The organism is Jiella marina (assembly GCF_024359545.1).
In the GTDB taxonomy this organism is placed as follows: domain Bacteria; phylum Pseudomonadota; class Alphaproteobacteria; order Rhizobiales; family Rhizobiaceae; genus Jiella.
In genome coordinates this window covers 1-112,569 of sequence record NZ_JAKQZG010000013.1, presented here as the reverse complement: position 1 = coordinate 112,569, position 112,569 = coordinate 1, and the positions used below count along the sequence as shown (strand labels likewise).

Here is a 112,569-nt window from a genome sequence, read left to right as displayed (position 1 = left end):
CGGAACCGCGAACCCGGTAGGGTCGCCGTCGACTTCCTCGGACTCGAGCACGGTGCCGGCTTGGTAGTCGGCGCCGGCCTTCAGCACGCGGTGCCGCGCGAGCGGAAGCCGTTGGCCTCCGACAGGATGAAGACTTCGTCCGGGATGTGGGGGTGAGCCAGTCGGCCATGTGGGATGTCTCCGGGGGAAAGGGTGGCGGCGCGACGGCGTTTGGCTTCGTCCTCCGGGATGTGGCCCGGCTCGCTCGGCGGCGACCGCGTCGCCTCGGACTCGGCGGCCCGGCGGACGAGCCACTTCACCACGTCGGCGATGTCCAGCTCCCACGGAGTTCTGGTCGCTTGTTGCCGCGCTGGATGGCCGGGCAGCCCTGTTCCAGCCATTTCGCGATCGTGTTCCGGTCGCGGTCAAGCATCAACGCGATGGCGGCGAGCGACTTCACGCGGTTGGAGGCGCTCTCACCGCGCGGCGTCGTCTCATCGCCGCTCTCAATCATCACCCCGGCGCTGTTGCGCGGCCGCCTCGGCATCCTGCCCGACTCCTTTTGTTGCAAGGACTCCGGCAGGTTTGGCCGCAACTTTCGACGGCAGGCATGATGATGTTGGGAGGGCGATTCCCAGATTGTTGACGGCGGATTTGCGCGGCCGCCGTTGATCCCTTACTCGGGCGGCGCGCCGTCCCCGCCCGGCTGCCCCGTGCCGTTCAACGTCCCACGCTCCGCGATCAGCGCCATTTCCCGCGCACCGATGTTCCCCGCCGCCGGGTTCTCGAGAATGTGCAACTCGATGCCCCGTCCAGCCCGCACCGCGTCCGCCAGCGCGACATGGATGCGCCTGAACCCGGCAGCGTTCCCTGCGCGGTATCCCCGCCCGGCGAGCAGGTTGCGGACGTTCTGGGTATACTGACGGGTCGGGCGGGTGCCGCGCGTGTAGCGGCCGATGTAGCTGCCGACGCCCTGGATGACCCACTCGTAGATGCCGGGCAGCTCGAGCGACGCCCCGTCATGGACGGTCAGGGTGAACCAGGGGTCCGGTAGCTCCATGGGCTGATACCCGGTCAGATTGGCCAGCTCCGCGACCCGGCGGAGGATGCGGGGGAGAAGCCCGCTCTCGAACGCGGACGCGAGCGTGCCTTCCGAGAACCGGTCGCCCCGGATCAGCGTCGTCAGAAGCTTGGCAAGCTGACGGACGCTCGCCGCCTCCACCGCGCCGGGCTCGCGCTGGAGGCGGGTTGCCTCCTTCGCGCCGTGCCAGTCCGTCCACGAGAAGTCCGACGGCACCCACCCGCCATCGTATGCAGCGGTGACGAAGGCTTGCGCAGGATCCGACATCGAAAAGAACGGCATCTGCACCGCGCCGCCTTCCATCGGTTGCCCGCCGGCCCACTCGCCGAAGAAGAAGCCGGGCGCCGCGAAGGCGTCGGCGAACGGGGCGAGCGCCGCGAGGTCGGGGTTCATCCTCCGCCGGATGATCCCGCCGGCCTGGGTGTCCGGTCCGACGTTGATGGACCGCTGGGAGTCGGTCACCAGGCGGACGCGGTCGCCGTCGTCGGCGAGGCCCCAGCCGGCGTGGCTGCGGAACAAGATGACCTGCGCGCCCTCGGTCGCCCGTTCCCGGACGAACTCGATCGCGAGCTGGGACGACGGCAGCGCGGCGATGAGGTCGTCACTGATGAGGTTGGATCTCCGCGAGTGGTAAGCGACGATCTCCACGCAGGCGACGCGCTGCGCAAGGGACGACATTGCTTCGTCGAACGACCAGCCGTCGGCAACCAGCCCGTCGGCAAGGGCGGCAAATTTCGGCCACCACCATCGGAAGGCGCCCGTGTTCGCGATCTCGGGATCGACGCACCAGAACGGTGACGCGAGAGGTGCTTGATGCAGTCCCGAAAGCTTCAGGGCACGCGTCACTGTCCGGCTGCCCTCGTCGAGCCAGTTGCCGGGGTCGAGGCCGGGGTTCAAGAGGCACAGGACGATGTCCGCGCGGCGCAGGTCGCCGATATATGGCTGCGGGATCAGCGAGGCTTGGAGGCGGGACCGCTCGCGGCGGAACTCGTCAACGGCGTCGGTTTGGTTCTCCGGGGCGTCCCAGCGGACGCGGGCATCGTAGCGGTCCTGCCGAAGGATGGCCTCGTCGGCGGGGTGGATCCAGTGGCGGCCGCCCTCGAAGCCACCCCAGAACTCAGTCAGCCTATCTGCAGCCGTGCCCATGCGATCCTCCCCGACGTCCGGCACCGGATACTATGGCCGGGCGTCTCATGGAAACCGCTCGCTAACCATCACCACCGAACGGACGCGCGCGCGGCGGAGCATCGACCGGACGTTGAGGGTTTGTCCGCAATCACGGACGCACGATGGCTCCCACGTCCCTACGAGGCTGCCCAATGGAGTTGTCCTCCTTCATGCTTCCGGTGACGCTCGCGGTGTTCAGCATCGCGTTCTGCGTCCTCTGGCTCTACGGCTATAAGGCAGCTTTCTGGTGGGCGCTCGGATACGGAGCACACGGCCGGTAGCGGTTGATCAGCTCGGCACCATTGTATGCGATTGATATCGGCGGAAATCGCTGACATCAGCGAAGATGATGGTGTGAAGAGGAGATCGCGAAGCGTGTCGGACCAGTCCGACGCCTCGTCGTCGGCCTGCCGGAGGGTCAGGCCGTAATGGGCGAGACGCGCCTTACAGGCATTCCAACAGGCGACTTTCGATGGCGTCTTTGGCTTCCTGCACCGGAGGCAATGCGCTTCTTCAATCCGACAGTCGGAAACTGCTACTGAGGCAATACGACAGCCGCGAGCGCGGTATCCTCACCGAGCTGATAGTCTAGGTATCTCTCGATCATCCTCTCCCTCTGGGCGAACAGTGCGGCACGCCTTGGAGGATAAACGAAAGAGCCCTCCGCGAAACGGACTGGGGTAGGTAACGGCAGAACGGCGTTTCGCTCACCTACCGAGAACTGCATCCCGACCGCACCCTGCTCTGTGAGCGTCAAGGGCCGATCGCGACCGAAAAGGGCGTAAAGCGGTTCGAAACGGTTCGCCTCGTTCGAGACTTGTGCATACACGTAGGCTTGGCCGTACTTATCGGCGAAGCTGGGCTCGGCCGTGTCGGGCATCGGAGGCCAATTCCCGCGGAGCATGTTCAGATAGACGTGAGCCGCATTCTCGGCAAGATAGGGGCTGTTCTCAGCTATGCGGACAAGGCGGTCGTCAAGCCGACCGTCGCGAATGTCCTCCGCCATCGCAAGCGCCGTGACGCCTCCATGTATGCGCGCATAGTAGGCGATTGCGAGAGTCAGCATGTCTACCGATGCGCGGGTGATCTCCTCGCCGTGCGAATAGGAGGGCAGCCGGTAGACCTCGTCCATGTCGCGCGCGAACCGAACCGGGTCCTCCGCGTAGAGGTCCGCCAACTGGCTCACGACGAGCATCCAGTCCGTGATGTCGAGCAAAATATCAGTGTTGAGAGCGATCGAAGTGATGTCCCGCGCGATCTCGTCCTCGCTTTCCCCGGGGAGGCAAACTAGTCCCCGGATCAGGGCCTCCCGCCCATCGCGACTGGTGCACTGGTACCGGAACCCCTTGCCGATCTCGCCGCTCACGGTCGCTAGGTCCTGTACCCCCTCGATGGGAGATGCGTTCATGAACAGAAGTGTCGAGGGAGAGGCTCCGTGGCGGATGGCGAAGTCGACCGCTACGGCAAAGGCTGGGTCGACCACGTTCTGGCGGTACGACGTGAGAAGCCCCTGCCACGCATTCGCCTCATCCCTTTCCGCAGCCGACAGGGTGCTCGGGTCGCGCAGACGCTCGGGGTTAAGGGCGCGATCAGCGTCCAAGAAGTGGCCGAACCACCTACTGGCTGTGCCGGCCGACGTCGTGCGCAGCACGGTCTGGATGCAGTCGCTCGCCGGGGCAGCCCGCGCATCGAGGAGGCGGCGGGCGGCGTCGAACGAGGGGAACCTGAGGGTCGCCCGGTCGACATATGACCCGTCGTCTTCGGAGATGCTGTCTCCGGTGATCGCCTTGGCATAAACCGTGTAGCAAGCTTCCCACTCTCGCCAAACCAACGATTTCACTGCGTTTGAGATGCGCTGCTGCTCGACCTGCATCTCGCTCAGGCGCGCGTCCAGCGCCTCGTAGGAGGCCTGGACTTGGCGGGACACCTCCGACACGGCATCCAGGAGCACCTTCTGGTTCTTCAGAATGTCATCCAGTTTGGCATTGACGGCCCCAAACTGTTCCTTGAGGTAACCCATCATCACCTTGAACCGCTCCGCATCCGGATCGGGCTTCTTGCCGAACATGCCGGTGACGGAAGCGATCGCACCCAACGGATTGCCGGACATAAAGCTCATGTAGGCGTTTAACGCACCCGAAGCGATATCAATCGCCTTCTGACCGTCCTCACCGATTGGAATTCCTAGGTTCGAGGTGATCGCTTGGACGTCGCTGATGCCCCTGAGCACCTGTCCCGCGGCTTGCACCCGCATCGCTACTCGTGCCTCGCCATCGTACTGTTCAATCAGTGCCGTTTTAATCGTCTGGGCGTCGCAATTGGTCTGCTCCGCAGGGCAGGCGATCCGGGAGTCCATTAGCCCAGACCTCAGAGCGCGGACTTTCTCAGATGGCGGCATGGAGGAGAACATGAAGTCCGCCATCAGGCCTTGGTTGCTGCCAAGCTTGGTCACCTCCTCCCTGACAGTCTGGACGTCGGACGCCAACTCGGTAACATCGCCGCTTAGGGAGACGATAGCGCCCTCGTGTGCGACCAGAGTATCCTGCACCCGCTTCTGGCTGTTTCTGACCTCGGACGCGAACTCCCCGAAACTCCGATCTAGGCGATCTACGTCGTCCGCGACGACGCCCAGCGCATCCAGCGTCGCGACGGTGTGGGCCGCCCCGGCCCGCGACAGCGCCTCGGCAGCGGTCTTGACTAGCTCATCGTCGTTGGAGGCCTGGGCCCGCTCCTTAACGTCGCGAAGAAAGCGGTCGCTCTTCTCGACGGTCTCCCGTAGAAGCTCGGGATTGTTGAGCAGACCCTCTAAGCTGGCGGCGCCAGACTCAGCCACTAGTTCGTTCCGGAGCGTGCTGAGAAGCATGCCTGCCCGCTTGTTTCCGATTTCCTCAACCTTGCGGTTCGTGAGGTCGAGCGAAATTGCCGAGGCGGCACCGATTAAGGTAAGCGGCACGGTCACCGCGGCCTGCGGACCGCCGTAGAGGGCCACGCCTGCGATAAGTCCGCCCGTGCCCCATTTCACTCCAGTCGCAACGGTCGAAACGCCGGAATAGCCGTTGCGAAGCTCTTCGTAGCGGCTGAGCGACTGCTCGATTTTCTCGCTGCGCTCGGCGGCAGGAAGCGACGATGGGGGGATCGAGATGCTCTTGTGATCCATCCAGAGCTTCGCCGTGCCGAGGCCGACGCGGGCCGCGAGATTGGCCGCATCGGACGCTTCGATCTGCTTGGCGGCCACATGAGTCGTGCACGTCAAAAAGAACGTCAGCAGCACAGCAAGGCGACAATATCGTTCCATTTTGCACCTCGCTTCTAGCAAACCTCGTGCCTAGCCCCACCCGCGCAGCCACCCCTGTCATGAGGAGTAAGCGGCTCCGGCCCGCACTGATTGTCGTAGCGGAACCCCTGGCCTATGGCATAATCCACCTGGACACTGGTGCCTGGATAAACCTCGCTCCCAGCCGGCGGCTTCGTCCCGATCACGGTGGCGGTCCGAACGTCGAATCCCGAACAATCACGACGATTCTCTTGTACCGACCGGCTCACGAAACCGCTTGGATCGGTAGGCATCTCCATGGGAGTAAGTTCCCCTGAACGGATCGCATTCATACCATCGCTTAGGAGCGTTCCCGTCACGCCTGGGACAGCTACATATCGACCACCGACCACGTCGAGGAAGACCGCTTGGGTCGTCACGTCTATGGCTGTTCCGCCTACTGGGACCTGCGACCAAACGGTCCCGCGGACGCCGCCGTCGTGCCTGCTTTCGGTGACGTCGACCGCTACTCCCAGGTCGCGCAAGGCGGCAAGCGCCTCCTCCTGCGGACGGCCCTTCAAGTCGGGCAAGGTGATCCCGTTCGAGACCCTCAGCCAAACGGCGCGGTCGCTTCCTAGCTCCGAGCCCGGGCCGGGGATCTGTTTAATCACGATTCCCTTGCGATCCGAGGACTCGACTATCTCGATCTCAAGCTCGATCCCGACGTGTCCGGCGGCCTCCTGCGCTTCCTCCAGATACATGTTCTGGAACGACGGAACCGGCTCTGCTCTCGCGAGCACCGGGATGATCACCATAAGCATTATTATGGCCACGATGCGAATCATTGGAGCGCTCCAACGCAACGGAAGCACGAATATACCCAAAACCTTATGGGACTATGGTCGATTATCGCGCAAATGCAAGCGCTCGCTGTGGTGTTGCAGCTCAGGGTTTCCGCCGACGCGATGACACAGAACCGCGGCATCAAAATACCAATGCTTGATAAGGTGGAAATGCGCAGGAAGATACTCCGAGAATCAGTATTATCACGCATTACTCTGCACTACTGATGTAATTATGGCCAAGTGGTTCGCGGTATCGCCTGTCCGTTGGAAGCAACAAGGCTCACGAAGGCAGTGACACTCCGTCCCCGGGAGGGAGCCGCGCGTTCCGCCCAATTCATAACAAAGGTCTTGAGATGTCTCCTGGCGCCCGGCTGCATCATGTCGTGGGCTCCTTCGGACTCTCTAGGCGGCGGCCGCGCGCGGTGCCGCTAGGCAGGCCGTGGCGGCACGCGTCGGTAACGCGTTTTGCACCATCGACGCTGCCAAGTGGAAGTGATCCGGCCTTAGGTTCCGACCGCTCTCACGGTCTGTCGAGTGCCGTCAGCCCTTCGCCTTCGCCCGCTCCACCACCGCCGCGTGCCGCTCTCGGTGCGCGGCGTTGGCCTCCCGCCACCCGGCGTCCCATTCCTCCGCGAGTTCCGGATGGTCCGGCCGCCCCGTCGTCTCGTCGTCCGACAGCCCCGCGAAAATCTCGTACGCCGAGGAGCCCGCGTCCTGCGCGGCCTCGGCGTCGTCGGTCGAGACGGCCGGCCAGTCCCGTTTCCGTGTTCGCGGACCCGGCGGCGGAGCGACGACGCGCGGCGGCTCGGCATACCGCGCGACCCAGCCGCGGAGGACGCCGTCCATCCGGCGCTCCTCCTCGACAAGTGCCGCGTCGAACTCGGCGACCTGCGCCCGGAGGTGATCGATGTGTGCGCGCATGCGGGCGATGGCGATGGACGGGATCTTCAGAAGGGCAGGGCCGACCCAAGGCGGGATGGGCTTCTCGCCCGACGCCCAGCGCCGGATCAGGCTGCGGTCCAGCGCGCCGGCGGACGGCATGCTGCCCTTGCCCGCAGGCCGGAAGAGCACGAGGTCGGCCGCGATCTCGCGACGCCATCGATCCTCGGTTCCGTAAATCTCGAGACCGATCCGGACGAAGTCCCCGGCTTCGATGGACTTGTCCGGCCACGTCGCCCGCAGGACGCGTTCCGTCGCCTCGTCGAGGACGCCGAGGGTCTCGCGGGCGACGGGACTGGTGGTTCGCCGGGCGGGTTTGGGGCGAGGCGGCGTGTAAGGAGGCTCGGTCATGACGAGACTCCTTACACCGGGCGCCCGTCCGCGCAAGCCGTCGTCAGCTCCTGGCGCCGCGCGTCCCAAGTGCACGGGCCATCTTACGGTCGAGCTGGTACCCGAACTCGCGTTGGGTCGCGAACTTCCGGTTCGCCTTCTGGACGGTCTTCTCGAACCGGAACCGCTTCCTCGACGCTCCGCGCGGCACGCCGCAATAGCGGTCCGGCTTGATCGCCTACGTGAAGAGGTCGCGCGGACCGGACCCGCCGTCCTCGCCAGTCTTGCGAACGCCGCCCTTGATCTGGCGGACGAGGTACGACGCCGCCGGCAGCTTTGATGCTCACAGTCGCCGTGGCGGATGCGCCGTGTTTGATGCGCGCCGGCCGTAAGGTGAAGGCCTGGAGCGTCATCGGCTTCGGCCTGTCGAAGACGTCGACGGCGTTTTCCTTCAACGCGACCACGGCCTCGCGGGCCGCCCGGTTCATGACCGCGGCGGCAGCGCGGGGGATGGCCTTCCGGCCGATGGCGTTCATGTCGCGGGCGAAGGCGGCGTGATCGATGGAGAGGCCGAAGCCGATGGAGGGGGGGGTTGGCATGGAGGGCCCGTGCGGGATGAGTCTCGGGATAGCGGAGACTCGTCGGGCGCAAGATGCTAGGCGAGGCGGCCGAAACCGATTGACGAGCAGGTGGAGACTTTCAAGAGGCTCTGGCCCGACAACCGGGCTGCGGCGAATGCCAAGCGGGCGGCGCGCGTGTTGGAGGACCCGAGTATCATTTCCGGGGAGCCGTGCGTGTCTGGCACCTAGGTGCCCGCGCGGACCATCCTAGCATACCTGCAAGCTGGGCGGTCGGACGTTGAGATCTTCGAGGACTACCCGACTCTGCCTGCTGAGGGTGTCCGTGCCGTCCGGGCGTGGACCGAGGGGTTAGGCTCACGCGTCCGAGAGCGGTCCAGATGCCCTGGATGACCTCTCGTACAGCGACGAGAAAGCAGACTGATAGACCTCCACGTACACAATTACACCCACTTCCGCGAATTGGGGGCTATTGTGTACGTGGGGCGCCTAGATGGGCCCGCCACCGTTCCGACGGCGACGCGGCGGCTCCAGACTTTGATGTCGGGTGGCTACTCGATGTCCGGCAGCCGCACGGACCCGTACGGTCAGCGGCTGGTCATCGTGACGCTCGCCGACGGGCGCGATGCCGGGAGGGTGCTCATCGACGAGGGGGCTGGCGCAGTCATCGCCAAACTCGGGGAATCTTTGGTGTTGACGCCCTCGATTCTTGCAATCGCTGATCCGACAAGCATGAGAACTACGCTCCGCCGACGTAGGCAGGATTCGGCTCGACCTCGATCCCGACGGTATGGTACCGCGCCAGCGGGTCTCGACCGTCCCAGTTCGGAGGCATGCGGCTGCCGAGGCGGGCCGCATTGAGAAGTGCCTCTTCCTCGGAGGTGATGATGCAGACCGTCAGGTCGCGGACGAGGACCTCCTTTACCGCGTCCGTGGAGGGGTCGGCCATCTCCATGAGCTGCGCCTGCAAGGCCCTGAACGGCACGGCGTGGTCGTAGCGGATCCTGCCGCCGCCCCGGGGGATGCCCGCAGAGGCGAGCGACCGGTAGCGGGCGGCCTCGAGCTTGTTTCCCCCGCGCTTCTCCCACAGGAAGTGTATGGGGTCGCGCAGCGCCTTCGTCCAGGCCGAATTCGGCATCCCCTTGTCGCGGACGCGCTGGCAGTACCGGATCGCGTCGCAGATCAGGTCGAGTCGCTGGGCTTCTGATAGGCCGCTCCTGACTGTCATGGGTCCTCCTTCTGTCGAGAGGGCATCTAGTCAGGTGGTGGCGGTCGTCTCGTCCGTGATCTCGGATGTCACGGGCGGATGATGCGGTCGGACCAGGTCACCTCCTTGCGAAGGACAGGCACTAGGCGGCGGGTTGAGTTGGACGTCGTTATGCGGCTGCCTCCGATGCGATGCTTCGAGGTCCGAACATGCGGCGTTTCGCCTACACCCGCTGTGCGATGTCGGATCGCTCGATGGTGCACTTCTGCCTCTGACCGATGCCCTGGCCTAGCGCGGTGGATCACCGTCCGAAGCGAGGCGTATCATCCGGGCTGGGTTCGATGCCCAAAGCGATGCGTCGTCGACGGACCAACTCCTCGACGATGGTCTATTCCGTGAACTCGTCACCCCTGACCCGGTCGACGAAGCGTGGCTTCGGGCCCGTGATCCAGAAAAAGAGCGCGTTGAACCGGGGTATCTCGACCAGCCGTATTTCCCGTTCGCCGGGTTCGTCGGCGATACGATCAGCTATGCTGATGGCTGCCAACAACCCGCGCTTCGTGGCCACGAATTCCGTTCGTTCGGCTTGGAATTTGCCGATCAACCCACGGACGGAAACTCGGGCCACGAGTGCATTCTCCTTCAGGACCTAGAAAACGAATGCGTCCGGGATCCACGCCTTTGGAAACAGATCGCTGTCCTCGTCGCCCTCGGTAACGTAGGAGCGCAGCGCCACCTTCGACTGCGAGTATTCGGTCGCTTGACCGGGTCTCGGACGACCGAAGGAACGTACCGCGCGACCTGCGCGGCGACCCGCCCGTGCAGCCGAGCCTCCTCGGCGGCGATGAAGTCCCGCGCCTCGCGATCTTGCGCGCTAAGCTCTGCCAGCCAACGCTCGATGTCTTGCTGGCGTCGGGTACGGACGATCCCGGGCGGGCGCAGCAGCCCGGCGGCCATCCACTCCGGGATCCGCCGTTCGCCGTTCCTCCAGCGCTTCATCAGCATCCTGTCGATGCGACCCTGCGACTCGAGGCCGCCCTTGCCGTCCTGCCGAATGGCGGCGCGGTCCCCCGCGAATTCGATCTCCCAGTCCCTCCGTCCGTCGTAGATCGCCTCGGCAACCGCCGATACGGCGTCGGGATCCGCGCCGTGGCCGTGCGGCCAGTGGCGCTGCAGGAGCGTCAGGTCGTCTTCGGCTGGAGGGGTCTCAGTCATGGTGAGACTCCTCCAGCCGGGCGTCTGATTCCGCAAGCGCGCCGTCACATCGGCACATTCCATGTGTGGTCATGGGAGGCCCGCTGGCGGTGCAAAATGCCGACACCGCGTGATCTGCCGGCGGTGCTCACCGCATGACGGGAGTAATGGGCGCGAACGTCAATCCGCACGGTCTCCGGATGCCCAGAAACGGCGCTCCGCGTCGGCCCGTCGACGGCGTGCCTTGGCGTCGTCCGGCAGCGTGTAATGAGATAGCCTCGTGTAGGACTCGGCAGCATCGAATCCTTGCCGGGTGAGATGCCTGTGAGCCGTTCGCATTAGCCGCTCGTAGACAAGGGCTTCCGGGCCGTCTGGAGCCTTGCGCACAGCCTCAGCCAGACGCCGCACGGCGACGGCCAGTCCTTGAACGACAATCCGCGTTTCGGGCGCGCCGCGGGAACCGGTTGCCCCGGCCTTCGCACGTTCACGCAGCCGTGCCCTGTACCTCCGCTGCTCTTCCGCATGTCTCGTCACCATAGCCCTGTCATCCCGCTCACCGCGTGAGGCATGAGCTTGTCGGATGGGCCTGCAAGAGACGACGGCGACGTGTGGATCAGGGTTTAGGCATAGAGAGACGTTCGGGGGTCAACATGCGCGGCCGCAGCGTCCCAGCTCGCGCTCGCATGCGCGTCGACGACGCGACGCCCGGTCGTCCCGGGAAAGCCGTATGAACGGCTCGCTCGATCGCGTTGGCGCCGGGACCGCCCACGGCGAGCAGGAGAATCGCGGCATCGGAGAGGGCGATCCTGATCGCTTCGTCCGTCGCCTCCGGTCGGCCGGCTTCGGCCGAGGCCCGCTTCTTCTCGCGGTGCCTGCGCTGGGCATCGCGGTTGTACGTGGCGCGGTCTTCAGCCGCCAGCTCTCGTACGGTGCGTTTGCCGCCCTGCGTCGCCATCGCGGTGTACAGCGCCGCGATGGCTTCGGTCTGCTTGTCCGTCGTCGTCATCTCGGTGTCCCCCTGCTCAGACCAAGGGTGCTCCGCCGGCGGAAATCTCGCAAGCGATGTTTGACATGTAAAACACGAAATCGTCGGCGCTTATTGCAGGCTTCCCACCCGGGGGAGACCCCTCGCGATAGCGTCGGCCCGCGCGCGAGCGGGGATCCCGCTTCGCCCCGGGGCGACAGGCTTCTTGTCGCGCGGAGCGCACGGAGACCTTCTCGCGAGATCGGTCGGCTGCTCTCGCGAGAAGGTTGACGACGGGCGTCGGGGGAGACCCATCGCGTAGCGATCGCTCGACGCTCGTCGGTTGGGCGCGACGCTTATCTCTCTCCATGCCCTGGCCAATACCCCGCGAAGCGGAACGGCTTTCGAGAGACCCTCGCGGAGCTTGTTGTCGGCTGGCTCGCGCGGAGGATCCCAACAGCGCGAGCAGGAAGACTCCTAGCAGGGGCGGAATCCCAAGGTGCGAGAGGGTCGTTGGATTCTACTTAGTATCAGGCCAAGGCGGTGGTGGATTTTTCTCGAAATGCCTACGTTTTTGCGGACCATTTGATCGCAGATCTAACGGAAGATGTTCCATTCGGTCGCATATCTAACGAGTTGCGCGACCGATGGCGCGAGCGAGCGGCGTACCGCCAGCCGAAGGCACGGAGCCATCCGCCGGCGGAGCCCTTAGTTGACTTCTACTTAGTATCGCAAACCCAAACGGTTGACCGGGCCTCTTCGTCGCTCGCCAGATCGAAGGCATTTGATCGCGCATCTAACGGCGAGCGGCTCATTTGGTCGCACATCTAACAGCCATCGCTTGCTCCACGCTCGGACAGAGCTCAGCATTTGATCACAGGACGTCTGCACGAGGCGACGAAATGGGAGAGGGACGATGGCGGTACAGAGATTGAGGCGGAGGCGGGTGCCCACGACGTCGTACGCGCGGCTCGAGAACGCCGCCCTGGCTGCGGTGGTATCCGAGGGCGGGGAGATCGAAGGGCGGGAGAGCGGGCTCTATAACCCGGCTCCACGGGGGAGCGTCGCAAAGGCATCGGCCAGCGTCGAAATCTTCCGCTCGATCGCCCCCCAGTCGCCCCGGCCGGCGGAGATGCTCGACACCGTCACCGTCAAAGGCGACGGGATGCTCTCCGCTCGAGACTTGGCAATCCACGAGTACCTTGTCGCCGCCGCGTACGAAGCCGCGTACGTCGCATCGGAGCAGGGGACCGAGCGCGAGGTCGTCGGGCAGGAGCTCGAGGTTCCGATGAAAGGCGTCCTTGCGTTCCTCGGTACTTCCGCCCGGCGTGCCCACGTCTTGAAATCGGTTGCCGCGCTGAACCGGACTTCGGTGTCATACAGCATCCCCGGGGGGCGCACGGTGACCGATGTCCCTCTCTTGGTCGGCTGGCACGAGTCGGGCGCCGAAGCCGACGTCGTCCGGTTCTCGCTTCCGTCGCGGGTGTGGTGGCTGCTCGCAAGCCAGCCGTCTTACGCGTATCTCGAGTTGGCCGCACTCGCGACGATGTCGTCGCGCTACGGCATTCATCTCTACCGCCACCTGGCGCTTCGAATGAGCCGGACGCGCTGGGATCCGATGGAGCCAGATACGGTCCTTCACTACAGCCCGGAGGAAGCGGCTGCCGCCATCGGCTACGACGAGGCGCCGATGCAGGTGGGGCGACTGACGACGGCACTGAAGCGCGCCGTTTCGGATCTTAAGGAGGTCCGGCGCTTCCGCGTCGAGTACGCCGCGCCGCGCCGCCGAGCTGCGAAGGGGGCTCCGATCTCGGCGTTCGTCCTCCAAATCGCGATGCTGCCCCCGCAGGTCGAGACGGCCAAGCTGGGGGGCATCCACAAGTCGGCCAAACCCTTCACCGGCGCGCCGGACGTGCCGGATCTTCGAGTCAATTCGCATGTGTGGGACAAAGCCTCGGAACTCGCGCGGCAGCACGGCCGGCGTATAGCGCCAAATTACATCTCCGGCGCTTGGTTCGGCTCTCTTCACGAGGCGTACGGGGGCGGGCCGACGGATCGGGACGCCGCCCGGAAAGAATATCGAGGCGCAGTCCTCCTCCGCGCGATCCGGGCGCACGGCCCGGACCGGGCGGCATTCGCTTGGTTCACGGAAGAGCTCAAGGATCCAGACCTGCTCGCCGAGGTTGACCATTCGTCAGAGCTCGACAGAAGGTTCAAGTACGAGGCCGCCGGCGAGAAGGCCCGACGTATCCGCCTCAGGGACTATAAGCACGGCGACCGCAAGCAACGGGCGGCGCGGCTGCCCAAGCCGACGCGTGAGCAGCGGTTTGCAAAAGCGGTGGCGAAGGTCGAGGCCGGCAAGGCAGAGCGCTTGAAGCGTTTCGCCGATGCGACAGTAGTGGAACTGGACGTCGCCTACGACGGTATCAACGACGCGAGACGAATGGCTGACGACTTCACGCGCCGGACCTGGCGGGGCAACCGACTGATCGAACTTCGTCTCAGCCACCTAGTACGCGACGACATCGTCACGGAGGTCATCGGACGCTACCCGGCATCGGTCGACGACCTTGAGTCGGTGCTCTCGCGACCGGACATCATCAGTGGCTACCGACCGATCCACGATCCGACGGTGGAAGCGCCGGTAGTCACGGGACCGCGCCGCCCCGCCTTTCTTCCCGGAAGCAAGCCATGGGAGGTCGTAGGCGGGACGACCAAAAAGCCGAGCGATGACGATTGACGATCGCTCCCCGTTAACCCTGCCGGCGTCCGCGTCCGGCAGGGTCCTCGACGCCGCGCCGCCGGCCGGCTACCTGTGGCAACACAACCGGAGCGACCACCATGCGGAACACGACCTTCTCGATACGTAGCTGACACCCGTCAGGCCCGCCGCCGCAATCAAGCGACGGCCGTATCAGAGGAGAACCGCATGCCGTCTCACGAAGATTCCTACGATTCCCGACCGATTCCATTCCCCCAGCGCCGGCGGCTCGACATCCGAGCGTTGGCCGACCGCACCGCGCTTTACTATGCCCAGGATGCCGCCCCGGGGCCGCGTCTGACGGACGACTGCCCGGTGCTGCGCCGGTGGTCCGTCGCTCGGATGGGCGGTTGCCCCTGCATCATGGGCGTCGACGATTTCGGCCACGTCCTGTCGATCGAGATCCAGGCATACGCCGCAGACGGCACGTGGGCGCGGCGACTCGACGGCAGCTACGTCCGCCTCCGGGAACCGTGGCCGCTGCCGCTTGCTCCGGAGGCCGGACGATGAGCCGGACGCCCATGACGGACCGCGAGCGCGCTCACATCGAGCACACGCTCGCGCGTTACGAGAGTCTCTGCGCCGACCTGCGGGACACCCTCCTTCACGGATGGCCGTCACCTAATTTTCTGGAGGAGAAGGGTACACCGCTCATCGACCTTTGGCGGTTCGGCAGCCGCGGAGTGATCATTCTTGAGGGGGAGGTCGCGTCGCATCCGGTCCTCGGCGCCGGATGGACGCGGACTTCGCCGCTTCTGGCGCTCTCCGTCCGGGCGGGCGTCGGGCGCACCCAATCGCGCTGGTACCGTCTGGGTACGCACCTCCAACAGGTGGCCGACGCGCTCGGGGCCCAAATCGTCGACGGAGGCCCCGAATGAAGCCATTTGACATCAGCCCCGAACAGCGGGAGCTGCTCATCCGGGATGCGGAACGCTACGAGCTTGTCGCCCGAGGGGTCCGAGAGATCGCGGAGTTCGGGCGTCCCTCCGACATCGCGCTCGCGAGTTCCCCGGTAATCGAGGGATGGGGCTTCGAGGCGCTGGTGGGTAACGAACTCGTCGGCGCATGGAAGCCGGCAGGAAAGCCTACCCTCGTCGCAGGCCGCGCCGGTCGCGTCATCCTCAATGCTGCCGACCTGTCGGCTGTCCTGACTGAGCAGGGCTGGTTCCGCCTCGGCGCCCCGGACGAATCCCGGGCCAGAACAACGGAATTGCCCCGATGATCGACATACGACCACGCACACGCACACGCTGACGGCATCCGGTCTCTCTCCGGGTGCATCGACACCCTGTGAAAAGGAGACATCCTGATGTCCGATAATATCCATACCTATGATCCGGCGGGCCTGCGCGAGCGGTTCCCTGAGATGCTCCAGCAGGCATTTGATGTCTCGCCGCCGCCGGGCTGGGTGCCGCTGGTCGCGCGCCTGCTCGAGCGCATCGACCCCGCGCTCGCACCGGAGGATCGTCAGTCTTTCCGGATTACGCAGATCAAGGAAAAATTTGGCGGACTTCGCTGTTACCACAACGGCGGCGAGGACATCGAGATGATGGTCGACGCCGCCGACGAGGAGGCGCAGCGGACGTGCGAGGTCTGCGGAGCTCCCGGGCGCAAGCGCACGGGCGGCTGGATCGCCGTGCGCTGCGACGAACACGCGGAGGTCTGACGATGCGTATCTGGATCCTGTCCGACCTTCATATCGGCGCCGACGGCATGGAACTCGAGATCCCGGAGGCAGACGTCTGCGTCTGCGCCGGCGACGTGACCGACCCGGTGCTCGGTTCGATGCGCTGGCTGAGCCAGTGCATCGGGTACCATATGCCCGTCATCTTCGTCGCGGGGAATCACGAGTTCTACGGGGACTCCGTCGCGCACGGCCGCGCGATGGCGCACGCTCATCCCGTCGATGGCGTGCATTTGCTCGACGACAGCAGCGTTGTCCTTGACGGTGTGCGCTTCGTAGGGGCGACACTCTGGACCGACTACGCGCTGTACGTGGCGGGCAAGGTCGGCCGCGAGGCGGGTCTGGAGATCGGACATTCGATGGACATCGCTGAGCGGCTGCTTGCGGATCATTACGCCGTACGCGTCGGTGACGGGGGAGGCCTGGTCCGCCGTTGGACGCCGAACGACGCGCGAGCGATGCACCAGCGGAGCAGGACGTATATTGAAGAGGCGCTCGCCACGCCGTTTGAAGGACCCACAGTCGTCGTGACGCACCACGCGCCGCATCCGCGCAGCGTGTCGCCTGAGTACCATGAGAGCCTACTGAATCCGGCTTTCGTTTCGGATCTAACCCCGGTCATCGAGACCGGTCGGCCCGACCTGTGGGTGCACGGTCACGTACACTCGTCGCACGACTATCGGGTGTCCGACACCCGGGTCGTCTGCAATCCTCGGGGCTACTCGCACGAGGGGTCCGACTGGGATCCCGGACTCGTCGTCGAATTGGATCGTCGCTCAGGGGGAGGATCCCGATGACCCGCCGCAGGGTGTCCTGCAACTCGAAGCAGGCTTTGCTCGATGATGCCAGAGAGCGGGCGCGTCGGCTGATCGAGGAGAGCCGGGCGCAGAGGCAGCGGGATATCGAGGGCTGGACGTCCGTCGGTGAGCTGGCGGACCGGATCACCGCCGCCGTCGACGAGGCGCGCCGGGGGCCGGCAATGTCGGTGGAGGAAGCGCTTGCGATGATCGACGGCTTTGGCGAGACGAGGCACTAGGGCCGCTGGAGCCGGGCTTCGGCTTGGGCGCAGCCCTCTTTGATCAGGCGATCCCACTCCTCCAGCATCAGCGACTTGTCGGGCAGGGCGGGATCCTGGTCGTATACCGTCTCATCAAGGCCATACCGCCCTTCATCGGCTCTCGTGATCATCGGCACCGCCTCTTTCGTCAGTCCGAGAGTCGTCACCCGGGGGCGCATGTGCGTGACGAACGCGCGACGGAGGTCATGGGTGGCTGCCCATGGCGCGGACGCCAGAGGACCGCCAGGCGCGCGCAGCTCTTCCAATACTTCGTTGAGCATGCGCTCGGACATGTGGCCCGTCCCGGGGTCCGTCTTACGGCGCAGACGCTGTTGAGGGAAAAGCCAGGCGTTACCGGTCCGACCATACGCCTGCGCGGCGCGAACCGCGCTGGCGGCGAGATCGGGCAGCGGCAAGACGCGAAATTTACCGCTCTTGTCCGGCCCGATCTTCCAGACCATGCCGTACTTGGGGTGCTCCACGAAGGCCCGCCGACGCGCGCGGACAACGGTCATTCGGCGCTGCCCGGTCATCATCTGTAGCAAGATGGCTAGCCTCGCGGCATGATTCTTCGCCGCCTCCAGCCCGATGACGATCATGCCGAGTTCTTCCAGTGTCAGCGCCCGTGGAGCCTCGCTCTCTTCGTGCTCTTCGTATGCGCTGACGGACGACGTCGGAGCGCGCTTCAGCTCGGTAGCGACATTCGCGGTCAGGCCAGTGACTTCAGAGTTCTCGACGGCCCAGCCGAACACCGCCTTCATAGCTGCGACCGATAACCGCGCCTGGTTCGAGTTCGACACCTGCTTCCCGTCCACGTTGCCGCGTCCGAGGACGGAGTTCCGGACGAGCCTGAGGTCGTGCGTGGTGATCAGCGTCACTGGGCGCCCGGCGATCGACTTGAAGTCCGCCTCAAGTGGCGAGCCCGGGACCGCACCGAGGGCGGAGCGGTAGCCTCGATGTGTGTCTGGCGAACGGTGGCCCTTGCACCAGGCGAGGTAGGCGTCGCGCATGCCTTCCCACCTCATGACGGTTCCCGACGCGGCCGCCGCCTGGGCTGCCGAGGCGTCGACGGAGCGGTGGGCGACGGACGCTTTGAGCATTGCTGATGGGTCGTTGCCCTCGGTGAGCATGCCACGAGCGCGAGCGACCAGATTGCGCAGCTCTGGGATGTCCGCGGCGTCGAACGCCGACAGCGGGCCGATGGCAATCTTTTTCGCCCGCGTGATCAGGTACCAAGCGGCGGCTCCTGACTGCACGCGGATCGCGAGACCGGGCATTGTCGCGTCCCGGTAGATCTCGCTTTCGCCGTCGCTGGCGGTGCGGACCGCTTTACGGATGGTGTTGCCGTCAAGGATCTCAGTAGGCATTAGCGTGACCTGCGAAGCGGATAGCGTGACCTGACGGTTAGCACCATGGACGTTTCAGGTCACGCCTAGGTCACCGCCAAAAAAGTTTACCGTTGCAGGCAGGCCCGAAAATATCTCTCTACACTCGGTATCGTGGGACATTGAAGGCGACGCGAGGGTAGAGCTGACCCCTACTGACGCCCATTACCAGCTATCTCTTAATCAGCGGGTCATAGGTTCGAGCCCTATATCACCCACCACTTTCTTCGGATTCTCAGCGAAATATCGATCGGACGCGCGATTCATGCTGTCGCGACGTGGGCGGCGGTGGCCGAAAGACTCGCCCGATGGACGTGAACCCAAAGGGCCGCGGGACGAGAGGCAAAAAAGTGCCCCGGCACCACTCGGCGCCGGGGCAGCCTCCGTCATGACGTACTTGTCAGCCGATCAGCCGGAATTCTGCATTTCCATCGGCTGGCGATCGCGGATCGTCGCCTCATCGTAAGGCAGGTCGTAATTCGTCAGGCCCGGCGACCAGCCATAATCATAGCCGTAATACGGGTACGAGTAGAGCCCGTTATTGAAGCCGCCATAACCCGTGTCCGGGCGAACAACCACGGCCGAGATTTCGCCGTCCGTGATCATCACGTCGTCGACATAGCCGTAATTGGTCCAGCTCTGGTCGCCCTGATAGCGCACGTAATCGTCGATGAGTTCGCTCGCCCGCCAGACGCGCGGTCCGGTTTCAGCGTCGGAGAACCAGCCGCTTTCGAGATCGGCGATCTGCGAACTGGCGGTCTCGGCCCCGATGAGTTCCTGATCGAACAGGGAATAGTCATCGACATTATCCTCGGTGACCGGAACGCGGACCTGCGACTCCGCCATATCGATGTCGAGGTCGTCCCAGGGGATGCTGACATGGGTGTCGCCGATATCCCAGACGCCGCCAACTTCGGCGATGATCGAAAGGGCGCGACCATCGGTTCCGAAGAGCACATTCTCGACGTCACCGATATCTTCACCGTCGGCGCCGATCACATCCATGTCGATGATGTTCTCGGCGCTCATGGAATTGTCGGCGGTCATGTCAGGATGCCAGTCAGGCAACGAGACGATGCCCGGGTTTTCGCCCGCAGAACCGTTCTCCATGGTGGTCGCCATGGGATTATCATTCGTGTCCTGAGCAATGGCGCTCGGCGCGATGAACATGGCCGATGCGAGGGCGATTGCAGAAGTCGTTCTCAAGAACATTGAGCGTCCTCCTTATGCTTTCGTGAGGCCCGAAACGTCTGTTTGCATTGGAATTGTTTCTGTCTCGGGCATTCACGGAATCAACGGCAGCCGGACCAGACGAGTTTCATTACCAAAGATTTGACGGCTCCAGACTTGTTGTGAAACGTGTAACGTTTGAGGCCTGTGGGCGAATGACCGATGAGACGGCCGGATTCCCCCAGCCGCGAGCGGTCGGAAGAGCCGGAGGATTTTATTGAGATGACAGGGACCACCTCACCGGGACCCGACTGTCAGCGGCAACCGGCCAGGCGAGGCATCCGGCTCGCGCGAATGGCTCTGGCCTCGGCAATCGCAATGGGTCTGGCGATGGGCACCGCGAGTTCCGCACACGCCTTCGAGGCAAAGCCATTCGACGTCACCGAACTCAACGACCGGGCCGATGCCGACATCGCCCGAGCCTTCGCCGGCGCAGCGAAGGAAGAAACGATAGCGGTCGATGACGCAGCCTATCGGCAATTCCTGTCGGCCTATGTCGTCGACCGGCCGGGAGCGCTCAATCTCGTGCGATACGGCGATGTCACGCCGGCGGATCGCGAGGCTCTGAAACGTCAGATCGCGGAGTGGGAAGCGCTCGAGTGGAAGAAGCTGACGGCGGCGCAGAAATTCGCCTTCTTCGCCAATCTCTACAATGCCGTGACGCTTGACGTGGTGCTCGATCACTATCCGGTGGACTCCATCCGGGACATCGAGATCGGCACGGAAGATCGCGGTTTCTTCGCCAGCCTTTCGAGCGCCTTCAATCGCGGACCATGGTCGGCAAAGCGGGTAAGGATCGGCGAAGTCGAACTTTCGCTCGATGATATCGAACACGCGATCCTGCGGCCGATGGGCCATCCGCGCGTGCATTATGCGGTAAACTGCGCCTCCGTCGGATGTCCCGATCTGCGGCCGGACCCCTGGGCGGCGGAGACGCTCGATGCCGATCTCGACGCGGCGGCCCGGGCCTATGTCAACAGCGAGAGGGGTCTGCGCGAAAGCCCTGGCGGGGGGCTCCTCGCTTCGCGCATATATGACTGGTTCGGCGAGGATTTCGGCGGCGAGGCGGGCCTGCGGGCCCATCTCGAACGCTATGCCGAAGGCGAGGCGGCCGCGCTCCTGTCGGGCGAGGATCCGGAGATCGTTGGCTATCGCTACGACTGGTCGCTGAACGACGCTTCGCGGCAATAGGATTCAGCTGCCTGCAGAGCGGCCCTGTTCCCTCTTTTCATGTCGCTCGTAGAGCGACTTGGCGAGTTCGCCCAGCGAGCCGAGGAACATGCCGGTCGACCCAGCAACGAACAGCCAGACCGCCAGGGTGTAAAGAGACTCGAATGTCTTGAAGAAGAGGACCGAACCGACCACGAAGCAGAAATTGCCGAACAGTCCGATCCCGAGGTGGATCCAGGAATAGTCACGGACCAGGGTTTGTATCATGCGATCGTCCCATCGCTTGGTTCAACAAATGAGGCTGGAAAGTCGCGCGACTTTTTCAACAGGACCTCATGGCGAAGCAAGAGATGGGAGCGAGTTTTTCGTTTGGTCAGGGATGGACCCGGGCTCAGGCGTAGCGGCTTTCCCGGCGGGTCTTGTCGACCGCGAACGCGCCGGCTCCCGAACCCGCAAGGACGAGGAAACCGCCCGCGAGCGCGATGTTCTTCAGAAGCGCATTCTGTTCCCCGAGATGGGCGATCAGTCCGGTGGCGACACAGAATGCGGCCAGCGCGATCGCGACCGTCCGCGTCTGGAAGCCGGCGAGGATCGCGAGGCCGCCGAGGAGTTCGAAGGCGCCGACGAGATAGGCCATGACGAGCGGAACGGGGAAGCCGAGGCTGCCGAGATAACCGGCAAAACCTGCCGCCCCGACAAGCTTGCCGAAACCGGCGACGATGAAGATTGCCGAAAGCAGGACGCGTCCGGCGAGGATCAGATTGGCATTCATGGGATGGTCTTTCCGTTAAGAGAAAGCCGCACGGGACAAACCCGCCGGCTGCGATCCCGAAAGATTAGATGGACGTCGCCCGGAATTCATCCCGGCGACAATCCGACATATTGTCAATGAATCGCGATACAATCGATCGCAGGACGATCGGCCCTCGGCGATCGCCCTGTTGTCACTTGGGGGCGATCATGGTGCGCGGATCGACGATGCGGTCGTAGTCCTCGCCCGACACGAGGCCGGAGGCGATCGCTTCCTCGCGCAAGGTTGTGCCGTTCTTGTGAGCGGTCTTGGCGATGTTCGCGGCGTTGTCGTAGCCGATGGTGGGCGCGAGCGCCGTCACCAGCATCAGCGACTGCTCCATCAGCGACTTGATGCGCTCCTCATTCGCCTCAATGCCATCGACGCAATGTTCGGCGAAGCTCTCCATGCCGTCCGACAGGAGCCGGATCGAGGAGAGGACCGCGTTGGCGATCACCGGCTTGAAGACGTTGAGTTCGAAATGGCCCTGGGACGCGGCGACCGTCACCGTCGTCTCGTGCCCAAAGACTTCCGTCGCCACCATGGTCAGCGCTTCCGCCTGGGTCGGATTGACCTTGCCCGGCATGATCGAGGAACCGGGTTCGTTGGCCGGAAGGTTGAGTTCGCCAAGGCCGGAGCGCGGACCCGAGCCGAGGAAGCGGATGTCGTTGGCGATCTTCATCAGATCGGCGGCGAGCGTGTTCAAGGCGCCGTGGAAGAAGGCGAGGGCGCCGTGGGAGGCGAGCGCCTCGAACTTGTTCTCGGCGGTGCGGAAGGGCAGGCCGGTGAGCCTGGCGATCTCGATCGCGATGTCGGCGTCGAAGCCGACCGGGGCGTTGAGGCCGGTGCCGACCGCCGTGCCGCCCTGGGCGAGGGCGTAGACGCCATCCAGGGCGTCGGCGATGCGCTTCTTGGACAACTCCAGCGCCATTGCATAGCCGGAAAATTCCTGGCCGAGCGTCACCGGCGTCGCGTCCTGGGTGTGGGTGCGGCCGATCTTGATGATGTCGGCGAATTCCTTCGCCTTCTTGTCGAGCGAAACGTGCAGCCTGTCGAGCGCGGGCAGGAGGCGCTTTTCGGTCTCGACCACCGCCGCGACGTGCATGGCAGTCGGGAACACGTCGTTGGAGGACTGGCTCATATTGACGTGGTCGTTGGGATGGACCGGCTTCTTCGAGCCCATTTCACCGCCCAGGATCTCGATCGCCCGATTCGAGATCACCTCGTTGACGTTCATGTTGGTCTGGGTGCCCGAGCCGGTCTGATAGACGACGAGGGGAAAGTGATCGTCGAGTTCCCGGTCGATGATCTGATCGGCCGCCTGCTCGATGGCGTTCAAAAGGTTCGCCGGCAGCTTGCCCTTCTTCGAATTGACGCGCGCCGCCGCTTTCTTGACGGTCGCGAGCGCAACGATCAACGGCATCGGCTGGCGTTCGAGCCCGATCCTGAAATTGTTGCGCGAACGCTCGGTCTGCGCGCCCCAGTAGCGGTCGCTCGCGACCTCGATCGCGCCGATGGAATCGGTTTCGGTCCGTGTCGTCACGATGTTGCCCTTCCTCGTGATTGATCAGTCTGTCGTGGCATAGCGGCGGCGGCGCCGGATCGGAAGCCAAACATTCGGGTAAAATCGGTTCGAACGATCATTCGCGCTGGCGCTCGATGATTCTGCGGAGCACCTGCCCGGCGTTCTCGTTCACACAATGGTTCGCCGCGCCGCACAGTCAACGCGGATCGAGGGCGGCCAGCATGGCCCGGACAGCCTCGACGGCGGCATTGAGCGCGGCCTCGTCGCGCGAGCGAACGAGGATCTCCGTCGAAAAGCGTTCGCCGTCGAAGCGCGGATAGGAGCCGATCACCACGTTCTCGTGAGCGCGGGCGATTGCCGTGAGCGCATCACCGATATCGCCCTCGCCGGCATGGCTCACCACCGAGGCGCTCTTCAGCGGTTCGCCCGCCGGCAGGAGCGGTAGGACCTCCGCCATCATGGCCTGAAAGACGCTGGGCACGCCGGCCATGACGAAGACGTTCTCGACGCGAAAGCCTGGCGCGGCCGACACCTTGTTCTCGATCAGGCTTGCGCCTTGCGGCGTGCGCGTCATCCGGCGCCGCGCCGGTGTGAAGGGCATCTCGCGGCGGGCGTAATGGGCCGAGAGGAGAGCCACCGCCTCGGGATGTTCATCGACTGGCAACCCGAAGGCGGCCCCTACGGCATCGGCGGTGATGTCGTCATGGGTCGGGCCGATTCCGCCGGAGGTGAAGACGAAGTCGTAGCGCGCCCGCAGGGCGTTCAGCGCCTCGGCGATCATCTCGGTCTCGTCACCGACGATCCGGACCTCCTTCAGGTCGATGCCGGCCAGCGTCAGCACTTCGGCGAGATGGCCGATGTTCTTGTCCTTGGTGCGGCCGGACAGAAGCTCGTCGCCAATCGCGAGCATGGCTGCGGTGGTGGCGCGTTCGGACATGTGGCGATCTCCCGGCTGCTCGTCAGGTGCCGCATAAGGCGCAGGGTCGAAACGGAATGCAAGAGGGCGAAGCCGCCGTGGCATCGCGTGACTGCCCGAGCCGGCAGGTCCCGATATTCCGTTCGGCGACAGGAGAGCGTCATTGTCTGTCCTGTGGTGACAGTCCGTCGCGCCAGCAGGGGCGGACGATCCGCCGCCGTTTCCGTTATGTCGTCTGCGGCAATGCTCGCAACGAGCGACAATTCACGAAAGGGAACGAACGGCATGGCAAAGGTCCTGGTCCTCTACTATTCCAGCTACGGACATATCGAGACGATGGCGAAGGCGGTCGCCGACGGCGCCGCGAGTGCCGGTGCGAGCGTCGAGATCAAGCGCGTTCCCGAAACGGCGCCGCAGGAAGTCGTCGAGGCGGCCGGTTTCAAGACCGATCATCCCTATCCGGTCTGCACGGTGGACGAACTGCCGAACTATGACGCGATCGTCATCGGCGCGCCGACGCGCTACGGCAACATGTGCTCGCAGATGCAGTCCTTCTGGGACCAGACCGGTCCGCTCTGGGCGAAGGGCGCTCTCGTCGGCAAGGTCGGCGGTGCCTTCACCTCCACCGCGACGCAGCATGGCGGCAACGAGACGACGCTGTTCTCGATCATCAAGGTGCTGCTGCATCAGGGATTGATGGTCGTCGGACTGCCCTACGCCCATGCCGGCATGATGACGATGGACGAGATCGTCGGCGGTTCGCCCTATGGCGCCACGACCATTGCCAAGGGCGACGGTTCGCGCATGCCGAGCCAGATCGAGCTCGACGGTGCGAGCTTCCAGGGCAAGCACATTGCCCAGATCGCGGCGAAGGTCGCCGGCTGATCGGCTGCAAGGCCTGATAATCCGGCCGCGGCGACGCGTCGCGGCCGGGCCGCGGCCCAGCCTGCGCCACTGCTGCTTTCGCGCGCGCTCCCTCTCTCCCCTATCGGCAGGCGGACGAGCCTGCTAGACGATGGCGGCAAAGCGTGGAGGACCGAATGGCGGATGCGGGTGACTTGAAGCAGGCGGCCGGGCGAGCGGCGCTCGATCATGTCGAGGATGGCATGCGGCTCGGGATCGGCACGGGCTCCACGGCGGAAGCCTTCATCCACGCCTTGGCCGGCAAGGTCGAAGCCGGACTGAAGGTCGTCGGCGTCGCGACCTCCCAGCGCACCGAGGCGCTCTGCCGCGAGCTCGGCATCCCTATGCAGACCCTGGAGACGGTGCCGCAACTCGACCTCACAATCGATGGTGCCGACGAAATCGATCCCGAACTTCGGCTCATCAAGGGCGGAGGCGGGGCCCTCCTGCGCGAGAAGATCGTCGCGGCCGCCTCTGCGAAGATGCTGGTAATCGCCGACGAGACCAAGCTGGTCGAGACCCTCGGCGCCTTTCCCTTGCCAATCGAGATCAATGGTTTCGGCATGATCGCCACCTATCTGGCGATCCAGAAGGCCGCTCAGGATCTCGGGCTCGAATGCGACCTCACCTTGCGACGGCTCGGCGAGGAGCCTTTCATTACCGACAGCGGTCACCTTATTCTCGATGCCGCTTTTGGCCGCATTCCCGATCCAGAGTCGCTTTCGCGAGCCCTGCACGACGTGCCGGGTGTCGTGGAACATGGCTTGTTCCTGGGGCTTGCGGGCGAGGTTATCGTCGCGACACAATCGGGCCTGCGCAGCATGACGTGAAACGCGAGAACGTCCCGGGTGGCGGCTGGCAAGGCCTTTAGGTGCGGCTTGCGCGATCCTCGCCAACCGGATAGTGCGCCGCGCAGGCAAAGCGAACGGAGATGAACGGACCCATGTTTTCCAGGATGCCGATGCGACGGATCTTCATGATCGCCGCGACCGCAATCTTCCTGTTTCCGGCCAGCCTGCAGGCTCAGGAAGTGACCGAAAGCCATCTGAGCGCGGCGCGGGCGGCGATCGACGCGATCAATGCGACGGACCAGTTCGACCAGATCCTCCCCAACGCCGCGACCCAGGTGAAGTCGGAGCTGATCGCCAATAATCCCGATCGGGAAGCTGCGATTTCCGAAATGGTCGACAATGCCGCCCTGGAACTGGCGCCGCGGCGGGCAGCCCTCGAGAATGAAATCGCCCGGGTCTATGCCAATCTCTTCACCGAGGAAGAACTGACGGCGATCGCAAATTTCTACCAGTCCGGGGCGGGCCAGAAGCTTCTCGCCCAGGGACCGCTCGCGACCCGCAACATGCTGGAAGCCGCCGAAGTCTGGAGCAGCGGGATCGTGCGCGATCTGCGCCAGGCCGCTTTCGAGGGGCTGCGTGAGATGACGGCCGGTGCGGCCCCGGCTGCCGACGAGGGTGCCCAGAACTGAACGGCTTCGGTCTCAGTAGGATGACGCGGGTGCGTCGATGCCGGACCGGGTCACCGGTGGCATCGGCCGCAAGCCTTTTCTGCCGGGCGCGCTGATCGGCAGGCGCTGCGAACACGCGCTGCCCCCTGATAAAGGACAATTGCCATGGCCGAGTTCGACTACGACCTGTTCGTCATTGGCGGGGGGTCCGGCGGCGTGCGCGCCGCGCGGCGCGCAGCGCAACTCGGCAAGCGCGTGGCCGTGGCGGAAGAATATCGCTATGGCGGCACCTGCGTGATCCGGGGCTGTGTGCCCAAGAAGCTCTTCGTCTACGCCTCTCAGTTCCACGAAGCCTTCGAGGATGCGGTCGGTTACGGCTGGACGGTGGGCGAGACGCGCTTCGACTGGCCGACGCTGATGGCGGCGAAGGACAAGGAGATCGGGCGTCTTGCCGGGCTCTACGAGACCAATATCGGCAAGGCCGGCGGTGAAGCGATCCACAGTCGCGCGGTGATCGAGGGGCCGCATACGATCCGCCTGACCGATCAGGATCGCACGGTCACGGCTGAGCGCATCGTGATCGCCACCGGCGGGCGGCCGAACCGGCACCCGGCGATGCCGGGAGCCGAACACTGCCTGACCTCCGAAGAGGCCTTCCATCTGGAGCGCCTGCCGGAATCGATCGCGATCTTGGGCGGGGGCTATATCGCCGTGGAGTTCGCCAACATCTTCCACGGTCTCGGCGTCGACACGACGCTGGTCTATCGCGGTCAGGAGATCCTTCAGGGCTTCGACGACGATCTGCGCCACGAACTGCATCAGCAGATGGAGGCCAAGGGTCTGCGCGTGCGCTGCTGCGACACGTTCGAAGCCGTCGAGGAGCGCCCCGACGGAAAGCGCCTGGCCTTCTGCAAGAGCGGCGAGCATATCGTCGCCGACGAGATCATGCTGGCGATCGGCCGCAACCCGAACACCGAGAATCTCGGCTGCGAGGCGGCCGGTGTCGAACTCGACGCGCGGGGCGCGATCATCGTCGACGACTATTCCCGCACGAATGTCGAGAATATCTACGCGCTGGGGGACGTGACCCATCGGGTGCAACTGACTCCCGTGGCGATCCACGAAGCCATGTGCCTGATCGACACGGTCTATCTCGGCAAGCCGACGAAGCCGGACTACGAGACCATCGCGACGGCGGTGTTTTCGCAGCCCGAGATCGGGACGGTCGGTCTGTCAGAGGCCGAGGCCTGCAAGCGCTTCGAAAACGTCGAGATCTATCGCACCGCCTTCCGCCCGATGAAGAACACCCTGTCCGGGCGCGAGGGGAAGATGCTGATGAAGCTCGTCGTCGACGGGGACAGTCGCCGCGTTCTGGGCGCCCATGTCCTCGGCCACGATGCGGGGGAACTCGCCCAGGTTCTGGGGGTGGCCGTCAAGGCGGGCGTCACCAAGGACGACTTCGACGCGACCATGGCCGTTCATCCGACCGCCTCTGAAGAACTCGTCACCATGTACGAGCCGAGCTATCGACTGAAGAATGGTGAGCGTCTGTGACGGGATGCGGCCGGTATTGGGTCGTCAATTTTGTGACCGGCTGAAGTAACGGACGGACTCCGTCTGACCTCCAGCAACATCGATGCATCACGCCATTATCAGGGTCATAGCCGGCTAAAAGCATCGCGTGTGTTAAGAATGTTTCTTTAAAATTTCTACACGCGCGTTCGCGAAACATCAGGCATCCTTGGAAACGGATGCCGTCTTGATCAGTCTTCACACCAACATCTCGACCATGACCGGTCTTGCCGCCCTCCGCGCGACGCAGGACTCCCTTGTTGCGACGCAAGAGACCATGTCGTCGGGATATCGCGTCAGTGGTGCCAGGGACGACGCGACCTATTGGTCGGTGGCGACCACGATGCGTGTGGATCTTGACAGCATCGGCGCCGTTCAGGACGCGCTGGGGCTTGGAGCCTCCATGGTCGACACCGCCTATGACGGCATGTCGGCCGTCGAGGGAGTCGTTTCGCGCGTCAAGTCGCTCATCGTTTCGGCACAGGATTCGAGCGTTGACCGGGAAGCCCTTCAGAAGGAAATCGCGGAGGCGCAATCCGCGATCGCCTCGATCGCCGAGGCCGCGAGTTTCGCCGGCGTGAACTGGCTCGACACCAATATCGACGACCTCCACGAAGCCGACGCCTCCAAGCGGATTTCGCTCGTTCCCGCCTCGATCGTTCGAGGCTCCGACGGCCGGATCGATCTCTCGACGATCGGCCTCGATATCAGCGAGGTGTCGCTGTTCAACGGTGATGGTGGGGGTATTCTCCAGGCCGAGGAACGGTCCCCGAAGACCATCGGCGGGCTGCGTTTCGTGTCCGCGTCAACGGAGACAGGATACACCACCGACGGGCCGTTTCGAGCCGCAGTCGGCGCCCATCAGGACTTTGCCTTCGATGGCCCCGTGACGTTCGGCACCGGCGACACGATGAGCTTCACGCTGACGCTTGGTGCGGAGGACAGCGGCGATCCGGCGCTGCCGCCGCCCTATGAGCCGGGTGTCCCTCTCCACGTGGTCATCGACAGGGCGTTGGTCGACAGCGTCCTGCCGAGCGCCGGTGGAGTGATCGATACGCGCGACGACTTCGTCGATGTCCTGCGAGTGGCGGTGGGCGCTCCGGTCTGGGTGATGCCGCGCGAAGAGACCGATTCCGACGGCGAGGTCACGGAATTCATTCGTCTCGTGGATCGGGAACTTTCCGGCACTGACGGCGCATCGATGAGAGTCAGCAACTTCACGACGACCACCGCGACGAGCGGTGGTCTCGGCAATACGGGCATCCATTACGGTCAGACAGGCTCCTCGCTGACGGTGGATTTCGAGCCTTTCCGCGTCTATCGCGGCATGGTCATCAGCTTCGACTTCACGAGCTACACCAATCTTCGGAGTTTCGTCATCGATCGAGCGACCGTGAACGAAGCCCTCGGCAAGGACGACGGAATGGTCCAGACTTCCGAGGACATGGTGATGGTTCTCGATTCGATCATGGGTGCGATTCCCAATCTCAGCATCGAGACCGAGGGCGACGACTTCAAGTTCGTCATGGATCGCGCGGCCAATCGGGACGCTGCGTCCGGAAGCGGGATCTTCGTCTCCGCCGTCGAAGTGAGTTCCGGACCACTCTACGATTTTGGAATCCTCGATATCGATGTCGCCGCCAAACCGGAGATGATCGAGAGCTATCTCACCGTCGTCGACAAGATGCATCGCGATGTGTCGACGGCCGCCGCGAGGCTGGGCGCGCTGAAAGAGCGCATTGCCATGCAGGATAGCTTTCTGGACGGCCTGTCGAACACGTTGCGGGGAGGGATCGCCCAACTCGTGGACGCCGACATGGAGGAGGAATCCGCGCGTCTCAGAGCCCTGCAGGCGCGGGAAGAGCTCGGCCTCCAGGCCCTGTCGCTGACGAATACGAGTGATAGGGCGATCCGACAGCTCTTTGCGGCCTGAGGAGGCCGACCCACAAGGGCGAACGAAGCGTCTCTCCATGCAGCCCTGTTGCGTGGAGAGGTGAGAACCGCCGGCGCGTAGCGGGCAGGCAGGACCCCTCAGAGCGCCGCCATGTAGGTCGGCAGGTCGCGAAGGCTCGACACCACGATGAGGCGCTTGATCTGCCCGCGTTTGAAGGCGTTCAGGAAGCGCTCGTACTCCTTGACTGTCATGCAGCCATTGGACATCGATTTGTCGTTTCCGCCGCCGCGGACATACATGTAGGGGTGGGCGAGAAGGCCGTCGCGATTGTATTTCTTGCGCCCGTCCGCCGGCAGCAGGCGGACCGCTTCGGCGCCATGGAACAGCGCCTCGCGCATGCGCAGATTATAGATGTTCGGCGGCGTCGGCCCGCGGTTCTTCTGGTTCACGTAGCGCGGGTCGTCCTTCATGTGGCCGAGGCCGGAGTGAGCTTCCAGCTCCTCTCCGCCGGGCAGATAGACCGCCTGTGCCGAGATGTCGTAGACCGCGATCCCCATGCTGGGATGGGGCAGCTTCTTGCTGACATCGCCCTTGAAGAGCTTCTTGAAGAAGCTGCCGATGCCGCCGGATGAATTGTCGTTGCCGGGCGTCTGGGGACGCGTGCTGGCGACGTCCGGCGCGCGGCGGGGGGCCTGACGGCTCGCCGGCTGCCGGGTTGGCTCGTCCGGCTGCGCTGCGACCGGCGGTGAGTAGTCCGGACGACGGGTCGGAAGCGGCACGGCAAGCGCCGTCATCTCCTCGACCGCGGTGCCGAGGGAATTTGGCCCGTCTTGCGGCTCGAGGCTGGCGACCTGCACGCCTTCGCTCTCCGACGCTTCCGGACGGGGTTCGGGAAGCGGGATCGCCGCGAGAAGATCCTCCTCGCCGAGCTCATCGGCCTGAGTGGCAGCAGCGGCTTCGATCTCCGCCCGCAAGGAGGGGCGGGGATTGTCGGTCGGCGACTGGAATGCGGCGACACCCGTGCCTTCGAGCTTTTCGCGCAGGGAGGGCTTCGGGTTAAAGGCTGCGAGCTGGGCGAGGGCGCCCTGGCCGCTCGGCTCGCTTTCCTGGCGGGCGGGGCGGGGCTTGGCCGGCTTCTGCGAAACCGTCTCGGCCGCGACCTGTGCTTCCAGCTCTTTCGGGATCGAGCCCCAGGGGGCCTTGGCCTCCGGGGACGGCTCCGGCAGGTCTGCGACCTGCGACAAGGCGTCTGCGGCATCCGGCTGCGCGGCTTGGGAGGCGGAGCCTGCCGCATCGGGACGATAGACGCGTCCGCCGCGTTCTGCGAGTTCATGGCCCGGGTCGGGGCGTTCGCCAGCACGCAGGCCTGTCGGCTCGGTCAGGTTGGAGTTTCGCGCACCGTAGGTCGGAGGGGACGCGGCGGCATCGCGCAGGGCGATCGTGATCGGGGTGGTATCGGCGGCTGCCAGCTCGACTTCGGCGCTGCCGGAGGAGGGGTCGGAAGCCCAAATCTGCGTGGAGAGTCCGATCGCGGCCATCGCCGAGAGCGCGATTGCGCCGCCCCAAAGGGCTCGGCGAAGAAGGCCTTGGCTGCGCGGCGAAGTCTTCGGCCCGGCCGGGCCGTTCCCCTCGAAATCTCTAGCGGTCAACCGCGTCCCCCATCCGTTCATCATGCGCTTCGATCGGCCGGGAGCCCCCTTCGCTCCGTGCTGCCCGTTTCGGTCAGCGCACCGATCTCACTCCTGATCATCGCCGAATCTTGGTAACCAATTCCTTTTCTTCGCAGAAATTTTACCAAGCCGCCGACGTTCCCGCTTCGGCTGTCAGGGCTTTGAACCCGCCTGAATCAAGCCAAAGGACACCTCCGACCGTCCCTCGGTCGGGCTCCCATCGTCTCAACTCTCGAAGCTGAACCCCTCCAGCCATGCTGCGCCCAATTCACCCTGCGGAAGCGGCAGAATTACGACAGCTGCGACATTTTTTCGCCCGCAAGCCCGGTTCGGCCGTCATCGAATTCTTCGCGGAGCCAGGCGAGGAGGGCGCGCGTTTCCGGCCGGGTTCGACCTTCGGGGCTGGTAAAGACCGAAATCTCGCGCGGACGGAGCAGTGTTTCGCGACAGGGTCTCACCAATGTACCGGCCTCGAGCAGGGGCTGGACCGTCCGCCGCCAGCCCAGTGCGACGCCGTGTCCGGCGATCGCCGCCTGGAGGACCAGCGGATAGCTGTCGAAGGGCCGTGCCTTGGCGCCCACGCGGAGCGCCGAACCGACCCTTGGCAGAAAGTCGTCCCAGTCGATCCAGTCCTGTGGGAGCACGCGGTGTGACAGCAGCGAAAGATCGCACAGGGTTTCCAGCGTCAAAGGGCTCCCTGCGCCTTCGAGGAGGGCAGGTGCACAGACGGGAAACACCTCGTCATCGGCCGTGAAGGCGAGAGGATAGCTGCCCGATGGCCGGCCCGATGTCTGGATGGCGACGTCGAAGGAATCGGGGCTTTCGATCAGCGGTCTGATCGAGGAGACCAGCCGCAGCTCGATCTCCGGATGCCGGCCGTGAAAGCGCGCAAGCCGCGGCGTCAGCCAGTAGAAGGCTTCGCAGAGCTGGCAGAACAGCACCGCCTCTTTGGGCCGCGATCGCCCGCGAAGCTGGCCGGCTTCCGTCGCGATATCCGCCAGAGCCTGGCTGACCACCTGGCCCAGCCGGCGCCCCGCCGCACTCAGGAAGACGCCCCGGTTCCGCCGTTCGAAAAGCGGCGTGCCGAGATCCGCCTCCAGAAGGCGGATCTGCTTGCTGATGGCGGCCTGGGTCAGTCCGAGTTCTTCCGCCGCGAGAGTGAAGCTCTGGAGCCGCGCCGCGGCCTCGAAGGGCCTGAGGCTCGATAATGGCGGCAGCGATTTGAGCGACAGATTCATAACCTGAACTCATGGATATTCGACGAGAAGACGTTTGTGGATGCGGCGACGGCGCGATTGAAAGGGCGAGACGATTTTCCGCGACGCAAACCGCAGGCCTATCATGAAGATTGAAAATTCAGTGCTGCGAGGCGGCGCAGGGGCGATTGTCGTTGCTGTCCTCCTCCTGTCGCTGTCGGACGCGCTGGTCAAGCTCGCCAGTGATCGCCTGCCCCTTGGGCAACTCTTGCTCATCCGTTCACTGATCGCAAGCGTGCTGATTTCGGGTGTCGAACTGTGGCGCCGCCGCGGCGTCCTCGGGTGGAGCGGATCGCGCTGGGTGTGGCTGCGGAGCGCTCTGCTCACCGGCATGTGGGTCTGCTACTATGCGGCCCTGCCTTCGATCTCCTTCGCAACCGCGGCGGCGGCGCTCTACACGGCGCCGCTGATGATGGCGGTGTTTTCCGCCTGGCTTTTGCGGGAGCCTCTCGGCGGCCGCGGCTGGGGTGCGGTGGCGATCGGACTGGCCGGCGTTCTGACGGTCCTGTCTCCGGATCCGGTGGCCTTGTCTTCTCTGATCGGCCTGCCCTTCGTCTCGGCCGCCTGCTACGCGCTGGCGGCGATCGTGACCCGCAGCCGCTGCGGCGGCGAGAGCGCGCTCGCCATGGCTCTCAATCTCAATTTCTCGCTCGCAATGGCTGGCGGGGCCGGGCTCGTGATCCTGGTGGGGCTCGATCTGGACGCGTCGGCGGTCGATCGCGCGCCGTTCGTTCTGTCCCTCTGGTCACCGGTCGGATGGTCCGAGATCGGCTTGATCGTCGGGCTTGCCGTTCTGATGGTGATCATCGCCACCTGTGTCGCACGGGCCTACCAGTTGGCTCCGTCGCCCGTCATCGGCGTCCTCGACAACGCCTATCTCCTGTTCGCCGCCCTCTGGAGTTTTCTGATCTTCAGTGAAACGCCAGGGTTCCGGGGCTTGTTCGGCATGGCTCTGATCGCAGCGGCAGCGATCATGGTGGCCGCCCCGATGGGCAGCTCGAAGCGCTAACCGGTCTCCTTCGGCAGTTCGGCCTCCAGCAGAAAGCGGGTGGCTACCGGCCAGAGCGTCGCGCGCATCGCGCGGCGGAAAAAGCCCATATGGCCGATCGGCTGACCCGCCTCGCTCGGCGAGAGCCAGCATTGCGAAACTTGAGCATTCGGAAAGTGGTCGAGCAGCGCCTGGACGGCGGCTTCGGTGCCCCAGGAATCGTCGGTGACGCCAATCGAAAGCAGCGGCAGGCGCACTTTGGCAAAGCTGTCGGCCCCGGCGATCTCGGGCTCGGCGAAAAGGAAATCCGGATGTCGGCACCAGCGCGCCCAGTCGCGAAAGATCGGCCCCGCGAGAGCCGTGCCGAGTCCGACCGACGCCGGCACATGGCCGAGGAGCCGTGTCGCCGGCACACCGGCGAGGTTCATCCGGGCAAAAACCCGCAGCGGTTCGGCGGTGCGGCCGTAATAGCCGTTGAGGGAAGCCACCATCGCGTAGCGCTCGAAGCGGTCCGCAACGCCGCAGAGACCGAGCGCCACCCCGCCGAAGGAATGGCCGATGCCGACGATCGGCCCGGGTCCCGCCGCCGAGGCCAGCGCGTCAAGGGCGGCCGGCAGGTCGTGGATGCCCCAATCCTTCATGCGATAGCGCTTTGCCGCCGCGTCCTTGGCGCCGGCGCCGACGCCGCGGAAATCGTAGGTCAGGACCGCCCGTGCCCCCTGTTCGACGAGGTGGGTCGCAAAGGCACGATAGAAGCGGTGCTCGACCGCCGCCGCGGAAGAGACCAGCACGGCCGGGCCGGGGCCGTCGCCGGAATAGAGTGTCGCCGGCAGCGAGACGCCGTCGTCGGTCGCGACCGTCAACTCGCGCTGGCTGACCGGAAAGAACGCGTCATGGGCCGTGGCGCCGGCATGATGGGTGAAGATGGGCATGGCGGCACGCTCTCCGACACTTACGTGAACGTCAAGGGTAGGGCGGTCCGTCTCCGTTTCGATTGACGCTCGCGTCGATCGGGCCCGAGTGGCGTGGGGAGCGCCACGAGCTACCGGTCCGGGATTGAGCCGATCGGGGCGCCTGCGAGGCTTGAGTGCCGTCGACAGGAACGATATCTCGCGACCCACCTCGATTTCCCTGCCCTTAAGACCCAGATGGACTCCCATGCAGGACACGGCCTTTCATGACGACCATCCCGAACTCGCGGACCTGGCGCGGCAGGGGCGTATCGTCGCCTATTTCGGCTATGGCTCGCTGGTCAATCGCCGCACGCTCCGGACGAAGTTCCTCGGGATTCGCCGCGCCGAGGCGGCCGGGTGGCGCCGCTTCTGGCTGCCGCGCGATGCCGCGGAGGATATGGCGCTACTCTCCGTGAAGCCGGACGAGGACGCGGCCGTGCATGGCGTCGTCGTCTATGATCTCGTCGACCACCTGCCCGCCGTCGACGAGCGCGAGGCGGGCTACAGCCGCCGCATTGTCGATCTCGGCCGGCTGTGGGTGGAGAATCCGCCGATCGCGGACATTCCCGTCTATATCTACGAGGCGCATCAGGGCGCTGCGACTGCCGAGGACCGTCAGGCGGCGATCCTGCAGAGCTATCTCGATGCGGTCATGCAGGGGTTTCGCACGCTCTATGGCGGGGAGGGCCTGAGCCGCTTCGTCACCGAGACCCATGGCTTCGAGACCCCGGTTCTCAAGGACCGGCATCAGCCACGCTATCCGCGTTCGGTCGACCTCCACGAAGATGAGGCCCAATTGTTCGACCGCCTCGTCGCGGAGCGGGGCGGCCGCCATGTCGATCTTGCGCAGTCAGCCTGAAATTTGCGCATCCCGGGCGCGGCCGATCGTGTAGGATGACGTTTCGCAGGACCGGAGCGGGCCATCCCGTCTCCTCCCATTGCCGGCGCCGCCGCGGACATGTCTCCGCTCGCCGAGGCCGGGCCCATTCCTCGAGGATTTGCCGCGACATGCGCATCAGACTGGGCTGCCAGCTCACCTATGATTTCCCCGCGCCGACGCCGATGATCGTCATCCTCAACGTGCACTATTCGCGCGTCGGCTATCTGGAACGGCCGGACCATCTGATCACCAACCCTGTCGTGCCGCTCGAAAGCTATCGCGACAGTTTCGGCAATTGGTGCAACCGTCTGGTCGCGCCTCCCGGCCGCTTCGTGCTCGGCACCGACAGCATCATCCATGACAGCGGGCAGCCCGACGAGCAGGCCTTCGACGCCCGCCAGCACAAGGTGGAGGAATTGCCCGCCGATACGCTCCAGTTCCTGCTCGGCAGCCGCTACTGCGAGACCGACATCCTCTCCAACGAGGCCTGGCGGCTGTTCGGCCACACGCCCGAAGGCTGGCAGCGGGTGCAGGCGATCTGCAATTTCGTCCACAACCACGTGACCTTCGGCTATGAGCATTCCCGCGCGACGCGGACGGCCGCCGAGACCTATGCGGAAGGGCGCGGAGTATGCCGTGACTTCACGCATCTCGCCGTTGCCTTCTGCCGGGCGATGAACATCCCGACGCGCTATTGCACCGGCTATGTCAGCGACATCGGCCAGCCGCCGCCCTATGCGCCGATGGATTTCGCCGCCTGGATGGAAGTCTATCTCGGCGGGCGCTGGTGGACCTTCGACCCGCGCAACAACCAGCCGCGCATCGGCCGCATCCTGATCGCGCAGGGGCGTGACGCCGCCGACGTGCCGCTCACCCACACTTTCGGCCCCAACCAGCTTTCGGGCTTCGAGGTCTGGACGGACGAACTCGTCTGAGCCGGGCGCGGCCAGTGCCGAAAAGGAATGGCGCGCTTCGTGCCTCTTGGTGATGACAAAGCGGCCATTTGGTGCTTAAAGACCGCCCACGTTGGGAAATCGGCAAGGCGTATCGGCGCCGCCGGCCTTTCATCATCACGAAACCGAGGCGGAAAGCGACCGGCGGTCCCGGTCAGGAGAGTTGGTAATGGCAAAGGATTGGACACCGTCGAGCTGGCGCTCAAAGCCTGTTCTGCAGGTGCCGGACTATCCGGATCCCGCCGCTCTCGCCGAAACGGAAGAGCGCCTCGCGAGCTTCCCGCCGCTGGTCTTTGCCGGCGAGGCGCGCAAGCTGAAGAAGTCGCTGGCGGAAGTCGCCGAAGGTGAGGCCTTCCTGCTTCAGGGCGGCGACTGCGCCGAGAGCTTTGCCGAACACGGCGCTGACAACATTCGTGACTTCTTCCGCGCCTTCCTGCAGATGGCGATCGTGCTCACCTTCGCCGGCTCACAGCCGGTCGTGAAGGTCGGCCGCATCGCCGGCCAGTTCGCCAAGCCCCGCTCGTCCGACAACGAGACCAAGGACGGCAAGACGCTGCCATCCTATCGCGGCGACATCATCAACGGCATCGAGTTCACAGAGGGCGCGCGCATTCCCAATCCCGAGCGCCAGATCGAGGCCTACCGCCAGTCGGCGGCGACGCTCAATCTGCTGCGTGCCTTCGCCCAGGGCGGCTACGCCAATCTCGACAATGTCCACCAGTGGATGCTCGGCTTCGTCGCCGGCAGCCCGGAGGCCGAGCGCTACAGTGCGCTCGCCGACCGGATCTCCGAGACGATGGCCTTCATGCGCGCGATCGGCATCGATGCCGAAAACCACCCCTCGCTGCGCGAGACCGACTTCTTCACCAGCCACGAGGCGCTGCTTCTGGGCTACGAACAGGCGCTCACCCGCGTCGATTCCACCTCCGGCGACTGGTACGCGACCTCCGGCCACATGATCTGGATCGGCGACCGGACCCGCCAGCTCGACCACGCCCATATCGAATTCTGCCGGGGCATCCAGAATCCGCTCGGTCTGAAATGCGGCCCATCCTCCGAGCCCGACGATCTCTTGCGCCTGATTGATCGGCTGAACCCGGATAACAAGGCCGGTCGTCTGACGCTGATCACCCGTTTCGGCCACGAGCGGGTCGAGGAGTGCCTGCCGAAGCTGATCCGCGCCGTCGAGCGCGAGGGTCGCAAGGTCGTCTGGTCCTGCGATCCGATGCACGGCAACACGATCACGCTGAACCGCTACAAGACGCGCCCCTTCGAGCGGATCCTCGCCGAAGTGCAGGCCTTCTTCGATGTGCACCGAGCGGAGGGCACGCATCCCGGCGGCATCCATATCGAGATGACCGGCAAGGACGTGACCGAATGCACTGGCGGCGCGCGCCCGATCCTCGCCGAGGATCTGTCGGACCGCTACCACACCCATTGTGATCCGCGGCTCAACGCCAATCAGGCGCTGGAGCTCGCCTTCCTCGTGGCGGAGCTGCTGAAGAAGGATCACGTGGCGACCGCCTTGCGTCAGGCGACCGCCGTCAACGGCTGACTCCGCCGACGATTCAGTTCTGGACTCATCAAGCCTCGGCCGCGCATGTGGCCGGGGCTTTTCTTTATGCGTCGGTCCGGGAAGCGGACTGCAAAGAAAAGGCCCGCGGCTTGCGCCGCGGGCCCGAAGCATCAGGGATGATGCCTGCGCGTCAGTTCGACTGCTCTTCCATGGCGCCGTCGTCCTTCGACATGGAGTCGTCTCCGGACATGCTGGCGGACTGAAGCTGTCCGTACTCGCCGTCGGACCACTCGTACATGACGTAGCCCGGCAGGGTGACGTCGCCCTTGTCGTCGAAGGACAGATTGCCGATCACGGTGTCGAAGTCGCCGTCATCGAGCGCCTTGACCACGGCGTCGTACTCGGTCGAGCCGGCTGCGTTCGCCGCATCGGCCCAGGCCTGGATCGCTGCATAGGTGTAGAGGACGTAGCCTTCGGCCGTCTTGCCCTCTTCCTCGAGCTTCTGGACGACCGGAGCGGCCGCTTCGTTCTTGCGCGGATCCGGCGAGAAGGTCATCAGCGTGCCTTCGCCGGCATCGCCAGTGATCGCCCAGTACTCGTCGGTGACGAGCGCATCGCCGGACATGATGACCGTGTCCATGCCCTGCTCGCGCATCTGGCGGGCCATCAGGCCGGCCTCGGTGTGGTAGCCGCCGATGTAGAGCAGGTTGACGCCGGCCTGCTTCAGCTTGGTGACGAGCGAGGTGTAGTCCTTCTCGCCGGCCGTGTAGGCTTCGACCAGAACCGGCTCGCCGCCCGCCGCCTCGAAGGCCTTCTGCGTCTCGTCGGCGAGACCCTTGCCGTAGGCGGTTTTGTCGTTGATGATCGCGACCTTGGCGTCCGGGAAGTTCTCGGCGATGTAGTTGCCGGCGACTTCGCCCTGCTGGTCGTCACGGCCGCAGACACGGAAGATGCCTTCGCCCGGACGGTCGTCGGTGAATTTCGGGTTGGTGGAGGCCGGCGAGATCTGGACGATCAGCTCGTCGGCATAGACCTGGCTGGCCGGGATCGAGGAGCCCGAGCAGAAGTGACCGGCGACGAACGGAACACCCTCGCCGGCGAAGTTGTTCGCGACGGCCACGGCCTGCTTCGGATCGCATGCGTCGTCGCCGACCGAGAGCTGCAGCATCTCGCCATTGACGCCACCCGCCTCGTTGATGTCGGCAACGGCCTGTTCGGCGCCGATCCTCAGCTGTTCGCCGAAGCTTGCATACTGGCCGGTCATCGGGCCGGCGACGCCGATGGTGATGTCGGCGAAGGCGGTGCCCGCAAAGACCAGATTGAGAGCCGCGCCTGCTAGAAGTGCCTTCTTCATACGAACCTTCCCTGTGTTGAACATCGTTACGGCCGTTCGGCCGCAGCAGGTAATTCCTCCCCTACCTGCCGGGGATTAAAGCCCGGAAATCATTCACGGGCAAGCGTCGGGCGGATGGCTTCCGCCGGTCGCCGAATCTCAGCCGGTCGAGCCCCGCAGAAAGCCGTATTGCCGCGCCATCTGCCGGTTTCGGACGAAGAGACGGCCGGCGGCGGCGATCGCGAACAGGACGATGAAGTCGATGATGCCGTAGTAGAGCCCGGTCCAGAACGTCGAGACGGGAAGCAGGAACGACCCGTTGAACAGGCTGAAGTGAATGAAGCGCACCGCGAGCGCCAAGAGCCCGACATAGAAGGCCAGCAGACCCCAGCCGCTCCAGGTCAGAGCCGTCGAACGGCCGATCATCCAGGCTCCGCCGCCGCCGAGAATGACGGTGACGAAGAGGAATTCGGCGAAGGAAACCTCCCAGAGGATACCCATTACCGGCGTCATGTCAGTGCGCCCCTCCTTCGAGATAGGCGCTGCGAACCTCTTCGCGGGCGAGAAGCTCGCGGCCCGTTCCGGTCATCGTGATCGATCCGTTCACCATCACGTAGCCGCGATGGGCAAGACGAAGCGCGTGAAAGGCGTTCTGCTCCACCAGAAAGACCGTCAGGCCCTCGTTCTGGTTCAACTCGCGGATCACCTCGAAAATCTGTTTCACCACCAGCGGAGCAAGGCCTAGCGACGGCTCGTCGAGCAGCAGCAGCTTCGGCCGGCTCATCAGCGCCCGGCCGATCGCCAGCATCTGCTGCTCGCCGCCCGACAGCGTGCCGCCGCGCTGGTTGCGCCGTTCCTTCAGCCGGGGAAACAGTTCGAAGACGCGCTTGAGGTCGTCGTCGAAATATTTCTCGTTCTCCAGGATCGCGCCCATCTGGAGGTTTTCCAGCACCGTCATGCGCGGGAACACCCGGCGGCCTTCCGGCGACTGGGCGATCGACATGGACATGATCGAATGGGTCGGCAGATTGGTGATGTCCTGCCCATTGTAAATGATCTGGCCGGTCCGCGCCTTCGGGTTACCGCAGATCGTCATCATCAGCGTCGACTTGCCTGCGCCATTGGCGCCGATCAGCGTGACGATCTCGCCGCGCTGGACGTCGACGTCGACGCCGCGCAGGGCCTGGATCTTGCCGTAGAAGGTCTCGACGCCGCGGACGGCGAGCAGCGGTTCGGCAGCGGCCGGCAGGGTCTCGGCGGCGCTCACTGGGATCCTCCCTCGGAAGCGGAATGGCCGGTCTGAACGTCGAGATCGCGCTCGACTTCATCGACCTCCTCGTCGTCGACGCCGAGATAGGCGGCGATCACCTTCGGATCGGAGCGAACCTCGGAGGCAGTCCCGTCGGCGATCTTCTTGCCGTAGTCGAGGACGATGATGTGGTCGGAGATTTCCATGACGACGCCCATGTCGTGCTCGATCAAAAGGACCGACACACCATGCTCGTCGCGGATGAAACGCAGGAGCTCGTTGAGCTCGGCCGATTCGCGCGGGTTGAGGCCGGCTGCCGGTTCGTCGAGGCAGAGCAGCACCGGATTGGTGCACAGCGCCCGCGCGATCTCCAGACGTCGCTGGGCGCCATAGGGAAGGTCGGCCGCCGGATCGTCGGCGCGATCGAGCAGATTGACGTGGCGCAGCCACTCCACCGCCTTGTCCTTCGCGGCGGCGGCGGCCTTGCGGTAGCCGGGCAGGCCGAACAGCCCGCCGATGGTGAAGCTGGAGGCCTGCATCAGCTGGTTATGCTGAGCGACGAGCAGGTTCTCCAGGACGGTCATGCCGCCGAACAGCCGGATGTTCTGGAAGGTCCGCGCGACGCCCGCGACTTCGGTGATCTTGAAGTCGGGCATGCGCTCCAGGAGAAAGACGCCGCCCTTGTCGCCGTCGAAATACTGCCGGCCGCTCTTCGTCAGTTCCGCCAGCGTCCCGTCGGCGACCGCCTGGTCGCGGCGAAGCGCGATGCGCCCTTCGGTCGGCTTGTAGAAGCCGGTGACGCAGTTGAAGACCGTGGTCTTGCCGGCGCCGTTGGGGCCGATCAGGGCGGTGATGTCGCCGCGTCCGACATTGAAGGACAGATCGTCGACGGCGACGAGGCCGCCGAAGCGCATGGTCAGATGCTCGACCGACAGGACCGGATTGGCCGACCAGTTTTGCGTTTCCTTGAGCATCAGTGGCCCTCGCCCTGGGCAACCATGTCGGCGCCGATCGTCTTCTTCTCCTTGTAGACCGCCGAGGGCGATCGGGTTGAGACGAGCCCACGCGGCTTCCAGACCATGATCAGGACCATGGCGAGGCCGAAGATCAGCATGCGGTACTGGGTCGGATCGAAATCATTGCCGAAGACGGCCTGGAGCACGGTCAGTTTGCGCAGAAGCTCGATGCCGCCGATCATCGCTACCGAGGCGATGACGACGCCGAGCTGGGAGCCGAGACCGCCGAGAACGACGATGGCGAGAATGATCGCCGATTCGATGAAGGTGAAGCTTTCCGGCGAGATGAACTGCTGCTTCGTGGCAAAGAACGACCCGGCAAAACCGCCGAACATCGCGCCCGTGGCGAATGCGGTCAGCTTCACATTGGTGGTGTTGATGCCGAGCGAGCGGCAGGCGATCTCGTCTTCGCGCAGAGCCTCCCAGGCGCGGCCGACTGGCAGCTTGCGCAGGCGCATGGTGACGAAGTTGGTCAGAAGCGCGAGCGCCAGGATGATGTAGTAGAGATAGATGAACTTCTGGATCGGCGAATATTCGATTCCGAAGAAGTCCGAGAACGAACCGTCGCGGCGGTTGAACTCCAGGCCGAAGAAGGACGGCTCGGGAATACCGAGAATGCCGTCGGGGCCACCGGTGAATTCGTACCAGTTCAACAGCACGATTCGTATGATCTCGCCGAAGGCGAGCGTCACGATGGCGAGATAGTCGCCCCTCAGCCGCAGGACCGGGAAGCCGAGAATGACGCCCCACATTGCTGCGAAAAGGCCGGCCATTGGCAGGCAGACCCAGAAGCCGAGTTCGAAATTGGTGGCGAGAAGCGCGAAGGAATAGGCGCCGACGGCATAGAACGCCACGTATCCGAGATCGAGGAGGCCGGCGAGACCGACGACGATGTTGAGACCCCAGCCGAGCATCACATAGGTGAGGATCGTGATGCCGAGATTGAGGAGATACCGGTTCTGGCTGGGCAGGAATTGCGGCAGGAGGATCGGCAGCGTCAGCGCGATGAATAGCAGCAGAACGCCGAGGATCTTGCCGATCGGCATGCGCCCGGTGCCGGCCGCGACCTTCTTCCAACCACCCACGACGGCAGTATCGCCGGCAAAGACGAAATAGGTGAGCAGGAAGCGGCCGGCGAAGGCGATCGCGATGGCGATGATCCACACGACCGGGCTCGCTGTCAGCGACAGGCCCCCGACGGCGATATCGGTCCTGAAGGCGAAGAAGAACAGGGTCAGCGCCGCGACGAGGGCGGCCGTGATGCCGCCCTCCTTCAGAGCGCGGACGAGGCGGGTGTCTTCCGGCGGCGCTTCGCTGTAAGGCGGCTCGCCGCGCATGGCGTCGCGTCGCGCTTCGGAAAGCCGCTCGGCGCCTTCCGGACGGTTCGCGGCGGAGGGAGAGGTCGTGTCGGCCATTCGGATCAGACCTTCTCGACTTCAGGCCGACCGAGCAGGCCGGAGGGCATGAAGATCAGGACGATCGCGAGGATCGAGAAGGCGGCGACATCCTTGTATTCGACCGAGAAATAGCCGGACCAGAAGGTCTCGATCAGCCCGATCGCCAGACCGCCGAGCATGGCGCCCGGAAGCGATCCGATGCCGCCGAGAACGGCCGCGGTGAAGGCTTTCACGCCGGCGATGAAGCCGATGTAGAAGTCGATGACGCCGTAATAGAGCAGATACATCATGCCGGCGACGGCGGCCAAGCTGGCGCCCATGACGAAGGTCAGCGAGATCGTGCGGTCGACATTGACGCCCAAGAGCGAGGCCATCTTGCGGTCCTGTTCGCAGGCGCGCTGCTGGCGGCCGAGCGAGGTCTTCGAGATCAGGAGCGAGAAGCCGACCATCAGGATGATCGTCATCGCGATGATGATGATCTGCATCCAGGAAATCTGCACGACGATGCCGCTCGGGCTGTCCATCAGCGTGATGCCGCCCTGGATCTGCGGCGGCAGCGGCTTGACGCGGGCGCCCTGGGTCACCTGAACGAAGTTCTGCAGGAAGATCGACATGCCGATCGCGGTGATCAGCGGCGCGAGGCGGAAGGAGCCGCGCAAGGGGCGGTAGGCGATCCGCTCGATGGTCCAGCCCCAGGCGGCGGTACACAGCATCGCCACGATCACCATCAAAAGAAGCACGATGGGAAGGAAGGTGATGCCGATCGCAGCGAGGATCAGAAAGACCGTCAGGGCGATGAAGGAACCGATCATGAAGATTTCGCCATGGGCGAAATTGATCATTCCGATGATGCCGTAGACCATCGTGTAACCGATGGCGATGAGACCGTAGATCGATCCCAGGGTGACGCCGTTGATCAATTGCTGGAGAAAATATTCCATCGACCGCCTATGTGTCGGTTCTTATTGCACCTGCATTGAGGCTGCGCGGCGAGAGCTGTCAGGAACGCCGCGTCCGTGTGCATGATCAATTCCATAGCATGCCGGGAGATTGCAAGTGTGATCGTGAAAAAACCCGTGAGCTTGAAGGAACACGGGGATTGGCGCCCGGCCAAATTCTAAATTTCATTGACGAATCGACGATTCGCGTCGCAGCTGCCTTGAACCGGAGCTTTCGATCAGGAAGCCGGTACGGTTCAAAACGTGACGCTCCAAAAGGAACAGGGCTGGCAGAAATTCAGGAGGAATGGCGCTCCACCGGAGCCCTGGCTTGCGGCGTTGGATCCGCAATCTCCTCGCCGTCCTTCTGCCCGGTATAGGCCAGATCATAACCCGTCGCGGCCATGTTCTGCGGGCTCTTCTCGACGGCACCGCGCCGTTCCAGCCAGCTGGCCAGCAGCCACCACATCACCGCCCAGGCCGCGCCGGCGGTCCAGCCGGCGAGCACGTCGGTCGGCCAGTGGACGCCGAGATAGACGCGGCTGATGCCGATGATCACCGTCAGGAAGCAGGCGATCGCGAGCAGATAGGCCCGGACGCGGCGGCGGGCCTCGACGCGCGCAAGCAGGATCCCGAGCGTCAGATAGGTGACCGCCGACATCATCGCATGGCCGCTCGGAAAGCTCGCCGTATAGACGTGGGCGCCATGGGGGACGAGCTGCGGACGGGGCCGGTCGAACCCCATCTTCAGGAGCTGGCTCACCAGGAAGCCGCTGGCGATCGCCGCCACCACCATGATCATGGATCGCACCTTGCCGGAGACCCAGAGATACAGCCCGACGAACGCCGTGATCATCACCAGGATGCCGACGCTGCCGAGCGCCGTGACGTCGCGACCGAACTCTTCCAGCCAGCGGGGCCCCAGCGGGTCGGAGGTGTCGGAGGCAACCCGAAAGGCAAGCAGGATATCCGTATCGAGCGCTCTCGTGTCGCCCTCGATGACCTCGCCGGCGAGCGAAACGAAAGTCCATATCGCGCCCGCGACGAGAAGGGCGCCGATGAGCGTCCAGATCTCGATTCTCTGCCACAGGAAGAGCGTGGCCTGGTGGAGACGGCGGACGGTTTGTCGGGTGTCTATCATGGGGGATGAAATGCGCGATTGCCCCCGGAAAGTCGAGGGCGGGAGTGTCAGGCGGGCGGCAGCGAGAGGATTTGCCGCGCCTCGGCGGGCGTGGCGGGATGTCGGCCGTGCTTCTCGCAAAGCGTGGCCACCACCTTTACCAGCGCCGCGTTCGAGGGCGCCAACTCGTCGCGGCTCAGCCGCACGTTATCCTCGAGCCCGGTGCGGCAATGGCCGCCATGTTCGAGGCTCCATTCGCAGAGCGTCGTCTGATGGCGACCGATGCCGGCGCCCGTGAAAGTCGCGCCGGGCGCAATACGCTTCAGGGTCTCGACGAAGAAGGCGAAGCTCTCCCGGTCCGGCGGCATGGCGTTCTTGACCCCCATGACAAACTGGACATGGAGCGGGGCTTCGATCTTGCCTTCACGGACCATTTCGGCGGCCTTGAAGATCATCGACAGATCGAAGGCCTCGATCTCCGGCTTGACTCCATACCGGAGCATTTCCTCCGCCAGCCAGTCCACGAGATCGGGGGAGTTTTCGTAGACGCGGGTGGGAAAATTCACCGAGCCAGTCGACAGCGAGGCCATGTCGGGCTTCAAGGGCAGCATGCCGCCGCGCTCGCGGCCATTGCCGGACCGGCCGCCGGTGGAAAACTGCACGATCATGCCGGGGCAATGCTTGCGCACCCCCTCCAGGAGGCGCGCGAATTTCTCCGGGTCCGAGGACGGGCTCTCATCGTCGTTGCGCACATGGCAGTGGACGAGGCTCGCTCCGGCCTCGAATGCCTCATGGGTCGATTCGACCTGCTCCGAAACGGTGATCGGAACCGCCGGATTGTTGGATTTCTTCGGGAGAGAACCGGTGATCGCCACCGTAATGATGCATGGCTCTGTCATGGTGGCGATATCTGCTGAAGGGTGCCGGGAAGTCCAGCGCCGGAAACCGATTCGGCGCGCATCGGGCATGCGGCAACGCATCACCGCTTCGCTTGCCCGGCGGCAGACCTAGATTCGAAGGCCTATCTTCTGGTTGCCAGAACGGCGGCAAATAGGTTGAGATCGCATCGATGTCGCGAAGAGAGTATCGCCCATGAGCCAGACAATGAGCCAGACCCCGGCCGTGCTGTTCGTCTGTCTCGGCAATATCTGCCGCTCACCGCTGGCCGAAGCGGCCTTTCGTGCAGCGGCGGAGCGCGCGCAAATGACGGTCGAGGTCGATTCGGCCGGCCTTGGCCGGTGGCATCTCGGCTATCCGCCCGATCCGCGGGCCCAGGCTGTCGCGCGGCGCAACGGTATCGACATCAGCGAGCGTCGGGCCCGGCAGATTCGTGAAGAGGATTTCCACCGCTTCGATTACGTGATCGGTCTCGACAGCGAGAATCTTGCCGGTCTGCGTCGTCTCTGCCCGGCGAATGCCCGGGCGAGCGTCAGTCTGCTCCTCGACCATGTGCAAGGACGCGCCGGCCAGTCGGTCACCGATCCCTATTACGAGGACGACGCGGCCTTCGACGATGCCTGGCGGGACGCCTGCGAAGGCGCTGAGGGACTGATCGCCAAGCTCAAGAAAGACATGAAATGACCGATCTTGCGGAGCGGGCTGCCCGGATGATGGGCGGCACGTTGCAGAGCCAAGAACCGTTTGCGGGCGGCTCCCTTTCGAGCGTCACACGCTTGATGCTGGAGGATGGCCGCGAGGCTTTGGTGAAATCGGGGCCGGCGCCGAAGGTCGAAGCGCGGATGCTGCAGGCGATCGCCGAGGCCGGCTGTCCAGCGCCGCGCGTGTTCGCCGCCGACGACGAGGCCCTGGTGATCGAACGCCTTCCGGATGATGGCGGGCTGGGAAGCGCGTGGGAGGATCTGGGCGAAGTCCTGCGGCGACTGCACGACAGGACCGGCGAGCGCTACGGGTGGGCGGACGACTATGCCTTCGGGTCGCTGCAGATCGCCAATGGCTGGAAAGACGACTGGCCGGCCTTCTTTGCCGAACACCGCCTCCTGCCGCCGCTATCGGGCGTGGCAAGCGATCTCGCGGTCCGGGTGGAGCGTCTCGCCGCACAGATCCATGAACACCTGCCCGCCCGCCCGGCACCGGCTCTGCTGCATGGCGACATGTGGAGCGGCAATGTGCTGGCTTTCGAAGGCCGGATTTCCGGGCTCATCGATCCGGCCTGCTACTATGGCGACCGCGAGGTCGACATCGCGATGCTGACCCTGTTCGCGAGCCCGAGCGCGCGTTTCTTCGACGCCTATGGTGGTCAGGCGCCCGGCTATCGCGAGCGCCTGCCGATCTACCAGCTCTGGCCGGCGCTCGTGCATCTCAGGCTCTTCGGCGGCGGCTATCGCGGCATGGTCGAGCGCTTTCTCGCGCAGACCGGCTTCTGACAGGCGCCCGAGAAAGCCCGGACGGCGGCGTCAATCCTTGAGGATCGGCGCCAGTTCCTCCAGCAGCGGGCCAAGATGCTGTTCGTAGCGCCGCCATTCCTGTGAACTGCCGCGATACATTTTCTCGCGAACCTGCGTATGGCTGGCCGTGTGCACCGAACGCGCAGTCTTGTGGAAGTCGAGGCAGCCCTCTTCGAATTCCAGGCCGCAATGGGCGAGCAGCGCCCGGGTTTCGCCCTCCTGATCCTCGGTCAGCCCGTCGTAGTCGAGTTCGTAGATGCTATCGGGGAAGGCTTCGTGCCAATGGCTCATGAGCTCGTTGTGGCGGCGGTGGAACCGGGCAATGTCCTGAAGATCGTAGACATATCCAACGCCGTCGGCACCGAAATACTGCCGGTAGTTCGACCAGCAGGTGGCGACCGGATCACGCTTCAGATGAATGATCTTCGCCTCCGGCATGGCCAGTCGGATGAAGCCGATCCAGTAGAAGTTCGACGGCATCTTGTCGGTGATGATCGGTGTCGCGCTGCCGAAGGACTTCAGGACGGCGCCATAGGCGCTGCGGATCTTCTTCAGATGCTCGACAAGGGGCGTGTCACTGCCGCCGGCAATCGATTCCAGGATCGGCGGGAGGATTCGCCGCAGGGCGATCAGCTCTCCGGCGCCGAAGACCTGCGAGTGGCTGGCGAGGATCTGTTCGGTCAGCGTCGTGCCGGAGCGCGGCATGCCGAGAATGAAAACGGGCTGATGGGGCAACTCGCCGAGTGCGTCGCCTGATGGCAGCGTGTCCATATGGGGCGCCATCTTCTCCGTGAAGGTCGAGCGGATGGTGGAGAAGAACTGCGCGTTGCTCTCGTCCTGGTAGGAGAGCATCTCCCGGCGCAGCCGGTTTCCCTCGGCAAGGCACTGAAATGCGCGATCGACATCGCCCAGATCGTCATGGGCCTTTGCGAGCGCAAAGCCGAGGCCGGCCTTTTCAGAAGTGGGCATGTCCGGCGAGTCGAACAGCGTCTCCATCTGCATCAGATGCGGATCGTCCGCGCCGCCGTATTTCTTCAGCCCGCTCAAGCTCATATGGGCCTGGCCATGGTCCGGCTTCAGGCGCAGCACCGTTTCCATGGCGGTGATGGCTTCGCTCTTCTGGCCATAGGCGATCAGCGCGCGCCCCCGGTCGAAATGAGCGCCGATATAGTCCGGATCCAGTTCGGTCGCGCGGTCGAAGTCCCGCAGCGCTTCTTCGTGCCGCGACATCCAGCTCAGCGCATTGCCGCGCATGGACAGCGCCTGGGTGTCATCGGGGAAGGAGCGAAGGAAGATCGACAGCGCCTCTTCTGCCTCCTTGTGGCGCATCGCCTTGCAGAGCGTGATGCCGAGCGGCTTGTGGGTTTCGATCTTTCCCGGATTGAGCAGAACCGCGACCTTATAGGCGCCGGCGGATTTGTTGTACTCGTCGAGCTTGTGCAGGGCTTCGCCGAGCAGCTCCGGGACGAAGGGATATTGCGGATAGTGCGGCGCCAGTTTCTGCGCCAGCGGGACGAGTTCTTCGTGACGCCCCGAGCGGTGCAAGGCCAGAACCTTGACGAGATCGGCCTGGACATGAACCGATCCGGCCTTGGCGCGGGGATGCGCGCGGATCTTGTCGACCTCGGCGAGCAGGCTTTCGTTTTCGGGCGCCGACGAGAGCGCGGTGTTGCAGATCTTCAGCGCGTCGCTGACGGCCCCCTTGCGCACCAAGGTTCGTACCTTGACGACAGCCTGTTTGGCGGTGAGGGGTCTGGCAGACATAAGGCGCTCCGTTCGCGTACCGAATCGCCTCTGTATTACGCGCCCGAGACGGTCTGAAACTGACCTGCCAGTGAGATTTGGGCTGCCTGCGTCTCGTCGTGAGAGAGAGCCGGCGCGTCGTGACGCCTGCGGGTCCAGCCGCCTTGCAGACAGGAGCCCGACACACTCGGGCGCTGCTACTGGTGTTCAAGCTGCGCCGAGGCCGGATACGCCTCAACTCCCCTTGGGCTCGATCCGGTTGACCACGCGCTTCAGCGACCCCATCGACTGGGTGACGTTGGAGCAATCGTGCCGGGCCTCGGCGAGCGCCTCGGGATCGATGGGTTCTCCGGGTTGCAGGTCGTGGAGAAATTCGCAGATATCGGTCACGCGATCGCTGATGGAATCGATCGCCGTATCAAGCTTCTTCGTCATGCCCCGGATCCCACAATGCCCCTTCCGTCGCACGAGCGAGCGACAGACAGAAGTATAGCAGGCCCGTGGCTGAAATGGCAGCCGTGTTGCAACAGCGCTCTCCCGAACGCCGGTGATCGAATCCGTTTCCGACAGGAGACGGTCGATCGGATGACCGTGCGGTGCATTTCACAGGAAATCCATTTTTGTTTCCTGCACGATGCGCTAGACGCGTCCGGGCACGTGGCGGGGATGCTGCAGATCGTTTCGTTCAGAAGGGGGCTTCATGGCTGACACACAGCATGTCTTGGATGCGCCTCTGTCCGAACCTCGCGCCGGCATCTACGACGAGGACGGCTATATCGCCGAGGCGTTCCTGGACCGCGTCAAGGCGGCGATCGCGGCGGAAGACGAGACCTTCCTGCGCGAGACCGTGGGTCCGCTGCACGAATCCGAACTCGGCGACGTCCTGCGCAATCTCGGCCATGACGAGCGCCAGGCGCTCGTGCGCCTCATGGGCGAGGATTTCGACTACACGGCGCTGACCGAAGTCGACGAGGCGATCCGCCTGTCGATCGTCGACGCCATGCCGAACGATCAGGTCGCCGAGGCGCTGCGCGAGCTCGATTCCGACGACGCGGTCTACATTCTGGAGGATCTCGAAGAGGAAGACCGCAAGGAAATCCTCGCCAAATTGCCGTTCCGCGAGCGGCTTCGCCTGCGCCGTTCGCTGGAATATCCGGAAGAATCCGCCGGCCGGCGCATGCAGACCGAATTCGTCGCCGTGCCGCCCTATTGGACGGTCGGCCAGACCATCGACTACATGCGCGAGGAGGAGGACCTTCCCGAATCCTTCGCCCAGATCTTCGTCGTCGATCCGACGTTCAAGCTCCTCGGCGCGGTCGATCTCGACCGGATCCTGCGCACGCGGCGGCCGGCCAAGATCGAGGAGATCATGCACGAGACGCGGCATGCGATCCCGGCCGAGACCGACCAGGAGGAAGCCGCCCAGATCATCGAGCAGTACGACCTGCTTTCGGCCGCCGTGGTCGACGGCACCGACCGTCTGGTCGGCATCCTCACGATCGACGACGTCATCGACATCGTGCAGCAGGAGGCGGAAGAGGACATCCGCCGTCTCGGCGGCGTCGGCGACGAAGAGATTTCCGATACGGTCTTCACCGCCGTCCAGTCGCGTTTCACCTGGCTCCTGGTGAATCTCGCCACGGCGATCCTCGCTTCGCTGGTCATCGGCCTCTTCGACGCGACCATCGAGCAGATGGTCGCGCTCGCCGTTCTGATGCCGATCGTCGCCTCCATGGGCGGCAATGCCGGCACGCAGACGATGACGGTGGCCGTGCGCGCGCTCGCCTCGCGCGACATCGACATCTATAACGCCGGGCGGATCGTGCGCAGGGAGACGCTGATCGGCCTTTTGAACGGTGCCCTGTTCGCCATCCTCATCGGCGTCGTGGCGGCCCTGTGGTTCGGCAATTTCGGGCTGGGTGGCGTCATCGCCGTCGCCATGATCGTCAACATGCTGGCGGCTGCGCTGGCCGGTATCCTGATCCCCATCGTGCTCGACCATTTCGGCGCCGATCCGGCGATCGCCTCCGGCACGTTCGTGACGACGGTGACCGACGTGGTCGGCTTTTTCGCCTTTCTGGGTCTGGCGGCGTGGTGGTTCGGGATCTGAGAAAACAGCTTCCCCAACGATCCTTCGGCCGTGTCAGGTCGGTCTTCCCATTTCTGGCGACGGAACTGTTCGCTGAGGCGAACGAGTGTCGCAATTTGACTTTTACGTAAGTCATGGCGCAAGCATTGTCGGGGCACGGGTGAGTCGTACGGCCGGAGAGCGATGCGCGAATTTTATACGATTACCGAGCTGACGCGCGAATTCGGCATATCCACCAGAACGATCCGCTTCTACGAGGACGAAGGGCTCTTGTCGCCGGTGCGGCGGGGGCGGACAAGGCTGTTCCGCCCGTCTGACCGGCAGCTCCTTCGCAACATCCTGCGCGGCAAACGCCTCGGCTTCTCGATCGCCGAGATCCGCGAGATCATCCAGATGTACCGCGAACCGCCGGGCGAGGCCGGTCAGCTTCGCACGATTCTGCGCAGGGTCGCCGATCGCCGAGCGGAACTGGAGCAGAAGAAGCGCGACATCGACGGCATGCTGGCCGAACTCGAAGCGGCCGAGGAAGCCTGCCTCACGCGCATGGCCGAACTCGGCGTCGGACAGGTGTCGCGATCCGGTTGAACGTGCAGGCGTCCTACCGGGCGGAATCGACGCTGCAGGAGGAGGCCAGTTCACGGACCCGGGTCATGTCTTCCGGGCTTGCGTCATTCGCCATCAGCCGGTCGAGCAGACCCTCGGCTTCCAGCCGATCTTGTGCGCAGGCGCAGTATCGCTGGCAGAACGCTTTACTCTGCGTTGCTCGGCACTGACGGCTGCAATCCGCCTGAAAGACCGCTTCGCGATCAGGAGGGACAATCGTCGAGGCGATGGCGACCAGTCCGAAGAGAATCGGCTGGTGCAGAAGATAGATGATCAGGGCGTGACGGCCCGCCACGCCCAGAAGGCGGAAGCTGCTCAGACTGTCGTTCCAGCTGCGCATGCGCTGAATCAGCCCATGCTCCAGGGCAAGGCGCCCCGCGGCGATCCCCAGGAGCACGGCACCGAAAAAGGGAAAGATCGGCACGAGATCGTTGGAAAGCGGCGGCTTGCCAAACCAGCCGATCCAGGCCGTCCAGCGCGTGTCGAAGCCCGGCAGGTCGAGGAAGCTCGGCAGTGCGACGACGAGCGCGCCGCAGAGCGCGGTGAACCAGACGGGGAGACGCAGAAAGGCCAGCCCGAGGACGCTGGCGAGTGCGATGTGGTGGAGAATTCCAAAGAAGACGAAGCTGTTCGGCGTGGCAAACCAGGTCGCGACCGTGACGGCGAGGGCGCCGGCCACGATCTGCGCCAGCCTGACGGCGAATTTTGACCAGCGGATCTTGCGGCCATGGGCGAGCACAAGGCTGACGCCGACCAGAAACAGGAAGCTGGAGGCAATCGCGCGGGCGAAGATGCGCCAGAAGCCCTGGCCGGTCAGTCCGGGGGCGACATAGGAGAAGTGTTCGAGATCCCAGGTGAAATGATAGATCGCCATCGCGATGATGGCGACGGCCCTGGCGATGTCGATGATCTCGACGCGTCCGCGAGCCGAAGGATTTGCCTTGTCTGCCAAGCTTTCCTCGATTCCGGTGGGCTCCGATTATTGCGGGACGGGGTCCCTTACGTTCCCGGATTACGCTTTGCGGTGGATGGAACGGTGCCGTCGCCGCCTATGTTTCCTGTCCAAAGCGGGCCTACGCGCCGCAGAAGTGTTTGGAAAGGACTTCCATGAAGATCATCGATGCGAGCGGCGCGAAAATCCCCGCCATCGGCCTCGGGACGTACACGCTGGAAGGACAGGATTGCGTCGACATGGTGGCGCGGGCGATCGAGATCGGCTACCGCCATATCGACACCGCCTATATGTACGGCAATGAGCGCGAAGTGGGCGAGGGGATCCGCAAGAGCGGGATCGCTCGCGAAGAGCTGTTCGTGACGAGCAAGGTCTGGTGGACCGATCTCGCCGAATCGGACCTTCTCGCCTCGGCGCGCCGGTCCGTCGAGACGATCGGGATCGGCGCCCTCGACCTGCTCCTGATCCATTGGCCGAACCCGGACGTCGCACTGGAGGAATCCATCGATGCCTTGTGCATGACGGCGGATCAGGGGCTGACACAGCACGTCGGCGTGGCCAATTTCCCCAGCACCCTCGTCGACGAAGCGTCTGCCATGGCCGCGCGCCCGCTTGTCTGCAATCAGGTGGAGTATCACCCGTTCCTGTCTCAGGAAGCCGTGCTTTCGGCCTGCCGCCGTCATGGCATGGGACTTGTCGCCTATTCACCGATCGGACGCGGCGGCGAGGTGCTGAACCATCCGGTGATCCGTGAAGCGGCCGACCGACACGGCAAGTCGCCGGCCCAGATCGTCCTGCGCTGGGAGATCGAACAGGATGGCGTCGGTGCGATTCCCCGCACCTCAAAGCCCGAGCGTCTTGCGGAAAATCTCGACATATTCGACTTCGAGCTGACCGATGACGAGAACGCGGCGATCACGGCCCTGACCTTGCGCTGCGAGCGCCTGATCAATCCGTCCTTCGCGCCGCACTGGGACCGCGCCTGATGGAGCAGGAGGCGCTGAGGCAGTTCACCGCGCGCGTCTCCACCTGGGCCAACCAGGCCCTCGACTTCTTTCACGAACCGTCTTCGCTTGCCCAGCTTGCGGTGATCGCGGTGGCGATCGCCATCGCCTTTCTTCTCAATCGCGTCACCCGCGGACCACTCGAGCGACAGGCGCGCAAGATCAAGGCGGCGCCCAGCCTTCTGCGGATCAACGTCGCGATCCGGCGGCGCATGAAGCTCGTCTATTTCGTTCTCTGCCTGTGGCTCGTCACCCTGATCGACAGCGCCGCGGGCGGACCGCAATCGTCGATCGTTTCCGTCGTCTTCAAGCTGGCGCTCGCCTACCTCGTCATTCACGTCGGCTCACGGATCGTCCGCAATCGTCTTGCCGCGCGCGCGATCACCGTCACCGCCTGGGTCGTCGCGGCCCTGTCGATCCTCGACTGGACCGAGCCGGTCTCGAACGCCCTCGATTCGACCGCGATCACCGTCGGTGAGGCGCGAATATCTGCCCTTCTGGTGATCAAGGCAGTGATCGTCCTGGCGATCACCCTCTGGCTCGCCTCGGTCGTCGGCAATTTCCTGGATACGAGGGTCAAGCGCAGCCAGGAACTGACGCCCGCGTTACGGGTCCTGATCGGCAAGCTGCTCAAGGTCGGGCTGATCGTGATCGCCTGCGTCGTGGCGCTCGCGGCCGTCGGCGTCGATCTGACGGCACTGACCGTTCTGTCGGGTGCGCTCGGCGTCGGTCTCGGTTTCGGCCTTCAGAAGGTGGTGTCGAACTTCATCTCCGGCATCATCATCCTCCTCGACCGTTCGATCAAACCCGGCGACACGATCTCGCTCGGCGATACGTTTGGCTGGATCCGCGAACTGCGCGCCCGATTCGTCTCGGTCATCACCCGCGACGGGCGCGAGTATCTGATCCCGAACGAGGACTTCATTACCAATCAGGTGATCAACTGGTCGTTCTCCAACGAACTCGTGCGGATCGACGTCCATTTCGGCGTTTCCTACGATTCCAACCCGCACGACGTCATCCGCATCGCCAAGGAGGCGACGGCGAGCGTCGGCCGGGTGGTCTCGGAAAAGCCGGTCGTCTGCTGGATGACGGCCTTCGGCGATTCCTCGCTCGACTTCATCATCCGTTTCTGGATCAAGGATCCGCCCGCAGGCCTCACCAACGTCAAGGGCGAGGTGCTGCTTGCGCTCTGGGACGCGTTTCAGGAGAACGGCATCAAGATACCCTTCCCGCATCGCGAGGTCTTGCTGCGGACGCCGGTGACGCTGACTTCAGCAGAGGAGGCGGGGAGGCCAATCGCCGATCCGGAGGGGGCGGAAGGCCGGAAGCAAACCCGCCAAAATGGCGGCGTCGCCGGAGCCCGGGACGAGGGCTGAGATGATCTGCGGCGCCATCGGCAGGCGCCGGTGGCCGCCGGTCGAAGAGAGGGGGCAGGCTCTGTTTTTCTACGTTGCGAAGATCGGCTGGTTTCTCGTCCAGCCCCTCGTCGCCATCCTCATCCTCGCGCTCTTCGGCTTCCTCGTCAGGCGCTTGCGATATCGGCGGCTGGGTGCGGCGCTGATGGGGCTCGCTTTGTTCGCCCTTCTCGTCTGCAGCCTGACGCCCCTCGGCTTGGCGATGACCGCCTATCTGGAAAACCGCTTTCCCCGGCCCGATCTGCCGGAACGGATCGCCGGGATCGTGGTCCTCGGCGGGGGCTTCGACACCCGAGTGGCCCGCACCCGAGACGTCGTCGAGTTCAACGAGGCGGCGGACCGGGCGACCGAGGCCCTGATCCTGGCGCGCCGCTATCCGCAGGCGCGGGTGGTCTTCAGCGGCGGCGTGGCGGCAATCTTCGAAGACGATATTGCCGAGACGATCCCGGCAAGAGCCTTCTTTCTGGGCGCCGGGCTTTCGCCTGAGAGGCTGGTGCTGGAAGCCAAGGCGCGCGACACATTCGAAAACGCCCTCTATGCGAAGCAGGCCGCCAATCCCAAGCCCGGCGAAACCTGGCTCCTCCTCACCTCGGCCTATCACATGCCGCGAGCGGTCGGCTGTTTTCGCCAGGTCGGTTTCGACGTGGTGCCCTATCCGGTCGACTATCGCACGCCCGCAGGCGCAATGCTCTGGCGCCCGTCCAGCGCGACGACGCGCAATCTCGAAAAGGTGCATTTCGCGATTCGCGAATATCTCGGCCTCCTCGCCTACTGGATCGAGGGCCGGACGGATGCGCTCGTGCCGGCGCCTCGCGGCTGAGGGCGCCTCACTGGGCCTGCACGATGACCTTGAGCGCCCGCGAGTGGAACTGGCGGTGGGCGAGAATCGTGACGACGATGACGGTCGAGGCCACGAGGGCGAGGGGGCCGAGCAGCCAGCCGAGATAGGCGACGGCGAAGAAGATCGATCGAAGGCCGGCGTTGAAGTGCCGACCGGCGATCTGGTTGAGGCCGGCGGCCCGCTCGATCGCGGCCCCGGCCGCCGGCATGTCGGCGGCGGCGTCCTCGCGCATCGGCACGGCGCCGATCAGGATCGAGCAATAGTTGAACAGGCGATACGACCAGCCGAACTTGAAGAAGGCGTGGCAGAAGATCGCGATCAGGCCGAAGAGCTTCAGTTCCACGAGAGCGCGATCGAGTTCGCCGGAAAACGGCAGATCGGCGGCGATGGCCGAGATTTCCTCCGCGGAGCCCAGTAGCGCGAAACAGCCGCCGATGGCGAAGATGCAGGCCGAGGCGAAGAACGCCGTCCCCTGTTGAAGCCCGGCCATGATCGCCGTGTCGATCATGCGAAGATCGCGCTTCAGCATGGCCTGCATCCATCGCCGGCGCTCCGCGTTCATCGCGCCGGTGAGACCGCGGCCGGCTCGGGCATGGCGATCGACGACGATGTTGTAGCCGAGCCACGCTGCGAGAAAGACCGTGACGGCGAGGGTATCGTTCAAATGAAGGTTCATGTGTTAGGGCCTGCGAAAGGGCGGAGCGGCAGACTGCGTCGGATCGCAAGCGACTGCGAGTCGCCGCGTGTGAAAACAGGTGCCACGGCCCGCGGGATCGGCAAAGCCCAATGAATGGGCGGTGGCATCGGCAGAATGGTCAAGCTTTATGCAAGGCACCTATGCAAGATCGCATAAAATTCGTTTTGGCACCCGCTTGTAGAGGCCGACTTTAACGGATAATTAACGCCTTGAGCTCGCCGCCGGGGGGATGTTGCGGAGCTTGAAATTCGGGGTTCAGGATAGTCTCTGATCATGGATGACAGCGTGCGGAAATCGTGCTGGGGCGTGACCGTTTGGACGGTCGCGGTGTTCTCGGCTCTTATGATTCTCGGCTTCTTGTTCGAAAACGCCGAGACAGTGGCGATCGCTGCGAACTGACGCGAGCGGCGCCGCTTCGCGCCCCACAAGGGCGCCAACTCTCTTGAAAATCTCAGCTCTGGCTTCGCGGCGCGCGCAGGTGCGTGCGCTGTGTTGGTCGTGAAGGCCGGCCGCCGGTCTCAAATGAGCGGCTGCCCTTTAGCAGGGCCCGTTCGGATCGCCGGCTGACCAGTCGGTGATCGGCGTCCAGCGCGGGCCGCACTGGTGCGTGTTTGCGGAATCCGGTGGAAAAGCGCCGAGTGCATCTTGGCCTCCCCGCCGGGCAGGGCCACATCTGACGCCATGGCCTTGCACCTCATCAAGCTCTGCGTTGGCGTCGATGCGCCGGACGATCTGATCCGGCATGTGGAATATCGTCGTGCCCGTGCGCAGGCGGCCGGGCATTCCGAGGCCTACGCCCATATCACGCGGATGGTGCCGAAGCGCGCCTCCGAGCTCGCCGAGGGTGGTTCGCTCTATTGGGTGATCCGCGGCTTCGTGCAGGCTCGGCAGGCCATCGTCGGGATCGAGCCGTTTTCCGATCACGAGGGCACGACACGGTGCCGGATCGTGCTCGAACCCCAGGTCGTTCTGACGCGCAACCAGCCGCGGCGACCGTTTCAGGGCTGGCGTTATCTGAAGCCGGACGACGCGCCGCCCGATCTGCCCACGCTGAGCGAGGGCGACGACGATCTGCCGCCGCAGCTCAATCGCGAGCTTCAGGAGATCGGCGTCTTTTGACCACTGCGGGCGGCCCGGCGAAATCTGCCGACCTTGAGGATTCCATTCAGCGGAAGCGCATGCGGATGGCGACGCTGCCCTTGGGCGAGTAGCTCAAGATCCGCGTATGGCTGACCGGCTGCGAGGCGCGCCAGGCACGGGCGCCATAGGACAGAAGCAGGCCGACCAGTTCCTTAGCCTTCATGCGCGAGCGGCCGTCGCGCGCGTCGGAAAGGCGGAGGGCAGCCTGCTGAAGCGGGTGGGTGCCGGCCGGAAGGGTCGGTGCCGGAAGGCCGGAGCGGCTGGCGATGGTCAGGTCGCGGCCTGGATTTTCGCTGGACATGACTTCCCCTCTCAACGCACCTTCGGATCGGCCGCCGCAGGGCGGTTGCATCCGAGAACTCGATACTGTTTGCGGTGTGCTCCGCCGGCAGATCCCTTGCGGCTCGACCCGATGCGGGATCGGGCGGGAGATCGTGCCGATCGGTATTCCGGTGGCGTCATGCCAGGTTCGACGACAGGCCGACACCGGCCCTTTACCGTCAGGGCTGGCCCGTCGTTTCGGGCCGGCCGGTCCATGGCTTCAGGGCCATGGGGCGGTTCGCCTGGCGGGCGAACCGGATGCGATCAGTTGGCGACCGCGTAGCAATTGTAGGAGCGCTGCTTCAGGGCGGCGCAGGCCTTCCATGCTTCGTCCTTGGTCGAGAAGCCAGCGAAGCGGGCGCGGTGCAGGGTGTTGCCACCGCTATTCACGGTCTCGGTGAAGGGTTCGGCCGCCTGGAGCGGTGAACCGACCGCGCGCTTGGCCTTGTCGAGCATGCTCAGAGCCTGCTGTGCCGTGTCGGTTGCCGCGATCTGCACCACCCAGGCGGAGTCGATACGGGACGGAACGGCTTTCGCCGGGGCCCTGCGGCCGATTGCGCTGGTCGTGGCCCGATCCACATCGCTGGTCGCGTTCGGAATGGAGGCGGCGGGAACCGGCACGTTCCTGGCTGCGGCCGGCCGCGCCAGCGGGATGATCGAGGCCACCCGCGACGGGCGCTCTTCGACCAGGGCGGCGCGGATCGCATCGCGACCCTGGAGCGGCCGGGCGGTCGGCTGCGGCAGCCGCGCGGCGATGTCCTGACCGGGCGAGCTCTCATAGGCCATGGCGATGCGGTCGTCGATCGACATGGCGCCACGCGTCGGCCGGCTGTCCGGCACCGGGCCTTCCTTGGGAAGCGCGGCGACGGCAACGCCGAGATCCGGCCGGGCGGCGATCAGCGGTCCGCCATCGCGGCGGCTCGCCTTCGGCATGTAGCGCTGCAACAGGTCGACCATGTGATTGTCGCGCGAGCGGCCCGAGCGGCCGCCCATCACCACCGCCACGACGCTCTTGCCGTCATCGGTCTTGACCGAGCTGACGAGGTTGAAGCCGGACGCGTTGATGTAGCCGGTCTTGATCCCGTCGACGCCCTTGTAGCGGCCGAGAACGCGATTGTGGTTTCCGAGCCGGCGACCCCGAAAATTGTAGGACCGGGTCGAGAAATAGCCGTAGTACTCCGGGAAATGCTCGCGCAGAGCGATGCCCAGCGTTGCCATGTCGCGCGCCGTCGTGCGCTGCTCGCCGTTCGGCAGGCCGTTGGCATTGCGGAACTGGGTCTTGGGCATGCCGAGGCTGTGGGCCTTGGCGGTCATCTTGCGGGCGAAGGCCGATTCCGAACCGGCGAGGAATTCCGCCAAGACCACCGCGGCGTCGTTGGCCGATTTGGTCACCAGCGAATAGATGCCCTCTTCCACCGTCAGATAGCTGCCGGTCTTCAGGCCGAGCTTCGACGGCGGGCGGCCCGCGGCATAGCTCGAAACCGGCATCTTGTCGGTCTTGGAAATGCGCCCGGCCTTCAATGCCTCGAAGGTCATGTAGAGCGTCATCATCTTCGTCAGCGAAGCAGGGTAACGGTATTCGTCCGCACGGTCCGAATAGAGAACCTTGCCGTTATTGGCGTCGATGACGAAGCCGGCATATTTCGAGTTGGCTTTTGCCTCGCCCGAATTGGCAGTCAGCGCAACGCCCGTGCCGACCACGACGAGGGCGGCATATTTCGTGAACTGGCGGGCGGCGCGTCTTAGATACGACAGATCGAATTGCACGCGGTCACTCTTCAATCTTCTGTGTGGTGCGGCGAACTGGAGAGCTCTTGTGGGCGTTGTTGCCCCAATACGAAAATTCGCTAGCCCGCAGTTGCGCCGGTTTCATGGCACAGACCGTAATCCCCGTTGGATTACCAATCGGTTTATATCCGTCGTATTTTATTGACTCTATTAGCCAACCCCGGCGCTGAGTCCGGCCCGGCCACGGAGCGTCATTGCCAATTCGCTCTCTTCCCGCCCGTCCGGCCGCGGTGAGCGAGCGAAGCTCCGCCGAAAATTTGCTGCACCGCAACATAGCCCCCTTGCAATGTTTTGTGCGATGCAATATGTCTTGGATCAGCAAGTCGAGGACGGCGTCGCTGACATGATGAGCAGTCGGGTCGCCGCTCCCGGATCATGAATTTGAGGACGGGAAAGGATCAACCCATGAACATGTATGAAGACGCCGGCAAGGTCACCAAGGAAGCCATGGACAACGCGCTGAAGTCCTTCGCCGCGATGACCAAGGGCCTCCAGCAGATCACCGCCGAGAACGCCGACTTCGCCAAGAAGACCTACGAGCAGCAGACGGCGATGATGGAGAAGCTCGTGCAGGCCAAGACCCTGGACAAGTCCATCGAGGTCCAGACCGACTTCGCCAAGACGGCCTATGAAAACTGGGTCTCGCAGGTGACGAAGATCAACGATATCTACGCCGGTATCGCCAAGGAGACCTACAAGCCGTTCGAGAACACGGCTGCGATGGCTTCCAACACGGCGACCAAGGCTGCCAAGGAGACTGCGTCGGCTGCCGAGAAGAAGGCCAGCGCCTCCGCCAACTGATGTCCGGTCTACGCCGCGGCGCATTAGCGCGGTCGGCAACCACGGAATTTGATCGAAAGGCCCGGTTCCACCCGGGCCTTTTTGCGTTAGTGTTTCGTCAACGATGACGGTGTGTCCGCCCGTGCGCCACAGGGCGTTCGCGCGGCTCCTTAAATTTCCTCACCCAGTGCATACATGAGAGCCAAGGCGATGGTGGCTGAACGGACCGGAAGGCTGATGGACGAAAGGCTTAACAACCGCCCCTACAGGCTCGAGGGGGAAGATGACGGAGGCGACGGGAATAACGAACGCGGAACCTCGGTCATCACGCGAACGAAACCGAAAACCAAGCGCCCGAGCCTTTACAGAGTGCTGCTTCTGAACGACGATTACACTCCGATGGAGTTCGTCATTCATGTCCTGGAGCGCTTCTTTCAGAAAGATCACGAAGCCGCCACCAGGATTATGCTGCACGTGCACAATCATGGCGTCGGAGAATGCGGAGTCTATACGTTCGAGGTTGCGGAGACGAAGGTCACGCAAGTCATGGACTTCGCGCGCCAACACCAGCATCCGCTGCAATGCGTGATGGAAAAGAATTGAGGTGAAGCTTGCCGACATTTTCGCAAAGCCTTGAGAAGGCACTTCATCAGGCCCTGACATTTGCCAATGAGCGTCATCAGGAATTCGCGACGCTCGAGCATCTGCTCCTGGCCCTTCTCGAGGACAAGGACGCGGCGGCCGTGATGCGGGGCTGCAGCGTCGACATCGACCTTCTGCGCAAGAATCTCACATCCTACATCGATACCGAACTCGCCAACCTCGTCACCGGGCACGAGGAGGATTCCAAGCCGACTGCCGGTTTCCATCGGGTGATCCAGCGCGCGGTCATCCATGTCCAGAGTTCCGGCCGCGAGGAAGTAACCGGCGCCAACGTGCTCGTGGCGATCTTCGCCGAGCGCGAAAGCCATGCCGCCTACTTCCTGCAGGAGCAGGAGATGACCCGCTACGATGCGGTCAACTTCATCTCCCACGGCATCTCGAAGCGCCCCGGCGCCTCCGAGAGCCGCCCCGTGCGCGGGGCGGAGGACGACCAGTCGACGGTCGGGCAGGAGGAGGAGGGCAAGCGCAAGAACGCGCCTGACGCTCTCACCGCCTACTGCATCAATCTCAACGAGAAGGCCCGCACGGGTCGGATCGATCCGCTGATCGGCCGCGCCGACGAGATCAACCGCACGATCCAGGTTCTCTGCCGCCGCTCGAAGAACAACCCGCTCTATGTGGGCGATCCGGGCGTCGGCAAGACGGCAATCGCCGAAGGTCTCGCCAAGCGCGTCGTCGAGGGCGACGTGCCGGACGTGCTCGCGGATGCCACGATCTTTTCGCTCGACATGGGCACGCTGCTCGCCGGAACCCGCTACCGCGGCGATTTTGAGGAGCGGCTCAAGCAGGTCGTCAAGGAGCTCGAGGACTATCCGGGCGCGGTGCTGTTCATCGATGAGATCCATACGGTGATCGGCGCAGGTGCGACCTCGGGCGGCGCCATGGATGCGTCCAATCTCCTGAAGCCGGCCTTGTCCTCGGGGGCGATCCGTTGCATCGGCTCGACCACCTACAAGGAGTATCGCCAGTTCTTCGAGAAGGACCGGGCGCTGGTCCGTCGCTTCCAGAAGATCGACGTGAAGGAGCCGTCTGTCGAAGACGCGGTGTCGATCCTCAAGGGCCTGAAGCCCTATTTCGAGGATTTCCACCGGGTGAAGTTCACCAATGACGCCATCAAGTCGGCGGTGGAGCTTTCGGCCCGTTACATCACCGACCGCAAGCTGCCGGACAAGGCGATCGACGTGATCGACGAGACCGGGGCGTCGCAGATGCTGATGCCGGAGAACAAGCGCAAGAAGCAGATCGGCGTGAAGGAGATCGAGGCGACGATCGCGACCATGGCCCGGATTCCGGCCAAAGCCGTCTCCAAGGACGACGAGGAGGTTCTCGCCCATCTGGACGAGCAGCTGAAGCGCGTCGTCTACGGTCAGGATCAGGCGATCGAGAGCCTGGCATCCGCGATCAAGCTGGCCCGCGCCGGCCTGCGCGAGCCGGACAAGCCGATCGGCTCCTACCTGTTCTCGGGTCCGACGGGCGTCGGCAAGACCGAGGTCGCGCGTCAGCTCGCCTCGTCGCTCGGCGTCGAACTCCTGCGTTTCGACATGTCGGAATATATGGAGCGGCACACGGTCTCGCGTCTGATCGGCGCGCCTCCGGGCTATGTCGGCTTCGATCAGGGCGGCCTGTTGACCGACGGTGTCGACCAGCATCCGCACTGCGTGCTTCTGCTCGACGAGATCGAGAAGGCGCATCCGGATCTGTTCAACATCCTGCTGCAGGTCATGGATCACGGCCGTCTGACCGACCACAACGGCAAGCAGATCAATTTCCGCAATGTGATCCTGATCATGACGACCAATGCGGGCGCAGCGGAAATGGCCAAGGCCACGATCGGCTTCGGCCACTCCAAGCGCACCGGCGCCGACGAAGAGGCGATCAACCGCCTGTTCACGCCGGAATTCCGCAATCGTCTCGATGCGGTCATCCCGTTCGGCGCGCTGCCGACGCCGGTGATCCATCAGGTGGTGGAAAAGTTCGTCATGCAGCTCGAGGCTCAGCTGTCCGAGCGGGGCGTGATCTTCGAACTCACGCCTGATGCCGTGTCGTGGCTCGCCGAGAAGGGTTACGACGAAGCCATGGGCGCGCGTCCGCTCGGCCGGGTCATTCAGGAGCACATCAAGAAGCCACTGGCGGACGAAGTGCTCTTCGGCAAGCTGAAGCGGGGCGGAACGGTCCGCGTCAGCGTGGTCGAGGACGAGGCTGGCGAGAAGAAGATCTCGCTGGAGGCGATCGCGGACGAAGTGCCGCCCCCTCGCTCCAAGAAGAGCGCAGAATCGAAGAAGCGCGCCAAGGTTGCCGCCGACGGTTCGGATATCGAAGACGAAGCGCCGGAGCCCGAAGAGGGCGGCGAGCCCAAGTCGAGCCGGCGCAGCGGTTCGGTTCCCAAGGTTCCGCGCCGGGCGAATTGACGACACGCCACTCCGGCCAATATCAACGCATCGGCTCGCCCGCGAGGGCGGGCCGATTTCGTTTTGCGTTGCGCGGGGCCAAGCTGGCTCATGACCATCCCGGATTCTGAAGCCGAGCGGACAAGCCTCGGCTGGGCGTTGATCGGTGCAAAAGGCATCTTCACGCCGCCGGCCCTTATCCTCACCACGGCTTTTTTTGGCTTTGCGGGCTTGTGCCGCGAGGCGGGGATTTCCTGGCAGGAATCCGCCTTCATGACGGCGGTCGTCTGGGCGCTGCCAGCCAAGATCATTCTCCTGGGCGCGATCACCGCCGGGGTGTCACTTCCGGCAGCAGCCCTCGCGGTTGCGCTGTCCTCCATGCGGATGATGCCCATGGTGGTGGCGTTGATGCCCGAAATGCGCGGCCCGAAGACGCGCACGCCGACCCTCCTGTTCCTGTCGCATTTCGTGGCGATCACCGCCTGGGTCTTCGCCATGGAGCGCTTCGACAAGGTGCCGCGGGACAAGCGCACGGCGTTTTTCGGCGGCTTTGCGGTGACGCTGACCGCATTGAACACCGTGCTCGTCGCCCTCGTGTTCAATCTGATGGGCCAGTTGCCGGCGCTTGCGACGGGGGCGCTGGCCTTTCTCACGCCCGTCTACTTTTTCACCTCGCTCTATGGCTCGGCGAGGGATCGCTCCGGACGGCTCGCCCTCTTCTTCGGCATGGCCGCGCTGCCACCGGCGCATTGGCTGACGCCGGGCTATGAGCTTCTGGTCGCGGGAATCGGGGGTGGGCTGGCGGCGTTCGTCTGCGGCGCGTTTCTCGACGGCCGGGCTCGGACGAACTGATGTCCGACTGGGTCTATTCCGACGCTGTTTCCTGGTGGCCCTACGTCTTCATCCTGCTCGGCGGATGGCTGCCGACCGATGTGTGGCGCTATCTCGGAGTCGTCTCGGCCAGCCGCATCGACGAGACGTCGCAGGCGGCTGCGCTGGCCCGTACGATCGCAACCGCGCTGGTCGCGGCGGTCATCGCCCAGCTCGTGTTCTATCCCTCGGGCGCGCTCGCCGACATTCCGACCTGGGTGCGCCTCGTTTCGCTCGCGGTGGGGTTCGCGGCCCATCAGGCTTTCGGCCAACGCATTCTCGTGGGGATCTTCGCGGCCGAGGCGGTGATCGGCCTCCATGCGCTCGCAGCATTGGCGGGCTGAATTCGCAAGTGGACCGGGTGAGCCGTGCACGCGCAGAGCGCTCCCGTCGATCAATCGACCGGACTGCGGAGTATCGAGCTTTATCTATCTGAAAATTTTAAGGAAACTGGAGCGGGCGATGGGATTCGAACCCACGACCCCAACCTTGGCAAGGTTGTGCTCTACCCCTGAGCTACACCCGCCCGCTCCGATCGGCGCCGACTCGTCAGCCCCGAAGGTGGGCGGTATATGGCCGAAAGCTACGGCGAATGCAACAGCGAATTTCGCCGATTTTCCAAGATTCCGTGACGAGCCTCCCAGGTGCTGCGATTCCCTTCCGGGACGCTCTTCAATGCGGCTCTCCCATCGGCTATTGCGGGGCGGACGAACGATACAATGGCGTTTGAGGACGAGCCGGTGGTAGCCACGCGCGACGATCTGATGCGGTATCTGGAGGAACTCGGGATCGCGGTTTCGACCGTCGAGCACCCCCCGCTCCATACGGTCGCCGAATCCCAGGAACTGCGCGGTACGATCCCCGGCGGTCACACCAAGAATCTCTTCGTCAAGGACAAGAAGAGCCGGTATTTTCTGGTCGTCGCCGAAGAGAGCCGGGAGGTCGATCTGAAGACGCTCCATCGGCGGATCGGCGCGCAGGGGCGGCTGTCCTTCGGCAATGCCGAGGCGATGATGGCGATGCTGGGCGTCGAACCCGGCTCCGTCACCGCCTTCGGCGTCATCAACGATACGGAGCACCGTATCTCGGTGGTGCTTGATGAGGGGCTCCTTGCGCACGATATGGTGAACTGCCATCCGTTGACCAACCGGGCGACTACGACGATCCCGACCGACGGATTGATGAAATTCTTCCGAGCGACCGGCCATGAGCCGCTGGTCATCGGGCTCGAAGGCGAGACAGATCAGGCAGACGGGACGAGCGGATGAGCGACAATCCCTACGGTAATCCTTATGGCGGCTTCGGCCAGCAATCGGTCGGCCTCGGTCCGCAACCGACGGCAGCCCAGCCGCAACCTCGGGCTCAGCCCCAGGGCGGTAGCTCCCTGGCAGGGCTGATGGAGGGCGCGGGACCGGCACCCGCCGACCTGATCAAGGATACGACCACGGCGAAATTCTCCGCCGACGTGATCCAGGAATCGCGGAACCAGCCGGTTCTCGTCGATTTCTGGGCGCCCTGGTGCGGCCCGTGCAAGCAGTTGACGCCGATCCTGGAGCAGGCGGTGCGGGCCGCCGGCGGCAAGGTCAAGCTCGTCAAGATGAATATCGACGAGCACCCGGCGGTGGCCGGCCAGCTCGGCGTCCAGTCGATTCCGGCGGTCTTCGCCTTCGCCAACGGACAACCCATCGACGGCTTCATGGGTGCGCTTCCCGAAAGCGAGATCAAGGCCTTCATCGATCGCCTGACTTCGGGCCAGCAGGGCGGCGGGGATCCGATCGCCGAAGCGCTGCAGGAGGCGAACACACTTCTGGCGAATGGCGATGCGGGCAATGCCGCTCAGCTCTTCGGGGCGATCCTCCAGCATGAGCCGGGCCATCCCGGCGCGACCGGGGGCCTTGCCGAATGCTATCTTCAGGCGGGCGATGCCGAGCGGGCCAAGGCGCTGATCGACCAGGTTCCGGCGGACAAGGCGGACGATCCCGCCGTCGCAGGCGTCAGGGCGAAGCTGAAGCTTCAGGAGGAGATCGCCCATCTCGGCGATCCGGTTCAGCTGCAGGCGCGGATCGAAGGCAATGCCGACGACCATCAGGCCCGCTTCGACCTGGCGCTCATCGCAAACGCCATGGGTGACCGCCAGACGGCCGCCGGCCATCTTCTGGAGATCATTCGCCGCGACCGCAGCTTCAACGAGGATGCTGCGCGGCTGAAGCTTCTGGAGTTTTTTGCTGCCTGGGGACCGACCGATCCGGCCACCAAGGACGCAAGACGGCGTCTCTCCTCGCTCCTGTTCTCCTGACACGACCGGGTCGTTCGGTCGCCCTGGGCCTGTGCCCGACCAGACTGCTTGGGTGAGAGAGAGGCGGCATCCTGTCGCTTCCCGGCGGGCCCGATCGACACTTGAGATCGCCTCCGTACGTTCCAGATTCGTGCTGAAACGACGGAGGTTTTCTTGGTTCAGGCGGGCAATATCAACTACACGGACGAAGCCCATCTGCCGACCACGATCCCGGTGTTCCCCTTGGGGGGCGCATTGCTCCTGCCGGGCGGGCAGTTGCCGCTGAACATCTTCGAGCCGCGCTATCTCAAGATGATCGACCATGCGATGGCGAGCGAGCGCGTGATCGGCATGATCCAGCCACGCCTCGACGGTGCGATGAAGCGCGAAGGCGAGCCCCTGCTTTGCGAAGTAGGGTGTATGGGACGGATCGTGTCCTTCGCGGAGTCGGGGGACGGTCGCTACATCATTTCCCTTCACGGCATCGCGCGTTTCCGCGTGCTCGAAGAGCTGACGGTCCGCACCCCCTTTCGCTCCTGCCGCGTGGCGGCGTTTCTGGGGGATCTCGACCCGGGCGAGGGGGCCGGCGACGTGGATCGCGACGGCCTCTTGCGTGCCTTCCGGCAATATCTCGAGGCCAACGACATGGAAGCCGACTGGGACAGCATCGCCCAGGCCTCGAACGAGACGCTGGTCAACGCCCTGTCGATGATGTCGCCCTATGGCGCGGCCGAAAAGCAGGCGCTTCTCGAAGCCCCGGATCTGAAGACGCGGGCGGAAACCCTGGTCGCGATCACCGAGATTTCCCTCGCCAGGGAAGGCGGCGACGACGGCTCGACCCCGACGTTGCAATAGGTGGCGCGGCGAATGACAGCCGATGGTATCGGAGGGTCGACATTGAGCCTGCGGGACGGACGATGAGCGAACGCAAAAACGACGGTCAGCCGGACCCGAAGCTTCTGGAGCTTCTGGTCTGCCCGCTGACGAAATCTCCCCTCGTCTACGATCGCCAGAAGAACGAACTCGTTTCGAAGGCGGCGAAGCTCGCCTTCCCGATCCGCGACGGCATCCCGATCATGCTGCCCTCGGAAGCGCGCGAACTCGACTGAGAGCGACGGCGAGGCAGGCGGAATCTACTCCGCAGCCATCGCCGAATCGTGCTCTTCGGTGAGCGCCAGCCAGTCCTCTTCGCAGGATTCGAGCGTCTTCACGGCGTCGGCCCGCTGCTTGTTGAGGTCGGCTGCCTTGGCGGGTTCCTTGGTGTAGAGCGCCGGGTCGGCGAGCTTCTGATCGAAATCGCCGATGGTCTTCTGCAGCCGGGAGATCTGGATTTCGAGCTGGGAGATCTTCTTCTTCAAAGGCTTGAGAGTTTCGCGCCGCTCGGCCGCCAGGCGGCGCTGATCCGCCTTCGACGCCTGCGGCTGCGGGACTTGCGTTTCGACCGCGTCGTCGGCGCCGAGAACGGCGCCCGCTCCGCCGCCGGAGCGCGAGCCCGAAAGGATCAGCTTCTTGTAGTCGTCGAGATCGCCGTCATAACGCGAGACCGTCCCGTCGCCGACGATCCAGAGCCGGTCCATGGTCGCCTCGACCATATGGCGGTCGTGGCTGATCAGGATGACGGCGCCCGGATAGTCGTTCATCGCGTGGACGAGGCTTTCGCGGGCCTCGATGTCGAGATGGTTGGTCGGCTCGTCGAGGATCAGAAGGTTCGGCGCGTCGAGCGTGGCGAGCCCCATCAGGAGCCGGGCCTTCTCGCCGCCGGAGAGCTTGTCGGCGGCCGTATCCATCTTCATGGTCGGCAGGCCCATCTGCGCGACCTTGCTGCGCACCTTGGCTTCGGGTGCCTCGGGCATCAGCCGGCGCAAGTGCTGGACGGCGCTCTCGGCGGGCCTCAGATCGTCGATCTGGTGCTGGGCGAAAAAGGCGATCTTCAGCCCCGGCGCACGGGTGATCGTGCCTGTTTCCTCTTTCAGCCGCTCGGCTAGGAGCTTGGCGAAGGTGGACTTGCCGTTACCGTTCTGGCCGAGAAGGGCGATCCGGTCCTCGGTGTCGATCCTGAGGTTGAGGTTCTTCAGGATCGGTTGTCCCGGCTGGTAGCCGACCGAGACGTTCTCCATGCGGATGATCGGCGAGGCGGCCTGCTTCTCGGGGGCAGGGAAGGTGAAGGGCGTGACGTTCTCTTCGACGATCGCCTGGAGCGGCTTCATCTTTTCCAGCGCTTTCAGGCGCGACTGCGCCTGGCGGGCCTTGGATGCCTTGGCCCGGAAACGCTCGACGAAGGCTTCCATGTGCTTCTTCTGGGCTTCCTGCTTGGCAATCGATTTTTGCAGGAGCTCCAGCTTTTCGGCGCGCTGGCGCTCGAACTGGTCGTAGTCGCCGCGATAGAAGACGAGCTTCTTCTGGTCGAGATGGACGATCGAATTGATCGCATTGTTGAGAACGTCGCGGTCGTGGGAAATCACGATCACGGTGTGAGGATAGCGGCTGACGAAATTTTCCAGCCACAGGGTGCCTTCGAGGTCGAGATAGTTCGTCGGCTCGTCGAGAAGCAGGAGATCGGGCCGCGAGAACAGGACGGCGGCCAACGCCACGCGCATCCGCCAGCCGCCGGAAAAGGACGAGGCCGGGCGCGCCTGCGCTGCCATGTCGAAGCCGAGGCCGGACAGGATCGCCGAGGCCCGCGCCTCGGCCGAATGGGCGGCGATGTCGGCAAGGCGCGTGTGAATATCGGCGATACGGGTGGGATCGCTCGCCGTTTCGGCTTCTTCGAGAAGCGCCAGACGCTCGGTATCGGCCTTGAGGACGATCTCGATCAGGGATTCGCTCGTGCCGGGCGCTTCCTGGGCGACCTGGCCGAGCCGCGTGTTCTTGGGAAAGGAGACCGAGCCGGTCTCGGCGGCCAGATCGCCGGTGATCACCCGGAACAACGTCGACTTGCCGGCGCCGTTGCGGCCGACGAGGCCAGCCTTCGTACCGGACGGAATGGTCAGGCTCGCATGGTCGATGAGCAGGCGTCCGGCGACACGCGCGGAAAGGTCGGTGATCTGTAGCATGGCCGTCTTCTGCCACGCCGCGGCACCGGGTGAAAGAGGCGAAAGACTGGCCGGACCGGGGAAATTCGCGATTTTGATTGCGTGGGGCGCGGGTCCTGCGAACCGGAGGCCGGAGCGTCGGGATCGAAGGGCAGTTCACCCGAAGGGTTGAGAAAGGGTTACCGCAAGCTTCGGAATTTAACCTCTCGTTAACCATGAATGCCGTAGCATTCCTCAATCGTTGAGCAAGACAACGAGTATCGCCTGTTGGCGGCTTCTCGCCCGACGAACCGAACCTCTTGAGCCCAGGCGGAAGGCTCCGACCTGATCGCCCCTCGACCCCGCGCCCTTGGCGCGAAAAGGATGTCCCATGCTCTCAGCCATCTCGATCGGTTCCCTCAAGACCTCCGGGACGTCCACGCTTGCCCTGACTTTGGCGAGCGTTGCGGCGGCTGCAGACATTCCCGTCGTTCTCGTCGATGCCGCACGTGACGGCGATCTCGCGGCCTGGGCCGAGCGGGATGGCGTTCCGGCGAAGGTGAGCGTGGAGCGTGTTCGCGACGAGATGGCGCTTGAAAAGCTGGTCCGGGCAGCCCGGCGGCGCGGCGAACTGGTCGTGATCGATGCCGGTGACGAAGCGGAGATGATCCGCACCGCCGCGCGGCTGTGCGACCGTCATATCATCCCGGTCCGCTTCTCGCCGCTCTCGGCCTCCTTTGCGGTCGAGACCGACGAGATGCTGCGCCAGGACGCGGGCCGCGGTCGGCGCGGTCGCGACTGGTGCTTCGTCGCGAGCGCCGTCGCCACCATTCCGAGCCGCATTGCCCGTTCGGTCGAGGCGATCGTCGAGGCGAGCCCGACCCAGCGCATGCCGATCGGCCTCGTCCAGCGTGCAGCCTACGAAGCGCCCTTCCTGTTCGGCGGCACGATCTTCACCCTGGACGAAGAGGCTGCGCCCGGCCTCGACCGCGCCCGCGCCGAAGCGGCAAGCCTTGCCTATGCGATCGGTATTCTCGGCAAGATCGAGACGCGGAAATCCGCTCCGGGCGTCGAACTGCGCCGCGCGGCCTGAATTCGCCCGGCGCGCATCGGCCCTCTATGGGTCGATACATTCCTGATGCCGTGCCTTTGGTTCATCGCTCCGGTCTTCTCCGGGGCGATTGATTTTTTCGGGAATGCATCCGACGGCGGAGTGCGAAGCGGCGCCTTGTCGGTCGGCGGTCAGCCCTCTTCGCTCACCGGTTCCTTGTCCGACATGCGCTCCACGAGGGCGAAGAGTTCCTCGCGCAATTCGGCGAGCCCCTCGTCAGTCAGCCGGGTCTGGCAAGCGACACTGTATTGGGCATCCGCCACCGTGCTTTCCAGCGCCTTGCCCGCCTCCGTCAGGCTGATATGCACGATGCGGCGATCGCTCTGGTCCCGCTTGCGGGCGATGAAGCCCGCTTTCTCCAGTCGATCGAGCAGCGGCGTCAGCGCATTCGGCGCGAGTTTCAGCCGCTCGGAGATATCCCGCGAAGAGGACGTCCCGTCCTGCCACAGGGTCAGCATGACCAGATATTGCGGGTAGGTAAGATTGAGATTTTGCAGCAGCGGACGATAGGCCCGCGTCACCGCATTCGTTGCGGCGTAAAGGGCAAAGCAGAGCTGATCGTCGAGCCGCAACCTGTCGGTCTTCCGCACGCCTGATCCCATCCCTTCACTCTCATGATCCCGGCCGAAAAGATCATAGGTGAAGTTTTTTGTCGAGTTATGCAAAGGTTGCAGGGGAGCCACATGATCTTGGCGGGGTCGCGGGCCTGCTGATTGGACCACAGCGCCCTGTCGGGCGCCGTGGCATAACCATGTCAGGCAGCCTTGCGGCTCTTTTCAAAGCGCTTGCGCTCATGCGGATCGAGATAGAGCTTGCGCAGCCGGATGTTCTTCGGCGTGACCTCGACCAGCTCGTCGTCCTGAATCCAGGACAGCGCCCGGTCGAGCGTCATGCGGATCGGCGGCGTCAGCTTCACCGCTTCGTCCTTGCCGGACGCACGCATGTTGGTGAGCTTCTTGCCCTTCAGCACGTTCACTTCGAGATCGTTCTCGCGCGAATGGATGCCGATGATCATGCCGGCATAGACCTTGACGCCCGCGTCGATGACCATCGGGCCGCGGTCTTCCAGGTTGAACATCGCATAGGCGACGCTCTCGCCGTCTTCAGACGAGATCAGCACGCCGTTGTTGCGGCCGGCCAGCTCGCCCTTGAAGGGGGCGTAGGAGTGGAACAGGCGGTTCATGATCGCCGTGCCGCGCGTGTCGGTCAGAAGCTCGGACTGGTAGCCGATCAGGCCGCGGGTCGGGGCATGGAAGACGAGGCGCTGACGATCGCCGCCCGAAGGGCGCAGCTCGATCATGTCGGCCTTGCGCTCGGACATCTTCTGAACGACGACGCCGGAATGCTCCTCGTCGACGTCGATTACCACCTCTTCGATGGGCTCCAGAAGCTCGCCGTTCTCGCCTTCCTTCATGACGACGCGCGGACGCGAAATGCCGAGCTCGAAGCCCTCGCGGCGCATGGTCTCGATGAGGACGGCGAGCTGCAATTCGCCGCGACCGGAGACGTAGAAGGAATCCTTGTCGGCGGCTTCTTCGATCTTCAGCGCGACATTGCCCTCGGCTTCCTTCATCAGGCGGTCGCGGATGACGCGGCTCGTCACCTTGTCGCCCTCGGTGCCAGCGAGGGGCGAGTCGTTGACGATGAAGGACATCGTCACCGTCGGCGGATCGATCGGCTGGGCTTCGAGGGGCGCCGTGACCTGCGGATCGCAGAAGGTGTCGGCGACGGTGCCCTTGGAAAGGCCCGCGATCGCAACGATGTCACCAGCTTCCGCACCTTCCAGCGGCACTCGCTCGAGGCCCCGGAAGGCGAGGATCTTGGAGATGCGGCCATTCTCGAGCAGCTTACCGTCACGCGACAGCACCTTGACCGCCTGGTTCGGCTTGATCGAGCCGGACTGGATGCGGCCGGTGATCAGGCGTCCAAGGAACGGGTTCGCTTCGAGGATCGTGCCGATCATCTTGAACGGCTCGTCCTTGCCGGCCGTATCCGGCTCGGGAACATGATTGAGGATCAGGTCGAACAGCGGGGTCAGACCCTGGTCCTGCGGGCCGTCGGGCTCGGAGGCCATCCAGCCGCCCCGGCCGGAGCCATAGAGCACCGGGAAGTCGAGCTGCTCTTCATTGGCGTCGAGCGCGACGAAGAGGTCGAAGATCTCGTCGAGGACTTCTTGGTGGCGCTCGTCGGAGCGGTCGATCTTGTTGATCGCGACGATCGGCTTCAGACCGACCTTCAGCGCCTTGCCGAGCACGAACTTGGTCTGCGGCATCGGGCCTTCGGCGGCGTCGACCAGGATGACGGCGCCATCCACCATGTTGAGGATACGCTCGACTTCGCCGCCGAAATCGGCGTGGCCCGGCGTGTCGACGATGTTGATGCGCGTGTCCTTCCACTCCACCGACGTCGCCTTGGCGAGGATGGTGATGCCGCGCTCCTTCTCCAGATCATTGGAGTCCATCGCACGCTCTTCGGTGCGCTGGTTGTCGCGGAACGTGCCGGACTGGGCGAGGAGCTTGTCGACGAGGGTCGTTTTGCCATGGTCGACATGCGCGATGATCGCGATGTTGCGAAGCTTCATAAAATGGGTACCGGAGTTGTGACGCGCCTCATGTCTCGCCGTGCCAAAAGGCAGCGAGCAACCGAGCGGGTTTCAGGATCGCGCCAGCCTATACAGAATAATTCGCAACTGCGAAAGAGCGGTCGCGCGAGAAGTGAGCGCAGGGGCTGCCGTTCCCTCGCCTCGACCGCTGCGCAGAGCCGTAAGCTTGCGAATATGGAGAATTTGCGGCCCGCGAAGATTATCTCTTGTTCATTTGCCGCGGTCCTTCGGCCGGCATAGCGTCCGCTTCGGCCAATGGGATGGCCCGGGCCGCCAGAATTCCCCGCCGCCGGACTGCCCCCTCGCCCGGCATGCGGGGGAAGCCGCGCCTGCCGCCTCATATATCTCGAGGCTTCGGACCGGAAGCATGACGCCTCCGGTCCGATCGTTCTCGATGGCTTGCCGGATCAGCCCTGACGGACCGGCTCCAGCGTGGTCGACCAGAGTTCGGTGTCGGCTACGTCCATGAGGCGGACGGTCATCGCCTCGGTGTCCCCGTCGATCTCGACCAGGCCGAAGAACTGCAGGCCCATCGACGGCGGCAGGTTGACCTGGCCTTCCTCCGGCGCCTTCACGTAGCGCACTTCCGGGCCGAAGGTCATGTCGAGCTTGTTGGGGCCGAAGGTGCCGGCGTGGATCGGGCCGGAGACGAACTCCCAGAAGGGCTCGAAATCCTGGAATGCGGCGCGGTCCGGGCTGTAGTGATGGGCGGCGGTGTAGTGGACGTCCGCCGTCAGCCACACGGTATTGGTGATCCCCGCCGCCTTGATGAAGCGCAGGATTTCGGCGAATTCCATTTCTCGGCCCTTGGGGTCGCTGTCATCGCCATTGGCCACGGCCTCCCAGCGATCGCCATCGGGAACCAGAAGCCCGATCGGCATGTCGCAGGCGATCACCTTCCAGGTGGCGTTGGAATTGGTCAGTTCGCGCTTCAGCCAGGCGATCTGTTGGGCGCCCATCATGGCCGTTGCGTCGGAGGCCTGCTCTTGAGTGTTGTCGCTGTTCGCGCCGCGATAGGAGCGCAGATCAAGGAAGAAGACGTCGAGCAGCGGGCCGTAATGGATCGTGCGGTAAACCCGGCCCGGCTCCTCCGGCATGTAGCGGATCGGCGTCATCTCGTGGAACGCCTGACCGGCACGGGCGGCGAGAAGCATGACGTTCTTCACCGAATAGCGGTCGTCCTCGGACAGATCCTTGCTGCTCGACCAGTTGTTGACGACCTCGTGGTCGTCCCACTGGAAGAAGGTCGGAACCTGCGCGTTGAACGCCTGCAGGTTCTCGTCCATCATGTTGTATTTCCACTGGCCACGATATTCGTCCAGCGTCTCGGCCACCTTTTCCTTTTCCGGAATGACGATGTTCTTCCAGGTTCCGCCGCTCTCGAGTTCGACTTCCTCCTTCAGGGGGCCGTCGGCATAGATCGTGTCGCCGGAGTGGATGAAGAAGTCGAGGTCGTGACCCGCCATGGTGGTGTAGGTCTTCATGCCGCCCTTGTCCTCGTCGATGCCCCAGCCCTGGCCGGCCGTGTCGCCCGACCAGGCGAACTTGATCGAGCGCTTGGAGGTCGGGGCGGTGCGAAAGCGACCGATGATCGGCTCGGAAACGGCGTTAGAATCGGTGAGGTCCGTCGCGGTCGCCCGCCAAAAGATCTCCTGATCGGAAGGCAGGTCGGCGAGCAGGCGTTTGACCGCCAGATCGCGGTTCGGCGTCGCGTCGAGGCTGTGGAGGCGCTTCGCGTTCTGGAAGCTCTCCGTCGTCGCCCATTCGAAATCGACGCGAGCCGGACGGTCGGCGCGGACCCAGGCCATGCCGGACGAGGCATCCACATCGCCGGACTGGACGCCGTGGGTGAATTGCGGACGGCTCTGGGCGCGGCTGATCGCCGGCATGGCAAGGCCGGAGGCGGCGGTCAGCGCAGCCGCGCCGGTGCCGACCATGAAGCGGCGGCGGGAAAGGGAGAGTTGGCTGTAACGATTTCGGGCGGCCATGTTCGAACCTTTCGAATGTTCCTGGACGCGGGCACATTCGAGAGATTCCATGTCAGGCGCTTTGCGGGTGTTTGAAAGTTTGAAGACCGGGCAACACCTTGGCGCAAAGAGGAAAACGCTGCTCCGCGCCGATTCCTGCACTGCGACTCACTCCGGAGATGGATGCAGGAACCCGCACACATCAGTGCCTTGCCGCTTCCTCGGAGCCTCGCCGGCCCCGGGCTAGCGAGGACAAGCAATGCGCTGACGACGGCCCTTACCAGCGCAAGACCCGGCTTCCGATCAAGGCGCCGGCGGCCACGAGGATCAGGGAGGCCAGCGGATACCAGAGCGCCACGAAAAGCGGTGAATCGTCGGTGCAGTGGGCGGCGTAGAAGACCGCCGCGGTCCCCGCCGCGCCCAGGCCGGCGACGGAGCCGGAAAGCATCGGCCGCGTTGGCGCCTGGCGGCGGAGGGCGAAGAGAAACAGGGCAAGCACCGGAGCGCCGATCGATGGGATCGCCGTCAGGCAGATCAGCGCGTTGGACCCGGCCGCGCGGGTGGCCCAGAGTTCCGGTGGCACGAGCGCCAGTTCCATTAGGACGGCGGACGCCAGCACCAGGGCCGGCAGAAGGATCGTGAGGGCGCGATGGCGCCATGGCTGGGCTGGCCGCGCCAGTGCCACCAGCGTCGCGAAGGCGGTCACCGCGAGCAGTCCCGCCTGCACGAACTTCAGGTCGAAGCGCACGGTCTGAAGGGCGGCCGCGAAGTCCGGCCGCGGTCCGAGCGCCGGCCAGAAGACGGCGGCGGCGAGAAGCGGCGCCAGGCACGCCACGGCCCAGAAGGGCGGCACGAACCCCTGGTCCTGCCGCCCGGCGCCTGCCACCAGATCCTCGATCAACTCACGCGTCTGCATTGTCAGTCTCGTCCGAATTTCTTGGCGATGGCCGCCAGGCCCCGATGAAACGCCACCCGGACCGCGCCTTCGCTCATGTCGAGCTTCTTCGCCGTCTCGCCGATCGACTTGCCTTCCACCGACAGCGCCGAGACGACCGCCCGCTGGCGTCCGCCGAGCGAATCGAGCGCGCGCGACACGTCGTGGCCGACCGCGGAGGGAACGGCGTCCGGATCCTCGATGACATCGCTGAAATCGGCGATATCCACCTCGATCCGTCGGCCGCGCCGCCGATAGGCGTCGATCGCCTTGTAGCGCGCGATCGCGAACAGCCAGGGCGCGACGGGTTCTCCCGCCCGCCAGGTGTGGCGCTTGTTGTGCACCGCCAGAAGTATCTCCTGCACCAGATCCTCGACGTCGAACCCGGCCGATTGTCGGGGCATTCGCCGGGTGGCGAAGCGCCTGACGATCACCGAAACCTCGACCAGGAACGCGCGATAAGCCTTTTCGTCGCCGGCATTGGCGGCCAAGAGCAGATCGTCGAGCGCCTGGAGCTTGGACGATGAAGCAGGCGGCATGTCTCGTCTTTCGGATCGGTCCAAGGATTTGTTTCAGTCCCGCCAAGGATTTTCACCTCGGCACGGCCCCGTGGCAAGCGATTGGGGCAAGCGGCCGGGGCGAGCCGGACCATGCCCTCTTTTCCCATGGGATCCGTCGCTGCCCAATCACATGGTCGTGAGAGGTCCCGACGCTGCGTAACGCCATTGCGGCGGCCGGCGAAGCGGCAAGACGAGGCCGATGACATGCCTCGTCAACGTGCAATCCTCAGGGAGACCAAATCATGGATCGCCGCTCATTCCACCTCGCGCTCGCCGGCTCGCTGGCCGCTGCCCTTGCCACCTCCGCTGTCCCGGCATCCGCCGCGGAGGAGGGGACGGTCAAGTGCTACGGCGTGGCACTGGCCGGACAGAACGACTGCGCCGCAGGCGAGGGCACGACCTGCGCCGGCACCTCCTCCGTCGACTATCAGGGCAATGCCTGGAAGGCCGTTCCGGCCGGCACCTGCGAGACGATGGAAGTCCCGGGTGATCGCATGGGCTCGCTGGAGCCCCTGGAACGCGATCTGCCGAGCTGAGCCGTCGGCCGCTCCAAGCACAATGTGGCCCGGCGAACCCGCCGGGCCATGCCATCCGGAAAGACACGCAGGGAGGATGACCATGGCACTGCCCGTCGCCGCCGGCCTCGGCCTCAAGCCCGACCACGTCGATACGATCTTGAAGACACGGCCGGCCCTCGGCTTTTTCGAGGTTCATGCGGAAAACTACATGGGCGAGGGCGGTCTGCCGCATCGCCAGCTTGCCGCGATCGCCGAGCCCTATCCGCTTTCGCTGCACGGCGTTGGCCTGTCGATCGGCGGAGAGGGCGATCTCGACCGCGATCATCTGAAGCGCCTCAGACATCTGATCGAGCGCTACCGCCCGGCGAGCTTTTCGGAACATCTCGCCTGGTCGACCCATGACAGCGAGTTCTTCAACGATCTTCTTCCGTTGCCCTATACGCCGGAAACCCTCGACCGCGTCGCGCGGCACGTCGCCGAGACGCAGGAGGCGGTGGGCACGCGCATGCTGCTCGAAAACCCCTCCACCTATCTGATCTTCGCGGAATCGACGATCGAAGAGATCGACTTCCTCGCCGCAATCAGCGATCGGACCGGCTGCGGCTTGCTGCTGGACGTCAACAACGTCATGGTTTCGGCGGTCAATCACCGGCTCGATCCCTTCGCCTATATCGACCGCTTTCCGATGGAGAAGGTCGGCGAGATCCATCTCGCGGGCTATGACGAGACCGAAGACGAGGCGGGCGAGCGGCTTCTGATCGATGCCCACGCCTCGCCGGTCCTGCCCGACGTCTTCGCGCTCTATTCCCACATGCTCGACAGGGCCGGACCGCTCCCGACCCTCGTCGAATGGGACAATGACGTCCCTGAATTCCCGGCGCTTTATGCAGAGGCCAAAAAGGTCGAGGCGGCGCTTGCCCGGGCTCGCCTAGCGTCTTCGGAGGCGGCTATCAGCCGGTCCGCCGCATGACGGAGGTCGGCGCCATGTTCTCGACCTATCTCCTGGCGCGCGAAGCGGTCATGCCGGAGGGGCTTTCCACACGCTGCGGCCGGCTCGATGCCCGGCGCTTCGCGGTCTATCGCAACAATGTCGGCGTCGGCCTGACCCGCGCGCTGGAGCGGCGCTACCCGCTGGTGATGCGGCTCGTGGGCGAGGATTTCTTTCGCGGCATGGCGCGAGCCTATGTCGACGTCGAACGCCCGACATCGCCGGTGCTTCTCACCTATGGCAGCGGCTTTCCGGCCTTCGTGGCCGGCTTCGAGCCGGCCCGGAGCGTTCCCTATCTGTCGGATATCGCGCGTCTCGAAGATGCCATGGCTTCGGCGTTTCATTCGCGGGACGCCGGCCTTCTGACCATGGATGCGCTCGCCGCGGTCCCGCCCGAGAGGCTCGGCACCGCGCGGCTGACGCCGCATCCGGCGGCCCGGCTCGTCTCGTCTGCCTTCCCGATCGGCACGATCTTCGCCAACCATCAGGCGGAGCCGGTTCGGCCGGTGGAACACTGGGTCGCGGAAGCCGTCCTGATCACACGGCCGGACATACGCTGCGAACTCACCGTTCTGCCTGCTTGGGATGTCGCCTTCGCGGCTGCGCTTTTGAACGGCGCACCTCTGGGCGAGGCCGCAATGGCCGCAGCTGACGAGCCGACTTTCGACTTCGGCCGCGCGCTGACGGCGCTAATCCGTCTCGGCGCCTTTTCCGACGACGCCCCCATCATCAAGGAGAATGACGATGCTTGAAGCTCTGAAACGAGCCGAAACCGTGCTCGCCGCCATTCCAGCGTCGCTGCCGCTCCTGGCCCTGCGCATCGCCTTGGCCGTGCCGTTCTTCAAATCCGGCCTGACGAAATGGGAGGGCTTCCTGCAGCTCTCGACCGGCGCGAAATACCTGTTCCAGCAGGAATTCAAGCTGCATATTCTCGGCGCGCAATATGCCTATCCGTTCCCGCTCGTCTCCGCGACGCTGGCCGGCATCGCCGAGATCGTGCTGCCGATTCTCCTCGTCCTCGGGCTCGGGACGCGCTTCGCGGCCTTCGGCATCCTGATCATGACGGCGGTGATCCAGATCACGGTGCCCGGCGGCTGGGCGAATTTCCATCTGCCCTGGGCCGCAATGGCGTTGGCGCTCATGGTCTATGGCGCGGGCAGGATTTCCGCCGACGCGCTTCTGCCTTGGCAGAAGCCGGCCCGTTCGGGCGGGCTCCGCCAGGTCGCGTGAGGCCGTTGGCCGGGCTTATACCAACAGGGCGCCCGGCTGCCAGTTGACCGCCGCAAGGTCGCTTCTGGCGGGCGTCGGCGATGAGGCCAGCATCAGCGCGTGAAGCTCGTCGGTGACATCCGCCTTGCCCCGGCCGAGCGCCGCGACGACCTTGTCGTCCTTGATGTAGAAGGCGGTGTAGCTGCCGGCGTCGAGATCGCCTTCGATATGGCACTCGTCGAACCCTTTCGCATGGCCGACATAGTGGATCGGGCCGTATTGCGCCGACCAGAAGAAGGGGATGCCGGAAAAGGGCGTCGTGTCGCCGAGCATGGCGCGGGCCGCGTGGCGTCCATGCTGTTCGGCGACCCGCCAGTGCTCGATGCGGGTGCTGTATCCCTGGCCCGGCAGGGGGAACTTCGCCACATCGCCACCGACATAGAGGGCCGGATCGACCGACAGGTCGGCCCCGACCTCGATTCCGCCTTCGACGCCTTCGCCGAAAATGTCGAGACGCGGCCGCGCTCCGACGGCGATCAGCACCATGTCCGCCGGCACTTCCTCGCCGCTTGCCAGATGCACCGCGCTGACGGCCCCGCGCTTTTCCTCGATCTTCGATACGGCGCTGTTGGTCTTCAGGTCGACGCCCTTCTCGCGATGCTGGGCCGCGATCTGACCGGCGACCGCATCGCCGAACTTCGAGGCGAAGGGCAGCGTCTCCTGAGAGACGACGGTGACGGACTTGCCGCGCTGGACGAGGGCCGCCGCGACTTCCATGCCGATGAAGCCGGAGCCGACGATGACGATGTTCTGAGCCGCTTCCGCCGCCTTTCGGATGGGGATTGCGTCCTCATGGGTACGCAGGGTGAAGACGTTCGGCAGGTCGGCGTTTTCGAGCGGGAGCGTGCCGGAGGCGCTGCCGGGGGCTGCGAAGCAGCGGTCGTAGACGAGGCCTTCGTTCACCCCGTCTTTGCCGGCAAAGTGGATGGTCCGGTTGGCCGCGTCGATGCGCGAGACCTTTTCCGTGATCCGCTCGACCCCGATCTCGTCGAGGCCGCCCGCACCGACCAGTGGCAGGTCGTCGTCGTCCGTCTTGCCCTGCATGTAGGTCTTCGACAGCGCGGTGCGGTCATAGGGCGTCTCGCCATCGTCGGAGAACATGACGATGCGACCGTCGAATCCGCGACGAACCAGTTCCTGCGCACAGGCAAGGCCGGCCGCCCCGCCGCCGACGATCGCGAAAATCCGCTCGCCGCCGGCCTTGCGCTCGGCCGGATCGACTTCCGGCCGATGTGGCTGAGCGCCTTCCGGCACTTCCACCATCACGCGGCCGTCCGAAACCTCGGTGGCAAAGCGCGACAGGCAGCCCTGGCCCGGCGGCTCGATGTGGTCGCCGGTCTCCAGATCGAAATTGGCGTGGTGCCAAGGGCAGATGACCCGGTTGCCGACCCGCGCGCCGTTCTTGAGCGGTGCGCCCTTGTGGGTGCAGTTCGCGCCGGTCGCATAGACCTTGTCGCCGTCGCGGGCGAGGAGGATCTTCATCTCGCCGATTTCGATTTCGTGGAGACCGGTCTCCGACAGATCGGCCAGCGCACAGACGTCGTGTTTCATCGAAACTCGCTCGGTTCTTTGGAATGGTTCGATGAAACGGCAACGGCGATGGCGAGCGGCGGGTTCCGTCGCCCCGCCGCGTCAAAGGGGTCCCGATTTCGCGCTCGACTGGTCGTGCCGGAGAGTATCGACCCGGCGCGTCAGCGCGAGGAAGTGCGGGCGGAGGCGGCCGCTGCGTGGATCGACGAGCGGACGTCCGCAGGCTTGTCGCGGCCTACATTTCCTCGATCGCCTCGACGGATTCTGGCAGGATCTGGCCGCCGTCGACGATGATCGTCTGGCCGGTGATGTAGCCGGCCTCGTCGGAGGCGAAGAACAGGGCGGCGTTGCCGATATCCTCGACCGCGCCGAGCCGCTTCAGCGGAATCGAGGCCGCCATGGTCTTGAGATAGTCTTCGCCGAGATCCTGAAGCCCTTCGGTGTAGATATTGCCCGGCATGACCGCGTTGATCGTCACGCCATAGCGCGCGAGCTCCATCGCCGCGGTTTTCAGGAAGCCGAGCTGGCCGGATTTCGAGGCGCCGTAATGGGTCCATCCGGGAAAGCCGGTGACGGGTCCGGTGATCGAGGAAGTCAGGATCACCCGGCCCTTGCCGGCCTTCTCGAAGACCGGAATGCAGGCCTTCACGCAGAGAAAGCTGCTCTTGAGATTGGTGGCGAGAACCTGGTCCCATTCGCTCGGGTCCATGTCGACCATCTTGGTCTGGGGGAAGGCGCCGGCATTGGCACACATGATATCGAGGCCGCCGAAGGCCTTGACGGTCGCGTCGACGAGGCCTTGCACCGCCTCCCAGTCGGAAACGTCACAGAGATGATATTCGGCCGTGCCGCCGGCGTCGCGGATTTCGGCGACGGCCGCTTTCGCGGCGTCCTCGCCGCGGCCCGCAATCATCACCTTGGCCCCTTGCGCGGCAAAGACGCGGGCGATGCCCCGGCCGATCCCCTTCGAGCCGCCGGTCACGACGACGCTGCGATCCTTGATTGACGTGAGCATTGCGAGCCTCCCTTTTTCGATGCGAGCGTCAGGCCGATTCCGTCGACCGGGCCCGGTTGATGAGGAACGGTATGGCGATGGCGATCAGAAGCAGCAGCGCCGAGGCGAAGACCGAGAGCATGCCGACCGTCGGCACGAGCGGCGAATAGCCGGAGACCATCTTGGCATAGAGCCATTCGGGCAGCGTCGAGTCAGCCCCGGTGGTGAACAGCGACAGCGGGAAGTTGCCCCAGCTCAGGAGGAAGGCGAAGAGACCCGCCGAGACGATGCCGGGCGCAAGCAGCGGCAGCGTCACTTCCTTCAAGGTTTGAAGCGTCGTGCAGCCCATGTCGCGGGCGGCCTCTTCCAGCGCGGGATCGAAGCTGTAGGCGCGGATCGCGATGATCAGCGTCGTGATCGGTGTGATCCACACGAGATGGGCGACGACCGCCGTCTTCCAGCTCGGCACGATGCCGATGGCGTTGAACCACATGAGCAGCGCGAGCCCCAGGACCGTCTGAGGGAAGAAGATCGGCAGGAGCACGAATTTCTGGAAGAGCTTGCGATAGCGCCAGGAATAGCGCGCGAAGGCCAGCGCGCCGAAGAAGCCGACGACCACGGAGACGAGCGTCACCAGAGCGGCGGTGATGAGCGAGGTGACGACGAGATCGGCCACCGTCCCGCTGGAAAGCGCCTCGCCATACCATTCGAAAGCATAGCGCCGGACCGGAAAGCTCAGATAGCGCGACTTGGAGATCGAGGCGAAACCGACCGAAAGGAGCGGCAGATAGAGCGCGACGAGGATCGCGATGCCATAGAGATAGAGCGCGGCGGTGAGGAAGCGTCCGGTCTTCATCAGCCCCTCCGGCCCATGATCGAGTCGAGATCGATGCGCGCGATGGTGAAGATCGCGAGCACCGCGACGATGGCGATCAGCGTCATCGACAGGGCGGAGCCCAGCGGCCAGTCCTGGCCATAGGTGAAGGCGGTCTCCACCTCCGCGGCCATGACGATCACCGCCGATCCGCCGAGAAGCTTCGCTTCGGCCAGCGCCCCGGTGGCGAGCACGAAGGTGAAGAGGCTCCCCACCACGATGCCGGGCGCCGAAAGCGGTAGGTCGATTTCCGTCAGGATCTGCCAGCGGCTGGCGCCGAGATCACGCGCGGCCTGCCGCGCATCGTCCGGCACCATGGCGATCCCCTGGGCGAGCGGAAACAGCATGAAGGGGAAATAGACGTAGACGAGGCCGAAGATGATGACTGGGACGTTGTAGAGCGCGCCCTCCAGGCCACCGCCGAACCAGGCGCCGAGATAGCCGTCGATGAGTCCGCCCTTCATCAGGGTCAGCACCCAGCCGAAGAGCCGGATGTTCTCCGAGACAAAGAGTGTGAGCACGACGCCGATCGTCAGGACGAGCGTGAAGCGCTTGAACACCTTCGCCATGCCGAAGGCGAGGGGCCAGGAGATGACGAACAGGATCACCGTCGCGGCGAAGGCCATGAACAGCGACCAGAGAAGCGATTGCCAATAGCCCTGCGTGACGAGCGTGCCATAGGCCGAAAAGTCCGGCAGGTGGAGAAGCGAAAACACGCCCTGCGGCATGGTCGAGAAAGCCGCGACCACCAGAAGCGGTGCGACGAAGCTGAGCACCAGAAGCGCGACGGCGGGAACCGCGTAGAGCGTGCCGAGACGTCGTTGAAGCGCGTCCATCGCCCGTCAGTCCCTCTCGACAAGATGGGTGTCGCCCGCATCGAAGCCGAGCCGGACCCTGGCGCCATCGGCGAGCGGCGGCGAGCCGTCCTGGACGATCTCGATGATCAGCGGCTTCTGATCTCCGCGCTCGATCTCATATTGGCGGCGCGATCCAAGGAGATAGCCGGCATGTACGGTTCCGGCGGTAGTGAAGTCTGCTCTCTCGCCTTCCTCCAGGACGCGGACCTTTTCCGGCCGGACCATGAGATAGGCGCCTTCGGCTGCGATGAGGCCCTGCTGCGCCGCAGCCTTGTCGTCGACGGCAAGGCCCTCGAAGGCGTGGGCACCCTCGCCGGGCCGAGCCGGAAAGAGGTTCACCTCGCCCATGAATTCGGCGACGAAGCGGCTCTGCGGCCGGGCATAGATCTCCTCGCCCGGTCCGATCTGCTCGAACTGCCCCTTGCGCATGATCGCGATGCGGTCCGACATCACCATCGCCTCTTCGAGGCTGTGGGTGATGTAGATGAAGGTCTTGCCGGTGCGCTGGTGGAGATCCTTCAGTTCCTTCTCCAGCGTCTTGCGCAGCCGATAGTCGAGGGCCGATAGCGGCTCGTCGAAGAACAGGATTTCCGGGTCGAAGGCGAGGGCCCTGGCGAGTGCGATACGCTGGCGCTCGCCGCCGGAGCATTCGTTGATGCGGCGATCGTAATAATGTTCGGGCAGCCGCAGGAGGTTCAGAAGCTCAAGCGCGCGTTCCTTGCGCCTGGCCGCGTCGACCTTTCGGATCTTCAGCGGGAATTCGATGTTCTGGCCGACCGTGCGGTGGGGAAACAGCGCCAGCGACTGGAAGACCATGCAGGTCGGGCGCTCATTGGCCGGGACGGTGTCGAGACGCTCGTCGCGCAGCCAGATCGTGCCGTCCGTCTGCTCGTCCATGCCGACGAGCAGACGGATCAGTGTCGTCTTGCCGCTTCCCGAGGGGCCGACGATGGCGAGGAACTCGCCCTCGCTGACCGAGAGGTCGACGGAATCGAGCGCCGTGAAACCGTTGAATTTCTTGAGGAGCCCCGCAAGGCGCAGAATGGGTTGGTTCTGACTCATTACTTCCGTCGTCGTGGAGGGCGCACCGCATTCAGCGCAGCCCGCGAACCCATGAGAAACACGCTCCCGGACCGCGTGGACAGCGAAGTCCGGGAGCTTATCGGAACCCGCCTCGGTCAGGCGCGGCGGGCCTGGGTGTAGATGCCCATCAGTTCGTCATAGTCCGCGACGACGGCGTATTCCGCCGAACGTGCCATTTCCTCCTCGAGGCTGTCCCACTGGATCGCGTCGAGTTCTTCCTCGTTCCAGAGCGCGCGCACGTCCGGATCGCCCATCTGCGCGACCGGATTGTAGGTGCCTTCGGCAAAGCCCACCGCCTTGCAGATTTCCGGCTGCTGCACGAATTCGAGGAAGTCGGCGGCGAGCGGGCTCGGGTCCGGATTGTTGACGAGCGAGGTCAGTTCGATCCAGGCGACGCCGCCCTTGCCGTCGATCGGGCCGCTTGCCGGCGTGATGCCGCGAATGTTGGAGAAGCCGTCGAGGCGGGCGGGGCTCGCCGTGTAGGTGCCGCCGGTGAAATAGGCGTCGATCTCGCCATTGATCAGCGCGGTGTTCATGGCGACGAGATCGGCGCTCTTCAGCGTCGCCCCGCCCATGATCTGCGTGGCGACTTCGCGGAACTTCTCCTTGGCCGCGTCGTCCATCGGCTGGAACGGGTTGATGCCGGCGGTGATCGACAGGTGGATCAGGTTCCAGTTGTCGTAGGTCAGGACGCCGTAGCGACCCTGCATGGCCGGGTCGAGGAAGATGTTCCAGCCCTCGTTCTCGGCGGTCTCGCGGCTGATCTTGTCGGTGTTCACGACGAAGCTGAAGGGGCCGTAGCGTTGCGGCATGCCGATCAGTTCGTCATCGTCGGAAAAGGCCAGCGGGTAGGGCGGGTTGGAAAATTCCGGCGCCATTCTCTCGAAGAACGGCATGAAGCGCTCCTTGTCGAGCGGCTTGATCAGCCCTTCCGGCATCAGGCGTTGGCGGGCCCAGGGCTGGTTGAGATTGATCAGGTCCCAGACATTCACCTCGCCGGCTCTCAGCTTGTTGATCATGTCGGGATCGGAGGTGCCGCTCTCGGCCCGGACCGTCGCATCCGGATGCATCTCGCGGAAGGGGCCGAGCACGTCGTCGGTGTTGTAGCCCTCCCAGCACAGGATGTTGAGTTCGTCCGCGCGCTGGGCGAAGGCCTTGCGCGTTCCGCCCAGGACGGAGGCGGCGCCGAGCGCTCCCATGCCGGCGGTGAATGTGCGTCTGGAGATGTTCATGTCGCTTTGCCTCTTCAGAGTTGATCCGCAGCAGTGACAGGTCGAGGCCGCTCCCGACCGGCATGACGCTGGGTCTGCCCAGGAAGCGAACACTGTTCGAATTCTGCACAAAAAAACTTTCGACCCGCAAGGGCGAATGTTGAGATACGCAGATTTTTTTCGTAAGAATCGCACAACCCCACATTCGATGCCGGAGAGCGCACATGGCTGGTCTGTACGCAGACGACTTCGTCGAAAGGCTGAAACAGGGTGCCCGTTCGCTGCTCGGCGAGTGGGGCCTGTCGCCTGACGCAGAGGTCACGCTGCTCAACCTGTCCGAAAACGCGACCTTCCTCGCCCGGGATGGGAGCACGGCGGAGCCGATCGTGCTGCGCGTCCACCGGCCGGACTACCATACCGAGGCCGAAATCCGGTCCGAGCTCGAATGGATCGAGGCGTTGCGCCGCGAAGACGTGGTGACCACCCCGCCGCCCTTGCCGCGCCAGGGAGGCGAGCGGATCGCGGCCTTCGACCAGGATGGCGAAACCCGGCACGTGGTCGCCTTTGCGCTCGCGCCGGGGCGCGAGCCGCCCGCCGACCATTCGCTGGAGCCCGGCTTCGAGCGGCTCGGCGCGATCAGCGCCCGGCTGCATGATCATGTCCAGCGCTGGGAGCGTCCGGCGGGCTTCGTGCGCAAGACCTGGCGTTTCGAAACCATGCTCGGCGACAAGCCGCTCTGGGGCGATTGGCGGGCCGCGCTCGGTCTCGCCGCCGAGGGGAAGGCGGTGCTGGAGAAGACGGCCGCCGTTCTGGAAAAGAAGCTCGCTGCCTATGGCGAAGGTGAGGACCGCTTCGGCCTCGTCCATGCGGATCTGCGACTTGCCAACCTTCTGGTGGAGGGCGACCGGACCACGGTCATCGATTTCGACGACTGCGGCTTCTCCTGGTTCGTCTACGACTTCGCCGCCGCCATCAGTTTCATCGAGGAAGAACCCTTCATCCCGGCGCTCGCGGACGCCTGGGTGCGCGGCTATCGCACGGTCGCGCCGCTCGGCGAGGAACATGTGACGATGATCCCGACCTTCATCATGCTGCGGCGCATGCTGCTGACCGCCTGGATCGCCAGTCATTCCGAGACCGAGACCGCCCAGGAACTCGGGACCGGCTATACCGACGGTACGGTACGGCTGGCCGAGGATTATCTCTCGAAGAACGGCGCGTGACGGGAAGGCCCGGATGATGGCGAGATCGACCAGACAGATCCTCGACATGAATGCCTTTCGGGCGGATGATGCCGAGGCGAAAGCCCGCGAGACGGTGAAGCGGCGCCTCGCCAACACCGGTGCCCTGTCGGTCCTCTTCTACCGCGAGCCTATCGAGATGGTCAGCGCCGAGGGTGCCTGGATGCAGGCGGCCAATGGCGAGCGCTATCTCGACTTCTACAACAATGTCCCCTCGGTCGGTCACACCCATCCGAAGGTCGTCGAGGCAGTCACCCGGCAGATGGGCCGCCTCAACATTCATTCGCGCTATCTGAACCAGGTGGTCGACAACTATCTCGAACGGCTGAAGGAGCGGCTTCCTGACCCGCTCTCCAACATCGTCCTGACCTGCACCGGCAGCGAAGCCAACGATCTGGCGCTGCGCGTTGCCGAGGCGGTGACCGGGGCGCGGGGCGTGATTGTCACCGAGACCGCCTATCACGGCAACACCGCTGCTGTGACGGCGATCTCGCCCTCCGCCTTCAAACAGGCGAGTCCGCCCGCCCATGTGGTCGCGATCCCGGCGCCGGCGCCAACCCGCTTCGAGGAGGATATCGCCGGGGGTTTCGCAGCCTCTGTCGAGGAGGCGATCGCGACGCTGAAAGGTCGGGGCTATGGCCTCTCCGCCTTCATATGCGACTCGATCTTCTCCAGTGATGGCGTCTTCGCCGATCCGGCCGGCTTCCTGCGGCCGGCGGTGGAGGCGGCGCGCGCGGCGGGAGGCGTCTATATCGCCGACGAGGTGCAGCCGGGATTCGCACGCACCGGCGACGCCTTCTGGGGCTTTGCGCGCCACGGGGTCGAGCCCGACATGGTCACGATGGGAAAGCCCATGGGCAACGGTTTCCCGATGGCCGGCGTCGCGGCAAAGCCCGAGGATCTGTCACGATTCTCGGCGGCGGTCGGCTATTTCAACACCTTCGGCGGAAATCCCGTCGCGGCCGCAGCCGGGGCGGCCGTCTTGTCCGTGATCGAGGAGGAGCGGCTGCAGGAGAATGCGCGTGATGTCGGCAGTCACCTTCTTTCGCGGCTGCACGATCTTGCGGCCAGGGACGCCCGGGTTGGAACGCCGCGCGGTGCGGGACTGTTCATCGGCCTCGACCTCATCGAGGAGGGCGATGCGCACCGTCCCGATCCCGAGCTTGCCAGTCGCCTCATCAACGGTCTCAAGCGCGAGCACGTGCTGATCGGCGCCGCCGGCCCCTATGGCCATACGCTCAAGATTCGCCCGCCGCTTTGCCTGAACCGCTCCGAGGCCGATCTCTTCGCCGACACGCTCGAGCGCGTGTTGTCCGAAGGCTGAGGGCGAGAGGATGGCAAGGTGAGCAAGAAGGCCACCCGGCAGAGCGCCATCGTTGCTCGCCTCAGTTCCAATCCGACCTTGCGCGTCGGCGAACTCGCCGAGGAATTCGGTGTCACCGGCGAAACCATCCGCCGCGACCTTGACGATCTGTCGGCCCGCGGCACGATCAGTCGCACCTATGGCGGTGCGGTTCTGCGCTCGCGCAGCGAGCCATCGCTCTCCAAGCGCCATACCGAGCATGTCGAGGAGCGCACGGCGATCGCCCATCATGCGGCGAGCCGGCTCGGCGACGCCTCGGTCCTGATGATCGGTTCGGGCGCGACGACGACCCACATCGCGCGTCGTCTCGCGACGGTTCTGAAGAACGTCACGGTCATCACCCATTCCTTCAGCGTCGCGACGGTGCTGTCGATCAACCCGACGATCCGCGTGATGATCGTGCCCGGCATCTATCATGCGGGCGAAGGCGCCACCCATGGCGGTCAGGCTCTGCGCTTTCTAGAAGGGCTGAACGCCGACTGGGCAATCCTCGGCGCCAGCGGTATTTCGCCCGAAGGGCCGAGCGACGCCCTGATCGAGGCCTCGGAGGTCTATGGCGCGATGATCGCGCGCAGCGCGCGGCGCATGGTCGCTTGCGATTCGACCAAGTTCGACCGCTTGTTCACCGCGCGCTATGCCCGCTGGAGCCAGATCGATCTCCTGGTGACGGAGACAGCACCGACCGGCCCTCTTCGGGCTTCGCTCGATCGCGAGAAGGTCGAAATTGCCGTCGCCCCGCCTCGGGGGCCTCGAGTTTGAGACCGACGGGCCGGAGGACATAGTCGTGGCCAAAAGCTCGATGGCTCGATCAGCAGTCAGAACGGATGGAATGCCCATAAGAAAAGCGAGCGGCCCGAGGACCGCTTGCTTCTCATAGATTCCCAGTGAATGATTTCGATCAGACGTAGGCGCCTGCGCGCACCACGACGGGAGCGCCGATGCTCACCCGCTGATACAGGTCGATGATGTCCTGATTCATGAAGCGGATGCAGCCCGAGGACTCGTTGGTGCCGATCGTCCAGTATTCGGGGGATCCGTGCAGGCGGTACAGCGTGTCGCGGTTGCCCTGATAGAGATACATTGCGCGTGCGCCCAGCGGGTTCATGATCCCGCCCGGCATGCCGCCGGCAAATTCGGCGAGTTCCGGCTTGCGCTGGATCATCTCCTTCGGCGGCGTCCAGGTCGGCCAGACCTTCTTGGCGCGCACTTCGGCGCGGCCGCTCCAGCCGAAGCCCTCGCGGCCGACGCCGACGCCGTAACGCATGGCACGCCCGCCGGGCATGACGAAATAGGCGAACTTGTTGGTGGTATCGACCACGACCGTGCCCGGCGCCTCACCCGTCGGATCGGCGACTTCGCGGCGCAGGAAACGCTCGGGGACGCGGCGCAGATTGACCGGCGGGATGACCTCGCCGTGATCGACCATGCGACCGTAGATGTTGGAATAGCGTGAACTGGTGCGGTCGTCGGCGAATGCCGTCAGACCGATGATCTTGGCACGATTGCTTGTGCTGCTGCAGCCGGCAACCGTAGCCATGGTTCCAAGTCCAGCCGCCGTCAGGAAACTCCGACGCGACAGGGCGCGACCCGCTTGATTCGTCATTTCTCCAGCCTCTACCGTTTTCTTATGATTTCTTGACGCCTGCGAACGGGGATCGTGCCACAGGCGCATTTTGTTTTGGTTGAAGCGAAAACGAGATTGCGACGAACTGGTTCCTTGCTCACGGACGGTTGAACGGATCGTCCTCGCGGTCCGCCTGGCGGCCGCGCGTGTAGGGCGGCGCCGGCGATGGCTCAGATCGTCTTTGTCAGCCCGGCAAGGTCGGGCAGGATCGCGTCGGGCGCGAGATCCTTGTATTCGTCCGGCTCGCCCGAGCGGTTGATCCAGACCGTGCGGAAGCCGAACTTCCTGGCGCCGGCAATGTCCCAGCGATTGGAAGACTGGAAGGAGACGGCGTCCGGATAGATCCGGAAGGCCGTGGTCACCATGTCGTAGACGGCGGGCGCCGTCTTGTAGGTGCCGCACTCCTCGGCCGAGAAGATCCCGTCGAAGAACGTCTCGATTCCGGCCGAGCGCGCGGCGCGGTGGAGCATGTCGCGCGAGCCGTTGGACAGGATCGCGAGCCGCGCCCCCTTTTCCTTCAGCGTGCGAAGCGTGGCGGGCACTTCCGGGAACGTGTCGAGATCGCGATATGATTCCAGCAGCGCGTCGCGCAGTTTCGGATCGGCGCTCGGAACCTTCCGGAAGGCATAGTCGAGCGCGTCCTCGGTCAGATCCCAGAAATCGCGGCTGGAATCGCCCATCAGCCCGCGGACCCAGGAATATTCGAGCTGCTTGCGCCGCCAGATGTCGGAAAGCTGCTGCCCCGCCTCGCCGATCTCCCCGGCGTGCCTGGCAACGGCAGCATGAACGTTGAAGAGCGTTCCATAGGCATCGAACACGTAAGCTGCGGGCAAACCAATCCTCCTGGCCGTCATCCTCCCACCGACGAGCAAGATGGGGCAGATCTGTCATCGGGCCATCGGGTCGCGATTGAAATCGCGCGCGCCGGGCGCTAGGCCGTCTTGCGACCGGCGCGGTTCGCCCGCCTGCCGGTTCGAACAGGAGCCATTCGAGACATGTCCCATTCCACCACCAGCGAGCTTCGAACCCGCACCTTCGTCGACGGAACCTGGCATGAAGGGAGCCCGGCGCTGATCGGCCCGAAGAGCCATGCCATGTGGCTGGGCTCGACGGTGTTCGACGGCGCCCGCTGGTTTGAAGGCATGGCGCCGGATCTCGACCGGCATTGCGAGCGGGTGAACGCCTCGGCCGAGACGCTGGGCCTGAAGGCGACGGTTCCGGCCAGGGAGATCGAGTCGCTAGTCCACCAGGGGCTCGAAGGCTTCGACGGCAAGACGGCGGTCTATATCCGTCCGATGTATTGGGCCGAAGAGGGCGGTTACATGGGCGTGCCGGCGCTGCCCGAATCCACCCGCTTCTGCCTCTGCCTCTATGAGACGCCGATGATCGAGCCGGCGGGTTTTTCGCTGACGGTCTCGCCCTTCCGGCGGCCGACGCCGGAGACGATGCCGACGCTCGCCAAGGCCGGCTGCCTCTATCCGAACAATGCCCGCGCCATCCTCGAGGCGCGGAGCCGCGGCTTCGGCAACGCCCTCGTCCTGGACATGCTCGGCAATGTCGCCGAGACGGGCTCGTCCAACATCTTCTTCGTCAAGGACGGCGTCGTCTTCACGCCGATTCCGAACGGCTGTTTCCTCAACGGCATCACCCGCCAGCGCATCATCGACCTCCTGCGCAAGGCCGGCCGCGAGGTCGTGGAAAAGACGCTCACGGTCGAAGATTTCATGGAGGCCGACGAGATCTTCTCCACCGGCAATCACTCCAAGGTGGTTCCGGTCAATGGCATCGAAGGACGTCCGCTGCAGCCGGGACCGGTCTATCGCGAAGCGCGCGAGGCCTATTGGGCCTTCGCGAAATCGGGCCGCTGAGGCGCGAAATTCCCTTCGTCTTCCCGCCTCGGGGAGGTGGCGAAACAGCCACGGCGCCCTAGCTCTTCGTCGCGAAAGGTGGCTCGGGCCGATCTCTGCCGGGAGCGGCGGAAAGCGATGGCTTTCCGGTCCCGCAAGGCTGGTCCGCCGCCGGAATTTTCAAACCTGAAGGACGAAGGAGATCACCATGGCGTTCACACTGCCGGATCTTCCCTACGCTTACGACGCGTTGGGCCCGTACATGTCGAAGGAAACTCTCGAGTATCATCACGACAAGCACCACAATGCTTACGTGACCAAGGGCAACGAGCTCGCCGAGAAGGCAGGAATGGCCGACCTTCCCCTCGAGGAGATCGTCAAGAAGTCCTACGGCACCGACCAGGCGCTCTTTAACAATGCCGGCCAGCACTACAACCACCTGCACTTCTGGAACTGGATGAAGCCCGGCGGCGGCGGCACGAGCCTGCCCGGCAAGCTCGCGGCGGCGTTCGATTCCGATCTCGGCGGCTACGACAAGTTCAAGGCCGATTTCGAAGCCGCCGGCGCGGGCCAGTTCGGCTCGGGCTGGGCCTGGGTCGCGGTCAAGAACGGCAAGCTCGAGATCATGAAGACGCCGAACGGCGAGAACCCGCTCGTGCATGGCGGCGTGCCGATCCTCGGCGTCGACGTGTGGGAGCACTCCTATTACATCGACTATCGCAACGCCCGGCCGAAATACCTGTCGGCCTTCGTCGACAATCTCATCAACTGGGATTACGTCCTGGACTGCTACGAAAAGGCGACCGGCTGAGCGGCAGCGCTTGGTCGCAAGGCTTTGGTGACATGGACCGGCCCCGGCGTTCGCGCCGGGGCCGATTGCGTTTCGGGCGCACACGCCGGACGCAAGCTTTCGTGACCGTCACGCCGCCCTCGCTTTGTTGCCTAACAATGGAATGGTTCCAGATGAACCGGATACCGCGGCAACTCGCGGTTTGGGGAAAGGAGTTCGTTCCGATGATGCAGAAAAGACCGTTCGGCCTTGCAACGCTGGCTCTCGCCGGCGCCGCCATCCTCGCCGTCCCGGCGATCGCACAGAACATGGAAGCGATCGAGAAGCGGCAGCAATTGATGGAGGACAATGGCGACGCGGCGAAGCTCGGTGGCGCGATGCTGAAGGGCGAGCAGGAATTCACCGCCGACAAGGCGGCTCAGGTCTTCTCGCAGATGCACGACATCGCGATGAAGTTCGGCGACTACTTCCCCGAGGATTCCAAGACCGGCGGCGATACAGAGGCTGCTCCGGCGATCTGGGAGCAGCCGGAAGAATTTCAGGCCGCTCTGGTGAAGTATCAGGAAGATACCCAGGCCGCGATGGACGCGGCGCCGCAGGACATTGACGCCTTCAAGCAGGCCTTCGGCATGGTGACCCAGAACTGCAAGGGCTGTCACGAAGACTTCCGGCTCGACAAGGACTGATCCAGCTCGACGTTCTGGGTGCATTCAAACGGGTCGGTTCGCCGGCCCGTTTTCCGTTGGTTCCTTGAACAAGAACGGCCGGCAAGTTTCGCCGGTTGAAGCGCACCAGAAAGCCGGGACTGCGCTCCATGGTGCATGAGGTTTCGCTGCAAGCACCGCTTTCAAGACGTTTTGGGAATCCGCCTGCGGCGATTGGAGATAGGGCCGCTTTCCGACCCCTGGGACGCCGCGCGCCCATCCGCTTTATGGTGATGCGCTTTGGCTCTACAAGGCGAAATTCGTTAGCGACAAGGGAATTTCACTTGTAATCTCATTGAGAGACCGCCTAATGCGCGAAGCGCGCGGAACCGCGCACATTCCTTTGGGGTATCGGGGGAAGAGTCATGCCCACACGAAGCATGTATGTTAATCAAGTAACGCAAGTATCGTTGGGAACGTACAGTGTACTTTCTGGCGGATTTGCAGATACCTTCAGCGATTATGATGAGGGCGTTCCCGGAGACGATAACCTATTTATCTTAGGCGATGTTTCTGATGACCTTTTTAATCCGGGCTCCTCTCCCGGTACGGGTCTCACATACGTTGGAGCCTTGAACAATGGTGATGGTTTCATCCTTACCGCGGGCGCTGGTAATTACTTCATCGCGCAATATAATATGAATTATGGCGTCGGAGATACAGCGGATATAACATCAAGTTCTTTTGCAATCCAATGCTTCACACCTGCCACCCAGATCACAACGGCGCAAGGTCCCGTTTTCATCGAAGATCTGTCTGTCGGTGACATTGCCTTGACGGCCTTCGGCACCAAGCGTTCCATCGTGTGGATTGGGAAGCGAACGATTGAGTGCGGGGGACAGAACTGGCATCACGCCCCGGTCAATGTTCGCGCTGGAGCTTTCGGGGCGGGCGTTCCCGAGCGCGACGTGATGCTGTCCCCCGGCCATCCGGTAATGGTGCGCCAGGGGGGGCGCGAGGTGTTGGTGCCGATCATGAACCTGATCAACGGTACGACCATCGAGCGCACCCACATGAACACCGTCACCTACTGGCATGTCGAGCTTGACCAGCACGACGTGCTCCTGGCAGACGGCCTGCCGGCGGAGAGCTTCTTCGACATGGGCACGCGCGGCTGGTTCGAGAACGACCTCGACGACGTCCTCGCCAATCCCGACCTGATCCCGGCCGGCCAGCATGGCCGCTGCCTGGAAGTCGAGACCGAGGGCCCGCTGGTCGAGGCTGAGCGCAAGCGTCTGGCCGACTTGTTCTACGCCGACCTGTCGGCGCAGTGCGCCTGGCCGAGCGCAAGCGTTCACGCGGCGATCTGACCGTCCGGGCGCAGCCCGGTCAAATCCTGAGAAGCATCGAACGGGCGGATCGGCGATCCGCCCGTCTTGCGTTTCGGCTCAACCGCAGCGCACCGCGGTGATCTCGTTCTGATTGTTGGTGTCGAGGGTCACCCGGGTCGGGATGAACTCCTGGGTGGTGGGCTGGCCGGGATAGAGGATGCGCACGTCTTCCGCGCCCGTCGCCTGCTCGGCCTGTTCGGTGGCCTCGACATTGGCGAGCTGGCCGACGAGGAAACGCGCCGCGCCGGCATTGCAGCTTCCGCCGCCGCCCGCGCCGGCCGTGCCGGGACCGCCGGCGCCGACACCGGGAAAGCCGCCGGTGGAGACGCCGGGCGCGGCGGTGCCGGCAGCCCCCGCCGGCTGCAGGGGCGCGCCGGGCGTGCGTTGCGGCGCGGGCGTGTTGGCCGTGCTCGAGCAGGCCGCGGCGACGAATCCGAGGCCTGCGATGGCGGTCATTGCGATACGGTTGGACATGGCTGTTCCCTCTCCTGGTTTGGTTCGACCCGGTTCAGGCCTTCCTCTATCGATGGTGGCTTCTGGCAATTTCAGTTCTGTCTGGCGTCCGGCGCGACCAGGATAGGGGTCGCGGGCGGGACCTGAAGGTCGGGATCGTCGGTTTCTCCGATCCTGCGCCGAGCGGGCGTGCGCAGGACGGCCCGGCCGTTCGCGATCCGAACCTCGCCGGTGAGGACCAGCTTCAGGGCATGGGGGTAGAGCCGGTGCTCGGCGCGAAGCAGGCGCTCCGCAAGGCTCTGCGGCGTGTCGCCGGGCTCGATGCCGATCGCGGCCTGGGCGATGATCGGCCCCTCGTCCATCCGGTCGGTGACGTAGTGGACGGTGCAGCCGTGGATGCGCATGCCGGCAGAAAGCGCCCGGCGATGGGTGTCGAGGCCGGGAAACAGCGGCAGGAGGGAAGGGTGGATGTTGATGATCCGCCCCTCGTAGCGCCGGACGAAATCTTCCGACAGGAGCCGCATGTAGCCGGCAAGGCAGATGACGTCGGGCCGGCACTCCTCGATCGCTGCGATGACGGCCGCTTCGTGTTGTTCCCGGCTCGCATAGGCCTTCTGGTCGATCGCCTTGGCCGGGATGTCGTAGCGGCGCGCCGTCTCGAGGCCCGGCGCATCGGGTCGGTTGGAAATCACGGCGACCACCTGGCCGGGATAGAGCGGGTCCATGCCGGCGGCGATCAGTGCTCCCATATTGGTGCCGCGACCGGAGATCATCACCGCGACGCGCTGGCGTTGGCTTCGGCTCATCGGAACGCCACCTCCCCGTTGAAGGTGACGGCGGCGTCACGGCGCGGCCGCAGCCGGCCGAGCGGCACCACCGTCTCGCCTTCTGCCTGCAGGATCGCCGAGGCCGTCGCCGCATCGGCTTCCGCCACGACGACGATCATGCCGATCCCGCAATTGAAGGTGCGGAGCATCTCGGCATCGGCCACGTCGCCGACCTGCTTGAGCCAGCCGAAGACCGGCGGCGGAGCGATGGCAGGAAGATCGATATTGGCGGCGAGATGATCGAGCAGGACGCGCGGAATGTTCTCCACGAAGCCGCCGCCGGTGATGTGGGCGAGCGCCTTGATGCCGGCCGACTGACGGATCGCCGACAGGAGCGGCTTGACGTAGATCCGCGTCGGCTCGATCAGCGCTTCGGCCAGGCTCCGTGTTTCATCGAAAGGCGCGGGCGCGTCATAGGCGGCTCCGCTTCGCTCGACGATCCGGCGCACCAGCGAATAGCCGTTGGAGTGGGCGCCGGACGACGCGAGGCCGAGGATCATGTCGCCTGTTTCGAGCGCCGCCGATTTCGGCAGAAGCTGGTCGCGCTCGGCCGCGCCCACGGCAAAGCCGGCAAGATCGTAGTCGCCCTTGGCGTAGAGCCCGGGCATTTCCGCCGTTTCGCCGCCCAGAAGCGCACAGCCGGCGAGCTTGCAACCCTCGGCGATGCCCTTGACGATCGCCTCGCCCTCGGCGGGGTCCAGATGGCCGGTCGCGTAATAGTCTAGAAAGAACAGCGGTTCGGCGCCCTGGACGATCAGATCGTTGACGCACATGGCGACGAGATCGATGCCGATGGTGGCGTGAAGGCCGGTCTCGATGGCAATCTTGACCTTGGTGCCGACGCCGTCATTGGCTGCGACGAGAACCGGATCGGAAAAGCCTGCGGCCTTCAGGTCGAAGACACCGCCAAAGCCGCCGATCTCGCCGTCCGCGCCCTTGCGCATCGTCGAACGCACATGCGGCTTGATCCGGCGGACCATCTCGTTGCCGGCATCGATGTCGACGCCGGCGTCCCGATAGGTCAAAGAACTGCGATCCTCGGTCATGTGTCTTCGCGCCCCTTTTCAGCCGGAGTTGACATGATCGCGACCGGTCGGCAAGCCCCGGCCCCTCTGCCGTGCCGGATCCCTGCCGCTTTTTCTCGCTTTGATGACGGTCGCGCCCATTCGCGGCGGAGCCTATATTCCTGGTCAGGCGCCGTTGCAGCCCGTGCGGATCGACGATCATGACCATTCCCAACATCATCTCGATCATCCGGCTTCTGGTCGTGCCGGTGATGGTCTGGGCGCTCATCGACGGGAGTTGGGGCCTGGCCTTCGCGATCTTCGTTTTCGCCGGCGTGTCGGACGGGATCGACGGGGCGATCGCGCGGCATTTCGACCAGCAATCGACGCTTGGCCTCTATCTCGATCCGATCGCCGACAAGGCGCTGCTGACGGCCGTATTCATCAGTCTCGGTCTGCTCGGCCAGCTGCCGGACTGGCTGGTGATCGCGGTCGTCAGCCGCGACATCCTGATCGTGAGCGCCTTTCTGCTCAGCTATGTCATGGGGCTGCCCATGGCGGTGCGCCCGCTCTTCGTCTCCAAAGCGACGACGGTGGCGCAGATCGCGCTGGCGGCCAGCGTCCTCGGCGAGGCGGCTTTCGGCATCGATCTTGGCTTCGCCCTTGATCTCCTGATCGGCGTGACGCTCCTCTTGACCGTGGCCTCGGCAGCCGCCTATCTCGTGGACTGGCTCCGACATATGGCGTCGCCCGACGATTCCGATTCTTCAGAAAGCGGCAGCCCATGACCGATCGCAGCGCCCTGATTCGGCGGCAGGTGTTCTTCTGGAGCATGGCCGCGCTCATCGGCGTCTTCCTGCTCTGGCTGTTCTCCGAAATCCTTCTGCCCTTCGTGCTCGGCATGGTGCTGGCCTATCTGCTCGATCCGGTGGCCGACTGGCTGGAGCGTCGGGGGATCTCGCGGCTTTTCGCGACGGTGATCATCCTTGGACTGTTCGTGCTCGTCTTCGCCGGTGTCCTGGGCATCCTCGTTCCGGTCGTGGCAAACCAGATCGGCGGCCTCGCCGAGCGCATTCCGGAATATGTCGACCGGTTTCAGGCGCTCATGGATTGGCTGGAGTCGAGTTCGATCGGCTGGCTTTTGCCCGACAGCGAAGCCAATCTGAAGCAGGATCTCGCCCAGCTCGTCAGCGAGGGGTCCGGCTTCGTCACCTCCTTCATCGCCTCGCTCTGGTCGTCCTCGCTCGCGGTGGTCAATTTCGTCTCGCTGTTCGTGGTGACGCCGGTCGTCGCCTTCTACATCCTGCTCGACTGGGACCGGATGGTCGAAAAGGTCGACAGCTGGACGCCTCGCCAGCATGCCGCGACGATCCGGCGGCTCGCCCGCGACATCGACCGTTCGGTGGCGGGCTTCGTGCGGGGGCAGGGGAGCGTCTGCCTGATTCTCGGCACCTTCTACGGTGTCGCGCTCACCATGGTCGGGCTCAATTTCGGCCTCCTGATCGGACTCTTCGCCGGTCTGGTCTCCTTCATCCCCTATGTCGGGTCGGTCCTGGGGCTCATCCTCTCGGTCGGCGTCGCACTGGTGCAGTTCTGGCCGGACGCGATCTGGGTCATCGTCGTCGCCGCCATCTTCTTCACCGGTCAGTTCTTCGAGGGCAACATCCTGCAGCCGAAGCTGGTGGGCGCCTCGGTCGGCCTGCATCCGGTCTGGCTGATGTTCGCGCTCTTCGCCTTCGGCGCCCTGTTCGGCTTCGTCGGACTGCTGATGGCCGTCCCTCTGGCCGCCGCGGTTGGCGTTCTCGTGCGCTTCGCTCTGTCGCAATATCTGCAGAGCGAGATGTATTTCGGCCGCGAGACGTCGCGCGAACCAGCCGCGATCAGCCCGCGGGTCGCGGCCCCCGTCATTCCGCCTTCGGGCGACGCGCCCGACGCTGCGCAGCGGTAGGGCAGACCCATGCCGGCGCAACTCCCGCTCGAACTGCCGCATCGGCCCTCGCTGGCGCGCGAGGACCTGGTAGTCACCGCGGCCAACCGGATGGCGGTGGAAGCGATCGATGCCTGGCCGGCCTGGCCGCATCCGATCCTCGTCATCGTCGGTCCGCCAGGCTCGGGCAAGACGCATCTCGCCAATGTCTGGGCCCGCCGGGCGGGGGCCATCGCCTCCGGCGAGGCTTCGATCGACGCGATCCTGGAGACTCCGGATTTCTGCGCGGTGGTCGACGACATCGACGGCGGCGTCCATGACGAAGCCGAGCTCTTCGCGCTCGCCAATGCCGCCCGTCTCGGCGGCGGCAGCCTGCTCGCCACGGCCAGCACACCGCCCGGCGCCATCGATTTCGCGACCCGGGATCTGCGCTCGCGCCTTTCCGCCGCCACCGTCGCGACACTCGGCGCGCCGGACGACGCGCTTCTGGACGGGGTCCTCGTCAAGCTGTTTGCCGACCGGCAGATGGCGATCGATCCGAAATCCCTGCGCTACCTGACCGAGCGGATGGAACGCTCGCTCGATCAGGCGCGCAAGCTTGTCGCCGCCGTCGATCGGGAGACGCTTGCGGTGAAGGGCCGGGTGACGCGGCCGCTGTTGCGCCGCATATTGGAGCGGGAGGACATGGTCGGCGGCTGACCCGGCCCATGTCATCATAGCGTCTTTCGGGGCGGCTAACGGACCCGGAACAAGGAGGACTGTCCCGATGAGCGATACCGACCGAACGCCGACTCGCCGGAAAGCAACCCGCAAGGGTGACGGGGAGAGCAGGACGGCCGGTGCGGGCACGTCCGCAAAACCCAGAGCCTCCAAGCCGACCGGCCCCCGGCGTTCCAGCGCGAAGGCCGCCGCAGCGTCCAGCCGTACCGCCGTGACCTCCGACGACGCACGGCGGACACCATCGCAGCCGGAGGGCCCGATGTCGCAGACCGAACAAAACGCTGGCTCTCTTGTGTCCGACGCCGAGGCAATCCTTGCCGAAAACGACGCGGCAGGTGATGCCCACCCGCGCCTGACCAATGAGACGGACGAACTGCCCCAGGATCGCTACATCAATCGCGAACTGTCCTGGCTGCAGTTCAACCGGCGGGTCCTGGAGGAGTCCCAGAACCCGGCGCATCCGCTTCTGGAACGGGTGCGCTTCCTGTCGATCTCGGCGGACAATCTCGACGAGTTCTTCATGGTCCGCGTGGCCGGTCTGGCCGGTCAGGTACGCGAAAAGCTCCCCGTTCGCAGCGTCGACGGGCTGACGCCCCAGGAACAGCTCGACCGGATCCTGGACGAAGTCAGCCGCCTCCAGAGCGAGCAGCAGGCTTCGCTCGCCGAACTGATGAAGGCGCTGCGCCAGGAAAAGATCATGATCGTCGGTGCCGGCGAACTGAAGGGCCCGGAGCGGGCCTGGCTGGAGAAGCATTTCGACGAAACGATCTTCCCGGTCCTGACACCCCTGTCGATCGATCCGGCTCACCCGTTCCCCTTCATCCCAAATCTCGGCTTCTCCATCGCGCTCGACCTGATCCGCGAGCGCGATTCCAACCGCATGAACGCGCTTCTGCGCCTGCCGATCGCGCTGCACCGTTTCGTGGAGATGCCCATCGGCGAGAGCGGCGTGGCCCGCTACGTTCCGCTGGAGAGCGTCGTCGCCCTTTTCATCGGACGGCTCTTCCCCGGCTACCGGGTGAAGGGGTCGGGCACGTTCCGCATCATCCGCGATTCCGATATCGAGGTGGAGGAAGAGGCGGAAGATCTCGTCCGGCTGTTCGAGACAGCGCTGAAGCGGCGGCGGCGCGGATCGGTGATCCGCATCGAGTTCGATTCGATCATGCCGGAGGGCCTGCGCAATTTCGTGGCGGCCGAGTTGGAGGTGCCCGAGGCGCGCATTTCGGTGATGGACGGGATGCTGGCCCTCGATTCGCTCTCGCAGATCTGCAAGGCCTCTCGCGACGATCTGAAATTCGAGGCGTACATTCCCCGTTTCCCGGAGCGTATTCGCGAGCACAATGGCGACTGTTTCGCCGCGATCCGGGAAAAGGACATCATCGTCCACCACCCCTACGAATCCTTCGACGTGGTGGTCCAGTTCCTCCGTCAGGCGGCGGCCGATCCGAACGTCATCGCCATCAAGCAGACGCTCTATCGCACCTCGAACGACTCGCCCATCGTCCGCGCGCTGATCGACGCGGCCGAGGCCGGCAAGTCGGTGACTGCGCTGATCGAACTTAAGGCGCGCTTCGACGAGGAGGCCAACATCCGCTGGGCCCGCGACATGGAGCGCGCCGGCGTGCAGGTGGTCTTCGGCTTTATCGAGAAGAAGACCCATGCCAAACTCTCCCTCGTCGTGCGGCGGGAGGAGGGCAAGCTCGTCAGCTTCTGCCATATCGGGACCGGCAACTATCATCCGATCACGGCGAAGATCTACACGGATCTCTCCTATTTCACGGCCGATCCCGAGATCGCCCACGATGTCAGCCTCGTCTTCAACTACATCACCGGCTATGCCGAGCCGAACGCGCTCAAGCGGCTGGCGGTCTCTCCGGTCACGATGCGCGACACGATCATCCGGCTGATCGAGGCCGAAGCCGCCAATGTGCGGGCCGGGAGGCCGGGTCAGATCTGGCTGAAGATGAACTCGCTGGTCGACGCCAAGATCATCGACGCGCTCTATCGGGCGAGCCAGGCCGGTGTCGAGATCGATCTCGTGGTACGCGGCATCTGCTGCCTGAAGCCGCGCGTGCCGGGTCTGTCGGACAATATCCGCGTCAAGTCGATCGTCGGCCGCTTCCTGGAACACAGTCGCATCTACTGTTTCGGCAACGGCCAGGGCTTGCCCTCCGACAAGGCCATCGTCTATCTCGGCTCGGCCGATTTGATGCCGCGCAATCTGGATCGGCGCGTGGAGGTGCTGGTGCCGATCACCAACCCGACGGTTCACAGCCAGGTCTTGTCGCAGATCATGCTCGGCAACATTCTGGACAATCAGCAGAGCTGGTCGGTGGTCGCGGACGGGTCATCGCGCCATATCGTGCCCTCGCCGGGCGAACAGCCCTTCAACGCGCAACGCTATTTCATGACAAACCCGAGTTTGTCGGGCCGCGGGAAAGCGCTGAAGACGGATGCTCCAAAACTCATCGCAAGACAACGCGCCGAACACGGGCGCTTCGACTAAAGGTTCCGCACCCGGGCGTCTGCCGGGCGCGATCCCGGTCGGGGTGGTCGACATCGGATCGAATTCGGTCCGGTTGGTGATCTACGAAGGCCATTCGCGCGTCCTGACGGTCCTGTTCAACGAAAAGGTCCTGAGCGGTCTGGGCAAGGGACTGGCTCAGACCAACCGTCTCGACCCGCAGGCGGTCGACAACGCCCTTGCCGCGCTCAAGCGTTTTGCCCGGCTGGCGGCGCAGGCCGGCGTCAAGGACCTCTACCCGCTGGCGACCGCCGCCGCCCGCGAGGCGCAGAACGGGCCGGAATTCATCGCCGCGGCGGAAGCCGCGCTCGGGCGCAAGGTGATCATCCTTTCCGGCGCCGACGAGGCACGGGGCGCCGCAAACGGCGTCCTGGCCGGTTTCAACAGGCCTGACGGCATTGTCGGCGATCTCGGTGGCGGTAGCCTGGAACTCGTCGACATTGCCGAGGGGGCGGTCGGCGAGGGTATGACCATGCCGCTGGGCGGCCTCAGGCTGCGCGATCTCTCCGGCGGCGATCTCGGCAATGCACAGGCCCTCGCCGACAGCCACGTCGCGGCCAGTGGACTTGCCGAACGTGGCGCGGGGCGTGCCTTCTTCGCCGTCGGTGGCACCTGGCGCAATCTCGCCAAGCTGCACATGGAGCAGGTCGGCTATCCGCTGCATGTCATGCATGCCTATGAGATTCCGGCGGCCGGTCTCGAAGCCTTTCTCGACGCGGTGATCCGTGCCGAGCCGGAGAAGTTGCCGGGCATCGCCGCCGTCTCCAAGTCGCGGCGTTCGCTGCTGGCCTATGGCGCCGTGGCGCTGAAGAGCGTCGTCAAGTTCATCAAACCCGAAAAGATCGTGCTCTCCGCCCTCGGCGTGCGCGAGGGCTTCCTGTACGACCGCCTGCCCGAGCCCGAAAAGGCCAAGGATCCCCTGATCGAGGCCACGCGCGAACTCGCGATCCTGCGTTCGCGCTCGCCCGACCATGCCTGGGAACTGGTGGAATGGACCCGGCGCACCTTCGAGGCCCTGTCGATCGACGAGACGCCCGAAGAGGAACGGCTGAGGACCGCAGCCTGCCTTCTCGCCGATATCGGCTGGCGGGCGCATCCCGACTATCGCGGCAAGCAGGCGCTCTCGATCGTCGCCCATGCCGCGATTCCCGCGATCGACCATCGCGGGCGGGCCTTTCTTGGCCTCACCAATTTCTACCGCCACGAAGGCAGCGTCGAGCAGCGCCACATTCCCGAACTGGAACGCCTGATCGACGAACGCCTGCTGAAACGGGCGCAAATCCTCGCCTCGCTGTTTCGCGCCACCTATCTGCTGACCGCCTCGATGCCGGGGATTCTCGACCAGTTCAAATGGGCCCAGGACCCGCGGGGCGGTTTCACCCTGGCCATTCCCGCCCGCCTTGCCGACCTGATCGGCGAGCGCCCCGAGGGCCGGTTGCAGCAATTCGCTCGCGTCGTCGAGAAGACACTGAGGCTCGAAGCGCGCTAAGGGCGGGGCGTCTTCGGATTTTGTCCATCAGGCGCAGTGAGTGATTTCGCCGGAGGCGCCGGGATCAGAGCCGGCGGTCGGTGAAATTGCGCCGGTCGTCGGCGATCGCCATGGCGGCGGCCAGCGAGGCCTCGTCGCCGGCGACGGAGGCAAGACGGTCTACCTGATTGATCGCGATCAGCCGCAACAGATCTTCGCGCGGCTGGCCGGCGGCGTCGCGCGGGAGGGCGTGGACGGCCTGGATCACGTCCGGGCGGGGGCGAAGCGTTTCGGCGATCCGCCGCTCCACCTCCGAAGGTGTCGCGTCGGGCGCGACCTCCACGAAGGCGTAGATCCCGACGCCGTTCTTCTTCGGATAGGGAAACAGCGAAAGCACATGGCCGGTCACTCCCGGCTCCTTGCCGAGCCGTGCGGCGATCGTCTTGCCGTCGGTGTCGAGCCGGTCCTTGGTGCCTTCGCCGTCGGACCAGTTGAAGATGCCGCGGGTAACGAGGTTGTAGACGGGCTTGCCGGTCTTCAGCCAGACCCGCGCCGGCAGGCTCTTTTGCGCCAGCATGCGCTTTTCCGAGGGCGTCAGATACTGTTTGCAGAAGCTCTTCTTCTGCTTGAGGAGATGGCGCAGATCCTCGCGTGCGAGCAGCCGGAACAGCGGGCCGCGCCGACGGAAACGCACGGCGAGTTGCAGGTCGATGAGGGCCGCGCGACCATCCGGTGTGATCAGCCAGTTCTGCGGCTTGGCGAGGTCGTTATGGGCGACGCCGGCACGGTGGATTTCGCGCATCAGCCGCTTGGCGTCCTGGAAATAGGCGAGATTGCCCTTCGGCTTGGCGACGTGCAGCGGCGCGCCTTCGATATAGCCGCGATAGAGCGCTTCCTTGTCGACGCCGAGAAGCTGCGGCACGCCGGCCACGTCCTTCAGGGCGGACAGCGCGGTAATCTCGCGGTTGGCCAGATGCCAGGCGAAGCGGCGCACGGGACGGGCGGAGGCCGCGACCCGACGCCGGATCACCTTCGTCGCCGTGTCGCTTTCGAGATGACCGATGGCGATCTCCCCGAAAATGTCGCGCTTCAGGACGGTTTCGACCACGAAGGGTGAGGGAAGGGTCGGCAGGGATTTCGGCATTGTCGGGCACCGGACGAAGCGGGACGGCGGCAGGTTGCCGAGCGCGATCTCGCATGGAATTGTCTTGCGGCCGACGTGAGGACGAATGCAGCGTCCCGTCAAGGATATGACCGCAGAGGAACGCCCTCATAGCGGAACTCCCGCCCCCTGTGAACGTCTCTTTCGCGAAAGCCCGACACTGCAGCCGGGCTGCAACGCCAGGGAGCGCCGCCATGACGATCGAGACCCATTGCCTCGAACCCGAAGCCACGATCCCGAACAGCCGGCTTCCGCTGGTCGTGATGCCCGGCGCGTTCGAGAACCCGGACGCCGATGCGATCGCGGACTGCTTCACGACGAACGGATGGCAGGGGACCTGGGTCTACACGGTCTTCGACCACTGGCATTATCATGTCGAAGGTCATGAGGTCCTCGGCTGCGCCTGCGGTTCCGCGACGGTCGGCTTCGGCGGCGATAGCGGCATCACGGTCGAGATGAACCCGGGCGACGTCGTGATCATACCGGCCGGTGTCGGCCACAAGCGCCTGTCCGGCACGAGCGACTTCGCCGTCGTCGGCGCCTATCCACCCGGCCAGAATGGCGCGATCACGCGTGCCGGCGAAATGGATGTCGAAGCGGCCGCAAGACAGATCGCGTCCCTCGCGCTGCCGCAGACCGATCCGGTGACGGGTGATGCCCTCCAGTTCTGGCAGGACGGCTAGCAGGGTGCTCGGCTGCAAGAACGGACGCCGACCACGTTTTTTTCCCGCATGCCCTTCCTATCGCGGGCCGAGGGTGAAATAGAGGGGCCGTTCCCGCAACCGCCAAACTTCAAGTCAGTCCGCACCCATGTCCGTCGAGAGTCCGCCCATCCGCCCCGCTGCGTCCACCGCATCGGAGGCAGAGGCGCCGCCGGACCGTGAGGTGAAACTGCGGACGATGCTCGTCCTGGCGCTGATCGTCGGCATCGTCGCCGGCGTTGGAGCGATCGTCTTCAAGTACCTGATCGCCTTCATCTACAATCTCGCCTTCTACGGCGTCTTGTCGATCCATCTCGATCCCAACTCCTACGGGCCCGAGAGTTCGTGGAGAGCGGGCATCATCTTCGTGCCGGTGATCGGCGGTCTCGTCGTCGTCTGGCTTGTCAGGAAGTTTGCGCCCGAGGCCAAGGGCCATGGCGTGCCGGAGGTGATGTTCGCGATCTATCACCAGAACGGCAATGTCCGCGGCATCGTCGCGGCGGTGAAGTCGCTCGCCTCGGCGATCTCGATCGGCACCGGCGCCTCGGTCGGACGCGAAGGGCCGATCATCCAGATCGGCTCCTCCTTCGGCTCGACCTTCGCGCGCCGGCTGCGCCTCGTGCGGCATCAGAAGATCACGCTTCTGTCCGCCGGTGCCGGCGCCGGCATCGCGGCGACCTTCAACACGCCGCTCGGCGGTGTGCTCTTCGCCTCGGAAGTGCTCTTGCCGGAAGTTTCGACCCGGACTTTCCTGCCGGTGGTCGTGGCGACCGCGACCTCCACCTATGTCTACCGCGCGGCGATGGGCGTCGAGTCGGCCTTCGTCGTGCCCTTCGACGGTCTGGTCGAAGGGCAGGCGGTCAATGGCGCCGAACTGGTGCTCGCGGCGCTCACCGGCGTCCTCATGGGCGTCGCCGCCTGGGCGTTCGTGAAGCTTCTGCAGAAGACCGAGGACTTCTTCGACAATTCGAACGTCAATCCATACGTGCAGAACGTTCTCGGCATGCTCGCGGTCGGCTGCCTCGGTTACGGCTTCTTCCTCTTCGCCGGCCACTACCATGTGATGAGCGTTGGCTATTCGACGATCCAGGACGTCTTGAACGGTGGCATCACCACGGCGCTGCTTCTGCTTCTCCTGTTCTTCGGAAAGCTGGTGGCGACCTGCGTCAGTCTGGGGGCGGGGGCGTCCGGTGGCATCTTCTCGCCGAGTCTCTTCATGGGCGCGACGCTTGGCGGGGCGATCGGCGTGATCGGCCACACGCTCCTGCCGGGCGCCCACATTGCGCCGGAGACCTTCGCGATCATCGGCATGGGCGCCATGGTCGGCGGTGCCACCTCGGCCGCGATGACGGCGATCGTGATGATCTTCGAGATGACTCGCGACTACGAGATCATCCTGCCGCTAGTGCTGGCGGTCGCAATCGCCATCGGCGTGCGCCGGGCCATGACGACGGCGGACATCTACACGATCAAGCTGAGGAACCGCGGCCGTCCGATTCCGACCGACCGCACCACCAACATGTTCCTCGTCCAGCAGGCGAGCGAGACCATGGTTCGCGACGTCGTCGTCCTGCCGGGCACGATGACGGTCACGGAGGCGCTGAAACAGGTCGATGTCCACAAGACCCGCGTCATCACCACCGACGGCACCCGAATCACCGGCTTCGTGCGCTTCGGCACCATCCCCTACGAGGCCGACCGCTTTGCCCGGCAGACCCTGAACGAGATCGGATCGCAGGAATTCATCATCGCCTCCGCGGCCCACACCCTGAACACGGTCGTCACCCGCATGAACCGCCGCAACCGCTCCTATGCGATCGTCGTGCGCGAACTGCGCGGCCTGCCGCGGCCGGAAGATATCGTCGGCGTGATCGGCCGCGAGGAGATCGCCAATGCCGTGGTGCGAAATCACTACGGATAAGCATCTGAAGACAAAGATCTTTCCGGCTTGGCCGGAAAGCGTCTCGAAAATGTCGCTTGACGGCGGTGCGGCTCCGGGAGTAGCGCCATGGATGGGACACCTCTCCCCAACGAGAGGCGCCTATCTGAAAGGGTAGCTACAAGATGGCACAGATCTCCAAGCCGGACACGCGTCCGGCCAATCCCCGCTTTTCGTCTGGACCTTGCGCCAAGCGACCCGGCTGGTCGCTGGAAGCGCTTGAAGATGCCGCGCTCGGACGCTCACATCGCGCCAAGATCGGCAAGTCGAAACTTGCCCAGGCGATCGACGAAACCCGCGAGATTCTCAACGTTCCCGCTGACTATCGCATCGGCATCGTTCCGGCGTCCGACACCGGCGCCGTCGAGATGGCGATGTGGTCGCTGCTCGGCCAGCGCGGCACCGACGTCGTCGCCTGGGAAAGCTTCGGCGCCGGCTGGGTGACCGACGCGGTCAAGCAGTTGAAGCTCACCGACGTTCGCACCTTCGAAGCGCCTTATGGCGAAATCGTCGATTTCGCCGAGGTCGATTTCGACCGCGATGTGGTCTTCACCTGGAACGGCACCACGTCCGGCGTAAAAATGCCGAATGGCGACGCCATTCCGGCCGACCGCCAGGGCCTCACCATCTGCGACGCGACGTCCGCCGCCTTCGCGCAGGACCTTCCCTTCGACAAGCTCGACGTCGTCACCTTCTCCTGGCAGAAGGTGATGGGCGGTGAGGCGGCCCACGGCATGCTCATCCTTTCGCCCCGCGCGGTCGAGCGGCTGGAAAGCTACAAGCCGGCCTGGCCGCTGCCGAAGATCTTCCGCATGACCAAGAACGGCAAGCTGATCGAGGGCATCTTCAAGGGCGAAACCATCAACACGCCCTCCATGCTCTGCGTCGAGGACTATCTCGATGCGCTCGCCTGGGGCAAGTCGATCGGCGGTCTGGACGCTTTGAAGGCCCGAGCGAACGCCAATCTGAAGGTGGTCGAGGATTTCGTTGCCGCCAATGACTGGATCGGCTTTCTGGCGAAGCGCCCCGAGATCCGCTCGAACACCTCGGTCTGTCTGACCTTCACCGATCCGGACCTCGTCGCCCAGCCCGAAGACGCGCAGAACGCCTTCGCCAAGGGCGTCGCCTCGCTGCTCGAGAAAGAGGGCGTCGCCCTCGACATCGGCGCCTATCGTGACGCCCCTGCGGGGCTGCGCATCTGGTGCGGCGCGACGGTCGAGGCCTCCGATTTGGAAGCGCTGATGCCTTGGCTCGCCTGGGCCTATGAGACCCAGAAGGGCGAACTCAAGAAGGCGGCTTAACTGCTCCGACGCCTGGCATCATCCCTCATCCTGAGCCTGTCGAAGGGCGAGGGATGACGCACTGAGGCTAGGCGGCCCGCCCCTCGTCCTTCGACAGGCTCAGGATGAGGGGCTCAGAGCTTGAAGCTTGCGGCCGCGTCAAATGTCGTCGTGGCGTCCAGTGTCTTTTCAATATCGATGACAAACGCCGCAGTCACAGGCACCCGACATCTCAACCGCGTCATCCCGGCCTCGAGCCGGGATCCATTCCAAACCGCCGAACATGAACCGATCGGGTCGAGGAAGAATGCATCCCTTCGACCGAACTGCCCGCCGAAACGCCGAGGCATAGGTCCCGGCTCGAGGCCGGGATGACGATCGGAGAGGTCGGCGCATGATCGTTTCAGCGACCGCCGGGCAATGCCCGCGTCGCAGTCAGAAGGACAACACCCATGGCAGCCCCCAAGGTTCTCGTTTCCGACGCCCTTTCCGAAACCGCCGTCCAGATCTTCAAGGATCGCGGCATCGAGGTCGACTTCCAGCCGCAGATCGGCAAGGACAAGGACAAGCTCCTCGAAATCATCGGCGACTATGACGGTCTCGCCATCCGCTCCGCCACCAAGGCGACCGAGAAGCTGATCGCTGCGGCGACCAATCTGAAGGTCATCGGCCGGGCCGGCATCGGCGTCGACAATGTCGACATCCCGGCCGCCAGCCGGAAGGGCATCATCGTGATGAACACGCCCTTCGGCAACTCCATCACCACCGCCGAGCACGCCGTGGCGCTGATGTTCGCCGTCGCCCGCCAGCTTCCCGCCGCCGATACCTCGACCCAGGCCGGCAAGTGGGAGAAGAACCGCTTCATGGGCGTCGAGATCACCGGCAAGACGCTGGGCGTCATCGGCTGCGGCAATATCGGCTCGATCGTCGCCTCGCGCGGCGTTGGCCTGAAGATGCGGGTGATCGCCTTCGATCCGTTCCTCTCCGCGGAACGCGCCGCTCAGCTCGGCATCGAAAAGGTCGAACTCGACGAACTCTACAAGCGCGCCGACTTCATCACGCTCCACACGCCGATGACGGAAAAGACCAAGGGCCTGATCAACGCGGCCGCCATCGCCAAGATGAAGGATGGCGTGCGCATCATCAATTGCGCCCGCGGCGGTCTCGTGGTCGAGGCCGATCTCGCCGCCGCGATCCAGTCCGGCAAGGTCGCGGGCGCCGGCGTCGACGTCTTCGAGACGGAGCCCGCGAAGGAGTCGCCGCTCTTCGGCCTCGACAACGTCGTCTGCACGCCGCATCTCGGCGCTTCGACCTCGGAAGCCCAGGAAAACGTCGCGCTGCAGGTCGCCGAGCAGATGTCGGACTATCTCCTGCGCGGTGCCGTGTCGAACGCCATCAACATGCCCTCGATCACGGCGGAAGAGGCTCCGATCCTCACCCCCTTCGTGAAGCTCGCCGAATGCCTCGGGGCCTTTGTCGGCCAGGTGACGGAGGAGCCGATCAAGTCGGTCGAGATCGTCTATGATGGTACCGTCGCCACGATGAACACCAAGGCGCTGACCTCGGCGACGCTGTCCGGCCTGATCAAGAGCCAGGTCGCGGACGTCAACATGGTCTCGGCCCCGGTGATGGCGAAGGAACGCGGCATCCAGATCACCGAGTCGCGCCGCGACCAGTCGGGCGTGTTCGAGACCTATATCAAGCTGACGGTGACCACCGAGAAGCAGACGCGCTCGGTCGCCGGCACCGTCTTCTCCGACGGCAAGCCGCGCTTCATCCAGATCAAGGGCATCAATCTCGACGCCGAAATCGGCCGCTACATGGTCTACACCACCAACAACGACGCACCGGGCATCATCGGCCTTCTCGGCACGACTTTCGGCAATGCCGGCGTGAACATCGCGAACTTCCAGCTCGGCCGCGACCGGCCGGGCGGCAACGCGATCGCGCTGCTCTATGTCGATTCGCCGGTGCCCGAAGACGTGCTCGACAAGGTGCGCGCCCACAAGGAGATCGCCAGCGCCAAGCCGCTCGTCTTCGACGTGGCGGAAGTGACGGCCTGAGCGGCATACGGTTCGAACGTCCCTCCCAAGGACCGAAAGCGTCGGCGAAGCTCGCTTCGTTGGCGCTTTTTTGTGCGCGTGGGCGCATCTAGCCTGCTACCGAGGAGCAGAAGACGGCGGGTGAGTGCGATGGCCGAAGGAGGGGAATGACCGAAATGGCAAATCCCGTGATCGATGTGCCGGCGAAGCGGCCCGAGCGCCTCGTGCTCGACGGTCGGTATGCACGGCTCGAACCGCTCGACCCCGCACGACATGCCGAAACCCTGCATGCCATTGCGACAGGTGCCGATGCTGCGCCTCGCTATCGCTACCTCTTCGAGGCGCCGCCCACGAGCGAAGCCGAATCGGCGGAATGGGTGCAAAGAGCCGCGAGCTCCGACGACCCGCTGTTCTTCGCCGTCATCGACAAGGCGACCGGCCGGGCCGGGGGGCGGCAGGCCCTCATGCGGATCACCCCCGAGCACGGCGCGGTCGAAATCGGCAGCATACTCTGGGGTCCAGCAATCGCCCGGACGCGGATCACCACCGAAGCGCTGTATCTCACGGCCCGCCACGTCTTCGAGACGCTCGGCTATCGCCGCTTCGAATGGAAATGCGACGATCGCAACGAGCCCTCGAAGCGCGCCGCGACCCGCTTCGGCTTCAGTTTCGAGGGTGTCTTCCGCCAGCACATGGTGGTAAAAGGCGAAAACCGCGACACGGCCTGGTTTTCGATGCTCGACGGCGAATGGCCGCGACTGAAAGCGGGCTTTGAGGCGTGGCTCGATCCGGGCAATTTCGATCACGAAGGGCGGCAGAGGGAGCGGCTGCGGTTTGGTCAGTCGCGCTGATTGGGGGATCTGGCTTGGCGAAGACTTGCGTCACCTGGCGGACCGGGTGGATGCAATATCTGCTCACCCGCTGAAACTTCGTCATCCTCGGGCTTGTCCCACTGCTGTCCGGTTTAACCATGGCTGAGGTCCAG

At 64.6% G+C, this 112,569-nt stretch carries 110 protein-coding genes and 1 tRNA gene (1 of these 111 only partly in view); 58 read left to right on the top strand and 53 right to left on the bottom strand.

What is annotated here, in order from left to right:
• From MF134_RS19675 to MF134_RS19645, 7 genes are all read right to left on the bottom strand, one after another.
• Nucleotides 1–87, bottom strand: the 5' portion of a protein-coding gene (locus MF134_RS19675; protein WP_024351527.1) for a hypothetical protein. Its footprint begins 195 nt before the window's first position; only the first 87 of its 282 coding nucleotides appear in the window; it begins with the start codon at nt 85–87; its stop codon lies beyond the left edge, outside the window.
• Nucleotides 81–302, bottom strand: a complete 222-nt coding sequence (locus tag MF134_RS19670; protein ID WP_024351526.1) for a hypothetical protein — start codon at nt 300–302, stop codon at nt 81–83. The genes MF134_RS19675 and MF134_RS19670 overlap by 7 nt, the downstream gene beginning before the upstream one ends.
• Nucleotides 296–526, bottom strand: a complete 231-nt coding sequence (locus tag MF134_RS19665; RefSeq protein WP_024351525.1) for a hypothetical protein — start codon at nt 524–526, stop codon at nt 296–298. The genes MF134_RS19670 and MF134_RS19665 overlap by 7 nt, the downstream gene beginning before the upstream one ends.
• A 129-nt stretch (nt 527–655) precedes the next feature.
• Nucleotides 656–2,206: a DUF6508 domain-containing protein gene (locus tag MF134_RS19660; protein WP_050767473.1), complete on the bottom strand. Its 1,551-nt coding sequence runs from the start codon at nt 2,204–2,206 to the stop codon at nt 656–658.
• Between the two features lie 556 nt (nt 2,207–2,762).
• A complete protein-coding gene (locus MF134_RS19655; RefSeq protein ID WP_009209201.1) occupies nt 2,763–5,522 on the bottom strand; it encodes a hypothetical protein in 2,760 nt (919 codons plus the stop codon).
• A gap of 14 nt (nt 5,523–5,536) precedes the next feature.
• A complete protein-coding gene (locus MF134_RS19650; RefSeq protein ID WP_024351522.1) occupies nt 5,537–6,325 on the bottom strand; it encodes a PASTA domain-containing protein in 789 nt (262 codons plus the stop codon).
• A gap of 540 nt (nt 6,326–6,865) precedes the next feature.
• A complete protein-coding gene (locus MF134_RS19645; RefSeq protein ID WP_024351520.1) occupies nt 6,866–7,615 on the bottom strand; it encodes a hypothetical protein in 750 nt (249 codons plus the stop codon).
• A gap of 318 nt (nt 7,616–7,933) precedes the next feature.
• On the opposite strand from MF134_RS19645, the gene MF134_RS19640 reads away from it, so the two are divergent.
• Entirely contained in the window at nt 7,934–8,152 is a 219-nt protein-coding gene (locus MF134_RS19640) for a hypothetical protein (protein ID WP_156421793.1), read from the top strand.
• A gap of 251 nt (nt 8,153–8,403) precedes the next feature.
• Nucleotides 8,404–8,565 carry a DUF433 domain-containing protein gene (locus MF134_RS24100; RefSeq protein ID WP_081451353.1) on the top strand — a complete coding sequence of 54 codons (162 nt, stop codon included), beginning with the start codon at nt 8,404–8,406 and terminating at the stop codon, nt 8,563–8,565.
• Between the two features lie 346 nt (nt 8,566–8,911).
• On the opposite strand, the gene MF134_RS19635 is transcribed toward MF134_RS24100, so the two are convergent.
• The 4 genes from MF134_RS19635 to MF134_RS19620 all read right to left on the bottom strand — a co-directional run bounded on the left by MF134_RS19635 (nt 8,912) and on the right by MF134_RS19620 (nt 11,579).
• Nucleotides 8,912–9,400: a hypothetical protein gene (locus MF134_RS19635; RefSeq protein WP_009209204.1), complete on the bottom strand. Its 489-nt coding sequence runs from the start codon at nt 9,398–9,400 to the stop codon at nt 8,912–8,914.
• A gap of 367 nt (nt 9,401–9,767) precedes the next feature.
• Nucleotides 9,768–10,007 carry a hypothetical protein gene (locus tag MF134_RS19630; protein WP_148233772.1) on the bottom strand — a complete coding sequence of 80 codons (240 nt, stop codon included), beginning with the start codon at nt 10,005–10,007 and terminating at the stop codon, nt 9,768–9,770.
• Nucleotides 10,008–10,021: 14 nt separating this feature from the next.
• Nucleotides 10,022–10,594 (bottom strand): hypothetical protein, encoded by a 573-nt coding sequence (locus tag MF134_RS19625; RefSeq protein WP_040325510.1) that lies wholly within the window; start codon nt 10,592–10,594, stop codon nt 10,022–10,024.
• Between the two features lie 592 nt (nt 10,595–11,186).
• Complete coding sequence (locus MF134_RS19620) at nt 11,187–11,579, bottom strand: hypothetical protein (protein ID WP_024351517.1); 393 nt, start codon at nt 11,577–11,579, stop codon at nt 11,187–11,189.
• An 874-nt stretch (nt 11,580–12,453) separates the two neighbouring features.
• On the opposite strand from MF134_RS19620, the gene MF134_RS19615 reads away from it, so the two are divergent.
• The 7 genes from MF134_RS19615 to MF134_RS19585 all read left to right on the top strand — a co-directional run bounded on the left by MF134_RS19615 (nt 12,454) and on the right by MF134_RS19585 (nt 17,018).
• Nucleotides 12,454–14,277, top strand: coding sequence for a hypothetical protein (locus tag MF134_RS19615; protein WP_009209208.1), 1,824 nt, complete (start codon nt 12,454–12,456; stop codon nt 14,275–14,277).
• 189 nt (nt 14,278–14,466) lie between these two features.
• Nucleotides 14,467–14,808: a hypothetical protein gene (locus MF134_RS19610; protein WP_024351516.1), complete on the top strand. Its 342-nt coding sequence runs from the start codon at nt 14,467–14,469 to the stop codon at nt 14,806–14,808.
• Nucleotides 14,805–15,176: a DUF6634 family protein gene (locus tag MF134_RS19605; protein WP_024351515.1), complete on the top strand. Its 372-nt coding sequence runs from the start codon at nt 14,805–14,807 to the stop codon at nt 15,174–15,176. Before MF134_RS19610 ends, MF134_RS19605 begins: the two co-directional genes overlap by 4 nt.
• Nucleotides 15,173–15,520 (top strand): hypothetical protein, encoded by a 348-nt coding sequence (locus MF134_RS19600; protein WP_024351514.1) that lies wholly within the window; start codon nt 15,173–15,175, stop codon nt 15,518–15,520. The genes MF134_RS19605 and MF134_RS19600 overlap by 4 nt, the downstream gene beginning before the upstream one ends.
• Before the next feature lie 87 nt (nt 15,521–15,607).
• A complete protein-coding gene (locus MF134_RS19595) occupies nt 15,608–15,964 on the top strand; it encodes a hypothetical protein (RefSeq protein ID WP_009209210.1) in 357 nt (118 codons plus the stop codon).
• A gap of 2 nt (nt 15,965–15,966) precedes the next feature.
• Nucleotides 15,967–16,779, top strand: coding sequence for a metallophosphoesterase (locus MF134_RS19590; protein WP_255341179.1), 813 nt, complete (start codon nt 15,967–15,969; stop codon nt 16,777–16,779).
• Nucleotides 16,776–17,018, top strand: a complete 243-nt coding sequence (locus tag MF134_RS19585) for a hypothetical protein (protein ID WP_255341178.1) — start codon at nt 16,776–16,778, stop codon at nt 17,016–17,018. Before MF134_RS19590 ends, MF134_RS19585 begins: the two co-directional genes overlap by 4 nt.
• Here the strand turns inward: MF134_RS19585 and MF134_RS19580 are convergent.
• Nucleotides 17,015–18,406 (bottom strand): site-specific integrase, encoded by a 1,392-nt coding sequence (locus tag MF134_RS19580; RefSeq protein ID WP_255341177.1) that lies wholly within the window; start codon nt 18,404–18,406, stop codon nt 17,015–17,017. The genes MF134_RS19585 and MF134_RS19580 overlap by 4 nt on opposite strands.
• 426 nt (nt 18,407–18,832) lie before the next feature.
• A complete protein-coding gene (locus MF134_RS19575; RefSeq protein ID WP_255341176.1) occupies nt 18,833–19,636 on the bottom strand; it encodes a PRC-barrel domain-containing protein in 804 nt (267 codons plus the stop codon).
• A gap of 336 nt (nt 19,637–19,972) precedes the next feature.
• Here MF134_RS19575 and MF134_RS19570 point away from each other — a divergent pair, with 336 nt between their 5' ends.
• Nucleotides 19,973–20,845 carry a DUF547 domain-containing protein gene (locus tag MF134_RS19570; protein ID WP_255341175.1) on the top strand — a complete coding sequence of 291 codons (873 nt, stop codon included), beginning with the start codon at nt 19,973–19,975 and terminating at the stop codon, nt 20,843–20,845.
• A 3-nt stretch (nt 20,846–20,848) separates the two neighbouring features.
• Here MF134_RS19570 and MF134_RS19565 read toward each other — a convergent pair whose 3' ends face one another.
• From MF134_RS19565 to MF134_RS19550, 4 genes are all read right to left on the bottom strand, one after another.
• Entirely contained in the window at nt 20,849–21,091 is a 243-nt protein-coding gene (locus MF134_RS19565; RefSeq protein ID WP_255341174.1) for a YrhK family protein, read from the bottom strand.
• A 124-nt stretch (nt 21,092–21,215) separates the two neighbouring features.
• Nucleotides 21,216–21,596, bottom strand: a complete 381-nt coding sequence (locus MF134_RS19560) for a DoxX family protein (protein ID WP_255341173.1) — start codon at nt 21,594–21,596, stop codon at nt 21,216–21,218.
• 172 nt (nt 21,597–21,768) lie between these two features.
• Nucleotides 21,769–23,160: a class II fumarate hydratase gene (fumC, locus tag MF134_RS19555; protein WP_255341190.1), complete on the bottom strand. Its 1,392-nt coding sequence runs from the start codon at nt 23,158–23,160 to the stop codon at nt 21,769–21,771.
• Between the two features lie 175 nt (nt 23,161–23,335).
• Entirely contained in the window at nt 23,336–24,076 is a 741-nt protein-coding gene (locus MF134_RS19550) for a competence/damage-inducible protein A (RefSeq protein WP_255341172.1), read from the bottom strand.
• Between the two features lie 264 nt (nt 24,077–24,340).
• On the opposite strand from MF134_RS19550, the gene wrbA reads away from it, so the two are divergent.
• From wrbA to MF134_RS19525, 5 genes are all read left to right on the top strand, one after another.
• Nucleotides 24,341–24,940 carry an NAD(P)H:quinone oxidoreductase gene (gene wrbA, locus MF134_RS19545; RefSeq protein ID WP_255341171.1) on the top strand — a complete coding sequence of 200 codons (600 nt, stop codon included), beginning with the start codon at nt 24,341–24,343 and terminating at the stop codon, nt 24,938–24,940.
• 155 nt (nt 24,941–25,095) lie between these two features.
• Nucleotides 25,096–25,788 carry a ribose-5-phosphate isomerase RpiA gene (gene rpiA, locus MF134_RS19540; protein ID WP_255341170.1) on the top strand — a complete coding sequence of 231 codons (693 nt, stop codon included), beginning with the start codon at nt 25,096–25,098 and terminating at the stop codon, nt 25,786–25,788.
• A 113-nt stretch (nt 25,789–25,901) separates the two neighbouring features.
• Nucleotides 25,902–26,438 carry a DUF2059 domain-containing protein gene (locus MF134_RS19535; RefSeq protein ID WP_255341169.1) on the top strand — a complete coding sequence of 179 codons (537 nt, stop codon included), beginning with the start codon at nt 25,902–25,904 and terminating at the stop codon, nt 26,436–26,438.
• A 144-nt stretch (nt 26,439–26,582) separates the two neighbouring features.
• Nucleotides 26,583–27,971 carry a glutathione-disulfide reductase gene (gor, locus tag MF134_RS19530; protein ID WP_255341168.1) on the top strand — a complete coding sequence of 463 codons (1,389 nt, stop codon included), beginning with the start codon at nt 26,583–26,585 and terminating at the stop codon, nt 27,969–27,971.
• A 205-nt stretch (nt 27,972–28,176) separates the two neighbouring features.
• A complete protein-coding gene (locus MF134_RS19525; protein ID WP_255341167.1) occupies nt 28,177–29,922 on the top strand; it encodes a flagellin N-terminal helical domain-containing protein in 1,746 nt (581 codons plus the stop codon).
• 98 nt (nt 29,923–30,020) lie between these two features.
• Here the strand turns inward: MF134_RS19525 and MF134_RS19520 are convergent, their stop codons facing one another.
• Nucleotides 30,021–31,532: a tlde1 domain-containing protein gene (locus MF134_RS19520; protein ID WP_255341166.1), complete on the bottom strand. Its 1,512-nt coding sequence runs from the start codon at nt 31,530–31,532 to the stop codon at nt 30,021–30,023.
• Nucleotides 31,533–31,843: 311 nt separating this feature from the next.
• Nucleotides 31,844–32,791, bottom strand: a complete 948-nt coding sequence (locus tag MF134_RS19515; protein ID WP_255341165.1) for a LysR substrate-binding domain-containing protein — start codon at nt 32,789–32,791, stop codon at nt 31,844–31,846.
• A 103-nt stretch (nt 32,792–32,894) separates the two neighbouring features.
• On the opposite strand from MF134_RS19515, the gene MF134_RS19510 reads away from it, so the two are divergent.
• Nucleotides 32,895–33,818: a DMT family transporter gene (locus tag MF134_RS19510; protein WP_255341164.1), complete on the top strand. Its 924-nt coding sequence runs from the start codon at nt 32,895–32,897 to the stop codon at nt 33,816–33,818.
• Here the strand turns inward: MF134_RS19510 and MF134_RS19505 are convergent.
• Nucleotides 33,815–34,729 carry an alpha/beta hydrolase family protein gene (locus MF134_RS19505; protein WP_255341163.1) on the bottom strand — a complete coding sequence of 305 codons (915 nt, stop codon included), beginning with the start codon at nt 34,727–34,729 and terminating at the stop codon, nt 33,815–33,817. The genes MF134_RS19510 and MF134_RS19505 overlap by 4 nt on opposite strands.
• 226 nt (nt 34,730–34,955) lie before the next feature.
• On the opposite strand from MF134_RS19505, the gene MF134_RS19500 reads away from it, so the two are divergent.
• The 3 genes from MF134_RS19500 to MF134_RS19490 all read left to right on the top strand — a co-directional run bounded on the left by MF134_RS19500 (nt 34,956) and on the right by MF134_RS19490 (nt 38,138).
• Entirely contained in the window at nt 34,956–35,609 is a 654-nt protein-coding gene (locus tag MF134_RS19500) for a gamma-glutamylcyclotransferase family protein (RefSeq protein WP_255341162.1), read from the top strand.
• Nucleotides 35,610–35,758: 149 nt separating this feature from the next.
• A complete protein-coding gene (locus MF134_RS19495) occupies nt 35,759–36,565 on the top strand; it encodes a transglutaminase-like domain-containing protein (RefSeq protein ID WP_255341161.1) in 807 nt (268 codons plus the stop codon).
• A gap of 187 nt (nt 36,566–36,752) precedes the next feature.
• Nucleotides 36,753–38,138: a class II 3-deoxy-7-phosphoheptulonate synthase gene (locus MF134_RS19490; protein WP_255341160.1), complete on the top strand. Its 1,386-nt coding sequence runs from the start codon at nt 36,753–36,755 to the stop codon at nt 38,136–38,138.
• A gap of 151 nt (nt 38,139–38,289) precedes the next feature.
• On the opposite strand, the gene MF134_RS19485 is transcribed toward MF134_RS19490, so the two are convergent.
• The 8 genes from MF134_RS19485 to MF134_RS19450 form a co-directional block, all read right to left on the bottom strand.
• Nucleotides 38,290–39,453 carry a branched-chain amino acid ABC transporter substrate-binding protein gene (locus tag MF134_RS19485; RefSeq protein ID WP_255341159.1) on the bottom strand — a complete coding sequence of 388 codons (1,164 nt, stop codon included), beginning with the start codon at nt 39,451–39,453 and terminating at the stop codon, nt 38,290–38,292.
• Nucleotides 39,454–39,591: 138 nt separating this feature from the next.
• Complete coding sequence (locus MF134_RS19480) at nt 39,592–39,945, bottom strand: DUF6867 family protein (RefSeq protein ID WP_255341158.1); 354 nt, start codon at nt 39,943–39,945, stop codon at nt 39,592–39,594.
• Nucleotide 39,946: 1 nt separating this feature from the next.
• A complete protein-coding gene (locus MF134_RS19475) occupies nt 39,947–40,699 on the bottom strand; it encodes an ABC transporter ATP-binding protein (RefSeq protein ID WP_255341157.1) in 753 nt (250 codons plus the stop codon).
• Complete coding sequence (locus MF134_RS19470; protein ID WP_255341156.1) at nt 40,696–41,655, bottom strand: ABC transporter ATP-binding protein; 960 nt, start codon at nt 41,653–41,655, stop codon at nt 40,696–40,698. The genes MF134_RS19475 and MF134_RS19470 overlap by 4 nt, the downstream gene beginning before the upstream one ends.
• Nucleotides 41,655–43,112 (bottom strand): high-affinity branched-chain amino acid ABC transporter permease LivM, encoded by a 1,458-nt coding sequence (gene livM, locus MF134_RS19465; protein ID WP_255341155.1) that lies wholly within the window; start codon nt 43,110–43,112, stop codon nt 41,655–41,657. Before livM ends, MF134_RS19470 begins: the two co-directional genes overlap by 1 nt.
• A 5-nt stretch (nt 43,113–43,117) precedes the next feature.
• A complete protein-coding gene (locus MF134_RS19460) occupies nt 43,118–44,035 on the bottom strand; it encodes an ABC transporter permease subunit (protein WP_255341154.1) in 918 nt (305 codons plus the stop codon).
• A 295-nt stretch (nt 44,036–44,330) separates the two neighbouring features.
• Complete coding sequence (locus tag MF134_RS19455) at nt 44,331–45,173, bottom strand: phosphatase PAP2 family protein (protein WP_255341153.1); 843 nt, start codon at nt 45,171–45,173, stop codon at nt 44,331–44,333.
• Nucleotides 45,174–45,220: 47 nt separating this feature from the next.
• Nucleotides 45,221–46,051 carry a BKACE family enzyme gene (locus tag MF134_RS19450; RefSeq protein WP_255341152.1) on the bottom strand — a complete coding sequence of 277 codons (831 nt, stop codon included), beginning with the start codon at nt 46,049–46,051 and terminating at the stop codon, nt 45,221–45,223.
• Between the two features lie 205 nt (nt 46,052–46,256).
• On the opposite strand from MF134_RS19450, the gene MF134_RS19445 reads away from it, so the two are divergent.
• Together MF134_RS19445 and MF134_RS19440 are read left to right on the top strand one after the other, a co-directional pair.
• Complete coding sequence (locus MF134_RS19445; RefSeq protein ID WP_255341189.1) at nt 46,257–46,733, top strand: low molecular weight protein-tyrosine-phosphatase; 477 nt, start codon at nt 46,257–46,259, stop codon at nt 46,731–46,733.
• On the top strand, nt 46,730–47,536 hold the full coding sequence (locus MF134_RS19440) for a fructosamine kinase family protein (RefSeq protein WP_255341151.1): 807 nt from the start codon (nt 46,730–46,732) through the stop codon (nt 47,534–47,536). Before MF134_RS19445 ends, MF134_RS19440 begins: the two co-directional genes overlap by 4 nt.
• Nucleotides 47,537–47,566: 30 nt before the next feature.
• Here MF134_RS19440 and MF134_RS19435 read toward each other — a convergent pair whose 3' ends face one another.
• Both MF134_RS19435 and MF134_RS19430 read right to left on the bottom strand, forming a co-directional pair.
• Nucleotides 47,567–49,321: a tetratricopeptide repeat-containing sulfotransferase family protein gene (locus tag MF134_RS19435; protein ID WP_255341150.1), complete on the bottom strand. Its 1,755-nt coding sequence runs from the start codon at nt 49,319–49,321 to the stop codon at nt 47,567–47,569.
• 213 nt (nt 49,322–49,534) lie between these two features.
• Nucleotides 49,535–49,735 (bottom strand): hypothetical protein, encoded by a 201-nt coding sequence (locus MF134_RS19430; RefSeq protein ID WP_255341149.1) that lies wholly within the window; start codon nt 49,733–49,735, stop codon nt 49,535–49,537.
• Between the two features lie 265 nt (nt 49,736–50,000).
• Between MF134_RS19430 and mgtE the strand changes: the two genes are divergently transcribed.
• Nucleotides 50,001–51,410 carry a magnesium transporter gene (gene mgtE / locus MF134_RS19425; protein WP_255341148.1) on the top strand — a complete coding sequence of 470 codons (1,410 nt, stop codon included), beginning with the start codon at nt 50,001–50,003 and terminating at the stop codon, nt 51,408–51,410.
• 162 nt (nt 51,411–51,572) lie between these two features.
• A complete protein-coding gene (locus MF134_RS19420; RefSeq protein ID WP_255341147.1) occupies nt 51,573–51,974 on the top strand; it encodes a MerR family transcriptional regulator in 402 nt (133 codons plus the stop codon).
• Nucleotides 51,975–51,987: 13 nt separating this feature from the next.
• Here the strand turns inward: MF134_RS19420 and MF134_RS19415 are convergent, their stop codons facing one another.
• Nucleotides 51,988–52,944: a heparan-alpha-glucosaminide N-acetyltransferase gene (locus tag MF134_RS19415; RefSeq protein WP_255341146.1), complete on the bottom strand. Its 957-nt coding sequence runs from the start codon at nt 52,942–52,944 to the stop codon at nt 51,988–51,990.
• Between the two features lie 155 nt (nt 52,945–53,099).
• Here MF134_RS19415 and MF134_RS19410 point away from each other — a divergent pair, with 155 nt between their 5' ends.
• The 3 genes from MF134_RS19410 to MF134_RS19400 are packed head-to-tail and all read left to right on the top strand — an operon-like array spanning nt 53,100 to nt 56,186.
• Entirely contained in the window at nt 53,100–53,930 is an 831-nt protein-coding gene (locus tag MF134_RS19410) for an aldo/keto reductase (protein ID WP_255341145.1), read from the top strand.
• Entirely contained in the window at nt 53,930–55,327 is a 1,398-nt protein-coding gene (locus tag MF134_RS19405; protein WP_255341144.1) for a mechanosensitive ion channel family protein, read from the top strand. Before MF134_RS19410 ends, MF134_RS19405 begins: the two co-directional genes overlap by 1 nt.
• 1 nt (nt 55,328) lies before the next feature.
• Nucleotides 55,329–56,186 (top strand): YdcF family protein, encoded by an 858-nt coding sequence (locus tag MF134_RS19400; protein ID WP_255341143.1) that lies wholly within the window; start codon nt 55,329–55,331, stop codon nt 56,184–56,186.
• Nucleotides 56,187–56,193: 7 nt separating this feature from the next.
• On the opposite strand, the gene MF134_RS19395 is transcribed toward MF134_RS19400, so the two are convergent.
• The gene (locus MF134_RS19395) at nt 56,194–56,883 is read right to left on the bottom strand and encodes a DUF599 domain-containing protein (RefSeq protein ID WP_255341142.1); all 690 of its coding nucleotides are present in this window, start codon (nt 56,881–56,883) and stop codon (nt 56,194–56,196) included.
• A gap of 702 nt (nt 56,884–57,585) precedes the next feature.
• Here MF134_RS19395 and MF134_RS19390 point away from each other — a divergent pair.
• Nucleotides 57,586–58,023, top strand: coding sequence for a DUF1489 family protein (locus tag MF134_RS19390; RefSeq protein WP_255341141.1), 438 nt, complete (start codon nt 57,586–57,588; stop codon nt 58,021–58,023).
• Nucleotides 58,024–58,069: 46 nt separating this feature from the next.
• On the opposite strand, the gene MF134_RS19385 is transcribed toward MF134_RS19390, so the two are convergent.
• Both MF134_RS19385 and MF134_RS19380 read right to left on the bottom strand, forming a co-directional pair.
• Nucleotides 58,070–58,345 (bottom strand): hypothetical protein, encoded by a 276-nt coding sequence (locus tag MF134_RS19385; RefSeq protein ID WP_255341140.1) that lies wholly within the window; start codon nt 58,343–58,345, stop codon nt 58,070–58,072.
• Between the two features lie 284 nt (nt 58,346–58,629).
• Nucleotides 58,630–60,132 carry an SPOR domain-containing protein gene (locus MF134_RS19380; protein ID WP_255341139.1) on the bottom strand — a complete coding sequence of 501 codons (1,503 nt, stop codon included), beginning with the start codon at nt 60,130–60,132 and terminating at the stop codon, nt 58,630–58,632.
• Between the two features lie 426 nt (nt 60,133–60,558).
• Here MF134_RS19380 and MF134_RS19375 point away from each other — a divergent pair, with 426 nt between their 5' ends.
• The 5 genes from MF134_RS19375 (at nt 60,559) to MF134_RS19355 (ending at nt 65,197) form a co-directional block, all read left to right on the top strand.
• Nucleotides 60,559–60,954: a phasin family protein gene (locus tag MF134_RS19375; protein ID WP_255341138.1), complete on the top strand. Its 396-nt coding sequence runs from the start codon at nt 60,559–60,561 to the stop codon at nt 60,952–60,954.
• A gap of 216 nt (nt 60,955–61,170) precedes the next feature.
• Nucleotides 61,171–61,536 (top strand): ATP-dependent Clp protease adapter ClpS, encoded by a 366-nt coding sequence (clpS, locus tag MF134_RS19370; RefSeq protein WP_255341137.1) that lies wholly within the window; start codon nt 61,171–61,173, stop codon nt 61,534–61,536.
• A gap of 8 nt (nt 61,537–61,544) precedes the next feature.
• A complete protein-coding gene (gene clpA, locus MF134_RS19365) occupies nt 61,545–64,004 on the top strand; it encodes an ATP-dependent Clp protease ATP-binding subunit ClpA (protein WP_255341136.1) in 2,460 nt (819 codons plus the stop codon).
• 90 nt (nt 64,005–64,094) lie between these two features.
• Nucleotides 64,095–64,835, top strand: coding sequence for an AzlC family ABC transporter permease (locus MF134_RS19360; RefSeq protein ID WP_255341135.1), 741 nt, complete (start codon nt 64,095–64,097; stop codon nt 64,833–64,835).
• Nucleotides 64,835–65,197 (top strand): AzlD domain-containing protein, encoded by a 363-nt coding sequence (locus MF134_RS19355; RefSeq protein ID WP_255341134.1) that lies wholly within the window; start codon nt 64,835–64,837, stop codon nt 65,195–65,197. Before MF134_RS19360 ends, MF134_RS19355 begins: the two co-directional genes overlap by 1 nt.
• Nucleotides 65,198–65,304: 107 nt before the next feature.
• Here the strand turns inward: MF134_RS19355 and MF134_RS19350 are convergent.
• Nucleotides 65,305–65,379, bottom strand: a tRNA-Gly gene (locus tag MF134_RS19350).
• Between the two features lie 193 nt (nt 65,380–65,572).
• Here MF134_RS19350 and MF134_RS19345 point away from each other — a divergent pair.
• From MF134_RS19345 to MF134_RS19330, 4 genes are all read left to right on the top strand, one after another.
• The gene (locus tag MF134_RS19345) at nt 65,573–66,121 is read left to right on the top strand and encodes a prolyl-tRNA synthetase associated domain-containing protein (protein WP_255341133.1); all 549 of its coding nucleotides are present in this window, start codon (nt 65,573–65,575) and stop codon (nt 66,119–66,121) included.
• Nucleotides 66,118–67,149: a thioredoxin gene (trxA, locus tag MF134_RS19340; RefSeq protein WP_255341132.1), complete on the top strand. Its 1,032-nt coding sequence runs from the start codon at nt 66,118–66,120 to the stop codon at nt 67,147–67,149. The genes MF134_RS19345 and trxA overlap by 4 nt, the downstream gene beginning before the upstream one ends.
• A gap of 153 nt (nt 67,150–67,302) precedes the next feature.
• The gene (locus MF134_RS19335) at nt 67,303–67,983 is read left to right on the top strand and encodes an LON peptidase substrate-binding domain-containing protein (protein ID WP_255341131.1); all 681 of its coding nucleotides are present in this window, start codon (nt 67,303–67,305) and stop codon (nt 67,981–67,983) included.
• A gap of 62 nt (nt 67,984–68,045) precedes the next feature.
• Nucleotides 68,046–68,237: a Trm112 family protein gene (locus tag MF134_RS19330; RefSeq protein ID WP_255341130.1), complete on the top strand. Its 192-nt coding sequence runs from the start codon at nt 68,046–68,048 to the stop codon at nt 68,235–68,237.
• A 24-nt stretch (nt 68,238–68,261) separates the two neighbouring features.
• Here the strand turns inward: MF134_RS19330 and MF134_RS19325 are convergent, their stop codons facing one another.
• On the bottom strand, nt 68,262–70,181 hold the full coding sequence (locus MF134_RS19325; RefSeq protein WP_255341129.1) for an ABC-F family ATP-binding cassette domain-containing protein: 1,920 nt from the start codon (nt 70,179–70,181) through the stop codon (nt 68,262–68,264).
• 349 nt (nt 70,182–70,530) lie between these two features.
• Here MF134_RS19325 and MF134_RS19320 point away from each other — a divergent pair, with 349 nt between their 5' ends.
• Nucleotides 70,531–71,232 (top strand): chromosome partitioning protein ParA, encoded by a 702-nt coding sequence (locus MF134_RS19320; protein ID WP_255341128.1) that lies wholly within the window; start codon nt 70,531–70,533, stop codon nt 71,230–71,232.
• Nucleotides 71,233–71,381: 149 nt separating this feature from the next.
• Here the strand turns inward: MF134_RS19320 and MF134_RS19315 are convergent, their stop codons facing one another.
• The 5 genes from MF134_RS19315 to MF134_RS19295 all read right to left on the bottom strand — a co-directional run bounded on the left by MF134_RS19315 (nt 71,382) and on the right by MF134_RS19295 (nt 77,292).
• A complete protein-coding gene (locus MF134_RS19315) occupies nt 71,382–71,840 on the bottom strand; it encodes a MarR family winged helix-turn-helix transcriptional regulator (RefSeq protein ID WP_255341127.1) in 459 nt (152 codons plus the stop codon).
• Between the two features lie 164 nt (nt 71,841–72,004).
• Complete coding sequence (typA, locus tag MF134_RS19310; RefSeq protein ID WP_255341126.1) at nt 72,005–73,831, bottom strand: translational GTPase TypA; 1,827 nt, start codon at nt 73,829–73,831, stop codon at nt 72,005–72,007.
• Nucleotides 73,832–74,259: 428 nt separating this feature from the next.
• The gene (locus MF134_RS19305) at nt 74,260–75,840 is read right to left on the bottom strand and encodes an alkaline phosphatase D family protein (RefSeq protein WP_255341125.1); all 1,581 of its coding nucleotides are present in this window, start codon (nt 75,838–75,840) and stop codon (nt 74,260–74,262) included.
• 256 nt (nt 75,841–76,096) lie between these two features.
• Nucleotides 76,097–76,735, bottom strand: coding sequence for an NrsF family protein (locus tag MF134_RS19300; protein ID WP_255341124.1), 639 nt, complete (start codon nt 76,733–76,735; stop codon nt 76,097–76,099).
• 2 nt (nt 76,736–76,737) lie between these two features.
• Nucleotides 76,738–77,292: a sigma-70 family RNA polymerase sigma factor gene (locus MF134_RS19295; protein WP_255341123.1), complete on the bottom strand. Its 555-nt coding sequence runs from the start codon at nt 77,290–77,292 to the stop codon at nt 76,738–76,740.
• 263 nt (nt 77,293–77,555) lie between these two features.
• Between MF134_RS19295 and MF134_RS19290 the strand changes: the two genes are divergently transcribed.
• The 4 genes from MF134_RS19290 (at nt 77,556) to MF134_RS19275 (ending at nt 80,049) form a co-directional block, all read left to right on the top strand.
• On the top strand, nt 77,556–77,849 hold the full coding sequence (locus tag MF134_RS19290; protein ID WP_255341122.1) for a BufA1 family periplasmic bufferin-type metallophore: 294 nt from the start codon (nt 77,556–77,558) through the stop codon (nt 77,847–77,849).
• 76 nt (nt 77,850–77,925) lie between these two features.
• Nucleotides 77,926–78,801, top strand: a complete 876-nt coding sequence (gene bufB / locus MF134_RS19285; RefSeq protein WP_255341121.1) for an MNIO family bufferin maturase — start codon at nt 77,926–77,928, stop codon at nt 78,799–78,801.
• Nucleotides 78,798–79,571: an HvfC/BufC N-terminal domain-containing protein gene (locus MF134_RS19280; protein WP_255341120.1), complete on the top strand. Its 774-nt coding sequence runs from the start codon at nt 78,798–78,800 to the stop codon at nt 79,569–79,571. The genes bufB and MF134_RS19280 overlap by 4 nt, the downstream gene beginning before the upstream one ends.
• Nucleotides 79,564–80,049: a DoxX family protein gene (locus tag MF134_RS19275; RefSeq protein ID WP_457590034.1), complete on the top strand. Its 486-nt coding sequence runs from the start codon at nt 79,564–79,566 to the stop codon at nt 80,047–80,049. The genes MF134_RS19280 and MF134_RS19275 overlap by 8 nt, the downstream gene beginning before the upstream one ends.
• Before the next feature lie 15 nt (nt 80,050–80,064).
• Here the strand turns inward: MF134_RS19275 and MF134_RS19270 are convergent, their stop codons facing one another.
• The 6 genes from MF134_RS19270 to MF134_RS19245 all read right to left on the bottom strand — a co-directional run bounded on the left by MF134_RS19270 (nt 80,065) and on the right by MF134_RS19245 (nt 86,658).
• On the bottom strand, nt 80,065–81,639 hold the full coding sequence (locus MF134_RS19270; RefSeq protein ID WP_255341118.1) for an FAD-dependent oxidoreductase: 1,575 nt from the start codon (nt 81,637–81,639) through the stop codon (nt 80,065–80,067).
• Between the two features lie 214 nt (nt 81,640–81,853).
• Nucleotides 81,854–82,633 carry a 3-oxoacyl-ACP reductase FabG gene (gene fabG, locus MF134_RS19265; protein ID WP_255341117.1) on the bottom strand — a complete coding sequence of 260 codons (780 nt, stop codon included), beginning with the start codon at nt 82,631–82,633 and terminating at the stop codon, nt 81,854–81,856.
• 28 nt (nt 82,634–82,661) lie between these two features.
• Entirely contained in the window at nt 82,662–83,468 is an 807-nt protein-coding gene (locus MF134_RS19260) for an ABC transporter permease (protein WP_255341116.1), read from the bottom strand.
• On the bottom strand, nt 83,468–84,322 hold the full coding sequence (locus tag MF134_RS19255; RefSeq protein ID WP_255341115.1) for an ABC transporter permease: 855 nt from the start codon (nt 84,320–84,322) through the stop codon (nt 83,468–83,470). Before MF134_RS19255 ends, MF134_RS19260 begins: the two co-directional genes overlap by 1 nt.
• A gap of 6 nt (nt 84,323–84,328) precedes the next feature.
• Nucleotides 84,329–85,405, bottom strand: coding sequence for an ABC transporter ATP-binding protein (locus tag MF134_RS19250; protein WP_255341114.1), 1,077 nt, complete (start codon nt 85,403–85,405; stop codon nt 84,329–84,331).
• Between the two features lie 116 nt (nt 85,406–85,521).
• Nucleotides 85,522–86,658 carry an ABC transporter substrate-binding protein gene (locus MF134_RS19245; RefSeq protein ID WP_255341113.1) on the bottom strand — a complete coding sequence of 379 codons (1,137 nt, stop codon included), beginning with the start codon at nt 86,656–86,658 and terminating at the stop codon, nt 85,522–85,524.
• A gap of 203 nt (nt 86,659–86,861) precedes the next feature.
• On the opposite strand from MF134_RS19245, the gene MF134_RS19240 reads away from it, so the two are divergent.
• Genes MF134_RS19240 through MF134_RS19230 form a run of 3 tightly spaced genes read left to right on the top strand, consistent with a single transcriptional unit; the run spans nt 86,862 to nt 90,000 of the window.
• The gene (locus MF134_RS19240) at nt 86,862–87,860 is read left to right on the top strand and encodes a phosphotransferase enzyme family protein (RefSeq protein WP_255341112.1); all 999 of its coding nucleotides are present in this window, start codon (nt 86,862–86,864) and stop codon (nt 87,858–87,860) included.
• Nucleotides 87,861–87,876: 16 nt separating this feature from the next.
• A complete protein-coding gene (locus MF134_RS19235) occupies nt 87,877–89,202 on the top strand; it encodes an aspartate aminotransferase family protein (RefSeq protein ID WP_255341188.1) in 1,326 nt (441 codons plus the stop codon).
• An 18-nt stretch (nt 89,203–89,220) separates the two neighbouring features.
• Nucleotides 89,221–90,000, top strand: a complete 780-nt coding sequence (locus MF134_RS19230; protein ID WP_255341111.1) for a DeoR/GlpR family DNA-binding transcription regulator — start codon at nt 89,221–89,223, stop codon at nt 89,998–90,000.
• 139 nt (nt 90,001–90,139) lie between these two features.
• On the opposite strand, the gene MF134_RS19225 is transcribed toward MF134_RS19230, so the two are convergent.
• Together MF134_RS19225 and MF134_RS19220 are read right to left on the bottom strand one after the other, a co-directional pair.
• Nucleotides 90,140–90,844, bottom strand: coding sequence for a L,D-transpeptidase (locus MF134_RS19225; RefSeq protein ID WP_457590033.1), 705 nt, complete (start codon nt 90,842–90,844; stop codon nt 90,140–90,142).
• A gap of 191 nt (nt 90,845–91,035) precedes the next feature.
• The gene (locus tag MF134_RS19220; RefSeq protein ID WP_457590032.1) at nt 91,036–91,719 is read right to left on the bottom strand and encodes a haloacid dehalogenase type II; all 684 of its coding nucleotides are present in this window, start codon (nt 91,717–91,719) and stop codon (nt 91,036–91,038) included.
• Between the two features lie 141 nt (nt 91,720–91,860).
• Here MF134_RS19220 and MF134_RS19215 point away from each other — a divergent pair, with 141 nt between their 5' ends.
• The 4 genes from MF134_RS19215 to MF134_RS19200 all read left to right on the top strand — a co-directional run bounded on the left by MF134_RS19215 (nt 91,861) and on the right by MF134_RS19200 (nt 95,516).
• Nucleotides 91,861–92,733: a branched-chain amino acid aminotransferase gene (locus MF134_RS19215; RefSeq protein WP_255341108.1), complete on the top strand. Its 873-nt coding sequence runs from the start codon at nt 91,861–91,863 to the stop codon at nt 92,731–92,733.
• Between the two features lie 187 nt (nt 92,734–92,920).
• Nucleotides 92,921–93,523 carry a superoxide dismutase gene (locus MF134_RS19210; protein WP_255341107.1) on the top strand — a complete coding sequence of 201 codons (603 nt, stop codon included), beginning with the start codon at nt 92,921–92,923 and terminating at the stop codon, nt 93,521–93,523.
• A gap of 203 nt (nt 93,524–93,726) precedes the next feature.
• Complete coding sequence (locus MF134_RS19205) at nt 93,727–94,188, top strand: c-type cytochrome (RefSeq protein ID WP_255341106.1); 462 nt, start codon at nt 93,727–93,729, stop codon at nt 94,186–94,188.
• Nucleotides 94,189–94,571: 383 nt separating this feature from the next.
• Nucleotides 94,572–95,516 (top strand): Hint domain-containing protein, encoded by a 945-nt coding sequence (locus MF134_RS19200; protein WP_255341105.1) that lies wholly within the window; start codon nt 94,572–94,574, stop codon nt 95,514–95,516.
• A gap of 78 nt (nt 95,517–95,594) precedes the next feature.
• Here the strand turns inward: MF134_RS19200 and MF134_RS19195 are convergent, their stop codons facing one another.
• The 3 genes from MF134_RS19195 to purM all read right to left on the bottom strand — a co-directional run bounded on the left by MF134_RS19195 (nt 95,595) and on the right by purM (nt 97,863).
• The gene (locus MF134_RS19195) at nt 95,595–96,011 is read right to left on the bottom strand and encodes an I78 family peptidase inhibitor (RefSeq protein WP_255341104.1); all 417 of its coding nucleotides are present in this window, start codon (nt 96,009–96,011) and stop codon (nt 95,595–95,597) included.
• Nucleotides 96,012–96,082: 71 nt separating this feature from the next.
• Nucleotides 96,083–96,796 (bottom strand): phosphoribosylglycinamide formyltransferase, encoded by a 714-nt coding sequence (purN, locus tag MF134_RS19190; protein WP_255341103.1) that lies wholly within the window; start codon nt 96,794–96,796, stop codon nt 96,083–96,085.
• Nucleotides 96,793–97,863 (bottom strand): phosphoribosylformylglycinamidine cyclo-ligase, encoded by a 1,071-nt coding sequence (purM, locus tag MF134_RS19185; protein WP_255341102.1) that lies wholly within the window; start codon nt 97,861–97,863, stop codon nt 96,793–96,795. The genes purN and purM overlap by 4 nt, the downstream gene beginning before the upstream one ends.
• Before the next feature lie 179 nt (nt 97,864–98,042).
• Here purM and MF134_RS19180 point away from each other — a divergent pair, with 179 nt between their 5' ends.
• The 5 genes from MF134_RS19180 (at nt 98,043) to MF134_RS19160 (ending at nt 104,481) form a co-directional block, all read left to right on the top strand.
• Nucleotides 98,043–98,609: a CDP-alcohol phosphatidyltransferase family protein gene (locus MF134_RS19180; protein WP_255341101.1), complete on the top strand. Its 567-nt coding sequence runs from the start codon at nt 98,043–98,045 to the stop codon at nt 98,607–98,609.
• The gene (locus MF134_RS19175) at nt 98,606–99,769 is read left to right on the top strand and encodes an AI-2E family transporter (RefSeq protein ID WP_255341100.1); all 1,164 of its coding nucleotides are present in this window, start codon (nt 98,606–98,608) and stop codon (nt 99,767–99,769) included. Before MF134_RS19180 ends, MF134_RS19175 begins: the two co-directional genes overlap by 4 nt.
• A 9-nt stretch (nt 99,770–99,778) precedes the next feature.
• On the top strand, nt 99,779–100,447 hold the full coding sequence (locus MF134_RS19170; protein WP_255341099.1) for a P-loop NTPase family protein: 669 nt from the start codon (nt 99,779–99,781) through the stop codon (nt 100,445–100,447).
• A 313-nt stretch (nt 100,448–100,760) separates the two neighbouring features.
• A complete protein-coding gene (locus MF134_RS19165; RefSeq protein ID WP_457590035.1) occupies nt 100,761–102,974 on the top strand; it encodes an RNA degradosome polyphosphate kinase in 2,214 nt (737 codons plus the stop codon).
• Nucleotides 102,922–104,481 carry a Ppx/GppA family phosphatase gene (locus MF134_RS19160; protein ID WP_255341097.1) on the top strand — a complete coding sequence of 520 codons (1,560 nt, stop codon included), beginning with the start codon at nt 102,922–102,924 and terminating at the stop codon, nt 104,479–104,481. Before MF134_RS19165 ends, MF134_RS19160 begins: the two co-directional genes overlap by 53 nt.
• Before the next feature lie 64 nt (nt 104,482–104,545).
• Here MF134_RS19160 and MF134_RS19155 read toward each other — a convergent pair whose 3' ends face one another.
• Nucleotides 104,546–105,604 (bottom strand): serine/threonine protein kinase, encoded by a 1,059-nt coding sequence (locus tag MF134_RS19155; RefSeq protein WP_255341096.1) that lies wholly within the window; start codon nt 105,602–105,604, stop codon nt 104,546–104,548.
• A 212-nt stretch (nt 105,605–105,816) separates the two neighbouring features.
• Between MF134_RS19155 and MF134_RS19150 the strand changes: the two genes are divergently transcribed.
• The 5 genes from MF134_RS19150 (at nt 105,817) to MF134_RS19130 (ending at nt 112,435) form a co-directional block, all read left to right on the top strand.
• Complete coding sequence (locus MF134_RS19150; protein ID WP_255341095.1) at nt 105,817–106,305, top strand: hypothetical protein; 489 nt, start codon at nt 105,817–105,819, stop codon at nt 106,303–106,305.
• A 202-nt stretch (nt 106,306–106,507) separates the two neighbouring features.
• Nucleotides 106,508–108,244: a chloride channel protein gene (locus tag MF134_RS19145; RefSeq protein ID WP_255341094.1), complete on the top strand. Its 1,737-nt coding sequence runs from the start codon at nt 106,508–106,510 to the stop codon at nt 108,242–108,244.
• A 143-nt stretch (nt 108,245–108,387) separates the two neighbouring features.
• Entirely contained in the window at nt 108,388–109,563 is a 1,176-nt protein-coding gene (locus MF134_RS19140; RefSeq protein WP_255341093.1) for a phosphoserine transaminase, read from the top strand.
• Nucleotides 109,564–109,994: 431 nt separating this feature from the next.
• The gene (serA, locus tag MF134_RS19135; protein WP_255341092.1) at nt 109,995–111,605 is read left to right on the top strand and encodes a phosphoglycerate dehydrogenase; all 1,611 of its coding nucleotides are present in this window, start codon (nt 109,995–109,997) and stop codon (nt 111,603–111,605) included.
• A 146-nt stretch (nt 111,606–111,751) separates the two neighbouring features.
• Nucleotides 111,752–112,435 (top strand): GNAT family N-acetyltransferase, encoded by a 684-nt coding sequence (locus MF134_RS19130; protein WP_255341091.1) that lies wholly within the window; start codon nt 111,752–111,754, stop codon nt 112,433–112,435.
• The last annotated feature ends 134 nt before the right edge of the window (nt 112,436–112,569 follow it).

Coding starts and splice junctions, on each gene's coding strand:
- MF134_RS19665 (WP_024351525.1), bottom strand. CDS start 526: ATGCCGAGGCGGCCGCGCAACAGCGCCGGGGTGATGATTGAGAGCGGC.
- MF134_RS19660 (WP_050767473.1), bottom strand. CDS start 2,206: ATGGGCACGGCTGCAGATAGGCTGACTGAGTTCTGGGGTGGCTTCGAG.
- MF134_RS19655 (WP_009209201.1), bottom strand. CDS start 5,522: ATGGAACGATATTGTCGCCTTGCTGTGCTGCTGACGTTCTTTTTGACG.
- MF134_RS19650 (WP_024351522.1), bottom strand. CDS start 6,325: ATGATTCGCATCGTGGCCATAATAATGCTTATGGTGATCATCCCGGTG.
- MF134_RS19645 (WP_024351520.1), bottom strand. CDS start 7,615: ATGACCGAGCCTCCTTACACGCCGCCTCGCCCCAAACCCGCCCGGCGA.
- MF134_RS19640 (WP_156421793.1), top strand. CDS start 7,934: ATGCTCACAGTCGCCGTGGCGGATGCGCCGTGTTTGATGCGCGCCGGC.
- MF134_RS19635 (WP_009209204.1), bottom strand. CDS start 9,400: ATGACAGTCAGGAGCGGCCTATCAGAAGCCCAGCGACTCGACCTGATC.
- MF134_RS19625 (WP_040325510.1), bottom strand. CDS start 10,594: ATGACTGAGACCCCTCCAGCCGAAGACGACCTGACGCTCCTGCAGCGC.
- MF134_RS19620 (WP_024351517.1), bottom strand. CDS start 11,579: ATGACGACGACGGACAAGCAGACCGAAGCCATCGCGGCGCTGTACACC.
- MF134_RS19615 (WP_009209208.1), top strand. CDS start 12,454: ATGGCGGTACAGAGATTGAGGCGGAGGCGGGTGCCCACGACGTCGTAC.
- MF134_RS19610 (WP_024351516.1), top strand. CDS start 14,467: ATGCCGTCTCACGAAGATTCCTACGATTCCCGACCGATTCCATTCCCC.
- MF134_RS19605 (WP_024351515.1), top strand. CDS start 14,805: ATGAGCCGGACGCCCATGACGGACCGCGAGCGCGCTCACATCGAGCAC.
- MF134_RS19600 (WP_024351514.1), top strand. CDS start 15,173: ATGAAGCCATTTGACATCAGCCCCGAACAGCGGGAGCTGCTCATCCGG.
- MF134_RS19595 (WP_009209210.1), top strand. CDS start 15,608: ATGTCCGATAATATCCATACCTATGATCCGGCGGGCCTGCGCGAGCGG.
- MF134_RS19590 (WP_255341179.1), top strand. CDS start 15,967: ATGCGTATCTGGATCCTGTCCGACCTTCATATCGGCGCCGACGGCATG.
- MF134_RS19585 (WP_255341178.1), top strand. CDS start 16,776: ATGACCCGCCGCAGGGTGTCCTGCAACTCGAAGCAGGCTTTGCTCGAT.
- MF134_RS19580 (WP_255341177.1), bottom strand. CDS start 18,406: ATGCCTACTGAGATCCTTGACGGCAACACCATCCGTAAAGCGGTCCGC.
- MF134_RS19575 (WP_255341176.1), bottom strand. CDS start 19,636: ATGTTCTTGAGAACGACTTCTGCAATCGCCCTCGCATCGGCCATGTTC.
- MF134_RS19570 (WP_255341175.1), top strand. CDS start 19,973: ATGGGTCTGGCGATGGGCACCGCGAGTTCCGCACACGCCTTCGAGGCA.
- MF134_RS19565 (WP_255341174.1), bottom strand. CDS start 21,091: ATGATACAAACCCTGGTCCGTGACTATTCCTGGATCCACCTCGGGATC.
- MF134_RS19560 (WP_255341173.1), bottom strand. CDS start 21,596: ATGAATGCCAATCTGATCCTCGCCGGACGCGTCCTGCTTTCGGCAATC.
- MF134_RS19550 (WP_255341172.1), bottom strand. CDS start 24,076: ATGTCCGAACGCGCCACCACCGCAGCCATGCTCGCGATTGGCGACGAG.
- wrbA (WP_255341171.1), top strand. CDS start 24,341: ATGGCAAAGGTCCTGGTCCTCTACTATTCCAGCTACGGACATATCGAG.
- rpiA (WP_255341170.1), top strand. CDS start 25,096: ATGGCGGATGCGGGTGACTTGAAGCAGGCGGCCGGGCGAGCGGCGCTC.
- MF134_RS19535 (WP_255341169.1), top strand. CDS start 25,902: ATGTTTTCCAGGATGCCGATGCGACGGATCTTCATGATCGCCGCGACC.
- gor (WP_255341168.1), top strand. CDS start 26,583: ATGGCCGAGTTCGACTACGACCTGTTCGTCATTGGCGGGGGGTCCGGC.
- MF134_RS19515 (WP_255341165.1), bottom strand. CDS start 32,791: ATGAATCTGTCGCTCAAATCGCTGCCGCCATTATCGAGCCTCAGGCCC.
- MF134_RS19510 (WP_255341164.1), top strand. CDS start 32,895: ATGAAGATTGAAAATTCAGTGCTGCGAGGCGGCGCAGGGGCGATTGTC.
- MF134_RS19505 (WP_255341163.1), bottom strand. CDS start 34,729: ATGCCCATCTTCACCCATCATGCCGGCGCCACGGCCCATGACGCGTTC.
- MF134_RS19500 (WP_255341162.1), top strand. CDS start 34,956: ATGCAGGACACGGCCTTTCATGACGACCATCCCGAACTCGCGGACCTG.
- MF134_RS19495 (WP_255341161.1), top strand. CDS start 35,759: ATGCGCATCAGACTGGGCTGCCAGCTCACCTATGATTTCCCCGCGCCG.
- MF134_RS19490 (WP_255341160.1), top strand. CDS start 36,753: ATGGCAAAGGATTGGACACCGTCGAGCTGGCGCTCAAAGCCTGTTCTG.
- MF134_RS19485 (WP_255341159.1), bottom strand. CDS start 39,453: ATGAAGAAGGCACTTCTAGCAGGCGCGGCTCTCAATCTGGTCTTTGCG.
- MF134_RS19480 (WP_255341158.1), bottom strand. CDS start 39,945: ATGACGCCGGTAATGGGTATCCTCTGGGAGGTTTCCTTCGCCGAATTC.
- MF134_RS19470 (WP_255341156.1), bottom strand. CDS start 41,655: ATGCTCAAGGAAACGCAAAACTGGTCGGCCAATCCGGTCCTGTCGGTC.
- livM (WP_255341155.1), bottom strand. CDS start 43,112: ATGGCCGACACGACCTCTCCCTCCGCCGCGAACCGTCCGGAAGGCGCC.
- MF134_RS19460 (WP_255341154.1), bottom strand. CDS start 44,035: ATGGAATATTTTCTCCAGCAATTGATCAACGGCGTCACCCTGGGATCG.
- MF134_RS19455 (WP_255341153.1), bottom strand. CDS start 45,173: ATGATAGACACCCGACAAACCGTCCGCCGTCTCCACCAGGCCACGCTC.
- MF134_RS19450 (WP_255341152.1), bottom strand. CDS start 46,051: ATGACAGAGCCATGCATCATTACGGTGGCGATCACCGGTTCTCTCCCG.
- MF134_RS19445 (WP_255341189.1), top strand. CDS start 46,257: ATGAGCCAGACCCCGGCCGTGCTGTTCGTCTGTCTCGGCAATATCTGC.
- MF134_RS19440 (WP_255341151.1), top strand. CDS start 46,730: ATGACCGATCTTGCGGAGCGGGCTGCCCGGATGATGGGCGGCACGTTG.
- MF134_RS19435 (WP_255341150.1), bottom strand. CDS start 49,321: ATGTCTGCCAGACCCCTCACCGCCAAACAGGCTGTCGTCAAGGTACGA.
- MF134_RS19430 (WP_255341149.1), bottom strand. CDS start 49,735: ATGACGAAGAAGCTTGATACGGCGATCGATTCCATCAGCGATCGCGTG.
- mgtE (WP_255341148.1), top strand. CDS start 50,001: ATGGCTGACACACAGCATGTCTTGGATGCGCCTCTGTCCGAACCTCGC.
- MF134_RS19420 (WP_255341147.1), top strand. CDS start 51,573: ATGCGCGAATTTTATACGATTACCGAGCTGACGCGCGAATTCGGCATA.
- MF134_RS19410 (WP_255341145.1), top strand. CDS start 53,100: ATGAAGATCATCGATGCGAGCGGCGCGAAAATCCCCGCCATCGGCCTC.
- MF134_RS19405 (WP_255341144.1), top strand. CDS start 53,930: ATGGAGCAGGAGGCGCTGAGGCAGTTCACCGCGCGCGTCTCCACCTGG.
- MF134_RS19400 (WP_255341143.1), top strand. CDS start 55,329: ATGATCTGCGGCGCCATCGGCAGGCGCCGGTGGCCGCCGGTCGAAGAG.
- MF134_RS19395 (WP_255341142.1), bottom strand. CDS start 56,883: ATGAACCTTCATTTGAACGATACCCTCGCCGTCACGGTCTTTCTCGCA.
- MF134_RS19390 (WP_255341141.1), top strand. CDS start 57,586: ATGGCCTTGCACCTCATCAAGCTCTGCGTTGGCGTCGATGCGCCGGAC.
- MF134_RS19385 (WP_255341140.1), bottom strand. CDS start 58,345: ATGTCCAGCGAAAATCCAGGCCGCGACCTGACCATCGCCAGCCGCTCC.
- MF134_RS19375 (WP_255341138.1), top strand. CDS start 60,559: ATGAACATGTATGAAGACGCCGGCAAGGTCACCAAGGAAGCCATGGAC.
- clpS (WP_255341137.1), top strand. CDS start 61,171: ATGGACGAAAGGCTTAACAACCGCCCCTACAGGCTCGAGGGGGAAGAT.
- MF134_RS19360 (WP_255341135.1), top strand. CDS start 64,095: ATGACCATCCCGGATTCTGAAGCCGAGCGGACAAGCCTCGGCTGGGCG.
- MF134_RS19355 (WP_255341134.1), top strand. CDS start 64,835: ATGTCCGACTGGGTCTATTCCGACGCTGTTTCCTGGTGGCCCTACGTC.
- MF134_RS19345 (WP_255341133.1), top strand. CDS start 65,573: ATGGCGTTTGAGGACGAGCCGGTGGTAGCCACGCGCGACGATCTGATG.
- trxA (WP_255341132.1), top strand. CDS start 66,118: ATGAGCGACAATCCCTACGGTAATCCTTATGGCGGCTTCGGCCAGCAA.
- MF134_RS19330 (WP_255341130.1), top strand. CDS start 68,046: ATGAGCGAACGCAAAAACGACGGTCAGCCGGACCCGAAGCTTCTGGAG.
- MF134_RS19325 (WP_255341129.1), bottom strand. CDS start 70,181: ATGCTACAGATCACCGACCTTTCCGCGCGTGTCGCCGGACGCCTGCTC.
- MF134_RS19320 (WP_255341128.1), top strand. CDS start 70,531: ATGCTCTCAGCCATCTCGATCGGTTCCCTCAAGACCTCCGGGACGTCC.
- typA (WP_255341126.1), bottom strand. CDS start 73,831: ATGAAGCTTCGCAACATCGCGATCATCGCGCATGTCGACCATGGCAAA.
- MF134_RS19305 (WP_255341125.1), bottom strand. CDS start 75,840: ATGGCCGCCCGAAATCGTTACAGCCAACTCTCCCTTTCCCGCCGCCGC.
- MF134_RS19300 (WP_255341124.1), bottom strand. CDS start 76,735: ATGCAGACGCGTGAGTTGATCGAGGATCTGGTGGCAGGCGCCGGGCGG.
- MF134_RS19295 (WP_255341123.1), bottom strand. CDS start 77,292: ATGCCGCCTGCTTCATCGTCCAAGCTCCAGGCGCTCGACGATCTGCTC.
- MF134_RS19290 (WP_255341122.1), top strand. CDS start 77,556: ATGGATCGCCGCTCATTCCACCTCGCGCTCGCCGGCTCGCTGGCCGCT.
- bufB (WP_255341121.1), top strand. CDS start 77,926: ATGACCATGGCACTGCCCGTCGCCGCCGGCCTCGGCCTCAAGCCCGAC.
- MF134_RS19280 (WP_255341120.1), top strand. CDS start 78,798: ATGACGGAGGTCGGCGCCATGTTCTCGACCTATCTCCTGGCGCGCGAA.
- MF134_RS19275 (WP_457590034.1), top strand. CDS start 79,564: ATGCTTGAAGCTCTGAAACGAGCCGAAACCGTGCTCGCCGCCATTCCA.
- MF134_RS19270 (WP_255341118.1), bottom strand. CDS start 81,639: ATGAAACACGACGTCTGTGCGCTGGCCGATCTGTCGGAGACCGGTCTC.
- fabG (WP_255341117.1), bottom strand. CDS start 82,633: ATGCTCACGTCAATCAAGGATCGCAGCGTCGTCGTGACCGGCGGCTCG.
- MF134_RS19260 (WP_255341116.1), bottom strand. CDS start 83,468: ATGAAGACCGGACGCTTCCTCACCGCCGCGCTCTATCTCTATGGCATC.
- MF134_RS19255 (WP_255341115.1), bottom strand. CDS start 84,322: ATGGACGCGCTTCAACGACGTCTCGGCACGCTCTACGCGGTTCCCGCC.
- MF134_RS19250 (WP_255341114.1), bottom strand. CDS start 85,405: ATGAGTCAGAACCAACCCATTCTGCGCCTTGCGGGGCTCCTCAAGAAA.
- MF134_RS19245 (WP_255341113.1), bottom strand. CDS start 86,658: ATGAACATCTCCAGACGCACATTCACCGCCGGCATGGGAGCGCTCGGC.
- MF134_RS19240 (WP_255341112.1), top strand. CDS start 86,862: ATGGCTGGTCTGTACGCAGACGACTTCGTCGAAAGGCTGAAACAGGGT.
- MF134_RS19235 (WP_255341188.1), top strand. CDS start 87,877: ATGGCGAGATCGACCAGACAGATCCTCGACATGAATGCCTTTCGGGCG.
- MF134_RS19225 (WP_457590033.1), bottom strand. CDS start 90,844: ATGACGAATCAAGCGGGTCGCGCCCTGTCGCGTCGGAGTTTCCTGACG.
- MF134_RS19220 (WP_457590032.1), bottom strand. CDS start 91,719: ATGACGGCCAGGAGGATTGGTTTGCCCGCAGCTTACGTGTTCGATGCC.
- MF134_RS19215 (WP_255341108.1), top strand. CDS start 91,861: ATGTCCCATTCCACCACCAGCGAGCTTCGAACCCGCACCTTCGTCGAC.
- MF134_RS19210 (WP_255341107.1), top strand. CDS start 92,921: ATGGCGTTCACACTGCCGGATCTTCCCTACGCTTACGACGCGTTGGGC.
- MF134_RS19205 (WP_255341106.1), top strand. CDS start 93,727: ATGATGCAGAAAAGACCGTTCGGCCTTGCAACGCTGGCTCTCGCCGGC.
- MF134_RS19200 (WP_255341105.1), top strand. CDS start 94,572: ATGCCCACACGAAGCATGTATGTTAATCAAGTAACGCAAGTATCGTTG.
- MF134_RS19195 (WP_255341104.1), bottom strand. CDS start 96,011: ATGTCCAACCGTATCGCAATGACCGCCATCGCAGGCCTCGGATTCGTC.
- purN (WP_255341103.1), bottom strand. CDS start 96,796: ATGAGCCGAAGCCAACGCCAGCGCGTCGCGGTGATGATCTCCGGTCGC.
- purM (WP_255341102.1), bottom strand. CDS start 97,863: ATGACCGAGGATCGCAGTTCTTTGACCTATCGGGACGCCGGCGTCGAC.
- MF134_RS19180 (WP_255341101.1), top strand. CDS start 98,043: ATGACCATTCCCAACATCATCTCGATCATCCGGCTTCTGGTCGTGCCG.
- MF134_RS19175 (WP_255341100.1), top strand. CDS start 98,606: ATGACCGATCGCAGCGCCCTGATTCGGCGGCAGGTGTTCTTCTGGAGC.
- MF134_RS19170 (WP_255341099.1), top strand. CDS start 99,779: ATGCCGGCGCAACTCCCGCTCGAACTGCCGCATCGGCCCTCGCTGGCG.
- MF134_RS19160 (WP_255341097.1), top strand. CDS start 102,922: ATGCTCCAAAACTCATCGCAAGACAACGCGCCGAACACGGGCGCTTCG.
- MF134_RS19155 (WP_255341096.1), bottom strand. CDS start 105,604: ATGCCGAAATCCCTGCCGACCCTTCCCTCACCCTTCGTGGTCGAAACC.
- MF134_RS19150 (WP_255341095.1), top strand. CDS start 105,817: ATGACGATCGAGACCCATTGCCTCGAACCCGAAGCCACGATCCCGAAC.
- MF134_RS19140 (WP_255341093.1), top strand. CDS start 108,388: ATGGCACAGATCTCCAAGCCGGACACGCGTCCGGCCAATCCCCGCTTT.
- serA (WP_255341092.1), top strand. CDS start 109,995: ATGGCAGCCCCCAAGGTTCTCGTTTCCGACGCCCTTTCCGAAACCGCC.
- MF134_RS19130 (WP_255341091.1), top strand. CDS start 111,752: ATGACCGAAATGGCAAATCCCGTGATCGATGTGCCGGCGAAGCGGCCC.